This window comes from Rhodanobacter sp. B05 (assembly GCF_002001085.1).
GTDB lineage: Bacteria > Pseudomonadota > Gammaproteobacteria > Xanthomonadales > Rhodanobacteraceae > Rhodanobacter.
This window is the reverse complement of sequence record NZ_MUNU01000019.1, coordinates 562,956-645,680: the sequence shown is the minus strand read 5'-3', so window position 1 is coordinate 645,680 and position 82,725 is coordinate 562,956. Positions and strand designations below refer to the sequence as shown.

83 protein-coding genes, 5 tRNA genes and 1 pseudogene (1 of these 89 cut by a window edge) are annotated in these 82,725 nt (G+C 64.6%); 45 read left to right on the top strand and 44 right to left on the bottom strand.

Features of this window, described 5'->3' with window-relative positions; genetic code table 11:
- Positions 1-73: 73 nt before the first annotated feature.
- Positions 74-577, top strand: a complete 504-nt coding sequence (locus B0E47_RS16645) for a TPM domain-containing protein (RefSeq protein WP_077515362.1) — start codon at positions 74-76, stop codon at positions 575-577.
- Positions 578-596: 19 nt separating this feature from the next.
- On the opposite strand, the gene B0E47_RS16640 is transcribed toward B0E47_RS16645, so the two are convergent.
- Positions 597-2,570, bottom strand: a complete 1,974-nt coding sequence (locus B0E47_RS16640) for a prolyl oligopeptidase family serine peptidase (RefSeq protein ID WP_077515361.1) — start codon at positions 2,568-2,570, stop codon at positions 597-599.
- Between the two features lie 295 nt (positions 2,571-2,865).
- Here B0E47_RS16640 and lgt point away from each other — a divergent pair, with 295 nt between their 5' ends.
- The 4 genes from lgt to B0E47_RS16620 all read left to right on the top strand — a co-directional run bounded on the left by lgt (position 2,866) and on the right by B0E47_RS16620 (position 5,705).
- Positions 2,866-3,753 carry a prolipoprotein diacylglyceryl transferase gene (gene lgt, locus B0E47_RS16635; protein WP_077515360.1) on the top strand — a complete coding sequence of 296 codons (888 nt, stop codon included), beginning with the start codon at positions 2,866-2,868 and terminating at the stop codon, positions 3,751-3,753.
- A 113-nt stretch (positions 3,754-3,866) separates the two neighbouring features.
- Positions 3,867-4,661 (top strand): thymidylate synthase, encoded by a 795-nt coding sequence (locus B0E47_RS16630; RefSeq protein WP_077515359.1) that lies wholly within the window; start codon positions 3,867-3,869, stop codon positions 4,659-4,661.
- A 139-nt stretch (positions 4,662-4,800) separates the two neighbouring features.
- Entirely contained in the window at positions 4,801-5,289 is a 489-nt protein-coding gene (locus B0E47_RS16625) for a dihydrofolate reductase (protein WP_077515358.1), read from the top strand.
- Complete coding sequence (locus B0E47_RS16620; protein WP_254422973.1) at positions 5,289-5,705, top strand: NUDIX domain-containing protein; 417 nt, start codon at positions 5,289-5,291, stop codon at positions 5,703-5,705. The genes B0E47_RS16625 and B0E47_RS16620 overlap by 1 nt, the downstream gene beginning before the upstream one ends.
- 18 nt (positions 5,706-5,723) lie before the next feature.
- Here B0E47_RS16620 and coaE read toward each other — a convergent pair whose 3' ends face one another.
- From coaE to pilB, 5 genes are all read right to left on the bottom strand, one after another.
- The gene (gene coaE, locus B0E47_RS16615) at positions 5,724-6,347 is read right to left on the bottom strand and encodes a dephospho-CoA kinase (RefSeq protein WP_077515356.1); all 624 of its coding nucleotides are present in this window, start codon (positions 6,345-6,347) and stop codon (positions 5,724-5,726) included.
- Complete coding sequence (locus B0E47_RS16610; RefSeq protein ID WP_077515355.1) at positions 6,344-7,201, bottom strand: A24 family peptidase; 858 nt, start codon at positions 7,199-7,201, stop codon at positions 6,344-6,346. The genes coaE and B0E47_RS16610 overlap by 4 nt, the downstream gene beginning before the upstream one ends.
- 467 nt (positions 7,202-7,668) lie before the next feature.
- Positions 7,669-8,061 carry an endonuclease domain-containing protein gene (locus B0E47_RS16600; RefSeq protein ID WP_077515354.1) on the bottom strand — a complete coding sequence of 131 codons (393 nt, stop codon included), beginning with the start codon at positions 8,059-8,061 and terminating at the stop codon, positions 7,669-7,671.
- A gap of 58 nt (positions 8,062-8,119) precedes the next feature.
- A complete protein-coding gene (locus B0E47_RS16595; RefSeq protein ID WP_077515426.1) occupies positions 8,120-9,400 on the bottom strand; it encodes a type II secretion system F family protein in 1,281 nt (426 codons plus the stop codon).
- Positions 9,401-9,559: 159 nt separating this feature from the next.
- Entirely contained in the window at positions 9,560-11,281 is a 1,722-nt protein-coding gene (pilB, locus tag B0E47_RS16590; protein ID WP_077515353.1) for a type IV-A pilus assembly ATPase PilB, read from the bottom strand.
- A gap of 211 nt (positions 11,282-11,492) precedes the next feature.
- Here pilB and B0E47_RS16585 point away from each other — a divergent pair, with 211 nt between their 5' ends.
- The 7 genes from B0E47_RS16585 to B0E47_RS16555 all read left to right on the top strand — a co-directional run bounded on the left by B0E47_RS16585 (position 11,493) and on the right by B0E47_RS16555 (position 17,517).
- Entirely contained in the window at positions 11,493-11,735 is a 243-nt protein-coding gene (locus tag B0E47_RS16585) for an AbrB/MazE/SpoVT family DNA-binding domain-containing protein (RefSeq protein ID WP_077515425.1), read from the top strand.
- A complete protein-coding gene (locus tag B0E47_RS16580) occupies positions 11,732-12,127 on the top strand; it encodes a type II toxin-antitoxin system VapC family toxin (protein WP_077515352.1) in 396 nt (131 codons plus the stop codon). Before B0E47_RS16585 ends, B0E47_RS16580 begins: the two co-directional genes overlap by 4 nt.
- A 215-nt stretch (positions 12,128-12,342) precedes the next feature.
- Positions 12,343-13,197 (top strand): glycosyltransferase family 2 protein, encoded by an 855-nt coding sequence (locus tag B0E47_RS16575; protein WP_077515351.1) that lies wholly within the window; start codon positions 12,343-12,345, stop codon positions 13,195-13,197.
- A 64-nt stretch (positions 13,198-13,261) separates the two neighbouring features.
- Positions 13,262-14,350 (top strand): glycosyltransferase family 4 protein, encoded by a 1,089-nt coding sequence (locus B0E47_RS16570; RefSeq protein ID WP_254422972.1) that lies wholly within the window; start codon positions 13,262-13,264, stop codon positions 14,348-14,350.
- On the top strand, positions 14,343-15,116 hold the full coding sequence (locus tag B0E47_RS16565) for a class I SAM-dependent methyltransferase (RefSeq protein ID WP_254422971.1): 774 nt from the start codon (positions 14,343-14,345) through the stop codon (positions 15,114-15,116). The genes B0E47_RS16570 and B0E47_RS16565 overlap by 8 nt, the downstream gene beginning before the upstream one ends.
- A gap of 47 nt (positions 15,117-15,163) precedes the next feature.
- Positions 15,164-16,255 (top strand): glycosyltransferase, encoded by a 1,092-nt coding sequence (locus tag B0E47_RS16560; RefSeq protein WP_077515348.1) that lies wholly within the window; start codon positions 15,164-15,166, stop codon positions 16,253-16,255.
- Complete coding sequence (locus B0E47_RS16555; RefSeq protein ID WP_077515347.1) at positions 16,252-17,517, top strand: oligosaccharide flippase family protein; 1,266 nt, start codon at positions 16,252-16,254, stop codon at positions 17,515-17,517. The genes B0E47_RS16560 and B0E47_RS16555 overlap by 4 nt, the downstream gene beginning before the upstream one ends.
- 24 nt (positions 17,518-17,541) lie before the next feature.
- On the opposite strand, the gene B0E47_RS16550 is transcribed toward B0E47_RS16555, so the two are convergent.
- The 16 genes from B0E47_RS16550 to B0E47_RS16475 all read right to left on the bottom strand — a co-directional run bounded on the left by B0E47_RS16550 (position 17,542) and on the right by B0E47_RS16475 (position 33,728).
- Positions 17,542-18,663, bottom strand: coding sequence for an FkbM family methyltransferase (locus B0E47_RS16550; protein ID WP_077515346.1), 1,122 nt, complete (start codon positions 18,661-18,663; stop codon positions 17,542-17,544).
- A gap of 51 nt (positions 18,664-18,714) precedes the next feature.
- Entirely contained in the window at positions 18,715-19,686 is a 972-nt protein-coding gene (locus B0E47_RS16545; protein WP_168171095.1) for a ketoacyl-ACP synthase III, read from the bottom strand.
- Positions 19,679-20,305 (bottom strand): hypothetical protein, encoded by a 627-nt coding sequence (locus tag B0E47_RS16540; protein ID WP_077515344.1) that lies wholly within the window; start codon positions 20,303-20,305, stop codon positions 19,679-19,681. The genes B0E47_RS16545 and B0E47_RS16540 overlap by 8 nt, the downstream gene beginning before the upstream one ends.
- A complete protein-coding gene (locus B0E47_RS16535) occupies positions 20,302-21,036 on the bottom strand; it encodes an SDR family oxidoreductase (protein WP_168171094.1) in 735 nt (244 codons plus the stop codon). Before B0E47_RS16535 ends, B0E47_RS16540 begins: the two co-directional genes overlap by 4 nt.
- Positions 21,029-22,069 (bottom strand): SRPBCC family protein, encoded by a 1,041-nt coding sequence (locus B0E47_RS16530; protein ID WP_077515341.1) that lies wholly within the window; start codon positions 22,067-22,069, stop codon positions 21,029-21,031. Before B0E47_RS16530 ends, B0E47_RS16535 begins: the two co-directional genes overlap by 8 nt.
- Positions 22,056-23,120, bottom strand: a complete 1,065-nt coding sequence (locus B0E47_RS16525; protein ID WP_077515339.1) for a ketoacyl-ACP synthase III — start codon at positions 23,118-23,120, stop codon at positions 22,056-22,058. Before B0E47_RS16525 ends, B0E47_RS16530 begins: the two co-directional genes overlap by 14 nt.
- Positions 23,117-23,353, bottom strand: a complete 237-nt coding sequence (locus tag B0E47_RS16520) for an acyl carrier protein (RefSeq protein ID WP_077515337.1) — start codon at positions 23,351-23,353, stop codon at positions 23,117-23,119. Before B0E47_RS16520 ends, B0E47_RS16525 begins: the two co-directional genes overlap by 4 nt.
- Before the next feature lie 4 nt (positions 23,354-23,357).
- Positions 23,358-24,539 carry a DegT/DnrJ/EryC1/StrS family aminotransferase gene (locus B0E47_RS16515; protein WP_077515335.1) on the bottom strand — a complete coding sequence of 394 codons (1,182 nt, stop codon included), beginning with the start codon at positions 24,537-24,539 and terminating at the stop codon, positions 23,358-23,360.
- A 114-nt stretch (positions 24,540-24,653) separates the two neighbouring features.
- Complete coding sequence (locus B0E47_RS16510; RefSeq protein ID WP_077515333.1) at positions 24,654-26,711, bottom strand: hypothetical protein; 2,058 nt, start codon at positions 26,709-26,711, stop codon at positions 24,654-24,656.
- A complete protein-coding gene (locus B0E47_RS16505) occupies positions 26,711-28,726 on the bottom strand; it encodes a hypothetical protein (RefSeq protein ID WP_077515331.1) in 2,016 nt (671 codons plus the stop codon). The genes B0E47_RS16510 and B0E47_RS16505 overlap by 1 nt, the downstream gene beginning before the upstream one ends.
- Positions 28,727-28,795: 69 nt before the next feature.
- Positions 28,796-29,242: a pilin gene (locus B0E47_RS16500; protein WP_077515330.1), complete on the bottom strand. Its 447-nt coding sequence runs from the start codon at positions 29,240-29,242 to the stop codon at positions 28,796-28,798.
- 339 nt (positions 29,243-29,581) lie between these two features.
- Complete coding sequence (locus B0E47_RS16495; protein ID WP_077515328.1) at positions 29,582-30,028, bottom strand: pilin; 447 nt, start codon at positions 30,026-30,028, stop codon at positions 29,582-29,584.
- Positions 30,029-30,153: 125 nt separating this feature from the next.
- Positions 30,154-31,512 carry a glycosyltransferase family 39 protein gene (locus tag B0E47_RS16490; protein WP_168171093.1) on the bottom strand — a complete coding sequence of 453 codons (1,359 nt, stop codon included), beginning with the start codon at positions 31,510-31,512 and terminating at the stop codon, positions 30,154-30,156.
- 150 nt (positions 31,513-31,662) lie between these two features.
- Positions 31,663-32,028 (bottom strand): GtrA family protein, encoded by a 366-nt coding sequence (locus B0E47_RS16485; protein WP_077515424.1) that lies wholly within the window; start codon positions 32,026-32,028, stop codon positions 31,663-31,665.
- A 25-nt stretch (positions 32,029-32,053) separates the two neighbouring features.
- A complete protein-coding gene (locus B0E47_RS16480) occupies positions 32,054-32,788 on the bottom strand; it encodes a class I SAM-dependent methyltransferase (protein ID WP_077515326.1) in 735 nt (244 codons plus the stop codon).
- Positions 32,778-33,728 carry a glycosyltransferase family 2 protein gene (locus B0E47_RS16475; RefSeq protein WP_077515324.1) on the bottom strand — a complete coding sequence of 317 codons (951 nt, stop codon included), beginning with the start codon at positions 33,726-33,728 and terminating at the stop codon, positions 32,778-32,780. The genes B0E47_RS16480 and B0E47_RS16475 overlap by 11 nt, the downstream gene beginning before the upstream one ends.
- Positions 33,729-34,016: 288 nt before the next feature.
- Between B0E47_RS16475 and B0E47_RS16470 the strand changes: the two genes are divergently transcribed.
- Positions 34,017-36,155 carry a S9 family peptidase gene (locus tag B0E47_RS16470; protein ID WP_077515322.1) on the top strand — a complete coding sequence of 713 codons (2,139 nt, stop codon included), beginning with the start codon at positions 34,017-34,019 and terminating at the stop codon, positions 36,153-36,155.
- Positions 36,156-36,367: 212 nt separating this feature from the next.
- On the opposite strand, the gene mutY is transcribed toward B0E47_RS16470, so the two are convergent.
- From mutY to ftsY, 3 genes are read right to left on the bottom strand one after another with little or no spacing between them, the layout of a single operon-like run.
- Positions 36,368-37,426, bottom strand: a complete 1,059-nt coding sequence (mutY, locus tag B0E47_RS16465) for an A/G-specific adenine glycosylase (protein ID WP_077515321.1) — start codon at positions 37,424-37,426, stop codon at positions 36,368-36,370.
- A gap of 25 nt (positions 37,427-37,451) precedes the next feature.
- A complete protein-coding gene (locus tag B0E47_RS16460; protein ID WP_077515319.1) occupies positions 37,452-38,540 on the bottom strand; it encodes an AsmA family protein in 1,089 nt (362 codons plus the stop codon).
- Positions 38,533-39,663: a signal recognition particle-docking protein FtsY gene (gene ftsY, locus B0E47_RS16455; RefSeq protein WP_077515317.1), complete on the bottom strand. Its 1,131-nt coding sequence runs from the start codon at positions 39,661-39,663 to the stop codon at positions 38,533-38,535. The genes B0E47_RS16460 and ftsY overlap by 8 nt, the downstream gene beginning before the upstream one ends.
- Positions 39,664-39,737: 74 nt before the next feature.
- On the opposite strand from ftsY, the gene rsmD reads away from it, so the two are divergent.
- The 6 genes from rsmD to B0E47_RS16425 all read left to right on the top strand — a co-directional run bounded on the left by rsmD (position 39,738) and on the right by B0E47_RS16425 (position 44,685).
- Positions 39,738-40,319, top strand: a complete 582-nt coding sequence (gene rsmD / locus B0E47_RS16450; protein ID WP_077515315.1) for a 16S rRNA (guanine(966)-N(2))-methyltransferase RsmD — start codon at positions 39,738-39,740, stop codon at positions 40,317-40,319.
- A 34-nt stretch (positions 40,320-40,353) separates the two neighbouring features.
- Positions 40,354-40,905, top strand: coding sequence for a pantetheine-phosphate adenylyltransferase (coaD, locus tag B0E47_RS16445; RefSeq protein ID WP_254422970.1), 552 nt, complete (start codon positions 40,354-40,356; stop codon positions 40,903-40,905).
- Positions 40,898-41,398, top strand: a complete 501-nt coding sequence (locus tag B0E47_RS16440) for a hypothetical protein (protein WP_077515423.1) — start codon at positions 40,898-40,900, stop codon at positions 41,396-41,398. The genes coaD and B0E47_RS16440 overlap by 8 nt, the downstream gene beginning before the upstream one ends.
- A gap of 106 nt (positions 41,399-41,504) precedes the next feature.
- Positions 41,505-41,765: a YfhL family 4Fe-4S dicluster ferredoxin gene (locus B0E47_RS16435; RefSeq protein ID WP_077515314.1), complete on the top strand. Its 261-nt coding sequence runs from the start codon at positions 41,505-41,507 to the stop codon at positions 41,763-41,765.
- Positions 41,762-43,492, top strand: coding sequence for a gamma-glutamyltransferase (gene ggt / locus B0E47_RS16430; RefSeq protein WP_077515313.1), 1,731 nt, complete (start codon positions 41,762-41,764; stop codon positions 43,490-43,492). The genes B0E47_RS16435 and ggt overlap by 4 nt, the downstream gene beginning before the upstream one ends.
- Positions 43,493-43,629: 137 nt before the next feature.
- Positions 43,630-44,685, top strand: a complete 1,056-nt coding sequence (locus B0E47_RS16425) for a TMEM43 family protein (protein WP_077515312.1) — start codon at positions 43,630-43,632, stop codon at positions 44,683-44,685.
- 15 nt (positions 44,686-44,700) lie between these two features.
- Here B0E47_RS16425 and B0E47_RS16420 read toward each other — a convergent pair whose 3' ends face one another.
- The 4 genes from B0E47_RS16420 to cdd form a co-directional block, all read right to left on the bottom strand.
- Positions 44,701-45,279 carry an NUDIX hydrolase gene (locus tag B0E47_RS16420; protein WP_077515311.1) on the bottom strand — a complete coding sequence of 193 codons (579 nt, stop codon included), beginning with the start codon at positions 45,277-45,279 and terminating at the stop codon, positions 44,701-44,703.
- A 232-nt stretch (positions 45,280-45,511) separates the two neighbouring features.
- Positions 45,512-46,426, bottom strand: coding sequence for a 5'-3' exonuclease H3TH domain-containing protein (locus B0E47_RS16415; RefSeq protein ID WP_077515310.1), 915 nt, complete (start codon positions 46,424-46,426; stop codon positions 45,512-45,514).
- Complete coding sequence (locus B0E47_RS16410) at positions 46,414-46,983, bottom strand: nitroreductase (protein WP_077515308.1); 570 nt, start codon at positions 46,981-46,983, stop codon at positions 46,414-46,416. The genes B0E47_RS16415 and B0E47_RS16410 overlap by 13 nt, the downstream gene beginning before the upstream one ends.
- A 61-nt stretch (positions 46,984-47,044) precedes the next feature.
- The gene (gene cdd, locus B0E47_RS16405) at positions 47,045-47,461 is read right to left on the bottom strand and encodes a cytidine deaminase (RefSeq protein WP_077515307.1); all 417 of its coding nucleotides are present in this window, start codon (positions 47,459-47,461) and stop codon (positions 47,045-47,047) included.
- 138 nt (positions 47,462-47,599) lie between these two features.
- On the opposite strand from cdd, the gene B0E47_RS16400 reads away from it, so the two are divergent.
- Positions 47,600-48,700 (top strand): NAD(P) transhydrogenase subunit alpha, encoded by a 1,101-nt coding sequence (locus B0E47_RS16400; protein WP_077515306.1) that lies wholly within the window; start codon positions 47,600-47,602, stop codon positions 48,698-48,700.
- Positions 48,701-48,738: 38 nt separating this feature from the next.
- Here the strand turns inward: B0E47_RS16400 and B0E47_RS16395 are convergent, their stop codons facing one another.
- Genes B0E47_RS16395 through B0E47_RS16385 form a run of 3 tightly spaced genes read right to left on the bottom strand, consistent with a single transcriptional unit; the run spans position 48,739 to position 50,279 of the window.
- Positions 48,739-49,269 carry a DUF3106 domain-containing protein gene (locus B0E47_RS16395; RefSeq protein ID WP_077515305.1) on the bottom strand — a complete coding sequence of 177 codons (531 nt, stop codon included), beginning with the start codon at positions 49,267-49,269 and terminating at the stop codon, positions 48,739-48,741.
- Between the two features lie 3 nt (positions 49,270-49,272).
- Complete coding sequence (locus B0E47_RS16390; protein WP_077515304.1) at positions 49,273-49,683, bottom strand: hypothetical protein; 411 nt, start codon at positions 49,681-49,683, stop codon at positions 49,273-49,275.
- Positions 49,680-50,279, bottom strand: a complete 600-nt coding sequence (locus tag B0E47_RS16385; RefSeq protein ID WP_077515421.1) for an RNA polymerase sigma factor — start codon at positions 50,277-50,279, stop codon at positions 49,680-49,682. The genes B0E47_RS16390 and B0E47_RS16385 overlap by 4 nt, the downstream gene beginning before the upstream one ends.
- A 231-nt stretch (positions 50,280-50,510) precedes the next feature.
- Between B0E47_RS16385 and B0E47_RS16380 the strand changes: the two genes are divergently transcribed.
- Positions 50,511-50,846, top strand: coding sequence for an NAD(P) transhydrogenase subunit alpha (locus B0E47_RS16380; protein WP_077515303.1), 336 nt, complete (start codon positions 50,511-50,513; stop codon positions 50,844-50,846).
- Positions 50,846-52,327, top strand: a complete 1,482-nt coding sequence (locus tag B0E47_RS16375; RefSeq protein WP_077515302.1) for an NAD(P)(+) transhydrogenase (Re/Si-specific) subunit beta — start codon at positions 50,846-50,848, stop codon at positions 52,325-52,327. The genes B0E47_RS16380 and B0E47_RS16375 overlap by 1 nt, the downstream gene beginning before the upstream one ends.
- Before the next feature lie 9 nt (positions 52,328-52,336).
- Here B0E47_RS16375 and B0E47_RS16370 read toward each other — a convergent pair whose 3' ends face one another.
- A complete protein-coding gene (locus B0E47_RS16370) occupies positions 52,337-52,768 on the bottom strand; it encodes a hypothetical protein (protein WP_077515420.1) in 432 nt (143 codons plus the stop codon).
- A 214-nt stretch (positions 52,769-52,982) separates the two neighbouring features.
- On the opposite strand from B0E47_RS16370, the gene sufT reads away from it, so the two are divergent.
- A complete protein-coding gene (gene sufT, locus B0E47_RS16365; RefSeq protein WP_077515300.1) occupies positions 52,983-53,540 on the top strand; it encodes a putative Fe-S cluster assembly protein SufT in 558 nt (185 codons plus the stop codon).
- A 99-nt stretch (positions 53,541-53,639) separates the two neighbouring features.
- Here the strand turns inward: sufT and B0E47_RS16360 are convergent, their stop codons facing one another.
- Positions 53,640-54,131, bottom strand: coding sequence for an asparaginase domain-containing protein (locus tag B0E47_RS16360; protein ID WP_077515419.1), 492 nt, complete (start codon positions 54,129-54,131; stop codon positions 53,640-53,642).
- 58 nt (positions 54,132-54,189) lie between these two features.
- Complete coding sequence (locus B0E47_RS16355) at positions 54,190-55,830, bottom strand: acyl-CoA dehydrogenase family protein (protein WP_077515299.1); 1,641 nt, start codon at positions 55,828-55,830, stop codon at positions 54,190-54,192.
- Between the two features lie 107 nt (positions 55,831-55,937).
- Between B0E47_RS16355 and B0E47_RS16350 the strand changes: the two genes are divergently transcribed.
- Together B0E47_RS16350 and B0E47_RS16345 are read left to right on the top strand one after the other, a co-directional pair.
- Positions 55,938-56,393, top strand: a complete 456-nt coding sequence (locus B0E47_RS16350) for a GNAT family N-acetyltransferase (RefSeq protein ID WP_077515297.1) — start codon at positions 55,938-55,940, stop codon at positions 56,391-56,393.
- Positions 56,394-56,398: 5 nt separating this feature from the next.
- On the top strand, positions 56,399-57,079 hold the full coding sequence (locus B0E47_RS16345) for a GNAT family N-acetyltransferase (RefSeq protein ID WP_077515296.1): 681 nt from the start codon (positions 56,399-56,401) through the stop codon (positions 57,077-57,079).
- Between the two features lie 34 nt (positions 57,080-57,113).
- Here B0E47_RS16345 and B0E47_RS16340 read toward each other — a convergent pair whose 3' ends face one another.
- Complete coding sequence (locus tag B0E47_RS16340) at positions 57,114-57,476, bottom strand: DUF2069 domain-containing protein (RefSeq protein WP_077515295.1); 363 nt, start codon at positions 57,474-57,476, stop codon at positions 57,114-57,116.
- On the bottom strand, positions 57,473-58,069 hold the full coding sequence (gene wrbA, locus B0E47_RS16335; RefSeq protein ID WP_077515294.1) for an NAD(P)H:quinone oxidoreductase: 597 nt from the start codon (positions 58,067-58,069) through the stop codon (positions 57,473-57,475). Before wrbA ends, B0E47_RS16340 begins: the two co-directional genes overlap by 4 nt.
- Positions 58,070-58,169: 100 nt before the next feature.
- Between wrbA and B0E47_RS16330 the strand changes: the two genes are divergently transcribed.
- The 3 genes from B0E47_RS16330 to B0E47_RS16320 are packed head-to-tail and all read left to right on the top strand — an operon-like array spanning position 58,170 to position 60,171.
- Complete coding sequence (locus B0E47_RS16330; RefSeq protein ID WP_077515418.1) at positions 58,170-59,435, top strand: YihY family inner membrane protein; 1,266 nt, start codon at positions 58,170-58,172, stop codon at positions 59,433-59,435.
- Positions 59,432-59,905 carry a TlpA disulfide reductase family protein gene (locus B0E47_RS16325; RefSeq protein ID WP_077515293.1) on the top strand — a complete coding sequence of 158 codons (474 nt, stop codon included), beginning with the start codon at positions 59,432-59,434 and terminating at the stop codon, positions 59,903-59,905. The genes B0E47_RS16330 and B0E47_RS16325 overlap by 4 nt, the downstream gene beginning before the upstream one ends.
- A complete protein-coding gene (locus B0E47_RS16320; RefSeq protein ID WP_077515292.1) occupies positions 59,905-60,171 on the top strand; it encodes an acylphosphatase in 267 nt (88 codons plus the stop codon). The genes B0E47_RS16325 and B0E47_RS16320 overlap by 1 nt, the downstream gene beginning before the upstream one ends.
- 33 nt (positions 60,172-60,204) lie before the next feature.
- Here B0E47_RS16320 and prfA read toward each other — a convergent pair whose 3' ends face one another.
- Both prfA and hemA read right to left on the bottom strand, forming a co-directional pair.
- Entirely contained in the window at positions 60,205-61,284 is a 1,080-nt protein-coding gene (gene prfA / locus B0E47_RS16315; protein WP_077515291.1) for a peptide chain release factor 1, read from the bottom strand.
- Between the two features lie 92 nt (positions 61,285-61,376).
- Positions 61,377-62,645, bottom strand: coding sequence for a glutamyl-tRNA reductase (gene hemA, locus B0E47_RS16310; RefSeq protein ID WP_077515290.1), 1,269 nt, complete (start codon positions 62,643-62,645; stop codon positions 61,377-61,379).
- 97 nt (positions 62,646-62,742) lie between these two features.
- Here hemA and B0E47_RS16305 point away from each other — a divergent pair, with 97 nt between their 5' ends.
- From B0E47_RS16305 to ychF, 8 genes are all read left to right on the top strand, one after another.
- Positions 62,743-64,488 (top strand): tetratricopeptide repeat protein, encoded by a 1,746-nt coding sequence (locus B0E47_RS16305; RefSeq protein WP_077515288.1) that lies wholly within the window; start codon positions 62,743-62,745, stop codon positions 64,486-64,488.
- Positions 64,485-65,087, top strand: coding sequence for a lipoprotein insertase outer membrane protein LolB (lolB, locus tag B0E47_RS16300; protein WP_077515287.1), 603 nt, complete (start codon positions 64,485-64,487; stop codon positions 65,085-65,087). Before B0E47_RS16305 ends, lolB begins: the two co-directional genes overlap by 4 nt.
- A gap of 69 nt (positions 65,088-65,156) precedes the next feature.
- Positions 65,157-66,539, top strand: a complete 1,383-nt coding sequence (gene ispE / locus B0E47_RS16295; protein WP_077515285.1) for a 4-(cytidine 5'-diphospho)-2-C-methyl-D-erythritol kinase — start codon at positions 65,157-65,159, stop codon at positions 66,537-66,539.
- A gap of 56 nt (positions 66,540-66,595) precedes the next feature.
- A tRNA-Gln gene (locus tag B0E47_RS16290) sits at positions 66,596-66,672 on the top strand.
- A 51-nt stretch (positions 66,673-66,723) separates the two neighbouring features.
- Positions 66,724-67,665, top strand: a complete 942-nt coding sequence (locus tag B0E47_RS16285) for a ribose-phosphate diphosphokinase (RefSeq protein ID WP_174567002.1) — start codon at positions 66,724-66,726, stop codon at positions 67,663-67,665.
- A gap of 216 nt (positions 67,666-67,881) precedes the next feature.
- Positions 67,882-68,568 (top strand): 50S ribosomal protein L25/general stress protein Ctc, encoded by a 687-nt coding sequence (locus B0E47_RS16280; protein ID WP_077515284.1) that lies wholly within the window; start codon positions 67,882-67,884, stop codon positions 68,566-68,568.
- A gap of 51 nt (positions 68,569-68,619) precedes the next feature.
- On the top strand, positions 68,620-69,207 hold the full coding sequence (pth, locus tag B0E47_RS16275; protein ID WP_077515416.1) for an aminoacyl-tRNA hydrolase: 588 nt from the start codon (positions 68,620-68,622) through the stop codon (positions 69,205-69,207).
- Positions 69,208-69,295: 88 nt separating this feature from the next.
- Positions 69,296-70,384 carry a redox-regulated ATPase YchF gene (ychF, locus tag B0E47_RS16270; protein WP_077515282.1) on the top strand — a complete coding sequence of 363 codons (1,089 nt, stop codon included), beginning with the start codon at positions 69,296-69,298 and terminating at the stop codon, positions 70,382-70,384.
- A 59-nt stretch (positions 70,385-70,443) separates the two neighbouring features.
- Here ychF and B0E47_RS16265 read toward each other — a convergent pair whose 3' ends face one another.
- The 4 genes from B0E47_RS16265 to B0E47_RS16250 all read right to left on the bottom strand — a co-directional run bounded on the left by B0E47_RS16265 (position 70,444) and on the right by B0E47_RS16250 (position 77,329).
- The gene (locus B0E47_RS16265) at positions 70,444-72,492 is read right to left on the bottom strand and encodes a S9 family peptidase (RefSeq protein ID WP_077515281.1); all 2,049 of its coding nucleotides are present in this window, start codon (positions 72,490-72,492) and stop codon (positions 70,444-70,446) included.
- A gap of 4 nt (positions 72,493-72,496) precedes the next feature.
- Complete coding sequence (locus B0E47_RS16260; RefSeq protein ID WP_168171092.1) at positions 72,497-75,592, bottom strand: TonB-dependent receptor; 3,096 nt, start codon at positions 75,590-75,592, stop codon at positions 72,497-72,499.
- A 179-nt stretch (positions 75,593-75,771) separates the two neighbouring features.
- A complete protein-coding gene (locus tag B0E47_RS16255; protein ID WP_077515279.1) occupies positions 75,772-76,833 on the bottom strand; it encodes a FecR domain-containing protein in 1,062 nt (353 codons plus the stop codon).
- Positions 76,811-77,329, bottom strand: a complete 519-nt coding sequence (locus B0E47_RS16250; RefSeq protein ID WP_077515415.1) for a sigma-70 family RNA polymerase sigma factor — start codon at positions 77,327-77,329, stop codon at positions 76,811-76,813. The genes B0E47_RS16255 and B0E47_RS16250 overlap by 23 nt, the downstream gene beginning before the upstream one ends.
- A 140-nt stretch (positions 77,330-77,469) precedes the next feature.
- On the opposite strand from B0E47_RS16250, the pseudogene B0E47_RS17380 reads away from it, so the two are divergent.
- The 3 genes and pseudogenes from B0E47_RS17380 to B0E47_RS16240 form a co-directional block, all read left to right on the top strand.
- Positions 77,470-78,069: pseudogene (locus B0E47_RS17380) on the top strand (Type 1 glutamine amidotransferase-like domain-containing protein); the annotation flags it as partial.
- A gap of 444 nt (positions 78,070-78,513) precedes the next feature.
- The gene (locus B0E47_RS17305; RefSeq protein WP_254422984.1) at positions 78,514-79,515 is read left to right on the top strand and encodes an isoaspartyl peptidase/L-asparaginase; all 1,002 of its coding nucleotides are present in this window, start codon (positions 78,514-78,516) and stop codon (positions 79,513-79,515) included.
- A gap of 109 nt (positions 79,516-79,624) precedes the next feature.
- Positions 79,625-80,113: an acyl-CoA thioesterase gene (locus tag B0E47_RS16240; RefSeq protein WP_077515277.1), complete on the top strand. Its 489-nt coding sequence runs from the start codon at positions 79,625-79,627 to the stop codon at positions 80,111-80,113.
- A 41-nt stretch (positions 80,114-80,154) separates the two neighbouring features.
- Here the strand turns inward: B0E47_RS16240 and B0E47_RS16950 are convergent, their stop codons facing one another.
- Positions 80,155-80,463, bottom strand: coding sequence for a hypothetical protein (locus tag B0E47_RS16950; RefSeq protein WP_139351490.1), 309 nt, complete (start codon positions 80,461-80,463; stop codon positions 80,155-80,157).
- Positions 80,464-80,517: 54 nt separating this feature from the next.
- Here B0E47_RS16950 and B0E47_RS16235 point away from each other — a divergent pair.
- The 6 genes from B0E47_RS16235 to secE form a co-directional block, all read left to right on the top strand.
- Positions 80,518-80,603, top strand: a tRNA-Tyr gene (locus B0E47_RS16235).
- Positions 80,604-80,673: 70 nt separating this feature from the next.
- A tRNA-Gly gene (locus tag B0E47_RS16230) sits at positions 80,674-80,747 on the top strand.
- Positions 80,748-80,928: 181 nt separating this feature from the next.
- A tRNA-Thr gene (locus B0E47_RS16225) sits at positions 80,929-81,004 on the top strand.
- A 76-nt stretch (positions 81,005-81,080) separates the two neighbouring features.
- Positions 81,081-82,271 carry an elongation factor Tu gene (tuf, locus tag B0E47_RS16220; protein WP_077515268.1) on the top strand — a complete coding sequence of 397 codons (1,191 nt, stop codon included), beginning with the start codon at positions 81,081-81,083 and terminating at the stop codon, positions 82,269-82,271.
- A gap of 105 nt (positions 82,272-82,376) precedes the next feature.
- Positions 82,377-82,452, top strand: a tRNA-Trp gene (locus B0E47_RS16215).
- 79 nt (positions 82,453-82,531) lie between these two features.
- Positions 82,532-82,725, top strand: partial view of a preprotein translocase subunit SecE gene (gene secE, locus B0E47_RS16210; RefSeq protein ID WP_077515276.1) — the 5' portion only. Its footprint extends 202 nt past the window's final position; 194 of the gene's 396 nt are visible here — the first part of the coding sequence; its start codon is at positions 82,532-82,534; its stop codon lies off the right edge, out of view.

Below are 82,725 nucleotides of genomic sequence, written 5' to 3'. Positions count from 1 at the left end.
GGTTTCGGTGGCGGCGGTTTCAGCGGGGGCGGCGGCAGCTTCGGCGGCGGCGGTGCCTCGGGGAGTTGGTGAGATGGCGCGCATGCAACGACTGCTGGCGAACCTGTTCGAAGGCTGGTTCCAGCTGCGGCGGCGCTTTCCTGCTGCCTTGCTGGACGAGATCACCGCGGCGATCGCCGCCGGCGAACACACGCACCAGGGCGAGGTGTGCGTGGCGATCGAGTCGCGGCTCGATCCGTTCGCGGTGTTGGGCGGGCTCGACGCCGCGGCCCGCGCGCATCAGGCGTTCAGCCAGTTGCGCGTGTGGGATACCGAACACAACAGCGGGGTGTTGCTGTACGTGCTGCTCGCCGAGCATCGCATCGAGATCGTGGCCGACCGCGGCATCGTCGCGCGGGTGGCGCCGGGCGAATGGGAAGCGATCTGCTCGCGCATGCGCGACAGCTATGCGCGCAAGCAGTGGCGCGAAGGCAGCCTCGCCGGGATTGCCGCCACGCATGCCTTGTTGCTGAAACATTTCCCCGGCAACGACAAGGCCGACCCGGACGAATTGCCGGATCGGCCCGTGTTTCTGTAACCGGGATCCAGGGCGCGCGTCAGCCGCCCAGATATTTGGCCAGGAAATCCTGCATGTGCTGCAGCAGGTCGGTGCGATCCGCCTCGCTGTAGAAGCCGTGGCCTTCCTTCGGTTTCACCAGCCACACATAAGGCTTGCCGGCCTTGTCCAGCGCCGAGCGCAACGCGGTGGCGTTGCGGAACGGCACCCGCGGGTCGGCCTTGCCGTGGGCGATCAGCACCGGCACGTTGAACTTGTCCAACTGGTACAGCGGCGAGATCGCACGGGCGGCCGCCACGTCGCCGATCGCGTTGGCGAAATAGGTCTTGCCGATGGTGAAGTGGCTGGTGTCGCTGTATTCCATGCCGATCGCCCAGTCGGCCACGCCGGCATAGTCGATCGCGCACTGGTACAGGCCCGGGGCGAGGATCGGCTGCATCAGCGACGAGTAACCGCCGAAGCTGCCGCCGTAGACGCAGATGTGCTTGTTGTCGGTATAGCCCTGGTCGATCGCCCAATGCACGCCGTCGATCAGGTCGTGCTGGATGCGGTCGCCGAACTGCTTGTAGCCGGCATGCTGGAAGTTCATGCCGCGGCCGGAAGAACCGCGATAGTTGACCTGCAGCACCGTATAGCCGCGGGTGGCCAGGAACTGCGCGTCGGCATCGTAGGCCCAGCCATCGGCGATGCCGATCGGGCCGCCATGCGGTACCAGCACCATCGGGTGGGACCTGGCACCGTCGAGCGGCACGGTCACGTAACCGTCCAGCTCCATGCCATCGCCGGCCTTGAAACGGATTGGCTTGCGCACCGCCATTTGTGCCGACTTGATCCATGGCTCGCTCTGGAACAGCGGTCGCAGGTTCATGCTGTTCCGGTCGAACAAGGCATAGGTGCCGGGGTCGCGGTCGCTGTATGCGTGGATCAGCAGCACCATGCCATCGTCGCTGTGGCCGGCGATGTCGATCGCCTCGTCCGGAAACTTCTCGCTGAGCGCCTGCAGCACTTGGGCCAGCGGGTTGTCGTCCAACGCCACGAAATGCGGCCGGCCGACCGCCAGGCTCGCCGCGTACGGCGCGCCGTGGTGCGGTGCCCACAGGACGTCGCCGACGGAGGCAAAGCTGTCGCTGGCCAGCACCTCGCGGTCGCTGCCATCGAGCTTGCTCGACACCAGTTGTTCCGGGCCGCCGTTGGCGCTGTACATCGACCACATGCGGCTGCCGTCGGCGCTGATCCGCTCGGGGGTCAGCAACTTTCCGGTGACGCTGGCCGGCATCAGGCGCCACGGTTGATCCTTGTTGTCGCGGGTGTAGGTATTGATCGTCGCGCCCGCGTCGGGCGAACCGACCGCGAAGCGTGCGATGCCGTCGTGCATGACAAAGTGCATGCTGCCCTTGTTGATCTTGCCTATCAGCGTGGCGGCGCCGCTGCTGGTGTCGACGTCGTAGATCATGCTGCTGTCGGAGCTGAACAAGGTGTAGTTGCCGGTAGATGCCGGATGCAGGTCGACGTAGAGGTGGTTGTTGCGTGGCTCCGGCACATCGGCGATCGTGGCGTAGCCAATGGGCATGTCCTGCGAATGGATCGAGCTGCCGCGGGCGCGCAGGCTGTACAGGGTGGCCTTGTGGCTGCCGTCATAGTCCAGTGCCACGATCTCGCCGGTCATCTGCGGGATGTCCAGCCACGCCGACTGGTAGGCCAGCGCCACCACGAGCCGCGTATTGCTCACCCACACCACTTGTCCCGGCACGTTGCGTCGCGCCATGTCGAGGCGGCTGAGCACCTTGAGGTCGGGCAGGTGCAGCACCGCCAGCTGGTAGCTGTCGCTGCCGTCCTTGTCGGTGTTGCGCACGGACACCGCCAGCATCTGGCCGTCCGGCGACAGCGACGGATTGCTCAGCTGGGGATGGCGGGCGAAATCCCCGACCGGCAGCAGGGCCGCCGGGGCGGTCAGCGCCGCGAGCGGAGTGCACAACAAGGCGATGGTCAGCAGATGGCGCAACGCACGGAGCATGGTGGTTCCTCTGAATCGGATCGGGGCGGAGAGCACGGTCGCGGGGCGTTGTCGTGGAAGGCGAGCGTCGCCAATGCGGTCACCGGCAGGGGCCGATTCGGCCCGTGCAGGCAACAGATGAAGCGTCATCGATTTCCCCCGACTGGCTCGCTGGCCCGTTTCGTCCCCGATTTCCCCGGAACAGGCCGCGTGCGCCGAAGATTTTAGCGGCTCCGCGCAAGCCTCGCAAAACGCGCTGGCCCGGGACGCGGTGCGTGCCGCTACACTTGGCCTTTGCCCGATCAGTGTCGTTCGCATGTCGCAGCCTTTCGTCGTCCATTTCGATCCGGTCGCCTTCCACCTCGGCCCGGTCCAGGTGCACTGGTACGGTCTGATGTACCTGCTGGGGTTCTTCTTCGTCGCGGTGCTCGGCGAGTACCGGCGCCGGCGCGGCCGTTTGCCGGTGAGTCGCGATGCGCTGGGCGACCTGCTGTTCTACGGCATGCTGGGTGTGATCGTGGGCGGGCGGATCTGGTACATGCTGTTCTACTACGAAGGCGGCATCCACTGGATCTGGACCGATCCGCTGGCGCTGTTCAAAGTGTGGGACGGCGGCATGAGCTTCCACGGCGGCCTGCTCGGCGTGCTTGCGGCGGGCTGGTGGTGGTCGCGTCGCCAGGCGCTGCACTTCTTCGACACGGTCGACTTCGTGGCGCCGCTGGTGCCGATCGGCTTGGGCCTGGGCCGGCTCGGCAACTTCATCAACGGCGAGCTGTGGGGCAAGCCCGCCGATCTGTCGTGGGCGATGATCTTTCCGAATGCCCACGCCGAGGACGTGGCGTGGGTGGCGGCGCATCCTGCCTGGTTGCCATCGCTGCAACAGTTCGATGGCCTGCCGCGCAACCCGTCGCAGCTGTACGAGCTCGGCCTGGAAGGGCTGGTGATGTTCCTGGCGCTGTGGCTGGTGTCGCTGCAGCCGCGGCCGCGCTATCTGGTATCGGGCCTGTTCGCGCTGCTGTATGGCGTGTTCCGCTTCGCGGTGGAGTTCGTGCGCGTACCCGATCCACAGCTTGGCTACCTGTTCGGCACCTCGTGGGTGACGATGGGGCAGATGCAGTCGCTGCCGCTGATCGTGGTTGGGCTGGTGCTGATCGCGATGTCGCGGCGCGCGCCCACGCTGCCGCTGGCCATACAACCCTCGTAGGAGCCCGCTGGCGGGCGATGCTCTTGGGCCGGGATTTGGGATTCGGGATTTGGGATTCGCAAGAGCCAAAGAGCATCGCCCGCCAGCGGGCTCCTACGCGTTAGAATTCGGCGATGCGTCCCTATCTCGATCTGCTCCGACACGTGCTCGACCACGGCAACGAAAAGGCCGACCGCACCGGCACCGGCACGCGCAGCGTATTCGGCTGGCAGATGCGCTTCGATCTCGCGCAAGGTTTCCCGCTGGTCACCACCAAGAAGCTGCATCTGAAATCGATCGTGCACGAGCTGATCTGGTTCCTGCGCGGCGACACCAACATCGCCTACCTGAAAGAGCACGGTGTGCGCATCTGGGACGAGTGGGCCGATGCGAACGGCGATCTCGGCCCGGTCTATGGTGAGCAATGGCGCGCCTGGCGCACCGCCGATGGCAGCGTGGTCGACCAGATCGCCTGGGTGGTCGACGAGATCAGGCGCAATCCCGATTCGCGCCGGCTGATCGTCAGCGCGTGGAATGTCGGCGAACTGCCGAAGATGGCCTTGCTGCCATGCCACACGATGTTCCAGTTCTACGTGGCGGACGGCAAGTTGAGCTGCCAGCTGTACCAGCGTTCGGGCGACATCTTCCTCGGCGTGCCGTTCAACATCGCCAGCTATGCGCTGCTCACCCACATGGTGGCCCAGGTCTGCGGGCTCGGCGTGGGCGATTTCGTGCACACGCTGGGCGATGCCCACCTGTACAACAACCATGTCGAGCAGGCGCGCCTGCAACTGAGTCGCGAACCGCTGCCATTGCCGCGACTGCTGCTCAATCCCGAGGTGCGCTCGGTCTTCGACTTCCGCTATGAGGACGTTGCGATCGAGGGTTATCAGTCGCACCCGGCGATCAAGGGCGTCGTGGCGGTCTAGCCCGCGCCGCCGCGCCGCGCCCACGCATGGTCGCGCGCGTGGTCCCTCCGCCGGAGCAGTGCAGCCTGCTAAGATTCCACGCATCCGGTGGCGCCCCAGCGGCGTACCTTCCCGTTGATCATGTCTCCAAGGATTTCCCATGGCTGTCTCGCTGATTGCCGCACTCGATGAAAACTTCGCCATCGGCCGCAAGGGTCAGCTGCCGTGGCACCTGCCCGACGACCTGCGCTGGTTCAAGCAGCTGACCACCGGCAAGAATGTGCTGATGGGTTACAACACCGCCGTGTCGATCGGGCGTGCCTTGCCGGACCGGGTGAATCTGGTGCTGTCGCGGCGGCACGAGGCGCCGTTTCCCGGCCAGATCACCGTCCGCTCGATCGAAGAAGCGCAGGCGCGCTGCAGCGACACCGGCCTGATGGTGATCGGCGGTGGCCTGGTTTTCGCCGAGGCGCTGCCACGGGCGCGTCGCATGTACCTGACCTGGGTCAGCGCCGCCATCGACGGGGCCGACACCTTCTTCCCCGGCGTCCACTTCAGCGACTGGACCGAGGTGTCGCGCGTGCATCACAAGGCCGACGCCGAGCATGCCTACGACTTCGACATGGTCGAGTACCTGCGCAGCGCCTGATGCCCGCACCTGCCGCGTCGCCAGCGGTCATGCACGTGATGGCCGGCCTGCTGCTGGATGCGGGCGGGCGCGTGTTGCTGGCGCAGCGTCCCGCCGGCAAGCATCTGGCGGGTCTGTGGGAGTTTCCCGGCGGCAAGCTCGAACCCGGCGAGACGCCGCTGGCCGCGCTGGCGCGCGAGCTGCAGGAAGAACTCGGCATCGAGCTGCTGGACGCCCGGCCGTTGATCCGCGTGCCGTGGCGTTACGACGATCGTGAGTTGATGCTCGACGCGTGGTGCGTCGAGCAGTGGCGCGGGCTGCCACAGTCGCTGGAGGGACAGGCGCTGCAGTGGTCGCCACCGGATCGGATCGATCCGGCGATCCTGACGCCGGCCGACGGTCCGATCCTGCGAGCCTTGCTGGAACGTATCCGGTAGACAGGCTCCGCCGGACGCCTAGGTCCTGCTTTTGGCGAGCTCCAGATAGCGTTGGTGCAGGTCGGCGACCGCGCCATCCAGCGCGCCTTCGTCGCCGCTGTTCTCGATCACGTCGTCGGCCAGGGCGAGTCGTTCGGCGCGGCTGGCCTGCTGGCCGATCATGCGCAGGGCCAGTGCCTTATCGGTGCCGTCGCGGGCGATCAGGCGGTCAAGCTGCACCGATTCGGGTACGTCGACCAGCAGCACGCGGTCGACCCAGCGGTACTGCGCGATGTTCTCGGCCAGCAAGGGAATGGCCAGCAGGCAATACGGAGCGTTCTCGGCCGCCACGCGTTCGCGCAGCCAGGCGCGCACGCGCGGGTGGATGATCGCTTCCAGCGTGCCGCGTGCCGCGGGGTCGGCAAACACGCGCCGGCGCATCGTCGCGCGATCCAGTTGACCGCTCTTGTCGAGGGCGTCGCGACCAAACACGGCAACCACCGCGGCCAGCCCGTCGGAGCCTGGCGCGACCACCTCGCGGGCGGCCACGTCGGCGTCGTGAACGGGCACGCCCAGCGCCTCGAAGCGCCGTGCCACCGCCGACTTGCCGGCGGCGACACCGCCGGTCAGCGCCACCACCATGGCGTGCGGACGTCCGCTCATCGCAAGCCGGTGAAATGCATGTAGCCCCGCAGCAGCTCGGGCCCGGCGATGAACCAGACCCAGCCGGCGGCGGCGATGAACGGCCCGAACGGCATCGGGATCTCGCGCTGGTGCCTGCGCAGGGCGATCAGGCTGCCACCGACCAGGGCGCCGATCAGCGAGGACAGCAGGATCGTCGGCAACAGCGCCACCGGCCCCATCCATGCACCGAGCGCCGCGAGCAGCTTGAAGTCGCCGTAGCCCATGCCTTCCTTGCCGGTGAGCAGCTTGAAACCCCAGTACACACTCCATAGGCTCAGGTAACCGATCGCGGCGCCGACGATGGCCGCCGGCGCACTGACGAACATCGGCAGCAGCGACAGCAACAGGCCCAGCCACAGCAGTGGCAAGGTCAGCTGGTCGGGCAGCAACTGCGTGCGAAAGTCGATGCCGGCCGCAGCGATCAGCACCCAGGTGAACACCAAGCCCGCCAGCGCGACCCAGGTCGGTCCGAATTTCCACACCACCGCGGCGCTCAACACCCCGCCGAGCAGTTCCACCAGCGGGTACTGGATCGAGATCTTCGTCTTGCAGTAGCGGCAACGCCCGCGCAGAAGCAGCCAGCCGAACAGCGGAATATTGTCCGCCGCCGACAGCGGGTGCTTGCACTGCGGGCAGTGCGAAGGCTCGCGCACGATGCCTGGTGGCAGCGGCTCCGCATCGGCCTCGAGCTCCAGCACATCGCGCGCTTCCCGGCGCCAGCCCGCCGCCATGCGCTCGGGCAGGCGCAGGATCACCACGTTGAGGAAACTGCCTACCAGCAGGCCGAGTACGGCGGCCAGGGTGATCCATACAACAAGCGGAAGTTCGGGCATGCGTGCGCCTTGCTTAAAGCCCCTCTCCCTGCGGGAGAGGGGTTGGGGAGAGGGTCCGGCCCCGAGCGAAATCCAGAATCGCCTCAAGCACCGCGTCAGTTTCCTGCGACGTCTGATTGTCCCAGAATCTTGGGCCAGGCGAGTACGGGTCTGGCTTGTGGCTTCTCGCTTCGACCGAACCCTCACCCCCACCCCTCTCCCGGAGGGAGAGGGGCTTTTTCCAGCGCAGCGTCGGCTCTAAAGCCCCTCTCCCTGCGGGAGAGGGGTGGGGGAGAGGGTCCGGCCCCGGGCGAAATCCAGAATCGCCCCAAGCACCGCTTCAGTTTCCTGCAACACCTGATTGTCCCAGAATCTGGGGCCAGGCGAGTGCGGGTCTGGCTTGTGGCTTCTCGCTTCGACCGAACCCTCACCCCCACCCCCACCCCTCTCCCGGAGGGAGAGGGGCTTTTTCCAGCGCAGCGTCGGCTCTAAAGCCCCTCTCCCTGCGGGAGAGGGGTTGGGGAGAGGGTCCGGCCTCGAGCGAAATCCAGAATCGCCTCAAGCACCGCTTCAGTTTCCTGCAACACCTGATTGTCCCAGAATCTCAGAACGATGAGTCCTTGTCGCTCCAGAGTGCGCGTACGGGTGCTGTCGATTTCTTCGTCGTGCTGCGAGCCATCGAGCTCGATGACCAATCTCAACTCATCGCAGTAGAAATCCGCGATATACGGCGGAATGGGGTGCTGGCGACGGAATTTGAGTCCGCCAAGACGCTTTGCGCGCGGGTGGTACCAGAGTTTGATCTCGGCGTCGGTGCTGGTGGTACGCAGCGACTTGGCTGCCGCCAGCGTTCGAGAGGGCAGGGACGGTTTGAGACGCATCGCTTCGAGCGGACCCTCTCCCCAACCCCTCCCCCACTGGGGGAGGGGTTTTGAAAGATCAGAACGTGCCCGCGAGCTTGAAGATCGGCAGGTACAGGGCGATCACGATGCCGCCGACGATGGTGCCCAGCACCACCATGATGATCGGTTCGAGCAGGGTGGAGAGCGTGTCGACCGCGTTGCTGACCTCTTCCTCGTAGAACTCGGCAACCTTGAACAGCATGTTGTCCAGCGCGCCGGATTCTTCGCCGATGCCGGTCATCTGCACCACCATGTTGGGGAACAGGCCGGTCTGTTTCATCGCCAGCTGCAACTGGTGGCCGACCGAAATGTCGTCGCGCATCTGCCGCACGGCATCGCCGTAGACGATGCTGCCGGTGGCGCCGGCCACGGCGTCGAGCGCTTCCACCAGCGGTACACCGGCGCGGAACGTCACGCCGAGCGTGCGGGCGAAGCGGGCGATCGCGGTGTTGCGCACGATATCGCCCATCACCGGCATCTTCAGCGCCACGCGATCGAGGAAGTGGGCGAATTTCGGCGAGCGCTTCTTGCTGATCACGATGGCAGCGATGCCACCCACGATCACGCCGATCACGATGTACCAGCAACTCTGCATGAACTTCGAGGCATCGACCAGGAACTGGGTCGGTGCCGGCAACTGCGCGCCGGCATCCTGGAAGGTCTTGGCGAACACCGGCACCACGAACAGCAGCATGATCAGGATCACGATGAAGACCACCGCCAGCACCATCATCGGGTAGAACAGCGCCTTCTTGATCTTCTTCTTGAGCGCCTCGGTGCGTTCCTTGTAGGTGGCCACGGTGTCCAGCACGGTGTCCAGCACGCCCGAGGTCTCGCCCGCGTGCACCAGGTTGCAGTAAAGCTCGTCGAACTGCACCGGATAGCGTGCCAGCGCCTCGTGCAGAGCGGCACCACCCTCGATGTTCTGCTTCACGTCCAGCAGCACGTTCTTGAAGCGGACGTTCTTCTGCCCGTCGGCGATGATGTCGAACGACTGCACCATTGGCACGCCGGAGGCCATCATGGTGGCGATCTGGCGGCTGAAGATGGCCACGTCGCCCGGCTTGATCGTGCTGCCGCTGGAGCCGAACAGCGGCTTGGCGCGCTCCCGCACGGTTTGCGGGTTCATCCCCTGGCGGCGCAGCTCGGCCTTGACCAGCGAAGCGTTCTTCGACGGCATTTCGCCCTTCATGCGCTTGCCGCGCTTGTCCAGCGCCACCCAGTCGTAGGTGGTCAGCTTGCTGACCTCGGCGCGCTGGGCACCGAGTGCGCGCGTCCTGTCTGCATTTGCTTTTGCGGTAGCGGTAGCCGTAGCCATGCGCATCTTCCCCCGGTAGTTCGATCCCCAAACCGGCCCAGGCGGCCGGCGGACAAGGTATTGGCAGAACTTGTATTGGAACAGCTTATGTCATTTCCATCGCGGCAAACCGTGGCGCCTGACGCAAGTTCGATGCTGCATGCGCCCCGGATCCGCCCATCATTCCTTGGTGACCCGGTCCATTTCGATCAGGCTGGTCATCCCCTGCTTGACCTTGAGCATGGCCGAGGCGCGCAGGTCGTTGACCCCGGCGGCCCTGGCCACCTCGGCGATCTGCATCGCATTGCCGCCTTGCAGGATGATCTTCTGGATATCCTCCAGCATCGGCATCACCTGGTAGATGCCCACGCGGCCCTTGTAACCCTCGGTGCAGCCATCGCAGCCCACGGCCTCGTAGATGATCAGGCCCGCGTCGATGTCGGCCTGGCTGAAGCCGGCGTCCAGCAGCACCTTCGGCGGCACATTCATCGGCTTCTTGCAATCGTGCAGGCGCCGGGCCAGGCGCTGGGCGATGATCAGGGTCACCGACGAGATGATGTTGTACGGCGCGATGCCCATGTTCATCAGGCGCGCGATGGTCTGCGGCGCGTCGTTGGTGTGCAGGGTGGACAGCACCATGTGGCCGGTCTGGGCGGCCTTGACCGCGATTTCGGCGGTTTCCAGGTCGCGGATTTCGCCGACCATGATCACGTCCGGATCCTGGCGCAGGAACGAGCGCAGCGCGCTGGCGAAGGTCATGCCGCGCTTCACGTTCTGCTGTACCTGGTTGATGCCCTCGACCCGGATTTCCACCGGGTCCTCCACCGTCGAGATGTTGCGCTCGTTGGTGTTGAGCATGTTCAGCCCGGTGTATAGCGACACCGTCTTGCCCGAACCGGTGGGGCCGGTGACCAGCACCATGCCGTACGGCCGGTGGATCGCGTCGATATAGAGCTTCTGCTGCTCCGGCTCATAGCCGAGCTTCTCGATGCCGATCTTCGCCGCCGAGCCATCGAGGATACGCAGCACGATCTTTTCGCCGAACAGGGTCGGCAGCGAGCTCACGCGGAAGTCGATCGCGCGGGTCTTGGACAGGTTGAGCTTGATGCGGCCATCCTGTGGCACGCGCTTCTCGGCGATATCCAGCTGCGCCATCACCTTCAGGCGCGAGGAGAGGCGGTTGGCCATCTTCATCGGCGGGCTGGCCACCGCCTTGAGCATGCCATCGATGCGCAGGCGTACCCGATATTGGGTTTCGAACGGTTCGAAATGGATGTCCGAGGCGCCGCGGCGGATCGCGTCGACCAGGATCTTGTTGACGAACTTCACCACCGGCGCGTCGTCGGTGCCGGTGGCGTCGATGCCGGTGGACTCGGCCTCGTCGCTGCCCACCTCCAGGTCCAGCTCGTCGAACTCGCCGCCACCCATGTCGGGCATGGTGTCGCGCAGGTTGTTCAGCAGTCCCTCGATCACCCGCAGCAGCGAGCCGCGCTCCACCAGGATCGGTTCGACCAGGCAGTTGGAGTGGAACTTGATCTCGTCCAGCGCATGTGACTGGGTCGGGTCGGCGATGCCGACGAACAACCGCTTGCCACGACGGAACAGCGGCAGCGCCTGATGCTTGGTGATCAACGCTTCGCTGAGCAGATCCAGCGGCATCGTGACCGGGTTCAGCGACGACACATCCATCATCGGCATGCCGAATTCGAGCGACGCGATGCGGGTCAACTGCGCGTTGTCGACCAGGTTCTGGTCGAGCAGCCAGGAGCCCAGCGGCAGCTTCCGCTGGGCGCTTTCGACCATCGCCTTGCGGACGTCATCTTCCGGCAGCAGCCCTTCGGACACCAGGCGGCGCGCCATGCCGGACAGGCCCGCGAGCGACGGTTGCGGTAGAGAAGACATAACTTACGTGACCCATTCCCTGTATGTGGTTGAATCTACCGCAGTCTGGCGCCTAGGTCACCCATTGTTTGCAGGCTTTGGCCACGACAGGGTGATGCGGCGCACAAGTTGCGCCTATGTGCTGTCCGGTAGGTGGTATCCCGGCATGCTTGCCGAGCTTGAGCTTGTTCGCTCGCCCTTGTATCCTTACATCATAGTAAGGAGAGATGTCATGACCACAGCGAGTGTCACCAGCAAAGGCCAGATCACCATACCGGCCGCTGTGCGCGAGGCCATGCAGGTACGCACCGGCGACCGCGTGGAGTTCGTCGAGATCGAGCCGGGCCGGTATGAATTCATCGCGGCCACTCGCCCTGTCACTACACTCAAGGGCATGTTCGGCAAGGTGCGCAAAACGGTGTCGATCGAGCAAATGAACGCTGCGATTGCCGCCGTTGCAGCGAGAGCGAAATGATCGGGCTGGATACCAACGTCCTGGTGCGCTACATCATGCAGGACGATGCCCTGCAAGCGGCCAAGGCCACCTCCTTGCTCGAAAACCTGACCGCAGACACCCCCGGCTGGATATCACTGGTGTCGATCGTTGAGCTGGTGTGGGTATTGGCTGCAGCCTATGGCTTGGGTCGCGACCAGATTCTGGATGCGCTGGAGGCCCTGTTGAGCACCAAGGAGCTGAGGGTAGAGCGCGCCGAGGTAGCCTGGAAAGCGCTGCGCGCCTGTCGTAGCGCCAAAGCAGATTTCGCCGATTGCCTGATCTCAAGTTGCGCCACGTCGTCAGGCTGCGAACGCATCATGACGTTCGACCGCGGGGCGGCGAAGTACGCGGGCATGAGCCTGATTGCCTGAATACCTGTGTTCCATCGCGGCGTCCGTCAAACCTTCACGTTATGATCTCCACTTCAACGGCTGTCTCTTGATCACATCTTGCGTTGATGCAGAAGAGCCGGCGGGCGGTGCCCGCCCTACCATTGCCGCGCCGTAGGGTGGGCATTACCCGCCGGCCGTTGCCGCGGTATTCACTCGAGATCCGATCAAGAGACGGCTTCACCGGGGACCCGCATTTGAACCAGCTCAGCATCATCCTGCCCGCCAAGAACGAGGCGCCTGCGCTGACGGCCTTGCTGCCGCAACTGCGTGCAGCCCATCCCGATGCCGAGATCATCGTGGTCGACGACGGTTCCACCGACGAGACCCGCAGTGTCTGCAAAAGCAGTGGCGTCCAGTGCCTGTCGTCGCCGTACTCGATGGGCAACGGCGCGGCGATCAAGCGCGGCGCCCGCGCCGCCACCGGCGACATCCTGGTGTTCATGGACGGCGACGGCCAGCACGACCAGGCCGACATCAAGCGCCTGCTCGACCAGTTGAACCGCGGCTACGACATGGTGGTCGGCGCCCGCGACTGGGGCAGCCAGGCCGGCGTCGGCCGCGGCGTGGCCAATACCTTGTACAACTGGCTGGCCACCCGCATGACCGGCCATCCGATCCTCGACCTCACCTCCGGCTTCCGCGCCGTGCGCGCGGACAAGTTCCGCGAATTCCTGCACCTGCTGCCGAACGGCTTCAGCTATCCCACCACCAGCACCATGGCGTTCTTCCGCAGCGCCTATCCGGTCGCCTACATCCCGATCAAGGCCGCCCAGCGCATCGGCAAGAGCCACATCAAGCCGCTACGCGACGGCATCCGCTTCCTGCTGATCATCTTCAAGATCGCCACCTTGTATTCGCCGCTGAAGTTGTTTGTGCCGGCCAGTGCGGTCTTCTTCCTGCTCGGCTGTGCGAACTACGCCTGGACGTATACCCACTACGGTCGGCTCACCAACGGCAGCATGCTGATGTGGAGCGCGTCCGTGATCGTGTTCCTGATCGGTCTGGTGTCCGAACAGATCACCGGCCTGATGTATCGACGCGATGCCTGACAAGAGTCGTCTAAAGCCATGGGCCTTGCTGGTGACACGCAATTTTCCCCCGCTGCTTGGGGGCATGGAAAAGGTCAACCAGCATCTGCTTGAGGCATTGCAGCCGGCCTGGCGGACGGCATTGTGCGGGCCTGCCGGGAGCGCCCAATATGCAGCCGCACAGACGGAAATGAAGCAAAGCCGGGTAAAGCCGCTGCCGGTATTTCTGCTGGCAACCGCGTGGCACGCGACATGTCTCGCGTGGCGGCGCAAGCCCGAGTGGGTCATTGCCGGGAGTGGCCTCACGGCGCCGATCGCCTGGTTGGCGGCACGGTGTACGGGGGGCAGGGCAGTCGTATATCTGCACGGGCTCGATATCATCGCGCCCAGTCGCGCGTACCAGTGGCTCTGGCTATTCTTCATCCGGCGCTGCGACCTCGCCCTCGTCAACAGTGCGAACACGGCCACGCTGGCGCAAAGTAGAGGAGTGCCGCCGGCCAACATGCATGTGTTGCATCCGGGCACCGATCTGCCGGCCCTGGATGCCGAGGCCGCTCGCGACTTTCGCCAGCGGAACAGTTTCGGACAGCGCCCCTTGCTGCTGTCGGTGGGACGCTTGACCCAGCGCAAGGGGCTGGCCGAATTTGTCGAGAAATCGCTGCCCGGGATCGCATCGCGCCATCCCGATGTACTTCTGGTAGTGATCGGTGACGAAGCCAGCGATGCGCTTCACGCAAGGCCCGGATCGGAACGCGAACGCATACTCGCAGCCGCTCGAATCCATGGAGTCGAACGGAATCTGCGCTTCCTTGGCCGCTGCGACGACGAAACACTCGGCGCCGCATATCAGGCGGCAAACCTACACGTTTTCCCCGTGCTTGATTTGCCGGGTGACGTCGAGGGCTTCGGCATGGTGGCGTTGGAGTCCGCGGCACACGGGCTGCAAACCGTGGCGTTTGCCGTTGGAGGAGTGCCCGATGCCGTGATGGATGGCCAAACCGGAATCCTGATCGGGCCCGGCAACTATGTCGCGCTGGCAGATGCCGTGACCCGTCAACTTGCCCAGGCACGGGAAAGTGGCAATGTGGCGGCGTGTCGCGAATTTGCGGCCGGCAAGGCCTGGCCGGTTTTCGGGGAGCGCCTGCGCAGCCTGCTGGATTCCCACCGTGTCTGATGTGCCATCCCGCCATCAAGAGTACGAAATCGGCGATGCCGGCGGCGCCGCGGCGCGCCAGCCGCATGCCGTGCTGGATCTGCCGTCACGGCGTTTCAAGGGTCTGAAGATCGAGCGCCTGCTGGATCTCGCCAGTCGTCCCCAACCCCTGCGCATGCTTGAAGTTGGCACAGGCTCGGGCGGCATCGCGCATTATTTTGGTACCCACCCACAACTGCGGTGCGACGTGGATGCGGTGGACGTCCACGACAACCGCCTGGTGACCGAAGGCTACCGCTACCATCAGGTGCGCGACACCACGCTTCCTTTTGCCGATGGCACATTTGATGTCGTACTCACCAACCATGTCATCGAACATGTCGGGGATGCCGATGCCCAGCATCGGCACCTGCTGGAGATCCGCCGGGTCATGAAACCTGATGGCGTGGGTTATCTCGCGGTGCCCAATCGCTGGATGCTGGTCGAACCGCACTACAAGTTGGCCTTCCTCAGCTGGTGGCCGCACGCGTGGCGCACACCGTATCTTCGCGTCATGCGCAGGGGCGTGGTTTACGATTGCGAGCCGCTGCAGATGCGGCAGACTGAACACTTCTTGAGCCACGCAGGATTCAAGTATCGCAACCTTTGCGTGGATGCGATGCGGCTCACTTTCGAGATAGAAAGGCCGGATTCGCTCGGTGCAGGCCTCTTGCGCAGGACGCCTGACGGAGTGTTGAAATACCTGCAAAGAGTCATCCCGACACTGATTTATCGATTCTCGCGTTGAAACAGACCGCGTTCGTTTAATCAGCATGCATGCGATAGGGGTTCCCGATGACTGATGGCGATACAGCGTCCTCCACACTGCCGCGTAATCCGATCGGTGACGAGACGGTGGAAACCAGTGATGCGACCCGTCTCGTGGAAAGGCCGTTGGTGAGTGTGCTGATGATCACCTACAACCACGCCGAGTATCTTGCCGAAGCCATCGAGGGCATCGTTTCCCAGCAATGTGACTTCCCGTTCGAGCTGGTCATCGGTGAAGACGCATCCACTGACGAAACACGAAAAATCGCCCTGGACTATCAGCGGCGTTATCCCGGAACCATCAGAGTCATCCACTCCGCCGCCAATGTCGGGATGAATGCGAACGGCGCGCGCGTTTTTTCAAGGGCACGTGGCGAGTATGTCGCGTATTGCGAAGGCGACGATTACTGGTGTTCGCCTCACAAACTGTCACGGCAAGTTGCGCTGATTCGCGATCGCGCCGACGTGGGCATCGTTCACACGGACTGGGTCCGGGCGCGCCGGGCAGTTGGCGGATGGAAAGTGGGCTGGAACAAGTCCGTGCATTCGCATGTTCCGCACACGTTGCTGGAAGGGGAACTGTTCCGCACCTTCCATTACCCCAGGATTCTGCGCACCTGCACCATCCTGCTTCGACGCAGCACGCTGGAGGAGTTTGCCCGTTCGGAACTGGCCGGAAAGCCTTACAAATTTGGCGACGCCGTGCTGGCGGCGTACACGGCATCACGCTGGAAGGTGGCCTATCTGCCGGAAGTCACTGCGGTCTACCGGGAAAGCCCGAATTCGGCGCTGCGTTCCGGCAAGCAAGCCAGGCTGGATTTCCTCAAGTCGAGCTTGGAATTCGATACCGATGCGCGGCGGTTTTTTGCCGATCGCGCGGACTATCCCCAGGCCTATCGCTGGGAGGTGGCGGTGGGCCTGTTGCTGTGGTCGATCAGTGCGAGGAATGCTGCAACGGCCAAGTTTGCGCTTGCCGATATCCATGCCCATTTCGGCGCGATCAGCTTTCTCGCGGAGGGCTGGCGCACGCTGATCATGCGTCGTCGCACCTTGCGTCGGCAGCAGCGCGATTCTGCGTTTGCCCCCGGGACGGTGGCGAACGGAACGCGCAGCGGATGAGCACAGATTCCTTACTGCGCAGCCTCGACAGCCTGATGGTGCGGTTGGGTATCGGACGGCTTGGCCAGAACGCGTTGCTGTCCACGGCGGGGCTGGGCACGCGCGCAGTCATCCAGGCTGGCTATCTCATTGTCCTTTCGCGCTGGATGGGACCGCACGGCTATGGCCTCTTTGCCGGTTCCGTCGCCGCCGCGATCATCATTGCGCTGGTGTCTGGCTGGGGCATCGCCTATGTGGTGACGCAACAGGTGGCGCGTGATCGCACGAGGTCGAATGCCTTGTGGGCAACTGCGATCCTGCAGGTTCTGCTGTCCGGCATCCTGCTCATCGGGGTGCTCATGGTGGGCTCGGGGCTGGCTCTGGTCGAACGCGTGGACATCCGTTCGATGGTGCTGCTGGGTTTTGCAGAATTGGTCGCGTTGCCTCTGGTGCAAGCCGCCACCAGCCTGTGTCTCGCCCTCGATCGAGGCGCGACAGCCGCCGTGTCCATATGTCTGGTCCCCGCCTTTCGCCTCTTCTCGATGATTGCGGCGGTGGCGGTCGGGGTTTCAGGGACCCCGGGTCATGTGGCATTCCTGCACTTCGCCGGTTCGGTCATCGGCATGCTGGTTGCGGTCTACCTCGTCCATCGGATCGATGGCGCACCGGCCTGGCGCGATCGGCTGTCGTTGCCAAAGGCGACCATCGAAGGTACCCGCTACGCCGTCGGGTCGCTGGTGGGTACGAGTTACCAGGAAGTGGACAAGGTGCTGCTTTTGCAGATACTCGGTGCGACCGTCGCTGGTACGTACACCGCCGCGTTCCGGGTGATGAGCGTGTTTGTATTGCCGGTTGCCGCGCTGATGGGCGCCGCCTTGCCGCGCCTGTTCGCGACGCACGGCACGCCCGGCGGTGCAAAGCTGCTCAAGACGGTGGCGGTTGCCGCGCTGTGTTATGCCGCCATGGCGTCAATCGCCGCCGCACTCGTGGCGCCGTTGATGCCATTCGTTTTCGGGCACGACTATGCAGTGTCCACAAAATACCTGCTGATGCTTTCGCCGTGGGCCTTGGTGTTCGCCTTGCACCAATCCTCGGCGATCGCCTTGACCGCGTCAGACCGTCAGGGTGCGCGCGTGGTGGTGGAGTCGCTGGGCCTCGCTCTGGTCATCGGTATGGACCTGTGGTTGCTGCGAAGCGTTGGCGCCGGCGCAGCGGCACTGGCATTGCTGACAGCGGAGGTGTTCATGGCCTGCGGCTGTTGGCTGATGATGCAACGGCGTTGAGCGCCATGATCGCGTCCATGCATCTCAACGCTGCACTGCATAAAAGACTGACTCCCAGTGTACTGGGCTATGGTGCCCAAAGGTCAGCTCGTATCCCGGATTCAGGGCCTTCAGTTTCTGCGGTATCTCCCACAAGTCTTCCGGCTTGTGATAGCCGGAGATTGCAAGTCTTGGCTTGAATGCGCGAATAACCTCCGTTGCTCCAATGAGCGCACCCAACTCCGCACCTTCCACATCCATCTTGATGAAGTCCACACGATTGAGGCTGTTCGTAGCGTAGTCGTCGAGGGTTGTGCAGGAGAACGCATCGATATTCAATCCACCCGGGTCGATCCGGTCGGAGTCCATGTGTGTGCCGTGTGCGGTATAAGTTCGATCGCCCACCGCGAGCGTGTTGATGTGAAAAGCCGGCGCGATGGATGGATTCAACGACGCCTGCAGGTGGCAATAGCGCGCATGGAGAGGTATGGGATCGAACGTGTGCACTTGCCCTTGCGCACCTACCATCCCGGCAAACAGCAGTGAAAAGTCGCCAATGCATGCGCCGCAATCGAGCACGACGTCACCGGGGGTGGGCGACAAGTCGTAACCGTTCCGGCGAACGAGATATTGCCGATAACTGTTAAGCAAGCTCAGCTGACCTTTGGTTCCAATCATCCTCATCAGAAGTGCATTCGCATCGTCACGCGATTCGCTCTGAAAGCGCACCTCGAATATTCCGAGCGGGGCGCCGAGGTAGTCGCGTGGGAGACCTTCCATGTCGAACGCACATTCCGACTCGATGGCTACGAGGTCCTCGAAGTCAATGCGCGGGAAGTAGAAGTGCCGATGGCTGGTCATTCTGAGTATCAGCGCGGCGTCAAACAGCAGCTTGCTCAACTCGTCGGCAAGCATGCATCTCGTTTCCCAAAGCAGCGCCGCGTTTTCATGCATCCAGTCGATGGACACTGAACGCCTCTTCCGCACGCCTGCCTTGTATAGATATTGCTTGACCAGGCGCCGCGCGGCAAAGAAGCGGCCTGATGGGCTGCGGTCAAATCCCTTCCAGTCGAACTCTGGATCTTTCCGGCGACGCTGAAGTGCCCGCCCGTAAAAGCGAGCTTCCCAGGCCATGCTGTTTGACCAGTTTGTAAAAGCGGTGCTCATGAGCTTCCCTGTTGACTTTGGATCTGGTTGGCAAGGGTTTTTGTGTCTTTTCTACTCTGCCACTCGCTCAAACAGTGCCACCCCCCAGGAAAGGCCGACGCCGAAGCCTGTTGCAAGAACCAGATCGCCGCAATCCAGGTGTTCCTGCTGTTCCATGAGCAGCAGTGGGATGGATGCCGAGACGGTATTCCCCAGTTCTGCGCAGTTCTGCGGAACCTGGTCATTCAGCAATCCCATCTTGTAAGCCAGCTTGCCGAGAACAAAGCTGTTTGCCTGATGGAACGCAAATATCCGGATGTCCGTCTTGGCCAGTCCGTTGTCCTTCAAGGCGGCATTGATGGCGTCGGGTACCACTCGCAGGGCGAACGACAGGATGCCTGGACCGTCCATATGGATACCAGACAAAACATTCATGTCCGGATGGATGGCGGATCCCCTGGCGATGAAATCCTCGTATCCGGTTCCGTCGGAATAGCAACGGGAATAGATCAGGCGAAGGCCGCTTCGTTTGGTCGAAAATGCCGTTGCCGTGGCGGCATCTCCGAACAATACGCGGGTCGTGAGATCGTCAGGTCGAATCAGGCGCGTGTAGCAGTCGGCGTTGACAAGAATGGCCTGATGCAACGCCTCAGCCCGAATCATGGCGGCAATCAGGTGACTGCCATAGATGAATCCGCTGCAGCCCTGATTAATGTCCAGGGTGTAACAGTCCTTTCTGAAGCCAAGCTGGCCATGCACCCGCGACGAGACGCCCGGGATCAGATGATCCGGCGTCTGGGTGCAAACCACCAACCCGTCGAATTCGTCGACCTTGCCGGCAGTGCGAAGCAGCAACTGATTCGTGGCGCGCAATGCCAGGTCACTCGTATATTCGTTTTCCGTCACAACATGCCTACTGCGCACGCCGGTCTTCTTCACGATGCGATCAAGGTCGGATTCGGACTGTTCCAGCGAAACGGCGTCGTTGCGTTCAATTCGCGACCCGAGGGCAGGGGCAATCAAATTGAGGTAGACATCAGTCATGAGGCTTGCCGTATGCAATGACTTTGGCGGGTAAGCCGAAGACCGTGGTGTATGGCGCGACATCCCTTATAACGACGGTGCCTGCGCCGACTACCGCGCCTTCTCCTATGGTTACATGCGGTAGAACCACTGCGTGGGGATGGACGGTACAGAATGGGGAGAGCTTCGCATGGCCGCCAATAAAAGCGTGCGAGCTCACAGTGACGCCATGACCAACCAGCACATCATGTCCAACTACTGCGAAGCCTTGGATCAGCACATCGTTTCCCAAGACGACGGATGATGAAATGCTGCAAGCGCCGAGAAAGATACTGTTGATGGATTGATCAATCCTGGTTGCGGTCATGACGTCGGGTGAGATCAGGCTGGTGAATTTCCCTCCGACGGCTTCAAGTTGCTCGCGCACCATTTGGCGTGCCCGCCCGTCACCGAAGCAGGTCAGATACCTGGCGGCAGGATTCGGTTGATGGCCTTTGATAGGGCCAAGAATTTCGGACGCAACATTTTCGTCGTCGAGAAAGCCCTGGATCTTGAAGGGTATGCCTCGGGCTGCGACCCAGGCCGCCACTTCACGGCCGAATCCCCCATGGCCAAGTAAGATCAAATTTACACTTTTCATTGCACGCTAAATCCGCCGTCGACAATGATGTTCTGTCCAGTAATGAACGACGATTCGATTGACAAAAGAAAGCGTACTGTTGAAGAAATCTCCATCGGTTTTGCGTAACGCTTGCCTAGCGGATAGCGGTCCTTATCAGCTTGTATGGCTTGGGAAGATAGCTGGCGTGCGTTTTCTACCAATTCAGTCTCGACCATTCCTGGTGAAACGCAATTCACCCTTATGCATCGATGAGCCAGCTCTAGCGACATTACTTTGGCAAACGCAGCGAGCGCAGCCTTCGTCCCTGCGTATGCCGCTGTGCCCTTCATGCCAATACTGGTGCCAAGGATTGATGAGACAAGAACGAGAGACGCATGAGTGTTTAGCTTGCCTGAACGTGCAAGTTCCGAAATCAGTGCGAGCGGCGCCGTCTGATTGATGGCGACCGTACGCTGATACTTTTCCATGGAAAAGTAACGTAGTGGGTTGTTCTCCACGATACCTGCCGAGTGCACTAATCCATCAAGAGGAGCAATCGATGAAACAAGGTTCTCGTAACGCTCGAAATCGGTAAGGTCGAATGCCACGGCCTGCAGCGCGTTGCCGCCAAGCTGCCTGAGTTCATCGAGACGCTGCTCATTGCGCCCGACTGCTGTAACGTGTGCGCCGTGGGCCAGCAAATCCTTTGTGACCGCATAACCGATACCGGACGTTGCACCGGTGACCATGATGTGCTTTCCGTCAACCATGCTGTATCCGACTCGCATAGAGTTCGTGAAAGTGACCGATTCGCCCCTCACACGGTTGCAATTGAACTTGGAAGCCGATGCGTGACAGTCCCGCCTGACAGGATTCGACCAGTACCTGATCTTCTCGCAGCGCCTGCTCGGTAAATCTTACAGCTTCTTCTTTTATCTGGTCTCGTACGGCATTTGAAAGCGCTTTGAGTGCGGGGAGTTCAAACAAAATCCACTTTAGATCGGTGGTCGAAACACTGGTTGGAACAACGTGACTGAGGAATCCCACAAGACCGTTTGTATTCGACAGAAAGAGGTCCGGAAAGATGTAGGTATGCCGGTAATGATGCCCCGCTCCCGGGGAAAGCTTTCGCATTGCATGCTGCTTGTCGCGTGAAGGATTGGGCGTCAACTCGCTCCAAGACGAATGCTTGCCGCCGCCCCAACTGTAGTTGCCAGTGGACGTAAATCCGGCGGGTCGGAACGTATTCCCATGGACAAAACTCAGGTGGTATCCCTCCAACACGTTCTCCACGAGTAGTTTCCAGTTGCACTCGTGAGCCAGTGTGCTTTGATGAAAAGGACGTTCCACTCTGATCTCGGCGTTGGCGAGTGCGCTGGATACCTCGCTTGTATCAGGCTCACTTCCCGAAAGCCCGAGAAAATATAGATCGTCGGACTGCTTCACCGGGAACGCTGGGAGGGTTCGTACTGCGATACAACTGTTTTCTGCGAGGGGCGCCTCAGCCAATGTGCCGTCTGCTGCGTAACTCCAGCCATGGTACCGGCAACGAAAAGGGCGTTCGCCACGCCCAGTGGGGTCAATCAGGGCGTTGCGATGAAGACACACATTTCCGAAGGCACGGACATCGTCGCCAGAACGTCGTACGGTGATTGCTCTGCGTCCGAGCACCATGCTGAGATATGACTGCGGCGCCTCATAGTCGAATCTAGTACCAACGAACATGCGCTCGCGGAAGATATTCTCTATCTCAAGGTCAAGAATCGACGGATCAACGTACGATTGGCGGTCAATAGATGGCATCGCTCTCAACGCAGGTTAGGATCGAGTTTGCCGGTACTTGCAGCACCGCGCTGCCCCAAGATAGGCCGACGCCAAAGCCGGATACAGCGATGGTGCGTGCCTCACGAAACAGGCTTGCGTTGGTACATAGCGTGACTGGAATGGAGGCCGAACTCGTATTGCCGTAGTGCTCGATGGACGTAGGTACCTTGTCAGGAGTGAAGCCGAGCTTTTTGGCGATGGTGTCGTTGATCATCTTGTTGGCCTGATGTAGGACAAGAAGGTCAATATCGTCGGGTGTGGTGCCCCCGGCATCCACAACACGCCTGATACTGAGAGGTACTTTTGAGATGGCAAAGCTGAAGATGTCTGCGCCGCGAAGAATCAGGTTGTCGGGTCGTCGTAGGATGCCGTCAGCGCTTGCTTCCATCTGTACGGTGCCTTGAAGCGGCGGTGGTCGCTTGGACGCAAGTCCACCTCCGGGAATGATGATGGCGTCCTTTCCGGAGCCATCCGACATCAAGTCAAGATGAATGGGTGTTGCGTGTTCGTCCAGTTCGAGCGCTGTGGCCGAACCCGCATCCCCAAACAGCGGCCAGGAGCTCTTGTCGTGTTTTGCGCAAACGCGACTCGAAACATCGCCAATGAGAAGAAGTGCGCGATTGATTCCCAGCGACTGCATCATCGAGCCAACGATGGCGAGACCGTACGGATAGCTGGAACAACCCAGATTCACGTCGAAGGCAACGCAGTTTTGTGGGAGCCCAAGTTTTTGCTGGATGACGATTGCGGTGGCAGGCACGGGTTGATCGCCCGTCTGGGTTATCAGCACCAATGCCCCTACGCTTTCGCGTGACCAATCCAGATATTCAAACGTCTGCTCGGCTGCCGCAATGCAGAGATCGGAGGCACATTGCCCGTCGCGAACGATGTGTCTGGATGCGATGCCGGTGGCCTTTTGAAAGCGGAGGCGTTCCTCCGGATTCAGGTATTCATAGTCCTGAGTACGCGCAACGTCGGTCGGAACCGCCGCGGCAATAGCGCGAACTGCGACTCCCGACAGAGCTTTCATGGCAGCTTGGATTTCGCTTTGACTATTTGCCACAGATCACCAACCGTCCGGCTGGATTCCACGTCCTGTCCACTCAGGGCCACATTGAAGTCGGCATCGGCCATTGCAATGATGGACAACGTGTTCAAGGAGTCCCAGATGTCCAGTGCCTTGAAGTCGGTATCTGCGTCCAAAGTGCTTGGTTCGACTTCAATGGCAAACGAGAATTTTTCGATGAATGCTTCAATGGTCATGCTTTCAACTCCGTGGACTGGCCACTGTTCTAATAGCGTCGGAAACGGTCTGTATGGCTTCCTGAGACAGTGTGATCCCGGTAGGAAGCACGACAACAGATTCAGCAATTCGCTGCGTGTGAGGCAGCATCAACCCTGCATGGGGGAAAAGGTCCTTGTAGGGTTGCATGCGGTGCGACCCAGGCCAGAAATACTTGCGGGCCAGGACGTTCTCCGCCTGCAGCGCAATGATAATCTGATCGCGCGTGGCAGCGCAGGTGTCGCTCACCTCCAACACCACGTAGTGATGGCTGTTGTCCTCATTCTGGTCGTAAGCAAGCACTGATATGCCCGCAATGCCTGCCAGGGCTTGGGTGTAGGTTGCATGCGCGCGTCTGCTGCAAGCCACCACCTCGGCATGCCCGTCCAGGTTCGTCAATCCCATCGCCGCGCACACTTCGATCATCTTGCCATTGGTGCCCGGATGGATGACGTTGTCGTAGCCGTGGAAACCGAAGTTGCGCATCAGGCGCATGGTTTCAGCCAGCTCGTCGTCGTTGGTTACGACCGCGCCGCCTTCGAACGTGTTGAACGACTTGGTGGCATGGAAGCTGAGCACTTCGCAGGCACCAAAGCGGCCAATCATCCGCCCCTTGTAGGTACTGCCGAAAGCGTGCGCCGCGTCGAACATCAGCTTGAGGCCGCGCTCGTCGGCAATGGCCTGCAACTCGTCGATGGGCGCCGCACGACCCCACAGGTGTACGCCGATGATGCCGCTGGTGCGCGGCGTGATCATGCGGCGCACGGCATCGGGGTTAAGGTTGTGGGTGGTGGGGTCGATGTCGGCGAACACAGGCGTGATGCCCTGCCAGTACAGCGCATGTGCTGTGGCGACGAAGGTCCATGAGGGCACGATCACTTCGCCTTCCAGGCCAAGAGCGCGAATGGCGATTTCGAGAGCGATGGTGCCGTTGCACATGGCAACGCAGTGCTTGACGCCGAGATAGTCGGCGATGCGCTGTTCGAACTCCTGCACCATCGGACCGTTGTTGGTCAGCCACTGATTGTCGAGGATTTGGTTGACGCGCTGCAGAAATGCTTCGCGGTCCCCGATGTTCGGACGACCCACGTGCAGCGGCTGATCAAACGCGGGTGGCGCGCCGTTGATGGCCAGATCAGCTTTGCTGCGAATGACTTTGGTTGACACGTTGGATGGTCCCCCGAGAATCGATGACGTGGTTTGGATCAAGCGTATCGCAACCGACGGCGATATAGCTGTGTCGTACTTTCCCCGTTGAAACCCGCAGCCCCGGGTTCTGCCTTATTGCATGCCCGGCAATGCGCGCAGTTGTTTGAGGCTGGCGTCCAGGCTCCCTCCGATATTGAGTGCTTGCAGACCCTCGAACGCGGTGCGGGCATCCGCCTTGCTTCCCTGTGCCACCAGCATCCGCACCAGGGTGATGCGGTAGGCTGGCTCATTCGGTTTGGCGCTTACGGCTCCCTGGATCATGCGCAATCCAAGGGCATGATCATCCAGCACGTTCCAGGCATAGTCACCGTAGGTGGCCTGCAGACGCGCGCTGGGTCCCGGATGTGCGAGCGCGGCGAGGAATGCCTGGATCATGCGCTGCTTGGGCAAATCGCACCGGCTTTCGCGCACGCACTGGGTCAGCGCGCCCAGCGAGCTTTCGTCCTGAACGCCCGGCCGGCGTGCCTTGAGCTTGGTGATCATGCTGTCCCACCAGGCATCTTTCAGCGGCAGGTGCATGCGTGCGTTCATGAAGATCAGCGCCTGCTCGGGAAGGATCGAGGCATCGGGCAGGGCGGCAGCTTTCTCCAGCGGTGCGTACGCCAGCTTGGTGAATGGAGACGCCGGATCGTAGTGCGAATAGATGATGTAGGTGCGGCCCAGCTCGTACTCGGCGCGCGGGGACTGCGGCGCGCGGCCGGCGAGGTCTTCGGCCAGGCGCAGCGGATTGCCCCAGGCATAGGCGGTGAGTGCGGTGAGCGCGGTCCAGCACAGCAGCAGCGCGCCCAGCAGTACGTGACGCGGAAGTGCAAAGGCTTCGCCGCGTGGTGCTGCCAGCAACGGTACAACGGCCAACAGCAGGCCGAAGCTGGCAAAGTAGTTGCGGTGTTCGTACACCAGTTCCAGCGGCAGGATGGTGCCGGTAAGCAACTGGCAGCCGAGGAACAGGCCGATACCCAACGCCACCAGCGGCTGGCGTTTGCGCAACCAGATCATCAGCATGGTCAGGGCGGCCAGGAACACAATGCCGGCGAGCGTGGTCCATGGCTTCAGCAGGCCGGTCGAGATCGAGAAATCGTCGTGGTAGAACGACAACGCGTCCGGCGTGGGCAGCAAGGTCCAGCGGATGTACCCCGCCACGATGCGTGCCTCGCTGAGCAGTCGCGTCCGCAGACTGAAATCGCGGGTCGACCAGTAACCGGGGTTGAAGACCTGGGGCAGCAGCCAGGCCACGCCAAGGATCATCGGCAGCAGCAGCAGCACGATGAACAGGCCGATCAGGCGCTTGTCGCGCCCACCGGTCGGCGCGCGGAATCCGAAGATCAGCCATTCGATGAACATGGCGTACAGCGGCAGCATCACGGCCGTTTCCTTGGCCAGCACCCCGACACCGGTACACGCCACGATGCTGGCCACGCAGAGCAGGAAGCCGCGGGTACCGGACGATATCCCCGATCGATGGGAGTCCGCAGCGCCTTCCACATCACCGGACTTCACGGCCAGCATGCGTAGTCGCCCGGCAACGTAGCCGAGCAGGCCAAGCAGCACGAACAGGTTGGCCATGCTCTCCATGCGCTGCACCACGTAGAGCACACCGGTGAGGTTGATCGGCAGCAGCATCCAGCAGCCGGCTACCAGCGCCGCGACGATGCCGGCGCGATGCGTTGTGCCTTCGCCTGTCTCATCCGTAGGAGCCCGCTCGCGGGCGATGCCTTCATCAGAGGTTACCAAGAGCATCGCCCGCGAGCGGGCTCCTACGAGATGGCGGGCGTGCAGGCACTGCAGCAGGGCACGCGTCAGCAGAAACACCAGCAGCCCGTTCAACAGATGGATGACCAGGTTGGTCAGCTTCATCCAGTACGGATCGAGGCCAGTGACCAGATAGTTGGCGGCGAAGCTCAGCGAGGCCAGCGGCCTCTTGAATTCGGTCGCAGGCGATGAAAGTGCGGCGCCTACGAGCGACGCGAAGCTGGCGTCATGGGGTTGCACGCCGTGGTTGTCCACGATATTGGGATAGTCGTCGAACAGGAATCCGCCGGACAAACCTGGCCAGTACGCTGCAAGCGTGAGTGCGAACGCGGCGAACAGGAGCCACCACGGCAGGGTCGGGCGTCGGAAAGGTTGGCGCATCAGTGGGTGCTGCTCGGTTCGGGGACTGGGTGTGCAGTATTGGTGCTGGCGGCGCTGGCGTCGAGGCTCAGCTGGTGCCGCAACCGGGCCAGCTCATGGGGCCAGTAGTTCTGCCGCGTCAATATCCACTCATGGATCGTCGGCATGCCGAAGCCGGGCGACATCGTGCCGGCCTGCACCTGTTGGTAATGGTCAAGCAGTTTCAAGCCCTGCGTGGGAAAGCCAGCCGCACCCAAGGTGGCCGCGCCTTGCAACGCCATGCCGGGGCGCACTTGCAGGTCGAGTGCTTGCATGAAGTCATTGAGCGCCGCGTCCGGTTGGTGTCGTGCCAGTGCGATGCGGCCGCGCAAATAAGTCAGATCCTGCTGCGGCCCGGCTTCGCCAAGCGAGGGATTCTGCAGGCCCGCATCGACGAGGTCGCCCAACGCCGGAAGGGTCAGGCCAGGGCAACTGTCCGAGCTTGCCACGGGCAGTGTGCGATCGAACCAGTGCGCAATCAGCGCGCCGACGTTCTTCGTGGTACGCATGGCGGTGCGCGCGGCCGCCAGGTCGTCGGGGCTGATGCCCCCGGTCATGCAGCGCGCGCCAATCAGGTTGAAGGTGAGCTGCACCTGGTCCGGCTGTGCGGCAAGCAGACTTTCCAGTCGACGGATAGCCTCCCGTGGATGACCGTTCTGCATCTCGATCTGGGCGGCGTTGGTCTGTGCGCGGGCTGATTGCGGGTTGATCCCCGCCCAGATCAGAGCCTGCTGCTGCACATTGCCCCATACCTCGGCGCGGGCATGCGTCATCCAGGCCAGGCCTAGCGGCAGTGCGATCAGCAGGACACGTTTGGGAACTTTCAGTGAACGGGAGTCGGTCAGCCAGAGGCCGAGCGGCCAGAACATCAGCAACGCCGGAACATAGTTGCGATGTTCGAAATAGAGCTCGAGCGGGATCGAGGTGGATTCCAGCAGTTGACCGGCAAAGTAGAACAGCACTGCCAGTGCCAGCGCGGGGCGGCGCCGACGCAGCCACCATGCCCCGCCGAGCAGGGCCAGCACGCCGAGGATGGCCGGCAAGGTGCTGGCAGGATGCAACAGCGATGTCGAAGCGGCGTACTGGTCGTTGAACAGCCCGCTGGAATATGGTCGCGGCAGCCACAGCAACTGCAGGTAATCGAGCAACACGCGCGGCTCGGTCAGCAGCCGTTGGGCATAGGTCCAGGGGCGCGACGCGGGACCACCGCCGATGATGCCGGTCACGCCCACCCACGCGAGATAGGCGACGATCGCCAAGGCGGGAATGGCGGCGAAGATCAGCAGGCAGGCGCGATGCGCGCGCCGTGCGCTGCCCGCGGGCTGCGACGGTCGCGGTACCAGCACGATGAACTCGATCAGCAGGGCGTAAAACGGAAGCAGCGCGCCATTGGCCTTGGCCAGCACGCCCAGCAGCGTGAAGCCGCCCAGGCCGAGCACGCTCCACAGCAATCCGCGATGGAGGTTGCCGGCGGCCAGTTGATTCCGGCCATGCAGCCAGATCAGCAGGCCGGCCAGCACGCAGGTGGCCGGCAGCATCGCCTCGCGTTGCACGATGTAGAGCGTGGTGGAAACCAGCAGGGGATGCAGCAGCCACAGCGCCGCGCCGAACAGCGCGGCAAGGCGGCGGCGCCAGGGCGCGACCTCCAGCAATTGGCCCAGGCGGCTCAGCAAGGCATACAGCAGGGCGCCGTTGAGCAGGTGCAGGATCAGGTTGGTGCGCTTGAACGGATAGGGGTCGGCTGGCCAGTTCCGCGCGTCGAGCAGGAAGGTCAGCAGCGTCAGCGGTCGCCCGGTGGGGTCGGCGATGCCGGAAGTGATGTATCGCCAGAACGTGGACCAGTTGTCGATCGGTCCGCTGGTGCCCAGTGCCGGCAGGTTGCCGAAATCGTCAAACAGAAAGGCGCCATGCAAACCCGGCGCGTACGCCCACCACACTACGGCGGCCAGCAATAGTGCGATCAGCAGTGTGGGCAGCGTGGTCAGGCGCGCGCGCATGGACAGTCCGGCAAATGAAGAAGGGCCGCACGAGGCGGCCCTTCGGGACACACGGGCAATCGCCAGCGATTAACGGCAGGACGACGGCAGGTACTTGGTCGGCACGGTGGTCAGTGCATTGGTGCAGGACCACTTCATGCTGCCACCGGTGGTGATCGGCGAGAGCGACAGCACCTTTGTATCGATGGCATTGTTCGCTTTTTGCGGAGTGCCGCTGGCATATTCGGCGGTGAGAATGCCGGTGCTAGTCACGGTCACGTCCTTGACGTAGCTACCGTTGATGGAGGCGGCCGTGGCCAGACCTGCGGATTGGTTGGTTCCCGGGAGCCTGCCGTAGTTGCTGTAGAACTCGGCAACCGCCGTCTTGCCGCCGTCCATCAGGGTGGCGCCTTCAGACACCTGCGCGCGCACCAGGTAATCCTGGTAGGCGGGAATGGCGATGGCGGCGAGGATCGCGATGATCGCAACCACGATCATCAGTTCGATCAGGGTAAAGCCTTTCTGCATCTTCTTCATGGTGGTTCCTCTATGGATGGTTAGCTAACCGTTGATGCCCCCTGAGCCCCGGTCCCGGATCCCCCTAGGCAGGATCGGACCCCATACTCATGGTCAGGAACGACCAGGAAGCTCGCAGCAGACGAAGCAGTTTGCGTGCCACATCTGCCGCTGGTGTATTCCCGCATACCGCAGGCTCGGGGATTGTGCCTCTCGTCACGAAAGGCCGCAAGCACTGGTGTGTCCGGAATCGTCCTGTTCCGTTTATTGCCGCCACGTCAGCCTGGAGGCTGGCGTGGCGCGGCAATTAGTGACGTGTTTTGTCAGTTTGTGTTGTTTCGTCCTCGCGACAGACAGGCATCAGGTGCGGCAGGACGATGGCAGGTACTTGTTGGGCACCGTGCCTCCGCTGCACGCCCAAGTGATGCTGCCGGCGTGAGTGAGTGCCGACAGCACCAAGGTGCTCGATTGGATCGCCACGTTCGCCTTGGCGGTATTGAACGACACGGTGATTTTTCCGGCTGGCGCCACGTCCAGGCCCGAGACATAAGTGCCGAGGATTGAGGTACTTTGAGCCAGTCCCGCTGACTCGTTGTTCTTGGGCATTCGTCCGGTGTTGGAAACGAAGTCCCATTCTGCGGCCTTGGCGCCGCCAGCCAGCACCAGGCCCTCGGATACCTGCGCGCGGATCAGATAGTCCTGATACGCGGGGATGGCGATGGCGGCGAGGATGGCGATGATGGCCACGACGATCATCAATTCGATCAAGGTAAAACCGGCGGATTGGCGCTGGCGCTGGCGTGACATGGTGGATTCCCCTGGAGTTCGTCAGGGGACAAGCACGTTTTGTACCGAGATGAAAACCGCCACGTGCGCCGCATCACAAATTGGAGTCGTACCGTGATGTTGATTTGCGGGCCGACCGGCGACCCTTATCGCAGGGATTGGTTCGCGGCTGGCTTCCTGAAGTCCAGGATCCACTGGCCAAGGCGATGGACCACGAACACGGCCAGCATGATCTCGAGGCCGCGAAACGGGATCGAATACCGTGGCTCGGCCTGCAGCGTGCAGTAGACCGCCGTGGCAAACAGTGCGGTGAATGCCACCGTCGCGACGCCGTGCTGGTTCCATCGCCGGGCGAATGCAGCAATCAATCCCCCCGCCAGCACCAGCATCAGCAGCAGCGGGTTGAGGGCGCGACTGACCGCCTTGGCCACCTCATACAAGGTATTGCTTTCGAACGGCGAATGGCGGGTGGGATAGACGTAGATGTCGCCTTGCCCGATACGGATGTTCCAGCCCCAGAACAATGCCGGTTTGCCCAGATACCACCTGACGTATTGCCACGGATCGCGTCGCATGCGTCGCCCGATGCGCTCGAGTCCGGCAACGCGGTCGTTCTGCAACAGCGTAGTTTCCTGTTCAATCACGTGCAGGATGAATTCCCCGGCGGGGTCGTGTTTCATGGCTGCGGCGTAAGCGTCCTGGAAGCTCGGCCACGAACCCTGCACCAGATTCTCCAGGGCCCTGCCCTGCGAGGATGACGGCCCCGACGGAACCAGGCTGTTGCGAATACCCCAGGGCACGGTCAGGGCAAGACCGCCGACAAGAAGGCCTGCGAACATGCGCACGGGAATCTTGCGCCGCAGCAGCAGGTATATCGCCAGCAGAGGCGCCAGCGGCAACAGGACGGCGTTGGTCAAGGCGCCCATCGAGAGTGCCAGACCGCTGGTGGCGGCCCAGCCAGGACTTCGCTTGTCGAGTGCGACACGCAGCAGCAGCAGGCCAAGCGCCAGCAGAAAACCGGTCAGGGTTTCGGTCAACAGGTAGCTGCACATGACCACGCTGTGCGGCCAGACCGCCATCAACACCCCCGCCGCGGCCAGCCACGGCGAAGGCATCCACGCCCGGCCCAGCCATATCATGAGGACCACGGTCAGTGCCCCCAGCAAGGCTTGCGAGAGCAGTACTGCCGAGTACCAGCTGTTCCATTGCGGGAACAATTTCATCCAGGCGGCCAGAAACACGGGGTAGCCGGGGTCGCGATAGCTGTCGCCGACGACGACGTCCGCGTCGGCGCGTGCCTTGGAGAACACCCCGTACTGGCTCAGGTTGCGCGCGTAGTTGTAGTAGTCGACGGCGTCGCCGCGAACGTTGGTGTGGTTGGCTGGTTGATAAACCTCGGCATGGACGACGTAGTAGTAGCGAAACGCGAACGCAAACAACCCCACGCATGACAGAAGAAGCCACCAGTGCCAGCGGTTGCGGTTGGCTGAATCAGTCTTGGGCATGCTTGGACCGTCTGGTGTCATGTGAAAAGGCAGTATGCATGACGAAGACTCGCTGGCGGAATGCGTTACTCGCCCGCGCAAAACGTTGCCGCGTCGGCAGGGAGGGGGAAGCATGCATCGCTGGACTGGCGTGGGCGCGACACCGCCGGGTCAGCGCACCGGTCGATAGGTCCACAGACTGTGCAGCGCGAAGGTAGCCGGCGTGACGAGGGCGATCACCAGCAGTATCCCGATGCGGTAGTCCAGGTGTGCGGCTTCGGCGGTGGCGGCGATCGCCGTGGTTGCGATGAGGCCGAACAGGGCAACGCATGCGTAGCGCCGCAGGGTTTGGTGATCCATGCGGCTGGAGAAGCTCCACAAGGTATTGGTGGCATAGGAGAACCCGGTGGCCGTCAGGAATGCGATCGGATTGGCCACGTACGGCAACGTGCTCAGCCAGGCGATCAGGGCCATGGCGACCACCACGTGGATGCCGGTGGCGATCAGCCCGGTGATGCCGAATCGGATGAGCCGCATGAACCAGGGCGGCCCGCGCCAGTTCCTATCCTGCACGGACGATGCCCATCAGCGAGACGCCGGCCGGAAGGTTGAAGCGGGTCAGCATGCGCCGTTCGCTGGAGAAAATCGCGTAGAGGGTCGAGTTGATGAGCGATGCCGGAATTTTCGTGCCGGACGCCCGCTTGCGGGAGACGATGCGATCCTTCAGTCGCGCCACGGTCGCCAGCGGCAGCAGCAGCGTGTTGAAGTAGGTGATGCGGTCGATGGACAGGCCACTCTCGGTGAAGACCCGACGCAGGGTGCGGGCGGTGTAGCGCCGCTTGTGGTGCAGGAAGACGTCATGCGCACTCCACAGCCAGCGGTACGCGGGCACGGTGATGAGCATCCGTCCACCGGGCGCAAGATGGTTTCGAAGCGCCGCGAGCGTCTGCACGTCTTCGTCGATGTGCTCGAGCACGTCGAACATGCAGATGAGATCGAATTGCTCGCCCGCGAAGGGGATGTCGTCCGGGCAACTGCCGGCGCGTATGGTGAATCGGCCTTGGGTTTTCTCGGACGAGAGCTTTCTGGCGCTCTCGTCCATTTCGAGGGCGCTCACGTTGCCGTGCCGGGACAGCATCATCAGGTTGCCACCGGTCCCCGAGCCCACCTCGAGGATGCGGGCCGCGCGTGGCAGCGCCATGGTCCCGATGATGCGGTCGAGGATTTTCCGGCGCCCGCGGAACCACCAGTGCACGGATTCCGTGCTGGCCATTTCCACGTAGGCTTCAGGATTCATCGCTGTTGCCGTAGACCTGACGCACGACATACACCGGTCGTTGCTTCGACTCGGTGTAGATCCGGCCGATGTATTCGCCGAGAATGCCGACGCTGAGCAGTTGCAGGCTGCCGAAGAACAGGACCGTCACCAGCAGCGAGGCGTAGCCCGGCACGTCCACGCCGTAGATTAGTGTCCGGGTGACGATGAAAATCAGGTAGATCAGGGTCAGCAGCGTGCTGAATGCACCGATGTAGGTCCATATGCGCAGCGGGGCACTGCTGAAGCTGGTGAATCCCTCGAGTGCGAAGTTCCACAGCTTCCAGCCGGTGAACTTGCTCGTGCCCGCCGACCTGGGCTGGCGCGTGTAATCGACCACGTCGGTATGAAATCCGATCCACGCAAACATGCCCTTCATGAACCGCTGTCGTTCCGGCAGGCGCTTCAACGCCTCGACGGAGGCGCGGTTCATCAAGCGGAAATCGCCGACGTTGGCCGGTATTTCCACGTGGGAAACGTGATTGTGGATCTTGTAGAACAGGTTTGCGGTGCCGCGTTTCGCCACCGAGTCCCCGTTGCGATCGATGCGCCGCGCCAGCACCACGTCGGCGCCAAGGCGCCACTTTTCGATCATCCGGATGATCAGTTCGGGCGGGTCCTGAAGGTCGGCGTCCATCGGAATCACCGCGTCGCCCGTGGCAACATCGAGGCCCGCAGTCAGCGCCGCTTCCTTGCCGAAATTGCGCGACAGTTCGAGGATCTTGATCCGCGGGTCGGATCGCGACGCGGTGAGCAACCGCGCCAGCGTATCGTCCTTGCTGCCGTCGTCGATGCATACAATCTCGAATGTCACCGCATCGACGCTTGCGAGTGTCGCGCCGATGGCTTTGAAAAATGCGTCGACACCGACCCCTTCGTTATAGAAAGGAACGACGAGCGACACGACGGTGCTTGCCTGCATATCCGATACCCATTGCGACGGCCCGGGGTGGCGTCCCCGCAGCGCAGTCAGATGGTAGCGCACTGCCTAGACACCGGACCGGGCTGTTGGAGGGGCACGCGTGGGAGTGCTGGCGTGCCAGACTGAAGCGCACTGTTTCAGCTGATTTTGAGGATTTCTCAACCCCTTCAAGCCGTGCCGGATTGTCACGGAGTGGGAGGCAGCGGGTGCGGCAGGTATCTCGACGCTTGCCGGCCACGCCCGCGCAGCTTACCGTCAACGTTTCCAGCCACCTTCAAGGAACCCCTGATGAAACCTCTGATAGCCGCCCTGCTGCTTGCCCTGGCGGCGTCCCCTGCGTTGGCGGGCGATGTCGTCGACACCAGCTTCGTCAAGGTCCAGGGCTCGCATGCGTTCAACGTGCGCGACATGGTGATGATGGATCGGGTCAGTGATCCGCAGTTGTCGCCGGACGGGCGCTACGCGGCATTCGGCGTGCGCAGCACGGATTACGCGGCGAACAAAGGGGTCAACGCGATCTACGTGCTGGATCTGGCGGGCAAGGACGCCAGGCCGGTGAAGGTGGTGGACAAGGGCTCGTCGGCGCGCTGGTCGGCGGATGGGCACAGCCTGTATTTCACCGCGTCGGCGAAGGATGTGGCGCAGCTGTGGCGGGTCGACCTGGGCGGCAAGGATGGCTTGAACCTGGTCAGCCATCCTGCGGCGCTGCAGGTGAGTCACGGGCCGCTGGACATCAACGACTACAAGCTGTCGCCCGACGGCAAGCAGGTGCTGCTGTCCTATGAAGTGTTCACCGACTGCGCCAGCCTGGCCTGCACCGAGCAGCGTATCGAGGCGCGCAAGCAGGACAAGGCCAGCGGTACGCTGTACAAGAAATTGTTCGTGCGGCACTGGGACACCTGGGCGAATGGCCGGCGCAATCAGCTGTTCGTGGGCACGTTCGGCGCCGATGGCCAGCTGCCCGCCGAGCCGACCCTGCTGAGCCGTGGTATCGACGGCGACGTGCCGAGCAAGCCGTTCGGCGACGACAGCGAGTTTGCGTTCGCGCCGGATGGCAAGAGCGTCTATTTCGATGTGCGCATCGCTGGCACCAGCGAGCCGTGGTCGACCAATTTCGACATCTATCGCGTGCCGGTGGACGGTTCGGCCGCGCCCACCAACCTCACCGCGGCGAACAAGGCCTGGGACGCGTATCCGGTGCCGTCGCCGGACGGCAGGACGCTGTACTACCTGGCGATGAAGACGCCGGGTTTCGAGGCGGATCGCTTCGCCATCATGGCGATGGACCTGGCTACCGGTGCGATCCACGAGGTGGACCCGAAGTGGGATCGCTCGCCCGGCGGCCTGGCGATTTCCGCCGATGGCAAGACCCTGTACGCCAGCGCCGATGACGAGGGCCAGCACCCGCTGTTCGCGATCGACCCGGCCAACGGCCAGGTGCGCAGTCTGTCCGGTGCCGGCACGGTGAACGAATTTTCGCTGGCAGCCGGCAAGCTTCTGCTGTCACGCGACGACCTGAAACGGCCGGCCGACCTGTACACGCTTGATTTGCGCCGGGCCAGGGCCGATGGCGCTGGCTTGAAACAGGTCACCCACTTCAACGCCGAGGATCTGAAGGAGGCCAGGGTCGGCGACTTCCAGTTCTTCAATTTCGTCGGCTGGAACAACGAGACCGTGCAGGGCTACGTGGTCAAGCCGGTCGACTACCAGAAAGGCAAGACCTACCCGGTCGCCTTCATCATCCACGGTGGCCCGCAGGGTGCGATGACCAACGGCTGGAGCTATCGCTGGAACCCGCAGACCTATGCCGGCCAGGGTTTTGCCGTGGTCACGATCAACTTCCACGGCTCCACCGGCTACGGCCAGAAGTTCACCGACGCGATTTCCGGCGACTGGGGCGGCAAGCCGCTGGAAGACCTGAAGCTGGGCTGGAAGGCTGCGCTGGACAAGTACAAGTTCCTCGACGGCGACCGCGCCTGCGCCCTGGGTGCCAGCTACGGCGGCTACATGGTGTACTGGATGGCGGGCGTGTGGAACCAGCCGTGGAAGTGCCTGGTCGACCATGACGGCGTGTTCGATGCGCGCATGATGTATTACGCCACCGAAGAACTGTGGTTCGAGGAAAAGGAAAACGGCGGCCCGCAATACGAGGTGCCGCAGAACTACGAGAAGTTCAACCCGATCGACCACGTCAAGGACTGGCGCGTGCCGATGCTGGTGGTGCATAGCGACGACGATTTCCGCATCCCGATCACCCAGGGCCTGGGCGCGTTCACCGCGTTGCAGCGCCGCGGCATCCCCAGCGAATTCCTGACCTTCCCCGACGAGAACCACTGGGTGCTGAAGCCGCACAACAGCGTGCAGTGGCATGACACGGTGAATGCGTGGTTGAAGCATTGGACGGCACCGGAAGCGGCGTCGAAGTAAGCCACGAAAAGCCCCACTCCCCTCGGTCGCTACGGGGGAGAGCGCGTTGCTTGCCGACGTGCCCTTCTCCCCTCGGAAGAAGGTGGCGCGAAGCGCCGGATGAGGGTGCGGATCAGGCATGAAGGTTCCGCTTGCGTCCGAACCCTCACCCCAACCCCTCTCCCGAGGGGAGAGGGGCTTTCCAAGGCCGAGACCACGGCGATGACACCCGCCTATCCCCCGTCAATCCCGAGCAACAGCTTCCGCACCGGCGCCGGCAGACCGAGTGCATCGAGTTCGCCGATGCTGCACCAGCGCAGCTGCGGGTTGTCGGCGACACCGGCACCTACCGTCACGCGATCGAACAGCAAAGGTTCGATGTCGAGGCGATAGTGGCTGAACACGTGGGTGAACGCCGCGAGGGCTTGCGCGTCGTCGATTCGGGCGTGTTGCCGCGCGATGCGCCAGGCATGGTCGGGATCGGCTGCTTCCGGCAGGCTCCACAATCCCGACCAGACGCCCTGCGCACCACGCCGCTCCAGCAGAACGCGCCGCTGCCTGTCGCGCAGCACCAGCATCACGGTGGCGCGGGTGGGGATCGACCTGACCGCCTTGCGCGTGGGCAGCTGCGCGGTGAGGCCGTCGCGATGGGCGGTGCAATCGGCGGCGAGCGGACAGGTCTCGCAACGTGGGCGTGAGCGCGCGCAGACGGTGGCGCCCAGGTCCATGATCGCCTGGGTGTAGTCCGCGACGCGCTGCTTCGGCGTATGCGCTTCGGCGTGTCGCCACAGTTGCTTCTCGACGGCGCTCGCGGCGGGATCGCCGTGGACGCCGTGGTAACGGGTCAGCACGCGCTTGACGTTGCCGTCGAGAATGGGAAATCGCTCGCCGTGCGCCTGGGCCAGGATGGCACCGGCGGTGGAGCGGCCGATGCCGGGCAGGGCATTCAATGCGGTGAAGTCGTGCGGCAGTTCGCCGCCATGTTGCGCCACGCAGATCCGCGCGGCCTGGTGCAGGAAGCGCGCGCGGCGGTAGTAACCCAGTCCCGACCACAGCGCCAGCACGGTGTCCTCGTCGGCCGCGGCGAGATCGCGCAAGGTCGGCAATGCGGCCACGAAGCGCTCGAAGTAGCCGACCACGGTGGCGACCTGGGTTTGCTGCAACATCACCTCGGACAGCCATACGCCGTACGCGTCGCGCTCGCCCGGCGCGGTTTCGCGCTGCCACGGCAGGTCCTTGCGGCCATGCTGGTCGAACCAGCGCAGCAGCCGGCTGGACAGGCTGGCGGTCATGGGTGCTTGCTCATGTGGCGCCAGCTTATTTGCCCGGCGCGGGGCTGGCGGCGGGCGCAGCGCTGGTGGCTGCCGCCGGCACGTCGTTGCCGGCCTGCACGGTGAGCCCCTCGATATGCACGTTGCCCGCGTCGATGGTGTCGAACTCGGCATGGCCACTGCCCGGCGGCGCCGTCAGTTGCGCAGCTTGCGGGTTGCCCAACTGGCTCCACCAGTGGGCGAGCGCCAGCGGCGGCAGGCGCAGGTCGGCGTGGTTGCCGGGGCCGTCCAGCTTCAGTGCCAGTAGCAAGGGGTTGTCCTGGTTGGCCGGGCTCAGCACCAGCGAGATGTCGTACTGGCCGCCATCGGCATGGTCGAGTTTGCCGGCGAGACTGGCGGTCGCGTCCGCGGCACCGTGCCAGTGCGCGCGACCGTTGAGTACGAGGGTCACCTTGCCGGCTTGCGCCAGGTGCAGGCTGATGTTGTCCAGTTGCAGGGTGTTGCCTTCGATGCGCGGTGTCGTGGACAGTCGCAGCTGCCAGGGATTGCCAGCGGTAGTGGCGGTCACGCTGAGTGGGAACGGCTGCCCGGAAACCAGGCGGCCGGCACGCAGCGAGAGGTTGTCCAGCAGGACTTCGTTGCCGCGCACCACGCTGCCATGGGTGATGTCGATGCCGGTGTCGATGCGCGGGATATTGGGTGGCGCGTTTTCCGCCTGTGCCGGCAGCGCGGCCATCCAGTCCTGCAGCGCATCCAGGTCGACCCGCGGCGAATCGATCTGCAGTTGCGAGATCACCGTGGGGCCGCCGAACAAGGTGTGCCACGGCAGGGCGAGGCGGCCGCGCGCGGCCAGCAGGATCGGCGCACTGGCGTCCTCGGCGCTGAGCGTGATGCCCTGCAGGTCTAGCGCCGGCCGCGGGAACAGGCTGGGGCTGGCGGGGCTGGCCAGGCGCAGATCCAGGCCGGCGGCACGTGCCTGGGTCTGCAGCATGGCGGTGAAGCGATCGGGCTGCAGCAGCAGGTAGACGGCGATCACCAGGGTAAGCGCCACGGCGGCGACGAGGCCGCCGAGCACCAGCGCGATCAGCCGCAGTCGACGCGACCCTGGCCGCCTTTGCTGGCCGGTTTCAGCCATGCCCGACGCTTTCCGGCAGCAGCCCGTCGACAAAGGCGCCGGCCTCGAACACGCGCAGGTCGGTCGCGGTTTCGCCCAATCCGACGAAGCGGATCGGCAGGCCGAACTCGCGCGCGAGCGCAAACACCACGCCGCCCTTGGCGGTGCCGTCGAGCTTGGTCACCACCAGGCCGGTGACGCCGACGATCTGGCGGAACTGGCGCACCTGGCTGATCGCGTTCTGGCCGGTGGTGCCGTCGATCACCATCAGCACTTCGTGCGGGGCGTCGGGGTCGAGCTTCTTCAGCACGCGGGCGATCTTGCCCAGCTCGTCCATCAGCCCGCCCTGGGTATGCAGCCGGCCGGCGGTGTCGGCGATCAGCACGTCGGTGCCGCGCGAGCGCGCCGCCTGCAGGGCGTCGAAGATCACGCTGGCGGCGTCCGCGTCCTGCCCCTGCGAGACCACCGGCACCTGGTTGCGCTCACCCCAGGTCTTGAGTTGCTCGACCGCGGCGGCGCGGAAGGTGTCGCCGGCGGCCAGCATCACGGCGTGACCCTCGTCGCGCCAGCGGCGAGCCAGCTTGCCGATGGTGGTGGTCTTGCCGACACCGTTGATGCCGACAACCAGGGTCACGAACGGCTTGCGGCCGTCGACCCGCAGTGATTGCTCGACCGGCACGAGCAGGTCGAGCAGCGCCTGGCGCAGGGCTGTCAGCAGTGCCGGGGCATCGGCGAACTCCCGCTTGTGCATGCGCTTGCGCAGGGCTTCGACCAGTTCGGTGCTGGCCTCGACGCCGACGTCGGCGGTGATCAGGACGGTTTCCAGCTCATCGAGCAGGTCGTCGTCCAGCCTGGGATGACGCACGAACAGCGAGCCGAGGCTGCGCGAGAACGCACTGCCGGACAGTCGTTCGCGCCAGCTGCGCTTGGGCGGTGCGGCAGCGGGCGCCTGCACAGGCGCCACGAAACGTTCGGTTTCCGGCCGGGTGTCGCTGGGTGTGGGAAGTTCTGCCAGCGCCTCGCGCAGTAGCGGAAGGTCATCTTCCGGCGCGCCGACGTCGGCCGGCGCTGCCGCCGCGACCGGCGTCGCTTCCTTGTCGGCGGCTTCCGCCTCGGCGGGTTTTTTCTTCCAGAACTTGAGCATGACGGAGGCGATTCAAAGACAATGGCCGGCATGCTAACACTCCAACCTGTACTGCCCGCTGAGGGCGCATCGGCATGAACGGCGGGCAAAAATCCGGTTCGGGCCGGATCCGTATCATCGGCGGCAACCTGCGCAATTCGCGCCTGCAGGTGCCCGAGCTGCCGGGCCTGCGCCCCACCCCCGAGCGGGTGCGCGAGACCCTGTTCAACTGGCTGGCGCCGATGATCGAGGGCGCGCGCTGCCTGGATCTGTGCGCCGGCACCGGCGCGCTCGGTATCGAGGCCTGCTCGCGCGGTGCGGCCCATGTGCAATTCGTCGAGCGCGATGCGCGCGCGGTGCAGGCCCTGCGCGAGAACCTGGCGCGGCTCAAGGTGGATGTCGGCCAGGTGGCGTTGCTGGATGCCAGCCAGTTCCTGCAGGGCACGGCGCAGCCATGCGACCTGGTATTCCTCGATCCGCCGTTCGCGCTGGACCTGTGGGCGGCGCTGGCGCTGCAGCTTGAGCGTGGTGGGTGGCTGCTGCCGAAGGCGTTGATCTACGTGGAATCGCCCGGCCACGGCGTGCCGGATCTGCCCGCCCATTGGCAGTTGCATCGCGAGGCCCGTGCCGGCGAGGTCCGTTTTGCGCTCTATCGGCGTGCGCTTCCGTTAAGCTAGGGTCAATTCAGCTTCCGTCGACCCTTGTCTCTCCGTGAAGAAATCCTTGGGCAACCCGCGCCTGGCCATCTACCCGGGCACGTTCGATCCGATCACCAACGGCCATACGGACCTGGTGGCACGCGCGGCGCCGCTGTTCGATCGGGTGATCGTGGCGGTGGCGGACAGTTCCAGCAAGGGGCCCAATTTCAGCATCGGCGAGCGGATCGCGCTGGGGCGACTGGCGCTGGCCGACCTGCCCAACGTGGAGGTGCGCGGCTTCGACTGCCTGCTGGCCACCTTCATCCAGCAGGTCGGCGCCGGCGTGATCATCCGCGGGCTGCGCGCCGTGTCGGATTTCGAATACGAATTCCAGCTGGCCAGCATGAACCGGCATCTCATTCCGCAGGCCGAGACCTTGTTCCTGACGCCTGCCGAAGAATACAGTTTCATTTCGTCGTCGCTGGTGCGCGAGATCGGACGCCTGGGCGGGGACATCTCCGGCTTCGTGCATCCGGCCGTGCAGCAGGCCATGCGCCAGCGCTGGCAGAAGACGCTCCACCATTCCAACCAGCAACACGAAGCCAAAGGTGATGACCATGCGTAAATACATTCTCATTGCGGTTGTCGCGCTGAGCACTTGCCTGGGCCTTAGCGCCTGCAACAAGAAAGGCGACGACCAGCAGGCCCAGGAGCAGGTGCAGAAGGCACCCAAGCCCACCAGCATGACCGACAGCAAGGGCTGGGGTGCCTACCTCAGCCAGCTTGTGCAGGACAACCTGCAGGGCATGAAGGCACCCCAGCCGTATGCCTACATGGTGACGCCGGGCAGCACCGACGACGAGAAGGCCCAGAACGCCCGACAGTTGCAGGGCGTGCAGGACACCGTCGCCCGCGGTGTGTTGCCGGGCAACCTGCTGGCGTTCGGCGGTCCCAGCTCCACCTCGACCGGCGACTTCGTGGTCGACGCCTTCAAGAGTGCCAATCCCGGTTCGTTCAAGGACGTGATCGTGGTGTTCATCGGCGACAAGGCCGACGAGCAGCGGGTCCAGGATGCCCTGAAGCCGACTGGCGCAACGTTCCGCTTCGTCGAAATGTGATGAAGCAGGAGTGAGAAACGAGGAGTGAGGATTTGAGAGAGGGCGCGTGTTCGCCATGGTTTTCTCTCGTTTCTCACTCCTCTTCTCTCACTCCTGCCTTGCCGTCATGGCCCTGAAAATCCTCGATACCTGCGTCAATTGCGACGTCTGCGAACCGGCGTGCCCGAACCACGCCATCACGCTGGGCGAGGAGTTCTACGTGATCGACCCGGCGCTGTGCACGGAGTGCGTGGGCCACCACGACGAGCCGCAGTGCGTGGTCGTGTGCCCGGTGGAATGCATCATCGTCGACCCTGATCACGTCGAGTCGGCCGGGCAGCTTGAGTTGAAGTATCGCCATCTGATGGGCAAGGAAACCACCGCATGAATTTTCCACTCGACTGGCGTGCGTTGTCGCTGGGCCTGTTGATGACCGGAGCCGGAGCATTCGCACCTGTCGCTGCGGCGAAGCCGCCGGTGGTCACCGGTGTGCAGGCTGCGCCGACCCAGCAGCGACCGGGGCATGCCGCGATCGCCAGCGCCAATTTCCTGGCCACGCGCGCGGGGCTTGAGGTTTTGCGCAAGGGTGGCAATGCGTTCGATGCGGCGATCGCGGTGGCTTCCACCTTGTCGGTGGTCGAGCCGGAGAGTTCCGGCATCGGCGGCGGCTTCATGGCCGTGCTGCACCGGGCGAAGGATGGCCGCAATGTGTTCATCGACGCGCGCGAGACGGCGCCGGCGGCGGTCGATGCGAAGGCTTACCTCGATCCGGACGGCAGCCCGAACCGCGACACCGCGCTGAACGGACCGTTGTCGGCCGGCATTCCGGGCGAACCGGCCGGGCTGGTGCTGATCGCGAAGCGTTACGGGCGCCTGTCGCTGCAGCAATCGCTGGCGCCGGCAATCCGCATCGCCCGCGACGGTTTCAAGCCGGATCCGCGCCTGCATGACTCGATTGCCGAGGAACAGAAGGTGCTGCAGCGCTGGCCGGCATCGGCGGCGAAGTACCTGGTGAACGGGCAGCCACCGCTGCCGGGCGCGAGCTGGCGCGATCCGGACCAGGCACGCACGCTGGAGCTGATCGCACAACATGGCGATGACGGTTTCTATCGCGGCGAGACCGCGCACAAGCTGGTCGATGCGGTACGCGCCGCCGGCGGCAACTGGACGCTTGCCGACCTGACCGGTTACCAGGCGAAGGAGCGCACCCCGATCAGCGTCGACTACCGCGGCTACAAGATCATCACCGCGCCACCGCCCTCGTCCGGCGGAGTGGCGATCGCTGAAATCCTCAACATCCTTTCCGGTTACAACCTGTCCGGGATGGACAAGGTACAGCGCGTGCACTATGTCGTCGAGGCGATGCGCCGCGCGTTCCGCGACCACAACGATTATCTGGGCGATCCGGATTTCGTGAAGATGCCGCTGGACATGCTGTTGTCGCCGTATTACGCCGATGGCCTGCGCCAGAGCATCCTGTCCGATCGCGCCACGCCGTCGTCGATGCTGCCGCGCGCCGAGCCGGCCGATGCGGGCATGCACACCACGCACTTCTCGATCATCGACGCCGACGGCAACATGGCCGCGGTGACCCTCACCGTGAACACCATCCTGGGTTCGAAGTTCGTCGCCGCCGGCACCGGCGTGCTGCTCAACAACGAGATGGACGATTTCGCGCTGGTACCGAACAAGCCGAACGCCTATGGCCTGCTCGGCAGCAAGGCGAATGCGCCGGCGGGCGGCAAGCGGATGCTGTCGTCGATGTCGCCGAGCATCGTGATCGGACCCGAGCGCACCATGGTGATCGGCTCGCCGGGTGGCTCCACCATCATCACCCAGGTGCTCGAAGGCATCCTGCATTTCATCGACGGCGAGAATGCGCAGCAGATCGCGGCACATCCGCGCTTCCACCATCAGTATTTGCCCGACGTGGTGATGGTCGAGCCGGGCGCGTTCGACCCGGCCACCAGCGCTGCGCTGGAGAAGATGGGCTACACGCTGAAGCAACGCGAGCCCTGGGGCTTCATGAACGTGGTCACCTGGGATCGCAGGAGCAACCGGCTCGACGCCGCCAGCGACCCGCGCCGTCCGTCCGGTCTGGGCGAAGTCCGGTAAGGTCCGGATATGGAACGAGGATCGCTCCCGGCAATTCGTGGCGGCATGGCGGTGGCGCGACCCCGGGCCGCGCGGGCGCCGACGAGGCCGCCAGCGATGCGTGACTTTCTGTCGTCATCGATGACGAGGGTCGCCTGATGGATCTGCGCAGGGGCATGTCCTGGCGTTTGCTGGTGCTGAACATCGTCGGCGCCCTGCTGGTGCTTGCCGGCATCGGGCTGGGAGCGCTCAATGCCAGCAGCCTGATCAGCTATCGCAACGCGGCCAGGCTGCACGGCGGCGAGGTGATTGAGCTGGGCATCGATGCGCAGCCGCAGGCCGGCCAGCATGGCTTCATGGCGCGGCTGGTCGGCACGCCCAAGGTGGTCGAGGCTCCGCATGATGAGCAGTTCAACCAGAGCGCGAACACGCCGGTGCTGCTGCGCCAGGTGGAGATGTTCCAGTGGCGCGAGATCAGCTTCGGCGGCAGCGTGCACTACGAACAGGACTGGGTCGACCACCCGGTGGACTCCAGCCATTTCAAGGATCCCGCCGGGCACACCAACCCGGGCAGCTTTCCGATCAGCGGCAAGCAGTTCGATGCCGGGCTGGTGCAGATGGGTGGCTTCAAGCTGGAGCCGATGCTCGTGCATGCCTTGCCCGGTTCGCAGATCGTCAAACCGGATGCGGCCACGCTGCCGGAAAATCTCGCCGCCAGTTTCAGCCGCTACCAGGATTATCTGGTCACCAGTGCGCGTCCGGACGCCCCGCGCCTTGGCGACCTGCGCGTGAGCTGGGACGCCGTACCCCTGCAGCAGCTGACCATCGTGGGACGCCTGGATGGTGCCCGGCTGGGGGCGGCGACGGACGCCGCCGACGGCAAGGGCTACCAGGTGCAGATCGGCGACGTGCCGCTGCTGGACCTGTTTCCCGACCTGCCGGTGCCGCCGGAGTTCGTGATGACCTGGCGGATCGTCTCGGTGCTGCTGGCGGCGCTGGGCGCGCTGGTACTGCTCTCGGCCCAGCGCCGCCGGAACGATCCGCTGCTGGCCCTGGGCCTGGGCGCGATCGGCGTCGGCAGCGTTGCCAGCATCATCTGGCTGGGTGGCGCGAATGCCCAGGCACTGGGCGGCTGGCTGGTGGTGGCCCTGGTCGGCGCGGTGCTGTCGATCTGGTGCCTGCGACGGCGCTCCGGTACGGGTGGTCGTTACTGATCTGCGACCATCCGGTCAGGCCCGCATCTGGCCAGGGCCGGCGTGTTCGATGAACCACAGCCCCGCAAACAGTTTGGGATCGATCGAATAGCCCGCGGCGGCGCGTGCGAACAGCCACGCGCCGGCGTCGCGGCGCGGTACCTCGTGCACCACGATATTCTCGGTTTCGTCGCCGCCGCCGGGGCCGACCTTGTGCAGATCCCAGGCGCGCACGAAGGTGATCATCTCGGTACTCATGCCCGAGGATGACGGCCCGCGGTGAACGAACTCCACCCGCTCGCAGCGATAGCCCGTCTCTTCCTCCAGCTCGCGCTGCGCCGCCAGCAGCGCGCTTTCGTCCGGCTGGTCGGCCAGGTCGCCGACCAGTCCGGCCGGCATCTCGATGGTGTTCTGCAGGATCGACACGCGGTACTGCTCGACGAACAGCACATTGTCCGCCGGCGTCACCGCCAGGATGATCACGGCGCCGCCCGGGTTGTTGCGCTCGGCGAACTCCCAGCGGCCACGCTTGCGCAGGCTGAGCCAACGGCCTTCGCACAGGGTTTCCACCGGCGCACCGGCATCGGCGGGAATGCGGTTGGCGGAATCGTTCATCGGTGTTCGCAAGTCGAGAAGGCAGTTGCCCATGTTGACCCGTACGGCTTGGCGGGACAACCGCGGGCCAAGGAGCCTGTCGGACTTTGGTTGGCCGGTCTGCGAATCCGCCTGTGCGGTCCATATCCCCGCCGATTCTTGGCCCATAGAACCACTATGGGCCGGCGAACCGTCAGGAATCTGTCCCCGCACAGTCGAATTCTCGCCTCGACCACCAAAGCCCGACAGGCTCCTAGCGCAACAGGGCGTGCAGGCGGCTACGGGTGAACGCGCCGAAGCGCAGCTGCTCGCACAGGGAATCGAGTTGATCGACCTGCCGATACTGGCGTTCGAGCATGTCGGCGCGACTGGCGCCGGGTGCATCCAGCGCGATCCGCGTCAGCCGGCGACACATGCGCGCCTGCCCGGCGTGCTCGCGCAACTTCGCCGCGCAGCTGGCGGCGCCGCGCAGGCGCAGGAAAGCCACTTCGTCGATGCGTTCGAGCAGGGCATCCAGGCTGCCGAAATGGCCGAGCAGGGCCGCGGCGGTCTTCGCACCAATGCCGGGTACGCCGGGGATGTTGTCGACCGAGTCGCCGCACAGGGCGAGGTAGTCGGCAACCTGGTGCGGATGCACGCCAAGTTTCTCGAACACGCCGGACGGGCCCCAGCGCAGGTTGCGGGCATAGTCCCATTGCTCGTCGTGCTCGCCCAGCAACTGGCCGAAGTCCTTGTCGGCCGACACGATCACGCTGCGCCAGCCCTCGGCGCGAAGGTTCCACACCGTGCTGCCGATCAGGTCGTCGGCCTCGTAGCTGTGGTCGATCATCAGGTGCACGCCAAGCGCCTCGGTAACCGCGCGGCATTGCACGAACTGTCGTTCCAGATCGGGTGGCGGCAGTTCGCGGTTGGCCTTGTAGGCAGGGTAGATGGCGTTGCGGAACGAGCTGGTCAGCGACGCGTCGAACGCCACCGCGATGTGCTCGGGCCGGGCGCGCTCGAGCAGTTCGCACAGGAACCGGGTATAGCCGTGCACTGCGTTGGCCGGGTGGCCTTCGGCGTCGAGGAACTCATCCGGCATCGAATGCCAGGCGCGGAACACATACAGGCTGCCGTCGACCAGATGGACGGCTGGAAGTCCGTTTGCCGGCGTGCTTACGGTGCCCATGTGCTGATCACGTCGGCCAGCGCCGGACGATCGCGGTCCGGCACCTCGATCTGCGGCGTGCCGAGGTGGACGAAGCCGACCACGTGCTCGTTGTCGGTCAGGCCGAGGATGCCCGCGACCTCGCGGTCGTAGGCGGCCCAGCCGGTCAGCCATTGCGCGCCGTAGCCCAGCGCATAGGCACCCAGCAGGATGTTGTAGGCGACGTTGCCGGCACACAGCTTCTGCTCGATCTCCGGCACCTTGCTGTCGGCCTGCAGGGCGACAATCACGGCGATCACCAGCGGCGCGAAGGTGTAGCGCAGGCGCTCCTTCTCCAGCTTGGCGTCGGAAAGATCCGGGTTGTTGCGGATGGCGATGGTGGCGAGCCGCTCGCCGAACGCCAGCTTCGCCGTGCCCTGCAGGCGGATCAGCCGGAACGGCACCAGCTTGCCGTGGTCGGGCACGCGGATTGCCGCTTCCAGCAGTGTCTGCAGCGTCGCCTCGTCCGGTGCTGGCTCGCCGAGCTGGCGCGAAGGGACGGAATGGCGTTGCTGGAGCAGGGACAGATCAGCGGGCATGGATCGATGCTTTCGATGGAGGAACGCCCATGCTAGCCGGCGGCCCGGCCGGGCGCGAACATCATGCCGACAGCGGCAGCTTGAACGAGCCCGGCAGCAGGGCAGCGGCGCTGGTTGTCTGCCTGTCGCCATGAAGATTGGCCAGCAGCACCGGCATGGCGTCGTCGCACAGCTCGGCCATCACCTGGCGGCAGGCACCGCAGGGGCTGACTGGCTGCGGCGTGTCGGCGATCACCGCCAGCGCGACGAAATCGCCGGCGCGGCAGCCCGCGGCGATCGCGCTGAACAGGGCGGTGCGCTCGGCGCAGTTGCACAGGCCGTAGGCCGCGTTCTCCACGTTGCAACCGCCGAATCGACGCCCGTCGCGGGTGAGTACGGCGGCGCCGACATGAAAGTGGGAATAGGGTGCGTACGCCTGCTCGCGCGCCTGGCGCGCCAGATCCAGCAGGTCGTCCAGTGCAGCAGTGCTTGCGGGCATCGTGATCTCCGGCGATGACCCCGACTCGACTTCCAGGACGGGCCGGCGGGCCAGCTTACTCTCACGGACCGGGCCGGATCAAAGCCGGTGCGGCCAACTGCCGCTAAGATGTCCGAACCACTCCAAAGGGATCGCACCATGCCTGTGACCATTGCCGCCTTGCGCGAGACCGCCGCCGGGGAGCGGCGCGTGGCGATTACGCCGGAGATGGCGAAGAAGCTGCGTGGCAAGGGCCTGCGTGTGCTGCTGGAGCACGATGCCGGGCGCTCCGCCGGCTTTCCCGACGGCAGCTATGCCGAAGCGGAGTTCGCCGATGCTGCCGGTGTGCTGGCGCAGGCGGATCTGCTGGCTTGCGTATTGCCACCGCAGGACACGGTGTTCGCCGGCTTGCGCGAGGGCAGCGTGGTGGTCGGCCAGTTGCGCCCCTACGGTGCCGCCGAGCGCGTCGCTGCATTGACCACGCGCAAACTGACCGCGTTCTCGCTCGAACTGCTGCCGCGCACCACCCGTGCCCAGGCGATGGATGTGCTGAGTTCGCAGGCAGCGGTGGCCGGCTATCGCGCCATGCTGATCGCGGCCGAGGCATCGCCGAAGTTCTTTCCGATGCTGACCACCGCCGCCGGCACGATCCGGCCGTCGAAGGTGCTGGTGATCGGTGCCGGCGTGGCCGGCCTGCAGGCAATCGCCACCGCACGCCGGCTCGGCGCGCAGATCGAAGGCTACGACGTGCGCCCGGAAACCCGCGAGCAGGTCGAGTCGCTGGGCGCGAAATTCCTCGAGCTCGGGGTCAGCGCTGCGGGCAGCGGCGGGTATGCGCGCGAGCTCTCTGCCGAGGAACGCGCCGCCCAGCAGCAGGCGCTGGCAAATCACCTGAAATCGTTCGACGTGGTGGTGGGCACGGCCGCGGTGCCGGGCCGACCGGCGCCGAAGATTCTCACCACGGCGATGGTCGAGGGCATGAAGCCGGGCGCGCTGATCGTGGACCTGGCCGCCGAGAGCGGCGGCAATTGTGAGCTGACCCGGCCCGGCGAGCGGGTCGAGCACGGCGGCGTGGTGATTCTCGGCCCGCTCAACCTGCCGGCCGGCGCGCCGCTGCACGCCTCGGAGATGTATGCGCGCAATGTGTACAACTTCGTAGAGCTGCTGGTGCACGACGGCGAACTGAAGCCGGATTTCGGCGATGACCTGGTGGCGAAGAGCTGCCTGACGCATGCCGGAGAGCTGCGTTTCCAAGGCTGAGTCGGGGGACGGAAAGTCCGGTGAGGTTGCTGCGGGTCTCACCGATGCGGCGGTGGATGCCCCGCTGCTTCCCCGCCGCGGCTCTGCTGCCGGATCCACTGCCGGCGCTGCGCGGGTGGCAGTTCGCGCCACTGTTGCATCAGCCGCTCGCGCTGGGCGGGTGGCAGCTGCTGGAAGCGCTCGAAGCTGTTGTGCAGGCGCTCGCGCTGCGCGGGCGACAGTTCGCGGAACTTGCGCTCGTTGGCGCGCGCATCCTGGCGTTGTTCCGGCGTCATCTGCTGCCAGCGGGCGATGCGCTCGCGGATCTTTTCGCGCCTGCCTGGAGGCAGGGTGACCCAGCGCTGGGCTTTCTGCAGCATGTTCGCCTGCCTGCGCGGAGGCAGTTGGTCCCACTGCTTCTGCAGCGGCGCCAGTACCTCGCGCTGCGCGGAGTCGAGGCTCGCCCAGGGATGCGCTGCCGGCATCTCGCCAGGGGTGGCCGGCGCGGTCTGTGCGTGCAACGGCGTCATCGCGCCCACGAACAGGACGGCGGACAGCAGGGCGGCAACCAGGTGCGGATGCTTGCGCATGGCTCAGTGGGTGGCCGGTTGGCGGTCGTTGGCCGCAAGCCAGGCGTAGAAATCGAGGTTCTGATACAGCGCCGGGTCGGCCTGCTCGGCATCCGGTGGCAGTTCGTTGTCCGCCTGCGGGGTGGCGCTGGCGGTCTGGTGGGCCTGCATCGCCGCAGATGTGCGCGGCAGCGGTTGCCACACCATCAACGCGGCCAGCGCGATGGCGGCGAAGGCGCCGGTGGGAATCAGCCAGCGCGTGACGTGCCGCGCGGGGGCCCGTGCCGCCTGCAATGCCTCGCGCCGGGCAGCGCGCAGGCGTTCGGCCGTTGCCGGATCGACCTGTCGGGCGGCCTCGCGCCACAGCTCGCGGGCGCGCTGTTCGAAGGGTTTCTGCTGCCGCTTGTCGGCTTGGTCTTGGTCGGACGATTTCATCGCCAGTCCTCCAGTTGGTCGCGCAGCTGATGCATGGCACGCGACAGATGGGTTTTCACGCTGCCCTCGGCGCAGCCCATGGCGCGCGCGGTTTCGGCGACATCCAGGCCTTCCAGCATGCGCAGGATGAAGGCCTCGCGCTGGCGCGTCGGCAACTTCCGCACCGCCGCGGCCATGTCCGCGTACGACTCCACGTCATGCAGGCGCCCGAGCGGGTCCTGGCCCGGATCGGCCGGTTCCCACGCGGGCAGCTCGTCGCCGTCGTCGTCGCGGCCGCCACCGAGCCAGCCGACCACGATCGAGCGCACTTTGCGCCGACGCTGCAGGTCCACGATGCGCCGGCGCAGGATGCCCCAGAACAGCGGTGCCCACTCGATGGCGGGCTTGTCGCGGTAGTGTCGCACCAGCCGCAGCATGGCGTCCTGCACGGCATCCATGGCGTCCTCGCGCTGGCGCAGTTGCAGTTCGGCCATGCGGAATGCACGCCGCTCGACCTGGGCCAGGAACGCATCCAGCGTGGCGGGAGTTTCGCGGGTATCGCCGAACCCGCCCCGGGTCGGGATGTCCGTGTCGAGCGCACCTGCCAGCGTGCTCACGGCCGCCGCTCCGGCACCGTCGCTTGACTCATCCTCGGGCTCCATCGGTGGATCTATGGCGTTCAACGTGGCAGGCCGCCAGGGGTTGACCCTGAGTGGCCGGAACGTCGTGTACCGACTTCCCTCACGCAGCCCGCCTGGCGCACGGCACGCGAATTCGCGCGGAAGCCTCGACGATCGTCGGGGTTCCCGTATGATGCGGGTTCGGATGCATCCTCGCGGGGTAGGGTCATGATCGACGGGTTCCTGGCACTGTACATCTTCATGTTGGCTGCCTTTACCGGCTATGAAATCATCGCGCGGGTGCCGGTGATCCTGCACACGCCGCTGATGTCCGGCTCCAACTTCGTGCACGGCATTGTGCTGGTGGGGGCCATGATTGCGCTAGGCCATGCCCAGACCACGTTCCAGATCGTCATCGGTTTCATCGGCGTGCTGCTGGGCGCGGGCAACGCGGCCGGCGGTTATGTAGTGACCGAGCGGATGCTGGAGATGTTCAAATCCAGCAAGCCCGGTGCCGACCGGCCCGAATCAGGCCGGCTTGATTCAAGCAAGGGAGCCAAGTGATGAGCTGGCTGCCGACCGTGATCAAGGCGTGCTATTTCCTCGCCGCACTGCTGTTCATTCTGGGCCTGAAACGCATGAGTTCGCCGCGCACCGCGCGCGGCGGCATCGTCTGGGCCGGCTACGGCATGCTGGTGGCGGTACTGGCCACGTTCTTCCTGCCGGACATGCACAACCGGGAGCTGATCATTGCCGCGGTGGTGATCGGCGTGGCAGCGGCCTGGTGGACCGGCAAGCGGGTGGCGATGACCGCGATGCCGCAGATGGTGGCGCTGTACAACGGCATGGGCGGCGGCGCAGCCGCGGCGATCGGTGCGGTGGAATTGATCGGTTACGTGCGCAGCTTCGCCCTGCTGCATCCGGCCGGGGTACCGGACACCTCGCCGCTGCGCCCGGAGAGCTGGGCGATCAACGCGGCCTCGCGCATCCCCGAGGGCCTGACCCTGCTATCCCCGGTCGAGCTGACGCTGGGCGTGCTCGGCGCGTTGATCGGCGCGGTGAGTTTTTCCGGTTCGTTGATTGCGTTTGCCAAGTTGCAGGGCTGGCTGGACAAGCGCTTCGTGTTCCCGGGCCAGCGTGCGGTGAACCTGTTGCTGCTGGCGGCGGCGGTCGTCGCCGGGGTGCTGATTGCCTCGGGCCACGCCAGTGCGGGGCTGCTCGTGGCGTTCTTCGCTCTGGCGCTGCTGTTCGGCCTGATGATGACGCTGCCGATCGGCGGCGCCGACATGCCGGTGGTGATCTCGCTGTACAACGCGTTCACCGGCCTGGCGGTGTCGTTCGAGGGCTTTGTGCTGGGCAACGAGGCGATGATCATTGCCGGCATGGTGGTCGGCGCGGCCGGTACCTTGCTCACCCAGTTGATGGCCAAGGCGATGAACCGCTCGATCGGCAACGTGCTGTTCGGCAGCTTCGGTGCGACCGGTGGCGAGGCGCAGGCGATCGAGGGCGCGCAGAAACCGGTCGACGCCGCCGACGCGGCGGTGATGATGGCTTACGCCGAACGCGTCGTGATCGTGCCCGGTTACGGCCTCGCGGTGGCGCAGGCCCAGCACAAGGTGTGGGAGTTCGCGCAACTCTTGATGAAGCGTGGCGTGAAGGTGAAATTCGCGATCCATCCGGTGGCCGGCCGCATGCCGGGTCACATGAACGTGCTGCTGGCCGAAGCCGGCGTGCCGTACGACCTGATCGCCGACATGGACGACATCAACCCGGAGTTCGCCACCACCGACGTGGCGCTGGTGATCGGCGCCAACGACGTGGTCAACCCGGTGGCCAAGACCGACCCGGCTTCGCCGATCTACGGCATGCCGATCCTCGACGTGGTGGATGCGAAGCAGGTGATCGTGATCAAGCGTGGCAAGGGCACCGGTTTCGCCGGCATCGAGAACGCGCTGTTCTACGCCGACAACACCCGCATGCTGTACGGCGACGGTCAGGCCGCGGTGGGCGCGCTGGTGAACGAAGTGAAGGCGGTCGACGGCTGAGGTCGCGTTTCAGCGCAGCTGGCGGCGCCGGCCGCGCGCCAGCCACGCGGCCAGCAGCATCGCCAGCACGGTCCAGATGAGGTCCGACGGCGTCAGTGCCATCCGGGCCAGTTGCCACAACATGCCGATGCCCGCGGTGCGCAGCGCGTCGACGATGCCCAGGCCCATGTTGCCGGCAATCCTCACGCCGGCGATCAGCATGTTCACGTAGATCGCGGCCAGCCCGGTGGCTCCGGCGGCCAGCAGCATGGCGCCGACGCCGGCGCGATGCACGGCGCCGCGGATCGTCCAGGCCAGCAAGGCGCCGATCGGCACGGCCAGCCAGGGCAGCGGATGGCGCATGTACAGGGCCAGCACCATCCACACCGCGCCCGCGGCGAGCCCCAGCATGAGCGCGCTGAACATGGCGAACAGGAACAGCAGGACGCTGCGCACGCTCATCGGCGGCGCCATGGCGCAAGGGAGAAGTGCATCGGCTCGTCCATCGGCAAAGCGGCCATCATAACGTGCCTCGGCGAGTTGGCCGGAACGGGCGGGACTTGAGTTCGATGCGATCGGCCTGATCTGGAGCAGGTGCCCGCGCGCCGCGGGCGGCATAATAGGCGACTTGGGCAGGCCGCGTGGTCGCGTCCGCCGATACGGGATTGACCTTGGCATGAGTGGTTTCAGTCTGAGCAGCGAACCTTTCACCCTGGTGCGCGATTGCAGCGCCGTGATGGTGCCGCAGGGCGACGTGGTGACTCTGCCTGCCGGGCAGATCGGCTACATCACCCAGGCGCTGGGCGGCAGTTTCACCGTTTACGTGGAAGGCAATCTGTTCCGCGTCGCCGGGGACGACGCCGACGCGCTGGGCAAGGAGCGCCCTGCACCGATCGAGGTTCCCGCGAACGCCACCGATGCCGACGTGGAAAAACTGGCGTGGGACCAGTTGCGCACCGTGTTCGACCCGGAGATCCCGGTCAACGTGGTCGAGCTGGGCCTGGTCTACGACCTCAGCCTGGAGCACTCCGAGTCGGGCGAACGCAAGGTCTACGTCAAGCTCACCCTGACTGCGCCCGGCTGCGGCATGGGCGACATTCTGGTCGATGACGCGCGTACCAAGCTGGAGATGATTCCCACCGTGACCGAGGCCGACGTGGACCTGGTGTTCGACCCGCCGTGGAGCCACTCGATGATGTCCGACGCGGCCAAGCTCGAAACCGGGATGCTGTGAATTTCAGAAGTGAGTGAAGCGGAGCGAGAAACGAGAGAAAGCAGGGCGGCACCGGGTTTTCTCCATTCACTCACTTCTCCCCTTCGCTCCTTTGCTCTTTCAGCCCCTCACTTCCTCGAAGCGATTGGCATCGCGGTTCTTGCGCACTTTTGCCGGGTCCCACACGCGGCCGTTCATGGTGATGTAGACCCCATCGGGCAGCGTCTGCACCGCGGCCACCGCGCAGCCGATGTTGAACACCGCGTCCGAGCCCTGGAAGCGCGCGGGGTTCAAGGCGCCGGTCAGCACGATGACCTTGCCCTTGATGCTGGCCAGCTCGCGCGCGGTCTCGACCATGGTGTCAGTGCCGTGGGTGACCAGCACGTGGCGATGCGGCTGCGCCTCGATCGTGGAGCGCACCAGGGCGCGGTCCTCCTCGCCCATGTGCAGGCTGTCCTTGCGCAGGATCGGGATCACGTTGAAGTCGAAGGCGACGCCGAGATGGCCGAGGATCTCGCCGATCTGCGGCGCACCGATCTTGTAATCCGACTTGTCGTCGAAGTAGATCTTGTCGATGGTGCCGCCGGTGGTGACGATGGTCAGATGCTGCATGTCGGTGGCCATGGATGGAGTTGCATCATTTTAGCCCGCGTGGAGGCCGGGCGGGTTGTCAGCCCAGCAGGATCGCCGTGTTGCCGGTGTCCGGCGCGACCAGCCGGTCCAGGCCGCGGCCGACGAAACGCTGCAGTGCGGCGGCGGGGCGTCGATCGCCGCGACGCGTCGACCACGCGGCCTGTCGCGCCAGCAGGGCTGCCGCGGCGCAGCGCGCGAGGGTGAAGGCGAAACCGCGCGCGCCCGCTTCGAGCCGGTCGCGCTCGCCGCCATGCTGATCGAGCCATCGCGCCGCGGCGTCCAGTGTCTGCCTGACCGCGCTGCCCGCATGCATGTCGTCGTTGCCTTCGAGCCAGCGGATGCTGGCGCCGCGCAGTGCACCCAGGCTGTCGCCGGCCAGCGCGCGCAGGCTGTCCAGCGACAGCACGTTGGTGGTGCCTTCCCAGATCGCATACACCTGTGCATCGCGCAGCAGCTGCGGCAGCCCGGTGTCCTCGATGTAGCCGGCGCCGCCGAAACATTCCAGCGCTTCCGAGCAGATCTTCACCGCCAGCTTGCCGGTCCACAACTTGGCCAGCGGAGTGAGCAGGCGCAGCACGGATGCTTCCTCCGGCGAAGCCTCGCCCTGCTCGACGCGGCCAAGCAGGTACGCCACTTCGAAGGCCAGCGCGAACGCTGCCTCGAACTGTGCCTGCATGTCGGCCAGCGTCTGCGCATGCAAGGGCTGCTCGATCAACGGATGGCCAAACGCCTGCCGCCGCGTGGCGAAATCGCGTGCCAGGCTGATCGCGCGCGCCATGCTGGCCACCGCGCAGATCGCGTTCCAGCTGCGGGTGACGTTGAGCATCGGCGCTACCTGGCGCACACCGTGGGCCAGTTCGCCCAGCGGCCAGGCGGGCAGGCCGTCGAGATGGATTTCGGCGGTGGGCAGTTCCTGCGTGCCAAGCTTGTCCTTGAGCCGGTCGATGACCAGCTCCGGCTTGCGCCGATCGCCGTCCATCGTCTCGACATAGAACAGCGCCAATGCGCCGGTACCGTTGCCGGCGCCTTCCGGTCGCGCCAGCGCCAGTGCGGCCTCGCCGACCACGGCCGAGCTGAACCACTTGCGGCCATGCAGTCGCCATTGGCCGTCGGCATCCTGGCGGGCCGTGGTTTCGGTGTGGCCCACGTCGGAGCCGCCGGTGGTCTCGGTCATCCACTGGCCGCTGAGCCAGAAGGTGGCCGGATCACGGCTGAGGAAATGCGGCAGCACCCGCCCGATCAGCTCGGCGTTGCCGGACGCCTTGATCGCGGTGGCGGCACCGTCGGTCATCGCCAGCGGACAGGTGTAGAACTCGCTGGCCAGGTGGTACAGGTAGACGCGGGCGAACTCTTCCAGCCGCGCATGCGGGTGGCCGGCGTGACCGGCGGCGAGTACCGCGTGGCGGGTAGTGATGTGCGGGCCTTCCTGCCACGCGGTGGTCAGTTCGATGCGGTCGACCCGTTGACCCCATGCATCCCATTGCGTCAGTACCGGCTTGCGCCGCGTGCTGGTGCCGGCGCGTCGCCAGGCCATCACCGCGTAATCGCCCAGTGCGTCGAGGTCGGCGTCCAGCGCCGCGCGCCGCGCCGCGGGCAAGGCGCGATCGAGCAGACTCAGCAACTGCCGGTCGCTGCGGTATGGATGGGCGAGCTGCGGGGCTTCCTGCAGAAAGGCCATGGCATCCTCGGCAAGACGAAGCGAAGGGTTTGAGTATAGGCGCAGCGCCGGGTCGTGGCCTCGCGGGGGCGCCGGCTGCGGACGGAGCTGGGATATCATGCGCATGCATGGACATTCGCCCCGACGATCTCACCGATTCCACTGTCATCGACCTGCTGCGCGAGCACCTGCGGGACGTGGCGCAGCACTCGCCGCCGGAAAGCATCCACGCGCTGGACGTGGAGGCGCTGCACCAGCCGGGAATCAGCTTCTGGGCGGCGTGGCAGGACGGCGAGTTGCTGGGCTGCGGTGCGCTGAAGCAGCTCGACGCACAGCATGCGGAGATCAAGTCGATGCGCACCGCTTCGCGCCATCGGCGCAAGGGTGTGGCGGCGGCGCTGCTGCGACACATCCTCGACGAGGCACGGCGGCGCGGCTATCGGCGACTCAGCCTGGAAACCGGGTCGGCGGCAGCGTTCGCGCCCGCGCATCGGCTGTATACCAGCTTCGGCTTCGCCCCGTGCGGGCCGTTTGCGGACTACCTCGCCGATCCGTACAGCGTGTTCATGAGTCGCGCGCTGTAGCGCCGGTGGGATCGTCCATCCTCGACAATGTCTTCTGGCATGCGCTGAGTGGGCCGCAGGCGCGCTTCGCCGTCGGCACGGGCAGGGCGCGCCGGTATGCGCCGGGTTTCTCGCCGATCCTCGGTTTTGCCGATCAGGTGCAGCCGGATTTCGATGCGCTGCGACCGTACTGCGCATCCGGCGAGTCGTTCTATACCGATGGTTGGGCAGGGCCAGCGCCGGCCGGCTGGTGCATCGAGCTCGAATCGACCATGTTCAAGATGCTGTGGGCGGGCGAGCTGCCGCCGTGCGATCCGGCCCCGGACGCCGTGCCGCTGGAGCCGGCGCATGCGGAACAGGCGATGGCGCTGGCCGCGCTCACCCGTCCCGGCCCGTTTGGTCCACGCACGATCGAACTGGGCGACTACTTTGGCCTGCTCGATGGCACGTGTCTGCTCGCGATGGCCGGCGAGCGCGCATTCGCCGGCAACCTGCGCGAGGTCAGCGGCATCTGTACCGATCCGCAGGCGCAAGGTCGTGGACTGGCGCGCCGGCTCACCGCCAAGCTGATCCGGCGCCAGCTGCTGCGTGGCGAGACCCCGTTCCTGCATGTGATGCGCAGCAACGAGGGTGCCCGTGCGCTGTATCGGCGGATGGGCTTCGTCGACCAGCGCGAATCGGTGGTGCGGGTGATCCGGTCGAGTTGAAGCGTCGCGCGCTGCGTCCGCTGACGCGTGGATCTCAGTGCGGCGTGGCGCGGCGCCTGACGCCCGCGCCAAGCATGGCGATCAGGCCCACGGTCAACACGATTTCCGCCCACGCCAGCACGCGTTCGCCGGGTGCACTCCAGGCTTCAGCGACTCCGTGGCAGAAATAGAACAGGCTGAGGATGCCGACCCACAGCAGGGCGCGGCGGATGTTGCGGATGGCGAACAGGGGCAGCAGCAGTGGCGCCACGGTGAAGGCGAGCACCAGCCATCGCGGCAGCTCTTGCGGCGAAAACAGCCAGCCGTGCCAGAGCAGTTGCAGCAACAGCAGCAATGCCCAGGCGAGCAGGCCGATGCGGTAGACCGGCAGCGTCGGCGTGCGCGTTGCGCTGCTCATGCCTTGTCCGCCAGCCGGCGTGCGACGTCGGCAAGACGACGGCCGAGCGCGCGGGCCAGCTCGCGTTCGTGTTCGCTGATCGGGTTGTCGCCCTTGGCGCCGGCGACGTGGCTGGCGCCATACGGCGTGCCACCGCTCTGGGTGGCGGTCAGTGCCGGCTCGGTATACGGCACGCCGAGCAGCAGCATGCCGTGATGCAGCAGTGGCAGTGCCATTGTCAGCAAGGTGGATTCCTGGCCGCCGTGCATGGTGCTGGTCGAGGTGAACAGCGCGGCAGGTTTGCCGACCAGCGCGCCGCTGGCCCATTCGGCGCCGGTGGAATCGAGAAAGTATTTCAGCGGCGCCGCCATGTTGCCGAAGCGGGTGGGGCTGCCCATGGCCAGTCCGACACAATCGAGCAGATCCTGTTTCTGCACGTACGGTGCGCCGTCCTCGGGTTCGGGCGGCTGGGCCACTTCGGTCACCGGTGCCACCGGGGGCACCTGGCGCAGGCGCGCGCGCATGCCGGGCACTTCCTCGATGCCGCGGGCGATCAGGCGCGCCAGTTGGGCGGTGTGGCCGCTGCGGCTGTAGTACAGAACGAGGATGTCCATGCATTTGGGGCATTCAGTGGCGATGCGCTAGTGTAACGAGTGATGCCGCCGATGTTGCCGTCGCGCCCATGGCAGAACGGCAATCCACGAAGGGATGTTCATGGCCTTGCGTTACGACCGCGACCGCACCTCGAGCTTCAGCCGCTTCCTGTGGCAGCGCTTCGTCGACGACAAGTGCTTCGAGACGGCCGGCGCGTTGTCCTACACCACCCTGGTGTCGCTGGTGCCGCTGATGGTGGCGGCGCTGGCGATGTTCTCCGTGTTTCCGATGTTCGCGGAGGCACGCGATACCTTGCTCAATTTCGTGTTCCGCAGTTTCGTGCCCGCGGCCGGCCATCACGTGCAGGAGGCGTTGCAGGACTTCGCCAAGAATGCCAGCGGGCTGACCGGCATCAGCATCCTGGTGATGCTGTTCAGCGCGATCTCGATGATGGTCAGCATCGAGGACCGGATGAACCGGATCTGGCGCGTGCAGCGGCCGCGCGGCTGGGTTTCGCGCCTGCTGCTGTACTGGGCCGCGTTGACGCTGGGGCCGATCCTGGTGGTCGGTGGACTCGCGGTGAGTTCCTACATCACCGCGCTGCCATTGCTGCAGGGTACGGCGGTGCAGCTCGGACTCGGCGGGCGTCTGTTGCGCGCGCTGCCGTTCGGCGTCACCTTCGTCACCTTGTGGCTGCTGTATGTGGTGGTGCCAAACCGGCACGTGTCGAAGCGTGACGCCACGATCGGCGCACTGCTCGGCGCGGTGCTGTTCGAGTTCGCGCGCTGGGGCTTTCGCTGGTTCGTGCACAGCGCACATACCTACCAGCAGATTTATGGCGCCCTGGCGGCGCTGCCGATCTTCCTGCTGTGGATCTACCTGTCGTGGATCATCGTGATCCTCGGTGCGTCGATCGCCGCGTCGATTTCCTCCTACGAGTACCAGCCGTCGGATAAAACCCTGCCGGAAGGCGCGGAGTTCCTCGGCCTGATGGTGGTGTTGCGGCATTTCGTCGAGGCGCAGCGTGCGGGCGCGTGCGTGGACCCGGTGGCGGTGCGCATGCACGAGCCCTATCTGCCCAGCGGCCTGATCGCCGCCTATGTCGATGACCTGCACCGTGCCGAATTGATCAGACCAGGCGAGAGCGGTGGCTGGCTGCTCTGTCGCAGTCTCGACAGCACCGACCTGCTGCGGATCTATGCCCATACCGGTTATCGTCTGCCGCTCAAGCCCGCCGAGGAAGTAGCACAGCTGGGCCTCGACCTGCCGGCCGAACTGATCACCTTGCTCACCAAGGTCGCCGCAGCACTGGATACGCAACTGGGTACGCGACTGCACCGGGCGTTTCCGGCGCCGGCAACCACCGAATCTGAGGAACCTGCATGACTCTCTTCAAACCGTTCGCTGCGCTGGCTTTCGCGCTGGTGCTTGCCGTGCCTGTACAGGCGGCGATGCCGGCGCAGCCGACACTCAAGGTCACCACGCTGGACGGCAAGACGTTTGACCTCGCCGCGCAGCGCGGGCATTGGGTGATCGTCAACTACTGGGCGACCTGGTGCGTGCCGTGCATCAAGGAGATGCCGGATATCTCGCACTTCGTCGCCACCCACAAGAACGTCCGCGCGATCGGGCTGGCTTACGACGACACGGCGCCAGCGGATATCAGGGCCTTCCTGGCCAAACATCCCGTGGTCTATCCGGTTGCCCAGGTGCCCCTGGACAAGCCGCTGAAGGATTTCGACGAGCCACGCGGTCTGCCCACCACGTACCTGATCGGGCCGGACGGCAAGGTGGTGCAACACCAGGTGGGCCCGGTGACTGCAGCCTTGCTCGCACAATGGATCGGCGGTGGCTGATGCCGACGGCGCGCTTCATCGTCAGCGGTCGCGTGCAGGGCGTGTTCTTTCGCGCCAGTGCCCGCGAACAGGCGCTGGCGCTGGGGCTGGCCGGCCATGCGAAGAATCTCGATGATGGCCGCGTGGACGTGCTGGCCAGTGGCAGCGGCGAGGCACTGGGCGTGCTGGAGCAGTGGCTCTGGCAGGGACCGCCGGCGGCGAAGGTGGAGCAGGTGTTCCGCGAGAACCTGGCCGAGCAGGATCTGTTCGGCTTCATCACCGGCTGAATCTCGACGCGTGCCAGCTGACAGGTGCGCGACTCAGGCGCTGCCCAGTGCCTGCAACTGGTCGGCCTGGTGTTCGCGCGTCAGGCTGTCGATCAGCTCGCGCAGGTCGCCTTGCATGGTCTCGGGCAGGCGATACAGGGTGAGGTTGATGCGGTGGTCGGTGATCCGCCCCTGCGGGTAGTTGTAGGTGCGGATGCGTTGACTGCGATCGCCGGAACCCACCTGCAGGCGGCGTGATTCGGCCTGGGCGGCGGCCTGTTTGCCCTGCGCCTCGTCGAGCAGGCGCGCCTTCAGCAGGCTCATCGCGCGGGCGCGGTTCTTGTGCTGGCTGCGTTCCTCCTGGCACTCCACCACGGTGCCGGTGGGCAGGTGGGTGATGCGGATCGCCGAGTCGGTCTTGTTGACGTGCTGGCCGCCCGCGCCGGAGGCACGAAAGGTGTCGACCTTGAGGTCGGCGGGGTTGATCTCGATCTCGTCGATCTCGTCGAGTTCCGGCAGGATCGCTACCGTCGCGGCCGAGGTGTGGATGCGCCCCTGCGACTCGGTTTCCGGCACGCGCTGCACGCGGTGCGTGCCGGATTCGAACTTCAGCTGCGAATAGGCGCCCTTGCCTTCGATGCGCGCCACGATCTCCTTGTAGCCGCCGTGCTCGCCGGCGTGCTCGCTGAGCACCTCGACGTGCCAGCGGCGGCTTTCCGCGTAGCGCAGGTACATGCGGAACAGGTCACCGGCGAAGATCGCCGCCTCGTCGCCGCCGGTGCCGGCGCGCACTTCGAGATACAGGTTGGCCTCGTCGCGCGGGTCCTTCGGCAGCAGCAGGAGCTGCAGCTCCCCGTCGAGATCGAACAGACGCTGTTCCAGCCGCGCCACGTCGTCGACGGCCATCTCGCGCAGTTCGGCATCCTCCAGCATGGCGTGCGATTCGGCGAGTTCGCGCTCCGCCTGCTCGTGCTCGCGCAGCGAGGCCGCGATCGGTTCGAGCTGGGCATATTCCTGCGACAGCGCGCGAAAGCGGCTGTTGTCGGCCAGCACCTCGGGTTGCGACAGCAGCAGGCCGATTTCCTGATGGCGTTCGGCGAGGGCTTCGAGCTTGCGGCGGATCGATGGCGTCATGAAGGAGGCGTTTGCTTCTGTGTAGGAGCGCACCCTGTGCGCGATCGCTGATCATGGATTATCGCTGGGTGGTTCGCGCACAGGGTGCGCTCCTACGGTGCTTCGGAGTCGTCATCCAGGCCGTACAGCCGCCCCGCCGCGTGCAGCAGATCCAAGTCGCCGCTCAGCGCGGCCTCGCGCAGGCGCGCGCTGGGGTGGTGCAACAGCTTGTTGGTGAGCGTGTTGGCAAGGAAGGCGAGCGCCTCGTCGGCCGACTTGCCATGGGCCAGCATCAGGCGCGCCTTGTCCAGCACTTCGTCGCGCTGGACTTCCGCGTGGTGGCGCATGTCCAGCGCGGGGTTTCTCAATGTGAGCGCGCGGCGCCAGGCCATGTAGCGATCGACCTGCAGGTCGATGATGGCGTCGGCCTCGCGGGCGGCGGCCTCGCGCGAGCGGCGGTTGTCGTCGATCACCTGGCGCAGGTCGTCGATGCCGTAGAGATACACGTCGGGCAGGCTGCTGATCGATTCCTCGATGTCGCGCGGCACCGCGATGTCGACCATGAACATCGGCTTGCGCCGGCGCGTCGCCATGGCCTGTGCGACCATCTCGCGCGTGACGATCGGCTGGCGTGCGGCAGTCGACGAAATCACGATGTCGACTTCGGCCAGATGTTGCGGCAGGTCGGCCAGCGCGATCGCATAGCCGCCGTAGCGGCCGGCCAGCTCCTGCGCGCTTTCCAGAGTGCGGTTGGCGACGATCAGGCGGCGCGCGCGTCGCTCGGCGAGGTGCCGGGCGGCCAGTTCGATGGTGTCGCCGGCGCCGATCAGCAGCACGCAGGCCTGCTCCAGGTCGGTGAAGACCTGTTCCGCCAGGCGCACCGCGGTGAATGCCACGGATACCGTGTGCGCGCCGATCCGGGTATCCGTGCGCACGCGCTTGGCCACCGCGAAGGTGTGCTGCAGCAGGCGGTCCAGCGGCGCCTTCAGGGCCTGCGCGTGCCGTGCCTGCTGGTAGGCGTTCTTGACCTGGCCGAGGATCTGCGGTTCGCCCAGCACCATCGAATCCAGCCCGGTCGCCACGCGGAACATGTGGCGCACGGCATCCTGCTCCTCGTGCCGGTACAGGAACTCATCGAGCTTGCCCGGAGTCAGATGGTGGTGACGACTCAGCCACGCCTGCGGGATATCCTCCGCCCCCGTCGCCACGCCGACATAGAGTTCGGTGCGATTGCAGGTGGAAAGAATCATCGCCTCCTCGACGCCAGGCTCGCGGGCCAGTTCGAGCAGGGCCGTGCCGGCGGCGTCCTCGTCGAACGCCACCTGTTCGCGCAGGCTGACCGGCGCGGTGAGGTGATTTAGCCCGAGGGCGATCAGCGGCATGAGGCGGGAGACATCTCGGCGGCGGGAGTTTGGCGGCGTAGGCTAAGCTTGGCCTGGGCGCCGGTCATCAATGGATACGGCTGCAACGGGCAGATGGATGGAGAACAGTGTGCGGAGCTGGCAGACCAAGTTCAAGCAACTGCGGCATTTTACGGCACTGTCGGCGCTGGCGCTTGTCCTGAATGCCTGCGCCACGGCACCGTCACGACCTGTCGCCAGCGCCACGGCGCAGCCGCTGGCCCGGCTGGTGGTGGCCACACCGGACGCGGAGCACGATTTGCTGGCGCAATTGCTAGCCGGCGAGATGGCGCTCAGTCGGACCGATTTGAAGGCAGCATCCGCGCATTACGACAAGGCGATGGCGCTGAGCCTCGATCCGGCGGTGGCTGAACGGGCCGCCGGTCTCGCGATTGCGGTGCATGACGGCGATGCCGCCCGGCGCGCGCTGGATCGCTGGCAGGCGCTCGGTGCCAAGCCGACCCAGATGGCTCAGGCACGGGCCGAGCTGGCGCTCGATCATGGCGATGCCGCGGAGGCGGCACGCCAACTGGAGCTGCTCACCGGCAGCGGCGCCAAGGACGCGTGGCGGCAGTTCGGTCGGGTGCTGGTGGCCGCACGCGACCAGGCCCAGGCGGCACGCCTGCTCGAAGCGCTGGCCACGCCGCAGCGGCTGCCTGCCGACGCGCAGGCCTGGTTGGCGATGAGCGAGCTGGGCGACAAGCTGGGTCGCCACGCCTATGCAGTGAAGATCGCCGAAGCGGCCGTGCAGCGCTTCCACAGCGCCGAGACGTACGCCTGGGCGGCCCAGATGAAATTCAAGGATGGTGATCGCAAGGGTGCGCAGGCGCTGTTGCAGAAGGCGTTGGCGAAATCGCCGGAGAACACGCACCTGCGACTGGCCTACGCCAGCATGCTCAGCGAGTCCGGCGACGACGCGGCCGCCTCGCGGCTGCTCGCGCACGGCGCCCAGGACGCCGATATCTACGCGATGCGCGCCGCGCTGGCCGCGCGCCATGAGGACATGAAGACCCTGGTCGGCTTGTATCGCGAGTTGCAGCAGGCGGCACCTGATGTGCGGGCACACAGCAGCTACCTGCTCGGGCAACTGGCCGAAATGCAGCATCGCGACGCCGAGGCGCTGAACTGGTACGACCAGGTCGCCGACGAGGACCCGCATGCCTTCGACGCCACCTTGCGCAGTGCCCTGATCATGCATGCGCAGGGCAAGCGCAGCGAGGCTCATCAATTGCTGGGACAGCTGGAGATCGACTACCTCGAACAGCCGGCCCAGCTGCGCCAGGCGTGGCAGGCCGACGCCGAGCTCTACCTGCGCGAGCAGAACTATGCCAAGGCCGAAACCGCATTCAGCCGCGCCCTGCAGGTGATGCCCGACGATCCGGGGCTGCTCTACGGACGCGGCATGACTTACGCCGAGGCAGGCCAGATCGACCGGGCGGTGAAAGACTTCCAGCACCTGCTGAAGGTGAAGCCGGGTGACATCGACGCCAGCAACGCGCTGGGTTACACCCTGGCCGACGCCGATCGCGACCTGCCCGAGGCGGAGAAGCTGCTGCAGGCCGCACGTGCGGCCAAGCCGCACGACCCGGCGATCGCCGATTCCTGGGGCTGGCTGCAGTATCGCCTCGGCCATCTGGAGCAGGCCGCGCAGACCTTGCGTGGCGCCTGGCTCGCGCGCAAGGACGCCGACGTCGGCGTGCATCTGGGCGAGGTGCTGTGGAAGCAGGGGCGCCGGCAGGATGCACAAAAGATCTTCGACGAGGTGCGCAAGCTCGATCCGCACAGCAGCAGCCTGCAGGACGCGCTCAAGCGGCTTCATCCATGAGCAGATCATGGCGCTGCATGGCGCTGCTGCTGCCGATGCTGCTGGCCGCCTGCGTGCCGGCGGTGCGCATGCAGGGCGATGCGGGCCTGCTCGACGCGCAACGGGTGCGCGAGCAGGCGCTGGCGGGGGCGGATCACTGGGCCTTGCAGGGTCGGTTGGGGGTGTCCGACGGCCGTGACGGCGGCAGCGGCAGCTTCAGCTGGACCCAGCAAGGCGACCACTATGTCTTCGTGCTGCGCGCGCCGATCACCGGCAAGAGTTTCCGCCTCAGCGGCGGCCCGGACGGTGCCTTGCTGGAGGGGCTCGATGGCGGTCCGTTGCAGGGACCTGATGCGGAGGCACTGATGCGCAAGGCGCTCGGTTGGGAGGTGCCATTGCGCGACCTGCGCGCGTGGGTGCTCGGGTTGCGCGCCGATGGCGGCCCGGCCGCACTCAGCTTTGGCGCGAACCGGCTGCCCGCGCTGCTGCAACAGGATGGCTGGACGGTCGACTATCCTGCCTGGGACGACAGCCGACACCCGCCACTGCCCACCAAGGTGTACGCGTCGAAGCCGCCATACAAGGTGCGCCTGTCGATCGAATCCTGGCAGTTTCAATAAGCGCGCCTGCCTGGGTTAGGCTTTGCGTCTCGCTGGCGGCGCGGTCGCCGCGCAGATCCCGCAACCATCATGCCCATCCAGATCGAACGCGCCCAGCCCAGCCATGTCGACGCCTTGTGCGCCATCGAGCGCAAGGCCGTGCAGCTGTTTCGCGGGCATCCGGCATGGCCGCACTACTCGGCTGTGGCGATTCCGCCCGAACTGCTGGGACACGCGATCGATCGCGGTCTGGTGTGGCTGGCACTCGGCGAATCGGCTGAACCGGTCGGCTTCGTCTGGCTCGATGACGAGTTGACCGATGGTGCGATCGGCGTCGCCGAGATCGACGTGTTGCCGGAACACGGCCAGCGTGGCATCGGCGCGGCCCTGCTCGAACACGGCTGTGCCTGGGCGCGCGAGGCGGGTTACCGGCGCATGGACCTGGGCACGCTGGCCGATGTGCCGTGGAATGCGCCGTTCTATGCACGACACGGTTTTGCCGTTGTCGACAAGGACGACCCGGCGTTCGCGCATGCGCGGCAGCGCGATCGTGAGCACGGCTTTCCGGACCACTTGCGGGTGTTCATGAGCCGCCCCCTGTCCGCGCCGGCACGCGGCGAATGGACCGCTTGGCCGGCGCCAGCCAAGCTGAACCTGTTCCTGCGCATCACCGGCCGCCGGGCCGACGGCTATCACGAGCTGCAGACCGTATTCCGCCTGCTCGACTGGGGCGACGAGGTTCGCCTGCGACTGCGCGAGGATGGCGAGATCCGGCGCCTGCACGGGGCCGACGGAGTGTCGGCGCAGGACGACCTGGCCGTGCGCGCCGCGCAGTTGTTGCAGCAGCATGCCGGCGGCGTCGTCGGGGTGGATATCGACATCGGCAAGCGCATTCCGATGGGCGGCGGCCTTGGCGGCGGCAGTTCCGATGCGGCCACCGTGCTGGTGGCGCTCAATCATTTGTGGCGCCTTGGCCTGGACGAGGACGTGCTGGCCGGGCTGGGGCGGCGGCTCGGGGCCGACGTGCCGGTGTTCGTGCGCGGGCGCTCGGCATGGGGCGAGGGCATTGGCGACCAGTTCAGCCCGATCCGGCTGCCGCGGCGGCATTACGTGGTGCTGGATCCACGGGAACCGGTGCCGACCGCGGCACTCTTTCAAGCGCCTGAATTGACACGAAATGCGCCGCGGGCGACAATTTCATCCTTTGCTTCGGGCGAAACTGCCGAGAACGCCTTCCTGCCGGTCGTGCGTGCGCGGCACCCGCGGGTGGCCGAGGCGCTGGATTGGCTGGGTGGTTTCGGCGAGGCGCGGCTTTCCGGCAGCGGTGGTTGCGTGTTCCTGGAACTGCGTTCGCTGGCGCGGGCGCACGCCGTGGCGGATCGCTGCCCGGCGGCATTCACGGCGCACGTGGCCCGCGGCATGGATGTTTCACCCCTGCACGATGCGTTGGTGCGGCAGCGCGGAAGAAGTTGACCAAAACAGGCAAGGGCACGTACAGGCTAACGGGCACGACCGAACACATAAAACACTGGGGCGTCGCCAAGCTGGTTAAGGCACGGGATTTTGATTCCCGCATTCGCAGGTTCGAATCCTGCCGCCCCAGCCATTCATCATATGGCTGAGTTTCGAGGTAATACCTGTGGACACGTCCACCCCGATGATGCTGTTTACCGGTAACGCGCATCGCGCGCTGGCCGAGGATGTCGCCCATCGTCTGGGCGTGCCGCTGGGCAAGGCGCTGGTCGGCACGTTCAGCGACGGCGAGGTGCAGATCGAGATCGAGGAGAACGTCCGCCGGCAGGAAGTGTTCGTGATCCAGCCGACCGGCGCGCCCAGTGCAGAGAACCTGTTCGAGCTGCTGGCGCTGACCGACGCGCTGAAGCGCGCCTCGGCCGCCAGCGTCACCGCGGTGATGCCGTATTTCGGCTACGCCCGGCAGGATCGCCGGCCGCGCTCGGCGCGGGTGCCGATCACCGCCAAGCTGGCCGCCAGCATGATCGGCGCCGCGGGCGTCGACCGGGTGCTGACGGTGGACCTGCATGCCGACCAGATCCAGGGTTTCTTCGATGTTCCGGTCGACAACGTGTATGCCTCGCCGGTGCTGCTGGCCGACATCTGGCGCAGCCACAGCATGGAAGACCTGATCGTGGTGAGTCCCGACGTGGGTGGCGTGGTGCGCGCACGGGCGATCGCCAAACGGCTGGACGATGCCGACCTGGCGATCATCGACAAGCGCCGGCCGCGTGCCAACGTGTCCACGGTGATGAACATCATCGGTGACGTCGAAGGCAAGACCTGCGTGATGGTCGACGACATCGTCGACACCGCCGGCACCTTGTGTGCGGCCGCTGCGGCACTGAAGGAGCGTGGCGCCCGCAAGGTGGTTGCGTACTGTGTGCACCCGGTGCTGTCGGGTGCGGCGATCAGCAATATCGAAGGCTCCCAGCTCGACCATCTGGTGGTCACCAACACCTTGCCGCTGCGCCCGGAAGTGCAGGCCTGCGCCAAGATCCGCCAGCTCTCGGTCGCCGAGCTGCTGGCCGAAACCATTCGCCGCATCGCCTTTGGCGAGTCGGTGAGTTCGTTGTACGTGGATTGAGAATTTGAAAGTCCGCCCAGGATGGACGGTTTTGATGTTCAGTTTTTCGCGGCATGGATGCCGCGTGAAAGAAATTGAAATGTCCGCCCAGGATGGGCGGTTTTGATGTTGAGCTTTTCGTGGCATGGATGCCGCGTGAAATAACGATCTTCCCTGGTCGCGGGGAAGTCACCCAGCCGCCGCGAGGCGGCAAACACCAACCAAGGTAGTACTGAAATGACCAAGACTCATGAAATCAAGGCGCAGAGCCGCAAGGACGAGGGGAAAGGTGCGAGCCGCCGCCTGCGTCATGCGAGCTTCGTGCCTGCCGTTGTCTACGGTGCCGGCCAGCCGCCGGAAAGCATCCAGATCGAACACAACACCATCCTGCTCGCCGCCAAGAACGAGTGGTTCTTCTCCTCGGTGCTTGACCTGAATGTCGACGGCAAGGTGCAGAAGGTGCTGGTGCGTGACTGGCAGAAGCACCCGTTCAAGCAGCTGATGATGCACATGGACTTCCTGCGCATCGACGAGAACGCCAAGCTGCGCGCCAACGTTCCGCTGCACTTCCTCAACAAGGAAAAGTCGCCGGCCGGCAAGACCTCCGGTGTGGTGATCTCGCACAACCTGACCGAGGTGGAAGTCACCTGCCTGCCGAAGGACCTGCCCGCGTTCATCGAGCTGGACCTGGGCGCGCTCGAGGCCGGCGACATCATCCACCTGTCGCAGCTGAAGCTGCCGCCCAATGTCGAACTGCCCGCGCTGCAGCTGGGTGAGGCGCACGACATTGCGGTGGTCACCGTGAACGTGATCAGGGAGAGCGCGGCGGACGCTGCCGAGGACGCTGCCGCCGAGGCCGAGGCCGAGGCCAACAAGGCCGCCGCGGCGAAGCCTGCCGCCAAGCCGGCTGGCGACAAGAAGTAAGTCGTGTGATCCCGCGTCCGCAAGGGCGCGGGATTGCGCGGCTGGTCGCTCATGGCTGGTTTGCGACTCATCGTCGGGCTGGGCAATCCCGGTGCCGAATACCTCCGAACCCGGCACAACGCCGGGTTCTGGCTAGTTGACGTCCTCGCCAGCGGTCAGCGCGAGCGTTTTGCCTTCGACGGCAAGCTGCACGGCGAAAGCTGCCGCGTGCGCCTCGGTGGCGAACCGGTCTGGCTGTTGAAGCCGGCCACCTTCATGAACAAGAGCGGCATCGCCGTGGTTTCGGCGCTGCGCTATTACAAGATCGAACCCGAACAATGCCTGGTCGCACATGACGACCTGGACCTGCCTGCCGGCACCGTGCGGATGAAATTCGACGGCGGCCACGGGGGCCAGAACGGCCTGCGCGACATCATGGCCCACCTCGGTCACGGCAAGTTCCATCGCCTGCGCGTGGGCATCGGTCATCCCGGCCATCGCGATCAGGTCACGCCATGGGTGCTGGGCCGGCCATCGGTGCAGGACGAAGACGCGATTCTTGGCGGCATCGCCCGCGCGCTGGACGTGCTGCCGCTGGCGGTCGACGGCCAGTTCGACAAGGCGACGCAGCAGTTGCATACGGCAGAGAATAGAGAATAGAGAATCGGGAATCGCAAAAGCGTTTCCGGCTCGGCTGTCCCTATTCCCTATTTCCCATTCCCTATTCCCTATTCCCGGATTTCAAACCATGGGCATCAAATGCGGCATCGTCGGACTGCCCAACGTCGGCAAGTCCACCCTGTTCAATGCGCTGACCAAGGCCGGCATCGCGGCGGCGAACTTTCCTTTCTGCACGATCGAACCGAACGTCGGCATCGTGCCGGTGCCGGATCCGCGCCTGAACCAGCTGTCGGAGATCGTGAAGCCGCAGAAGATCATCCCGACCACGATGGAGTTCGTCGACATCGCCGGCCTCGTCGCCGGTGCGTCGAAGGGCGAAGGCCTCGGCAACAAGTTCCTCGCGCACATCCGCGAGGTCGACGCGATCGCCCACGTGGTGCGCTGCTTCGAGGGCGACGTGATCCATGTCGCCGGCAAGGTCGATCCGATCTCCGACATCGAGACGATCGACACCGAGTTGGCGCTGGCCGATCTCGAATCGGTGGAGAAGGCGCTGAACAAGGCCGAGCGCGCCGCCAAGGCCAACGACAAGGAAGCGCTGGCGAAAAAGCCGGTGTTGCAGAAATTGTCGGCTGCGCTCAATGACGGCCGCTCGGCGCGTTCGATCGGCCTCGATGCCGAAGAGAAAGCGTTGGTGCGCGACATGTTCCTGCTCACGCTGAAGCCGCTGATGTACATCGCCAATGTCAGCGACGACGGTTTCGAGAACAACCCGTTGCTTGATGCCGTGCGTGCGCGTGCGCTCACCGAAGGCGCCGAGGTGGTGCCGGTGTGCGCCGCGATCGAGGAGGAAATGGCGCAACTCGAGGACGCCGACCGCGATGAATTCCTGCAGGACATGGGCCTGGACGAGCCGGGCCTGAACCGGGTGATCCGCGCCGGTTACAAGCTGCTCGACCTGCAGACCTACTTCACCGCCGGCGTGAAGGAAGTGCGTGCGTGGCAGGTGAAGCGTGATGCCACCGCGCCGCAGGCCGCCGGCGTGATCCACACCGACTTCGAGCGCGGCTTCATTCGTGCCGAGACGGTCGGCTACGACGACTTCATCCAGTACAACGGCGAAGCAGGCGCGGCGGCAGCGGGCCGGTTGCGCAAGGAAGGCAAGGACTACGTCGTCAAGGATGGCGACGTGCTGCACTTCCTGTTCAACGTTTAACGCCTACGCGGTGCCTGTGCCGGCGAATCCAGGCGCGGCGTGATGCCGCAGCAGCGCGCTCATGGCTTGAGGTGCTCCTCCATCCAGCCCACCCACCGCCGATACAAATCGGTGACCTGCACGATGTCGTGCGGTACGTGAGAGCTTATCGGATAGGCGTAAAACTCCACTGGCACCCCGTTGTCGCGCAGCGCGTGGTACCACTCGAACGCGTTCACCAGCGGCACGTTTGCGTCCTTCACTGAACCCAGAATCAGCGTCGGCGCCTTGACATTGCGCACATGGTTGATCGGCGACTGTTCGCGCCATATCTCCCAGCCCTCGCTCGTCCATGGTGACGAGCCGAAGTAAAAGGCATCTCCCCCCTGGTAAAACGAGATGCTGTAGTCCATCAGCCAGTCGGTGACGGGTGCGCCCAGGAGTGCGGCTTTCCAGACGTCATGGTGGCTGCTGAGCCACGCGCTCATGTATCCGCCGTAGGACCAGCCGCTGACCCCGACCCGCGTCATGTCGACGATGCCCAGTTTCTCGACTGCCGCGAGCCCCGCCATCACGTCCTTGCCCGGCCCTTCGCCGGTGTCGCGGTACATGGCGTGCTGGTACGCGTCACCCAGGTTGGTGCTGCCGCGGTAGTTGGGCTGGAAGACCAGGAATCCGGCGCTGGCCAACAGCTGCGCCAGACGTTGGAAGCCGACGTTGGATGCAATCATCGGTCCGCCGTGGATCACCAGTACCAGCGGGTACTTGCGGCCCGTTTCGTAACCGACCGGGTAGGTCAGTACACCATCCTCGTGAAAACCGTCAGGGCCTGTCCACTCGATGGACTCCGTGCGTCCAAGGTCAAGCTTGTCGAGAAACGCGTTCACGTTGGTGAGTCGTCGCGGCTTCGCGGCGATGGAATCGAGGATATACAGCTCGCTGGGATGCGTGGTGGTGCTTCCGATGAACGCGATGACACCTTTCCTCGAAACGCTCACGCCGGTTGGGCCGGCGGAGGTGGTAGTGCCAAGGCCGTCGTTGGCTTGTATCTCGCCAAGGTGCAGCAAGCTGGCTTTCCCGACGAGCGGCTGCTTCCAGAGCACCGAATGGGTACCCAGCGCGCCTGAGGTGACCAGCGCCCGGCCGTCGGGCATCCACGCATAGCTGTTGAAGTGGCGCGCCAACGCCGCAGTGACGTCGCGATTCTCGCCGTCGTCGCTGCCCACATACACCGCGTCACCATTGTTCTGGTCTCCGTCGCGTGGCCGCTGGAATGCGAATCGGTCGCCGACAGGTGCAAACGTGAAATAGCCTGAACCCTGCGCGTCGACCACGGTTCGCATGGTGTCGCTCTTGATCTCCACTTCGGCAATCACGGAGCGAAAGGACGACGCCCAATACGCACTCGGGAACTTGGTAAAGGCAATGCGGGTACCGTCGGGGCTCCACGCTGGTGTAGTGGTGCTGCCCGACTCGGTGCCGAGGCTGAATTCACCGTGGGTCAGTTGTGACGCCTGGCCACCTGCGGCTGGTACCACCCAGAGGTGCCAAGGGGCGATCTCCTTGTCCAACAGAAAATGCCCGTCGGTAACCCGGAACACCTTGTTGTGGGCCTTGATCGCCTTGGCGTTGAGGGGCGGATCCTGGGCCACGAATGCGATGCTCTTGCCATCCGGGCTCCACGCATAGCTGTCGACGCCTTGCGGATTGTCTGTGAGACGTTGGGGGTCGCCACCGCGCATCGACGCAACGAATACCTGGTCCTTGTGTGTTTTCGGATCCTTGGCCAAAAACGCGAGGTATGCCCCATCCGGTGACCAGCGGGGCGAAGACGGGCTCTGGCGGGCGTGGGTGAAGGTGTGCCGTGCGCCGCTGGCTACGTCCACCAGCTCGATTTCCCGCTCGTTTTCATCGGTCTCCCAGTTCGGTCTGGAGACGATCACGGCAACCTGCTTGCCGTCGGGCGAGATTTGCGCCGCGCTGAGCGACACGATCCTGCGCAGGTCGTCGAGCTGGAATGTCCCTGTCGTCGTTGCCGCGGCCGGCAGCAGCGACGACAGGAATGCGAGTCCGAGGATCGCGACGAGGTGGATCGTGCAGGTGTATTTCGGTGCGTTTCTGTCGCCCACGCTCCTAGCCACCGTTGCTGCCGCCGAAGCGCACGTTCGCTTGCAGGAAAAACGCACGTCCGGTGGCGTTGAACCATGCCCGGTAGTAGTACGGCCAACCGGTCCAGGTCGGGTCGCGCGGCGGTCGCCGGTCGAACAGGTTGTCGACCGCCAAGGATACGTCGATGGCGGGTGTGATCTGGTAACCCATCGTCAGGTTGTAGCGGGCCGTGGGTCCCATGCGCTTGGTGCCGTTGTAGTCGGGGATGCCACTGAGGCGTGAGCCGTACAGCGTAGTGGTGAAGTCGTGGAAGGTCCACGTCACCGAGCCATTCGCCTTGCTGCGCGGGATCAGGTAGTTGTAGAGGTCGGTCAACTGGTTCTCGACGGGCGTGTCGGCCGACAACCGGGTCTTGTGCATGATCACGTAGGTTGCGCCCAGGTTGAAATCGAACCTGCCTGCGCGGGAAGTGTCGAGCCGGTAATGGGTGTTGAAGTCGACGCCGGAGGTTTCGTCGGTCGCGGCATTGATGGGCAGGACCAGGACTGCCGTGACCTGGCCAGGATTGAACGACGCGTCGGGGGCGTTGCGAAACACCTGACTTTCGATCTGTTGACAGAATGCGGACGTACCCACCGGGGTGCCGTCCATGGTGGCACCGATGCGGCAGTCGGCTTCGCGCTGGAGGATGTCCTGGGTGCTCTGGTACAGGACCTCGTTTTTCAGTTTGATGCGGTAGTAGTCCACGCTGGCGTCGAAGTTTCGGGTGGGCGCGAATACCAGGCCCCCGGTGAAGGATCGGCTGGTTTCGTTCTTGAGGTTGGTGCTGCCGTGGCTCTGGCCGTTGTAGCTGGCGTCGCCGTAGGTACAGTCGTCGGAGAAGTCGTCTGCCGTATCGGGTTCCAATGTGCGGCACAGGTAATAGTCGATGCCGCTGGACGAGGATCCGCTCAGGCCTGCGTACAGATAGCTGAGGTCAGGGGCACGAAAGCCTGTGGACATCGAGCCCCGCAGCAGCAGGCTTTGGATGGGCCGATACTCGAGACCCAGTGCGTAGGTGAACTTGCCGGCATCCGTGGGACCGTAGCTGTAGCGGTCGTAACGACCCGCCGTGGTGGCCATCAGGGTGGAGAAAATCGGGATATCGAATTCGTACCCGGCGGCGGCGTGGCTGCGCGACCCGACGGCGCTGGTGTTGTGCAGGTTGTAGTACGAGCCGTCGAGCGACATCGGGTCGGCCTTGAGGCCGAAGTACTGGTTGCCGTATTCGGCGATGCCGGCAAAACGTACCGCACCGGCGGGCAGCTGGAAAAGGTTGGTGTTGGTGAACGTCAACGACCAGTTTTCCGCGCGGCTCTTGTCGTGGTCGTTGGAATCCTGGCTGATCGAGCGCAGCTCCGCGGGAGTCAGCGGGGTGTAGAGACGGCTGAGCGGCGCGTCATACATCTTGTAGCCGCTGTCCGGGTCGATGCCGAGGGATGGACCCAGATAGAGCGCCTGGGCCTTGGCAGCCACCACTGCCGGCCATTTCTGCGTGAGCTGATTTTGCGCGTGTTCGAAATTGGCCTCGTAGGTCCAGTCGCTACCCGCGCCCAGCGTGCCCTTGACCCCGGTATTGAGCGAGTAGGTGTTGCCGATGCTGCGGATCTTTGCACGCTTGAAGCCACCCCATTCGTTGATGGTGAAGTATTGCCGACCCCATTGCTCGACCTGGCCGGTGGCGGTGTTGTAGAACGGCGTATCGGCGCAATCGGAGTTTTCGATTTCACAGTTCCACCAGCTCTTGGGCGAGCTGTAGCTGTCCTGGTGCGAGGTGCTGGCCAACAGGTCGAGGTACAAGTCGGTGTAGTCGTTGAAGTGGAAGGTGGCCGAGCCGAAGAAGTTGGCCATCCGGCGCCCGTTTTCGAGCGTGGAGTAGCCGTAGTCCTGATAGGTTCCACAGTAGTAGCCGGGGCCACCGTCAGGCCCGTACCCACGCCGCGAGGCGTAGAACACGCTGCCCTGGTCCAGATAGGAAAGCTGGTCGCAGGTGGCCTTTCCGGGATCGAGGTAGTTGCCGTCCACGTCGGTTCGCACGAAGGTCCGGTTTGCCGGGAGCCGGGATGGATCGGCCGGGCTGTCCAGTTGCGAGTCGGTGTAACTGCGATCCATCGCCCAGAGCGGCTTGTCGTTGATCAGCTCGAGCCCGAACACGGTGTCCAGTTTGCCGAGACTGAAGCCACTGGTGAGGTCGATGCGCTGTGAATTTCCGCCACCGTGCTGGGTGGTGCCGACGCGGTAGCTGACGGTGGTGTGGTCGACCTTCTTCTTGAGGATGAAGTTGATGACCCCGGAGATGGCATCCGAACCGTATACCGCCGACGCGCTGCCGGAGAGGATTTCCACACGCTCGATCAGTGAGGTCGGGATGTTGGAGATGTCGGTGAAGTTGCTGTTGCCGCCATACGATTGTGGGTAGTCGGCGATGCGCCGGCCATTGACCAGCACCAGGGTGTGGTTGGGTCCAAGGCCGCGCAGGTCGACTGCCTGGGCACCGACCGAAAAGCCGTTGTTGTATTGATTGTTGTCGAGTGCGCCCAGGTTCTGGGTCAGCGAAGCCATGATCTGGGGAACGTTCGCGAAGCCGCGCTGAGCGATGTCTTGCGCGGTGATGGTGATCACGGGCGCCGGGCCCTCGATTTCGGTGCGCGGGATGCGCGAGCCGGTCACCTGAACCGCTTCCAGTTTGGTGGCAGCTGCCCGGTCAGCCTGATTTTCGGGGGGATTACTGGTGGACGATGATGGCGTCGGCTGTGATGGCGTGGATTTTGCGTCAGCTTTGACGATCACCATGGCCCCCGACGTATCGCGATGGATCGTGAATCCGCTGCCGGCCAGTAGACGTTGCAGTGCTGCATCCGTTGACAGGGTGCCGCTCACTCCCTGCGTACGTACGCCCTTGAGTTGGTCGGCCTGGTAGATGAATTGCGCGCCGGATTGCCGTGCAAGCGTGTCCAGTGCAGTGGACAAATCACCGGCCGGGATATTCACGGTGGCAGGTGTGGATTGCGTCTGCGCGCTGGCCAGCATCGGCAAGGCACAGGCCAGAGCGAACATGGCGTGACGTAACGTGCGGATCATGGGCACCTCTCCCCAGGTGAGGCGCATCTCGACGCCGTTGAATAGCGGGACGAACGAAATGAGCTGATCCCCCACGTGCCCCCGGTTGTTGCGCATGCAGACTCGGCGAGGGAGAGCAGTCGCCCGGATGCAGACTGAGGAAGCGTGCTTGAGTCGGCCAGCGCTGGCCTGGGCAACTCTCAGCGGTGGTACAGCACCATCGCATCGTCGCGGCGTACCACGCGAATCGGAAAGCCCTGTTCGAGCAGGCGTACGAAGGCGTCAGTGTTCGACCAGCGGAAATTGCCACCTATGCGCAGCGCACCGACCGAATTGTCGGCGATGATGATCTTGTGTGCGTTGTAGCGATTGAACTCCGCCGCTGCGGTTGCAAGTGGCGTGTTGCGAAAGCTCAGGTAGCCATCGCGCCAGCTCAGGAAGTCACGTGCCTGCTGCACAGAACCGGAATGAACCACGACTCCTGATGCGTCGGCTACCGCCACGCTACCGGCCGGCAGCAATGTGGTCGCTTGACGCACGGTACCTGGTGCGTTGTCCGCGTCCAGACGCACCATGCCGTGGGTAACGACGACGCGCAGATCGCTGGTGTCCCGACGCACCGCAAACGCCGTACCGAGGGCGGTCACGTGACGTCTTCCCGCAGTGACGACAAAGGGGCGGCCGGGATCCCGAGCTACCTCGAAAAATGCCTCTCCTTGTTGCAGGTCGATCGAGCGCTTCCTGCGAGATAGTGTGGCGTGCACGCGACTGTTGCTGTTGAGCGTAACCACCGAGCCGTCCGCCAAGTGCACGACCTGGAGGGCGCCGAGCGCCGTCTGGTAGGTGGCTTCATCCGTGGCTATGTAGTACCGCCAGCTCAGGGTCAAGGACATCGCGAGCAGAACGACTGCGGCGGCCACGTAGCGCAAGCGGTACCGTGGCCGTCGTATGCCGCGTACTGTAGTCCGCACGGTTTGTGACGGTATCGATTCGCGTGCGTCCGGACTGTGTCGATCGGCAAACGCGGAAGTGGTCAGTGAGCCCCGCACGGGCACGACCCCGCGCGGTACACCCGCGCCAAGCGCTTTCAGTCGATCACTCTGCGCCCATGCGGACTCCAGGCGGATGAAGGCAACACGGTGCGCCAAGGCAAGTTCCAGCCACGTCGAGAGCTGTGCCTGATCCGCAGCGGACCATCCGGCGGCGTCGCGGCGCGCCAGCCACTCGGCAGCGGTGTGCTCAATCTGTCTGCTGTTGGCCATGCTCATCGTCCTGAACGGCCCCGGCGTCTCCCGGTTGTGGCTCGTGCATGCCGCCATAGTAATAGTGCGCGATGAGGCGCATGCCTTTGGCGATCTGCTTTTCCACGGTCTTCTCGCTGATTCCCATGCGCGCGGCCACTTCCTTTTGCGACAAGTCCTCGACACGCCGCAGCCAGACCACTTCGCGACAACGCGGCGGCAGGCGATCGAATACGTTGCCCAAGTGCCTGAGTTCCTGACGGGCACCCAGGTGGCGTTCGGGCGAAATGTCATCTATCAAGACGTTCAGCGCATCGATATCACCCACGGCGTCGATCGAAACCACCCGCCCACGGCGCAGCCGGTCGGTCATCAGATGTCGCGCGGTGGTGAACATGAACGACTTGGGCATCGCTGGCCGCGTCTTTGCCGCCGCCTCGTAGACGCGCACGTAGATTTCCTGGCGCAGGTCGTGGATTTCCTCGCGTCGGAACCAGCTGCGCAGCAGATAGCGCATCAACGCGCCCTCGTGGACGAGAATCTCGCGGGCAAACCAGCTGTTGAGGGAGTCGTCCACGACGCGACATTAGCCGCAATTCGGGCCGGAGCGCCAATCTGCGTTCGGGTGGGGGATTTGCGCTGTCGGTTCGTCCCGGGATGTGGGCCGGTGTTGATCAGCCTGGCGCCGGTCCGTGCCGCAATCGCCCGGGGGATCGATCGATGAGCTTGTTCAAGGAACGCTGCGGCACGCTGCGGCGCGTGTTCTGCCTGTTGCTGTGCAGTTTGGCGTTTGGTGCCGGCAATGCCGCGGCCAGCGCGCCGGATGCTTCCGCCGTGCGGGTTGGTTACGAGTACTACCGGATCGGCGATCCCGGCTCGGTCCGCCCCGGCAATACGGAGCCGGCGCTGATGCTGATGGGTGGAGGCGAATGGCCACACCAGGCGTTCGCCTGGTTTGCTGCCAAGGGTGGCCATGGGCATTTTGTGATCCTGCGCGCGTCCGGTGCCGACGACCTGCAAAAGGAGCTCTACGACGAGGTGGGTGGAGTGGCGTCGGTACAGACGCTGGTGTTCCACAGCCGCGCGGCAGCCAGTGACCCACGGGTGCTGGAGATCGTGCGTCATGCCGACGGCATCTTCATCGCCGGGGGTGACCAGGCCAACTATATGCGGTTCTGGAAGGGTACGCCGCTGAATACGCTGCTCGACCAGCATGTTGCGCAAGGCAAGCCGATTGGCGGCACCAGCGCGGGCTTGGCCATCCTTGGTCATTTCGCCTATGGCGCGCTGGATGGCGGCAGCATCGGGTCGGAGGAAGCCCTGGCTGATCCACTGGGCAAGGCGGTCACCCTGGTCGATGGCTTCCTGCACATGCCGAACCTGCAGCACGTCATCACCGACACTCATTTTCATGCGCGCGGACGACTTGGCCGGCTGATTGCGTTCGTCGCCCGGCTGCGCCACGAGGGCCATCCCGACGTGGTTGGCCTGGGGGTGGACCAGGATGCTGCCTTGTGCGTCGACGGCAACGGCCAGGGCCGCCTGTTCACCCTGGACAACGGCTTCGCCTGGCTGGTCCGTCCGAATGGCCTGCCGTCGCGGATCGAGGCTGGCAAGCCGCTGGACTATCGCGGGATCCGGGTGACCGGGATCGGCACGCAAAGCCGGATCGACCTGCGCGACCTCGGCGTACAGGATCCGGTGTTCGAGACCGTCGCCGACGTGCGCGCTGGCCACCTGGATCTGCATGGCGAGGTGAAGCCGCTACTGGTGATTCACGGTGGCGCCGGAGTCGAGCGCGCCGGAATGACGCCGCAGATCGAGGCGCAGGCGCGCGCTGCACTGGAGCTGGCGCTGCGTCAGGGTTATGCCGCATTGAAGGCGGGCAAGCCGGCGCTGGACGGGGTTACTGCCGCCATCACCGTGCTCGAGGATGATCCGCTGTTCAACGCCGGCAGGGGTGCGGTATTCACGCACGATGGAAAAAATGAGCTGGATGCCTCGATCATGGACGGGTCGACGTTGGCCGCCGGTGCCGTGGCTGGCGTGCATCGCGTGCGCAATCCGGTGCTGCTGGCGCGCGCGGTGATGGAGCATTCGCCACATGTGATGATGGTCGGCGCGGGCGCCGAGAGGTTTGCCGTTGAACAGGGTTTCAAGCTGGTGGATCCGGGGTATTTCCGCACCGAGAAGCGTTGGCAGGAGTTGCAGAAAGCGCGCAAGGATGACGCCACCGGCGAGAAGCTGGGCGCGCGGCTGGCGGCGCTGAGGCATTTCGGCACGGTCGGCGCGCTGGCGCGGGACAGCGAGGGCCGGCTGGCCGCGGCGACATCGACCGGCGGAATGACCGACAAGCGCTATGGCCGAGTCGGCGATTCGCCGATCGTTGGCGCAGGCACCTATGCCAACGTGGCCTGCGCGGCATCCGGCACCGGCTGGGGCGAGTTCTACATCCGCGTTTCAGCCGCGCGCGAAATCTGCCTGCGCATGGCGATGCTGAAGGAATCGGCGCGGCAAGCCGGGCAGGCGGTCATCAACGAGGAGATTCCGCAGCTTGGCGGTGACGGCGGCGCGATCATCCTCGCTGCCAATGGCAGCGTGGCGATGCCGTTCAACACCCAGGGCATGTACCGCGGCTGGATCGGTGCGGACGGCGTGCCGCATGTGGCGATCTACAGCGACGACCCGCTGCAGATGCCCTGAAAACTGTCGACCGAAGGCATCGGTGCAGGCACCGGAAATCGGCGGCTGAACCGGGCGGCCCAGGCCGGGCATAATCGGCGCTCCAGCCTCGCGCACGCGGACCCGACCCATGCCCGGACAGCAACACGAAGTGACCTTCCGCTTTCTTGCCCAGCCCACCGACGTCAATTTCGGCGGCAAAGTGCATGGTGGCATGGCGATGAAATGGATCGACCAGGCGGGTTACGCCTGCGCCGTGGGCTGGAGTGGCGCTTACTGTGTTACCGCCTCGGTCAGCGGCATCCAGTTCGTGGCACCGATCCTGATCGGCGACCTGGTCAGCGTGCACGCCCGCCTCATCCATACCGGCACCAGCAGCATGCACCTGGCGGTCGATGTGATGGCGTGTGACTTGCGCGAGGGCGGGCAGCGCCTGGCGACACGTTGTGTGATGGTATTCGTGGCGCTGGATGCGGCCGACGGCAAGCCAACGCCGGTACCGGCGTGGCAGCCGCACGATGAGGAGGATCGCCGATTGCAGGCTCTGGCGCGCCGGTTGACGGATCTTTCGAAGGCGGTGGAGAACGAGGTTTTCACCTCGGCAACCCCTGGCGGGTGAGCCGTCCTGGTCAGGCGAACCGGCGATCCCGGCACTGCTGTTCAGCCATTCTTGTGCGGTGCTGAACGCCATCGTGCGCTGTACCCCGCGCCAATCGCGTCTTGCGGCACCCGCGCCCGTCGACCATCGGGGCAGGCGAACGGCAGCAATCGTTTGCTGGCCCGCGGCATCGACGTGGCGGTTACGTCGCGGCGATCATTCCGGCGGCGCAGCGTGTGCGTGTTGGACAGCGGTTGAGTGAAGGCTTCACGCATCAGGTGTTGACAGTGGAGCGGCCTGACAGCGAAAATACGCGTTCTTTGCTGGAGGAATGTCAAGACAGGCAAGGTGGGCAGGATGCCCGGAGTCATCCACCTCCCGGACGCAGACATCACGCAACACGCAAGTTTTAAAAAAAAGATTCTGGAGGGATACCCAAGCGGCCAACGGGGGCAGACTGTAAATCTGCTGGCTTACGCCTTCGGTGGTTCGAATCCACCTCCCTCCACCATAAGTTTCAAGCAACACCAGGCAACACCCGCGACGCGAAAGCGGCGCGACCAGCAAGAGTTCCGCGCAGGGCGGGAGTAGTTCAATGGTAGAACATCAGTTTTCCAAACTGATTACGCGGGTTCGATTCCCGCCTTCCGCTCCATTGCGCTGCATCTGCCAGGCATGTCGACCAGCGCATATGTTGGATGAGTAGACGCTTTTATGAAAAGTCCGACAGGATGTCGGTCTGATCTTTGCCGTCATGGAGGACGGCTGAAGTTTTGAATTGTCCAGCATGGATGCTGGTTTGATCTTGGCCATCATGGAGGATGGCAAAAACCTTGGCTCATGTAGCTCAGTCGGTAGAGCACTTCCTTGGTAAGGAAGAGGTCACAGGTTCGATTCCTGTCATGAGCACCATTCATTCGGCCGTCATGGCCGGTCCGGCAACGGGCAGTTTTTCTCAATTGATTGACTCCATCGGGGTTTAGCGCGCATGGCAAAGGGTAAATTCGAACGCACCAAGCCGCACGTCAACGTCGGCACGATTGGTCACGTGGATCACGGCAAGACGACGCTGACGGCAGCGCTGACGAAGGTCGGTGCGGAACGTTTCGGTGGCGAGTTCAAGGATTACAGCTCGATCGACGCGGCGCCGGAAGAGAAGGCCCGCGGCATCACGATCTCGACCGCGCACGTGGAATACGAGTCGCCGAACCGCCATTACGCGCACGTCGACTGCCCCGGCCATGCGGACTACGTGAAGAACATGATCACCGGTGCGGCGCAGATGGACGGCGCGATCCTGGTGTGCTCGGCCGCGGACGGCCCGATGCCGCAGACGCGCGAGCACATCCTGCTGAGCCGTCAGGTCGGTGTGCCATACATCATCGTGTACCTGAACAAGGCGGACATGGTGGACGACGCCGAGCTGCTCGAGCTGGTCGAGATGGAAGTGCGCGAGCTGCTGACCAAGTACGACTTCCCGGGCGACGACACGCCGATGATCCATGGTTCGGCCAAGCTGGCGCTGGAAGGCGATCAGAGCGAGATCGGCGTGCCGTCGATCATCAAGCTGGTCGATGCGCTGGACAGCTACATCCCGGAGCCGGTGCGCACGATCGACAAGCCGTTCTTGATGCCGGTGGAAGACGTGTTCTCGATCTCGGGCCGCGGCACCGTGGTGACCGGTCGTATCGAGCGCGGCATCATCAAGGTGGGCGACGAAATCGAAGTGGTCGGTATCCGCGACACGCAGAAGACCACGGTCACCGGCGTGGAAATGTTCCGCAAGCTGCTGGACCAGGGTCAGGCAGGCGACAACGCCGGTCTGCTGCTGCGCGGCCTGAAGCGTGACGACGTGGAGCGTGGCCAGGTGCTGGCCAAGCCGGGCACGATCACCCCGCACACCGACTTCGAAGCCGAAGTCTATGTGCTGTCGAAGGACGAGGGTGGCCGTCACACGCCGTTCTTCAAGGGTTACCGTCCGCAGTTCTACTTCCGCACGACCGACGTGACCGGCGCCTGCCAGTTGCCGGAAGGCGTGGAAATGGTGATGCCGGGCGACAACGTGAAGATGGTGGTGAGCCTGATCCACCCGATCGCGATGGACGAAGGCCTGCGTTTCGCCATTCGCGAAGGCGGCCGCACCGTCGGCGCCGGCGTGGTGGCCAAGGTCATCAAGTAATACAGCGGGAATGGAGAATCGGGAATCGGGAATGGCGGGAGCGAAGCACCACACGCTCTTGATCGGTTACCATTCCCGATTGTCCATTTCCAATTCCCGTTTTTTACGCCAGTAGCTCAATTGGCAGAGCAGCGGTCTCCAAAACCGCAGGTTGGGGGTTCAAGTCCCTCCTGGCGTGCCACTTCCCCGAGGATCCGACGGGTCGCGATGGCAGGGTCGGCCGCAAGGCGCGGCATCCTGCTGACACCCGAATACCGCGCATGAATACCAAGGTAGAACAGCCCAAGGGCACCAACGCTGGCGACATCGGCAAGCTGATACTGGCTGGGCTGGTGCTGGCGGCGGGCATCTTCGCCTATACCTGGTTCGGCCGGGACGGCAATATCTCCGCGTCGATGCGCCTGCTGGGCGTGGTGGCCGCACTGGTGATCTCGCTGGCCATTGCCGCGTTCAC

What these genes read in the sequence shown, in the direction of transcription:
- B0E47_RS16645 (WP_077515362.1), top strand. Translation starts at nt 74, where the DNA reads ATGGCGCGCATGCAACGACTGCTGGCGAACCTGTTCGAAGGCTGGTTC.
- B0E47_RS16640 (WP_077515361.1), bottom strand. Translation starts at nt 2,570, where the DNA reads ATGCTCCGTGCGTTGCGCCATCTGCTGACCATCGCCTTGTTGTGCACT.
- lgt (WP_077515360.1), top strand. Translation starts at nt 2,866, where the DNA reads ATGTCGCAGCCTTTCGTCGTCCATTTCGATCCGGTCGCCTTCCACCTC.
- B0E47_RS16630 (WP_077515359.1), top strand. Translation starts at nt 3,867, where the DNA reads ATGCGTCCCTATCTCGATCTGCTCCGACACGTGCTCGACCACGGCAAC.
- B0E47_RS16625 (WP_077515358.1), top strand. Translation starts at nt 4,801, where the DNA reads ATGGCTGTCTCGCTGATTGCCGCACTCGATGAAAACTTCGCCATCGGC.
- B0E47_RS16620 (WP_254422973.1), top strand. Translation starts at nt 5,289, where the DNA reads ATGCCCGCACCTGCCGCGTCGCCAGCGGTCATGCACGTGATGGCCGGC.
- coaE (WP_077515356.1), bottom strand. Translation starts at nt 6,347, where the DNA reads ATGAGCGGACGTCCGCACGCCATGGTGGTGGCGCTGACCGGCGGTGTC.
- B0E47_RS16610 (WP_077515355.1), bottom strand. Translation starts at nt 7,201, where the DNA reads ATGCCCGAACTTCCGCTTGTTGTATGGATCACCCTGGCCGCCGTACTC.
- B0E47_RS16600 (WP_077515354.1), bottom strand. Translation starts at nt 8,061, where the DNA reads ATGCGTCTCAAACCGTCCCTGCCCTCTCGAACGCTGGCGGCAGCCAAG.
- B0E47_RS16595 (WP_077515426.1), bottom strand. Translation starts at nt 9,400, where the DNA reads ATGGCTACGGCTACCGCTACCGCAAAAGCAAATGCAGACAGGACGCGC.
- pilB (WP_077515353.1), bottom strand. Translation starts at nt 11,281, where the DNA reads ATGTCTTCTCTACCGCAACCGTCGCTCGCGGGCCTGTCCGGCATGGCG.
- B0E47_RS16585 (WP_077515425.1), top strand. Translation starts at nt 11,493, where the DNA reads ATGACCACAGCGAGTGTCACCAGCAAAGGCCAGATCACCATACCGGCC.
- B0E47_RS16580 (WP_077515352.1), top strand. Translation starts at nt 11,732, where the DNA reads ATGATCGGGCTGGATACCAACGTCCTGGTGCGCTACATCATGCAGGAC.
- B0E47_RS16570 (WP_254422972.1), top strand. Translation starts at nt 13,262, where the DNA reads ATGGAAAAGGTCAACCAGCATCTGCTTGAGGCATTGCAGCCGGCCTGG.
- B0E47_RS16560 (WP_077515348.1), top strand. Translation starts at nt 15,164, where the DNA reads ATGACTGATGGCGATACAGCGTCCTCCACACTGCCGCGTAATCCGATC.
- B0E47_RS16555 (WP_077515347.1), top strand. Translation starts at nt 16,252, where the DNA reads ATGAGCACAGATTCCTTACTGCGCAGCCTCGACAGCCTGATGGTGCGG.
- B0E47_RS16550 (WP_077515346.1), bottom strand. Translation starts at nt 18,663, where the DNA reads ATGAGCACCGCTTTTACAAACTGGTCAAACAGCATGGCCTGGGAAGCT.
- B0E47_RS16545 (WP_168171095.1), bottom strand. Translation starts at nt 19,686, where the DNA reads ATGACTGATGTCTACCTCAATTTGATTGCCCCTGCCCTCGGGTCGCGA.
- B0E47_RS16540 (WP_077515344.1), bottom strand. Translation starts at nt 20,305, where the DNA reads ATGAAAAGTGTAAATTTGATCTTACTTGGCCATGGGGGATTCGGCCGT.
- B0E47_RS16535 (WP_168171094.1), bottom strand. Translation starts at nt 21,036, where the DNA reads ATGGTTGACGGAAAGCACATCATGGTCACCGGTGCAACGTCCGGTATC.
- B0E47_RS16530 (WP_077515341.1), bottom strand. Translation starts at nt 22,069, where the DNA reads ATGCCATCTATTGACCGCCAATCGTACGTTGATCCGTCGATTCTTGAC.
- B0E47_RS16525 (WP_077515339.1), bottom strand. Translation starts at nt 23,120, where the DNA reads ATGAAAGCTCTGTCGGGAGTCGCAGTTCGCGCTATTGCCGCGGCGGTT.
- B0E47_RS16520 (WP_077515337.1), bottom strand. Translation starts at nt 23,353, where the DNA reads ATGACCATTGAAGCATTCATCGAAAAATTCTCGTTTGCCATTGAAGTC.
- B0E47_RS16510 (WP_077515333.1), bottom strand. Translation starts at nt 26,711, where the DNA reads ATGCGCCAACCTTTCCGACGCCCGACCCTGCCGTGGTGGCTCCTGTTC.
- B0E47_RS16505 (WP_077515331.1), bottom strand. Translation starts at nt 28,726, where the DNA reads ATGCGCGCGCGCCTGACCACGCTGCCCACACTGCTGATCGCACTATTG.
- B0E47_RS16500 (WP_077515330.1), bottom strand. Translation starts at nt 29,242, where the DNA reads ATGAAGAAGATGCAGAAAGGCTTTACCCTGATCGAACTGATGATCGTG.
- B0E47_RS16495 (WP_077515328.1), bottom strand. Translation starts at nt 30,028, where the DNA reads ATGTCACGCCAGCGCCAGCGCCAATCCGCCGGTTTTACCTTGATCGAA.
- B0E47_RS16490 (WP_168171093.1), bottom strand. Translation starts at nt 31,512, where the DNA reads ATGCCCAAGACTGATTCAGCCAACCGCAACCGCTGGCACTGGTGGCTT.
- B0E47_RS16485 (WP_077515424.1), bottom strand. Translation starts at nt 32,028, where the DNA reads ATGCGGCTCATCCGATTCGGCATCACCGGGCTGATCGCCACCGGCATC.
- B0E47_RS16480 (WP_077515326.1), bottom strand. Translation starts at nt 32,788, where the DNA reads ATGAATCCTGAAGCCTACGTGGAAATGGCCAGCACGGAATCCGTGCAC.
- B0E47_RS16475 (WP_077515324.1), bottom strand. Translation starts at nt 33,728, where the DNA reads ATGCAGGCAAGCACCGTCGTGTCGCTCGTCGTTCCTTTCTATAACGAA.
- B0E47_RS16470 (WP_077515322.1), top strand. Translation starts at nt 34,017, where the DNA reads ATGAAACCTCTGATAGCCGCCCTGCTGCTTGCCCTGGCGGCGTCCCCT.
- mutY (WP_077515321.1), bottom strand. Translation starts at nt 37,426, where the DNA reads ATGACCGCCAGCCTGTCCAGCCGGCTGCTGCGCTGGTTCGACCAGCAT.
- B0E47_RS16460 (WP_077515319.1), bottom strand. Translation starts at nt 38,540, where the DNA reads ATGGCTGAAACCGGCCAGCAAAGGCGGCCAGGGTCGCGTCGACTGCGG.
- ftsY (WP_077515317.1), bottom strand. Translation starts at nt 39,663, where the DNA reads ATGCTCAAGTTCTGGAAGAAAAAACCCGCCGAGGCGGAAGCCGCCGAC.
- rsmD (WP_077515315.1), top strand. Translation starts at nt 39,738, where the DNA reads ATGAACGGCGGGCAAAAATCCGGTTCGGGCCGGATCCGTATCATCGGC.
- B0E47_RS16440 (WP_077515423.1), top strand. Translation starts at nt 40,898, where the DNA reads ATGCGTAAATACATTCTCATTGCGGTTGTCGCGCTGAGCACTTGCCTG.
- B0E47_RS16435 (WP_077515314.1), top strand. Translation starts at nt 41,505, where the DNA reads ATGGCCCTGAAAATCCTCGATACCTGCGTCAATTGCGACGTCTGCGAA.
- ggt (WP_077515313.1), top strand. Translation starts at nt 41,762, where the DNA reads ATGAATTTTCCACTCGACTGGCGTGCGTTGTCGCTGGGCCTGTTGATG.
- B0E47_RS16425 (WP_077515312.1), top strand. Translation starts at nt 43,630, where the DNA reads ATGGATCTGCGCAGGGGCATGTCCTGGCGTTTGCTGGTGCTGAACATC.
- B0E47_RS16420 (WP_077515311.1), bottom strand. Translation starts at nt 45,279, where the DNA reads ATGAACGATTCCGCCAACCGCATTCCCGCCGATGCCGGTGCGCCGGTG.
- B0E47_RS16415 (WP_077515310.1), bottom strand. Translation starts at nt 46,426, where the DNA reads ATGGGCACCGTAAGCACGCCGGCAAACGGACTTCCAGCCGTCCATCTG.
- B0E47_RS16410 (WP_077515308.1), bottom strand. Translation starts at nt 46,983, where the DNA reads ATGCCCGCTGATCTGTCCCTGCTCCAGCAACGCCATTCCGTCCCTTCG.
- cdd (WP_077515307.1), bottom strand. Translation starts at nt 47,461, where the DNA reads ATGCCCGCAAGCACTGCTGCACTGGACGACCTGCTGGATCTGGCGCGC.
- B0E47_RS16400 (WP_077515306.1), top strand. Translation starts at nt 47,600, where the DNA reads ATGCCTGTGACCATTGCCGCCTTGCGCGAGACCGCCGCCGGGGAGCGG.
- B0E47_RS16395 (WP_077515305.1), bottom strand. Translation starts at nt 49,269, where the DNA reads ATGCGCAAGCATCCGCACCTGGTTGCCGCCCTGCTGTCCGCCGTCCTG.
- B0E47_RS16390 (WP_077515304.1), bottom strand. Translation starts at nt 49,683, where the DNA reads ATGAAATCGTCCGACCAAGACCAAGCCGACAAGCGGCAGCAGAAACCC.
- B0E47_RS16380 (WP_077515303.1), top strand. Translation starts at nt 50,511, where the DNA reads ATGATCGACGGGTTCCTGGCACTGTACATCTTCATGTTGGCTGCCTTT.
- B0E47_RS16375 (WP_077515302.1), top strand. Translation starts at nt 50,846, where the DNA reads ATGAGCTGGCTGCCGACCGTGATCAAGGCGTGCTATTTCCTCGCCGCA.
- B0E47_RS16370 (WP_077515420.1), bottom strand. Translation starts at nt 52,768, where the DNA reads ATGAGCGTGCGCAGCGTCCTGCTGTTCCTGTTCGCCATGTTCAGCGCG.
- sufT (WP_077515300.1), top strand. Translation starts at nt 52,983, where the DNA reads ATGAGTGGTTTCAGTCTGAGCAGCGAACCTTTCACCCTGGTGCGCGAT.
- B0E47_RS16360 (WP_077515419.1), bottom strand. Translation starts at nt 54,131, where the DNA reads ATGCAGCATCTGACCATCGTCACCACCGGCGGCACCATCGACAAGATC.
- B0E47_RS16355 (WP_077515299.1), bottom strand. Translation starts at nt 55,830, where the DNA reads ATGGCCTTTCTGCAGGAAGCCCCGCAGCTCGCCCATCCATACCGCAGC.
- B0E47_RS16350 (WP_077515297.1), top strand. Translation starts at nt 55,938, where the DNA reads ATGGACATTCGCCCCGACGATCTCACCGATTCCACTGTCATCGACCTG.
- B0E47_RS16340 (WP_077515295.1), bottom strand. Translation starts at nt 57,476, where the DNA reads ATGAGCAGCGCAACGCGCACGCCGACGCTGCCGGTCTACCGCATCGGC.
- wrbA (WP_077515294.1), bottom strand. Translation starts at nt 58,069, where the DNA reads ATGGACATCCTCGTTCTGTACTACAGCCGCAGCGGCCACACCGCCCAA.
- B0E47_RS16330 (WP_077515418.1), top strand. Translation starts at nt 58,170, where the DNA reads ATGGCCTTGCGTTACGACCGCGACCGCACCTCGAGCTTCAGCCGCTTC.
- B0E47_RS16325 (WP_077515293.1), top strand. Translation starts at nt 59,432, where the DNA reads ATGACTCTCTTCAAACCGTTCGCTGCGCTGGCTTTCGCGCTGGTGCTT.
- B0E47_RS16320 (WP_077515292.1), top strand. Translation starts at nt 59,905, where the DNA reads ATGCCGACGGCGCGCTTCATCGTCAGCGGTCGCGTGCAGGGCGTGTTC.
- prfA (WP_077515291.1), bottom strand. Translation starts at nt 61,284, where the DNA reads ATGACGCCATCGATCCGCCGCAAGCTCGAAGCCCTCGCCGAACGCCAT.
- hemA (WP_077515290.1), bottom strand. Translation starts at nt 62,645, where the DNA reads ATGCCGCTGATCGCCCTCGGGCTAAATCACCTCACCGCGCCGGTCAGC.
- B0E47_RS16305 (WP_077515288.1), top strand. Translation starts at nt 62,743, where the DNA reads ATGGAGAACAGTGTGCGGAGCTGGCAGACCAAGTTCAAGCAACTGCGG.
- lolB (WP_077515287.1), top strand. Translation starts at nt 64,485, where the DNA reads ATGAGCAGATCATGGCGCTGCATGGCGCTGCTGCTGCCGATGCTGCTG.
- ispE (WP_077515285.1), top strand. Translation starts at nt 65,157, where the DNA reads ATGCCCATCCAGATCGAACGCGCCCAGCCCAGCCATGTCGACGCCTTG.
- B0E47_RS16285 (WP_174567002.1), top strand. Translation starts at nt 66,724, where the DNA reads ATGATGCTGTTTACCGGTAACGCGCATCGCGCGCTGGCCGAGGATGTC.
- B0E47_RS16280 (WP_077515284.1), top strand. Translation starts at nt 67,882, where the DNA reads ATGACCAAGACTCATGAAATCAAGGCGCAGAGCCGCAAGGACGAGGGG.
- pth (WP_077515416.1), top strand. Translation starts at nt 68,620, where the DNA reads ATGGCTGGTTTGCGACTCATCGTCGGGCTGGGCAATCCCGGTGCCGAA.
- ychF (WP_077515282.1), top strand. Translation starts at nt 69,296, where the DNA reads ATGGGCATCAAATGCGGCATCGTCGGACTGCCCAACGTCGGCAAGTCC.
- B0E47_RS16260 (WP_168171092.1), bottom strand. Translation starts at nt 75,592, where the DNA reads ATGATCCGCACGTTACGTCACGCCATGTTCGCTCTGGCCTGTGCCTTG.
- B0E47_RS16255 (WP_077515279.1), bottom strand. Translation starts at nt 76,833, where the DNA reads ATGGCCAACAGCAGACAGATTGAGCACACCGCTGCCGAGTGGCTGGCG.
- B0E47_RS16250 (WP_077515415.1), bottom strand. Translation starts at nt 77,329, where the DNA reads ATGCGCTATCTGCTGCGCAGCTGGTTCCGACGCGAGGAAATCCACGAC.
- B0E47_RS16240 (WP_077515277.1), top strand. Translation starts at nt 79,625, where the DNA reads ATGCCCGGACAGCAACACGAAGTGACCTTCCGCTTTCTTGCCCAGCCC.
- B0E47_RS16950 (WP_139351490.1), bottom strand. Translation starts at nt 80,463, where the DNA reads ATGACTCCGGGCATCCTGCCCACCTTGCCTGTCTTGACATTCCTCCAG.
- tuf (WP_077515268.1), top strand. Translation starts at nt 81,081, where the DNA reads ATGGCAAAGGGTAAATTCGAACGCACCAAGCCGCACGTCAACGTCGGC.